The organism is Robiginitalea rubriflava (assembly GCF_052540725.1).
The window spans coordinates 1,462,114-1,577,456 of sequence record NZ_CP199309.1 but is presented as its reverse complement, the minus strand read 5'-3'; the positions used below and the strand labels follow the sequence as shown (position 1 = coordinate 1,577,456).

Genomic DNA, 115,343 nt, shown 5'->3' with positions numbered 1-115,343 from the left:
TCACCCTCAAAATAAGCAGCTATTGCTTCGGAGAGCCGGGTTTCCTGAGCCAGTTCCAAAAGCAGGTCCAGCGTATGGTCCGTAATCCGGTTTTTGGAATAATCCAGGTAGAAATCATTCCACTGAATACTGAAGCGGCTTGCCCGCTGCGAGTCTGCCTTAAAGAGGTCCTTTAAGTGGGTCTGATGGCTTTCCTGAAAGTGGGCCTGTAATTTTTTCCAGGCGGCTGATTGGGTTGGATCAATTTTGGGTAATGGCATTTTCCCGGGTATTACTGGTTATCAGGTCTTCTTCCTGCCCCGCTTCATTAAGTGGGATACAATCCAGTTGTTCTTGTAAAGGGGAAATATACTCAAAATATTCGGGCCGGTATTGTTCCGCCAAAGGATCGGCAGCCGGCAGTTTTTCCCGAAGCGGATCTACCTGCCTGCCGTTTTTCCAGAAGCGATAGCAAACATGCGGGCCCCCGGTATTCCCAGTCATTCCGATCCAGCCAATAACATCGCCCTGGCGGACATAATCCCCTTTGCGAACATTCTGAGCCTTCATGTGCAGGTACTGCGTACTGAAGGTACCATTGTGCCGGATTTTTACATATTTGCCATTGCCGCCGCGTCGGGTGGATTCGGTTACCACCCCATCTGCGGTTGCCAGAATAGGCGTGCCAATAGGTGCGGCGTAATCTGTTCCTTTGTGTGGACGCACCTTATAGCCGTAATACCGGATTCTTCGTTTGAGGTTGTATCGTGAAGACAGCCTTCCGAATTTCAGGGGCGCCCTTAAAAAGGTACGCCTCAGGTTATTGGCCTCCTGGTCGTAATATTCCCTTATATCCAGGGAATCGTTATGGTAGGCAAAAGCGTAAAAATCTTCTCCGTTATGCTGGAAATATGCTGCCTTGATTGGGCCAATCCCGGCATAGACAGAGTCAGCAATATATTTTTCGTCGAAGATGATGCGGAATTTATCGCCGGGGTTTAGCTTGAAAAAGTCGATTGTCCAGGCATAAATCTGCGAAAGTTCGTAGGTGAGGTAATAATCCAGTTCCTGCTCCACTATCACATTGGAAAGGGACCCACCCTGAGGGATTACCCCCGATGCTTCCCGCTCCACAAACTTTACAGGTCTTTTCTTTTTGTAAGCTCTGGCCGAATCGCGAAAATCCACCACGGTATAATTGATGGGGTCTTCCTGGTAAATAAAAACCTGGGCTTTTTCTGTGGTATCCTTGGACTTCAGGATAAGGTAGGGTTTTCCGACCCGGATCCTGCGGACATCAAAGGAATCTTTATATTTCTCAGAAATGGTGGCAATTTTAGGGTATTCCACCTTGTTCTCCAGCATCAGTTCCCCAAAGCTATCTCCCCTGCGGATCGTATCTGATACAACCACGAAATCATCCAGGTTAAAGCCGTATTCAATACGGGGTTCCATCTGTGCCACCAAAGGCTTTGCCTCTGTTTTAATTTCTTCGTCCTTCCCTTTTTTATCGGAACAGGACAGCCCAATTAATGCTAACAAAAAAATGCCCCACAATGTTCGCATATACTCTATAGTTGTTTTTCCGGGTTATAATGATGTTCAGCCCATTGTTTTCCCCAATTTTCCAGTGTTTCCTTCTCGTGGACCTCCGGGAAAAATACCACCTGCTGAAAACTGGGGGGAAGATACGATTTCCAGTTGGTTCCCCCGGTTGCCTCTATCGTTTCCTTATCCTTGTTCAGATAGCGGTAGGCCGATCCCAAATGTACCAGCGGCCAGTTTACATTCGCATTGATATCCATCTGTTGTAACGCAGTCTTCAATGCTTTATTATCCCGGGCTTCAGCTGGCAAATTTAAGTATTTATGGTAAATGGTGTTCCCCTTTAATTCTTTGGCTATCCGGATAAAGCGCGGGGTATAACGATATTCAAATTGTTTGAGGGTAAGGGTCTTCTCCCCGGTGTTAAGATCTGTCGCCCCTTTCTTCCAGTAAATCTGCTCGTAGAGCTCTTCTATGGGCGTTTCGGATGAGTATTGTTCGCGTATATCCGGGTGAACCAGATGCTCCAGGGGGGTGGCGTATATTTCAATCATCCGGTATTGAGCAGACTGAAACCCGCTGGAGGGTAAAAGGGCCATACGGTAGCGAAGGAATTGTTCCCGCTGCATCCCGCGAATCATTATGCTAAAGGAAGAGATCAGGGCCTTGTAGTAATTATTAATCCTTTCTACTTTTTCTATAAAAAAGTGTAGTTCCTGGGATTTGTCATCCACGATCTGTTTTTCCTCGTGCAGGATTAATTTAAAGTACAACTCAGTAATCTGGTGGTACATGATAAAGATCTCCTCATCCGGAAAGTGGGTCCTGGGCACCTGCAGGCTCAACAGGGTATCCAGGTGAATATAATCCCAATAAGTCAGGTAGCGCTGATACAGCAGCCCGTCAAGATAAGAGCTCAGGTCCTGCCCGGAGTCTTTATATTTTTCCTCCAGCTTGCGAATTTGCGAATCGACGTGCGCCTTATCTTTCATTAAAAATGTTTAGTCCATTATGATTTTGAACTGATTCCGAAGGCTGTTAAACCCCTCCAGGTCGGCTTTAATGGAACCAACGGCCAGGTCTGCCTCTATACGTATCGGAATCTTATTTTGGTCATTAGACACCCATAAAGATAAGCTTTCTTGCTCTTTAAACACCCGTCCTGATTGAACGTACGGACGAAATTTCAGGCATTCCACTTTCCCGAATTTGGTTTTAAGCACTTCCTTCCCCAGGTACTTCAGCCTGAATTTGAAAATGCCGTCATCGTCGTAGAGCATCTGTAGTTCGATGCTTTTCCCAACAACAAGTTCTTCTGCACTGTAGTTGTTTCGCATAAAATAGAAGCCAGAGATCAGATCCTGAATCCCATTGTTGAATACGAATTGCATGCTTTTCCCTTTTTTCTTATCCAAAAGGGTTGCCTTTTCGGACTGATAGTCAAAATTGATTTCAATATTCTTGGTATAGCCCCCTTCGGAAATATTTCGGATAAACTTATAGGGCCGCCCGTCCTCTACGCCAAAGTAACTTTCGTAAGTGTCGTCTACTTTAAAAAAGATACTGGCGAAGCCCGTCGTTTTACCCTTGCCAACCACATGGTACACAGGCTTTCCCCTTAGGGTGTCTGAGGTAAGATGCAGGGTGGCATAGCTGGCGTTCAGGAAGCCGTAGTGTATCCTGAACTTCAGCCATTCCCCGGGTTTAAAACTATTATTAGACCCATTATAATCCGCGGCAGGGCGGTATTGGGCAACTCCCAGGTTAAGGCTGAGCAAAAATGCGAGCAGAACGTATTTAAACGATTTCATTTCGGGGCAAATTTCTATAAAATTCTCATACCTCAAAGGGATGAGAACATATTTTACTCTTTATTAAACAATATTTATTCCAAAGTATTGTAATAATTGAAAACCAGAAGGTTAAAGGGAGGCTGCCAGATTCAAAAAAAAAGCCCCGATCGAGCGATCAGGGCTTTTCCTAAATAACCAACCAAACTTTAAATTATGAAAAACCAATACTTAAAGTTATAAGGGAACCACCCCTTATGACATCAAAATTATATAAGTAATCCGCTCCTCCATAATTTTTAACGTACTTTAACTAGCCTGTTAACAATACTTTATTGTTTGTGGGCTGATTTTTTGATTTTCCTAATAAAGCTGTTTAAAGTGTTCCCCTGGACTCCTGTTCCCGCTCAATAGCTTCAAACAGGGCCTTGAAGTTACCTTTTCCAAAAGATTTGGCTCCTTTTCGCTGAATGATTTCTATAAACATGGTTGGGCGGTCCAGAATGGGCTTGGTAAATATCTGGAGCAAGTAGCCTTCATCGTCCCGGTCTATCAGTATCCCTAAATCCCGCAGGGGCGCCAGCTCTTCGTCTATTTCACCCACCCGATCCAGTACGGTTTCGTAATAGGTAACGGGGACGGTCAAAAATTCAACCCCCCTGTTTCTCAGTGCCGTAACCGTTTCTATGATATTATCCGTTGCAAGGGCCATATGTTGTACGCCTGCCCCATTGTAAAATTCAATATATTCCTCTATTTGCGATTTTTTACGGCCGTCAGCCGGCTCATTGATAGGGAATTTAATCCGTCCGTTTCCGTTGCTCATCACCTTACTCATCAGGGCCGTATATTCCGTTGATATATCCTTGTCATCAAAGGAGACCAACTGGGCAAAGCCCATCACCTTGGCGTAGAACTCACACCACTTGTTCATTTCATTCCAGCCCACATTGCCTACCATATGGTCAATGTATTTAAGACCCAGTGGTTCTGGTTGGTATAAAGGGCTCCATGCCCTGTAACCCGGCAGGAAAGGACCGGAGTATTTGGAGCGCTCTACAAAGATATGTACGGTCTCCCCATAGGTGTGAATTCCCGATAGTACTACCTTCCCGTTGGCATCCTCCAGGGTTTTGGGCTCCATATAGCTTTCAGCCCCGCGCTTTACGGTTTCCTGATAGCTTTTCGTGGCATCATCCACCCATAAAGCTATGGCCTTAACCCCGTCTCCATGATCATTGATATGCCGGTTAATTTCTCCTCCCGGCTTTAATGGGGAAGTAAGTACCAGACGGATCTTATCCTGCGCCAGCACATAGGAAACCCTGTCCTTAAGCCCCGTTTCCAGCCCGGCATATGCCACAGGCTGAAAGCCCCAGGCAGACATGTAGTAATGTGCGGCCTGTTTCGCATTTCCAACGTATAGTTCAACATGATCGGTACCCAACAACGGCAGGAAATCTTCTGCCTCGGGGTTTTCTTTGGGTAAGTGCAGAGAAGTATTATCTGTTAATGACATGATATTTTGTTTAAGATTAGTGGTGTTAATTTTCAGAGAGGTCTATGACCACAAAATAGTCTATAAGTGGCCTATACGCTTACCACATGGCCCGTAAATGCGAATAAATACAAAAGCGGCTTCCGGACATAACCTTAGTTTTAGCAAATATCGCAAAAATGTATGTAATAGCACTGTTCTACCGATAATTACGCAGGCCTTAAAACCAGTATCCTATACTGAAAAAAACGCTGCTTGCGTCCCTTTCGGGAGACCAGGAATACATTACCTGTACCGGGCCAAAAAAAGAATCCCAGCCGTAGCTAAGCCCGTAGCCGGAAAAATCGGGAGTTGTAAACCACTCACCGGTTCGGAAGATATCGTCTTCCACATTGGCGTAATTGAGGGTAAACATCAGATGGTTCTTGGGGGCAAATTCCAGATCAAACCGGCTATATGCCTTAACATAACTATTCCCGGGCAGGCTCAGGAAATCATATCCTATAAAAGGAGTAAAATTGTTGATGTTGGTACTGCCAAAACCCCCAAGGACGAAGTCAAAGGCAGAAACCCCAGAAGTTCCCAGCTTAAAACCGCCCTCAGTCTCCAGGTTGAGGCTCAGGTTTCCGGCAAGAGGAAACGCTACCCCCATACGTGCCTTTGCGATGGAAAATTCCTTGAAATTATCGTTGAAGTCTGAAGAAAACAGATAGAGGTGAAAATCACCGTTGAAATAGAGTCCCCGGGAAGGAAAGTAGCGATCGTTATAGGTGTCCAGCACGAGCGTCCCGTAAGTACTGAAATAATTGCTTTTCTCAAAAAAAGTACGATTATCTGAACCTCCCTGTATTCCCGGATTGAGGTCCTCATTTACCTCACTCAGGGTTTCTGTGCTGTACTTTAGTAATTTGTGCTCCACCCCGAGGCTGAAAGCAAATTCTTCCCTGACTACGGTTTGCAGGTATACCTGATTGGTAAGGTCAGAAACCTCAAGGTTTATATTATTTATGTTCGGATCTTCCGGCACGTCAAAATTGGACCGAATAATATTGTAATTGATCTCCTGATCGAATTCATTCAGCCTGGAATTCACCCCAAAACTCCAGTAAGACCCCTTGTCTATATAATACTGCGCATTGTAACGCAGGTTGTCTCCCAGAATAAAGTCAAAAGAAGCCACATCGTCATTTACCAGGAAATGCTTCCGGGTCAGGTTAATAAGGGCCGCACTCTTATACAGGTCATCGTAGTGGGCCCCCACTCTGATAAATGTGCGATTCGGGTTCTCCTGCAGTTTTAGGATCAGGTCCTGGCCGAGCCCGTTGGATACCAGTTCATATCGGATCGTCCTGAAATTTCCGGTAGCCGACAAATTCCCAAGTCCCTGCTGAAGTTTGTTGAATGAGGTTTTCTCCGCCAGATCAAAGCGTAGTTTTCCTTTTACATATCCCCGGGAATAATTGTTGTTCCCTTTGATCAGCAACCGATTGATGACAATAGTATCCTGTGACTGTATCCCTGCAGCCATTGGAGGGCTGACCACCTGTCGTGCAGCCACTTCTTTAAGAGCTTCTAAATGCTCGCGGGTTTTTTTCTCCCCAATGCTGATAATGCTTTCCCGCATGTTAAAATCAATTACAGAGAAAGCATCCATATTGGGTTTAATGTAGATATCTGTTTTACCGGCTTTTTCTTTCATCTGCCCCACAGTGCGGTAGTTGTTGATTTGCAGCAGGATTTCCGTTGCGGATTGCAGGGATTCGCGCTTGCGCAGCCCGTGCTGCACGTCCACCCCAATAATCAGCTCTGCCCCTGAATTCTTCACCTCATCTACCGGATAATTGTTCAGTACGCCACCGTCTATCAGAATTCGGCCATCCACCTCCGTAGGCTCAAAGAGGGAAGGAAAAGTGCCGCTGGCCAGTATGGCCTCCGGCAGGTAACCCTCTCTTAGGATAATCTCCTCCCCGGTTTCCACATCCGTAGCCACACAGAAAAAAGGGATGGGCAACTGGTCAAATTTGCGGACATCCTTGACATGGTAGAGAACTTTAACCAATTCATTGTAAATGTTCTGGCCCCCGGAAAGCGCCTGTGGAATAGCCAGTTTATAATTATTAAAGGGCAGGGTTAAGGCATACCTTTCAGAATCTTCCTTTTCGTAAAAAGTCTTGGCACTCCTCGGCAGGTTATCCTGAATGAGTTCCGGAAAATCCGTATTCCTAAAAAGGGAATCCAGTTCATGGGCAGAATAGCCAGAGGCGTAAAGGGCCCCTACAATAGCCCCCATACTGGTGCCTCCGATGTAATCGATACGCACCCCGGCTTCCTCAATTACTTTTAACGCCCCTATATGGGCGAGGCCCTTAGCCCCTCCACCACTTAAAACAAGGCCTACCTTGAGATCCTCGGGAGGGTTTTGCTCCTGTGCAGGGAGCGTATTGGTCAAGACAGATATGAGAGCAAAAATCAAAAGCAGGCGCATAGGGTGAAGTTACTTTATTCCCTTAAACTTTCATAAACTTTCTGTGCCTTTGAAGGTCCTACCAGCTCGGAAATTTCCTCTAGGGAAGCCTCGCGAATCCTTTTGACAGACTTAAACTTCCTGAGTAGTTCCCGGGCGGTTTTTTCTCCTATTCCGTCAATCCCTTCCAGGGCAGAGCTGATGGCCGCCTTAGAACGCTTGTTTCTATGGAAAGTGATTCCAAAACGGTGGGCCTCGTTTCGCAATTGCTGTATTACTTTAAGGCTTTCTGATTTTTTATCGAGGTAAAGCGGAATAGGGTCACTTGGAAAATAGATTTCTTCCAGCCGCTTGGCAATTCCGATAATCGCAATCTTCCCCCTTAATTCCAGCTGTTCGAGGCTGGACAGGGCTGCACTCAATTGCCCTTTCCCCCCGTCAATCACAATTAGCTGTGGTAAGTCTGCCTCCTCTTCCAGTAATCTTTTATACCTCCTGTATACCACTTCCCGCATGGAGGCGAAATCATCCGGCCCTTCAACCGTTTTAATGTTGTAATGCCTGTACTCTTTTTTGGCGGGTTTGCCATCCCTGAAAACAACACAGGCAGCCACCGGATTGCTGCCCTGAATGTTGGAGTTATCAAAACATTCTATGTGCCTGGGTTCTGCGGAGAGGCGCAGATCTTTTTTCATCTGCTCCATGATGCGTTTTACATGGCGGTCCGGATCCGTAATCTTGATTTGTTTAAACCGCTCCTGCCTGTAATAACGGGCATTGCGTTCAGACAGCTGCACTATTTTACGTTTATCGCCAGATTTGGGAACCTTTACCCGCACCTCGCCCGAAACCGGAACGGGAAAGGGAAGGTAAATTTCCGGGGAATCTGCTTCAAATCGCTCCCTAAGGGTAACGATGGCCAAAGACAACAGATCTGCATCCGATTCGTCCAGTTTCTTTTTGATTTCTATTGTATGTGAACGCACAACCAGGCCATGTGAAATCTGCATGTAATTTACATAGGCATGGCTGCTGTCTGAGATAATTGAAAAAACATCAACATTGTTTATTTTCGGGTGGACTACGGTAGACTTGGACTGGTAATTTTCAAGGATTTCGATTTTTTCCTTTATCTGCTGGGCCTCTTCAAAACGCATATCCGTTGCAAGTTGCTGCATACGATGGCGGAAATAATGCAGGGAAGACTTGAAATTCCCCTTAATGATTTGCCGGATGTCATCAATCTGCCGGTCATAGGATTCGGAATCCTGAAGACCTTCACAGGGACCCAGGCAATTGCCCAGGTGATACTCCAGGCAAAGTTTGTATTTGCCGGCACTGACCTTTTCTTCAGACAGGTCATAATTGCAAGTGCGCAGAGGATAGACGCTTTTTATCAAATCCAGGAGAGCCCGGACCGTTTTCATTTGGGTATAGGGCCCAAAATACTCAGATCCGTCCCTTATGCGTTTACGGGTTGGAAAAATACGCGGGAAACGTTCATTTTTGATACAAAGCCATGGATAGGATTTATCGTCCCGGAGCAGGACATTATATCTTGGTTGGTGCTCCTTGATCAGGTTATTTTCCAGAAGCAGCGCATCAGATTCGGTAGGAACCACAATGTGCTTTATACTTCTGATTTTCCGGACCATTACCCGTGTTTTCCCGCTGTTATGGGTCTTGGTAAAATAAGAACTGACCCGCTTCTTCAGGTTCTTTGCCTTCCCCACGTATAGTATCTTTCCGGCTTCATCAAAGAATTGATAAACCCCGGGGCTGTCTGGTAAAGTCTTTAACTGAACATCGATGGAAATGCTATTCATAAGCAATGGCTTACAACAAAGATAATCAGGGATAATTATTTGATCGGAGGAAATTCAAAACGGCAATAGGGGATTTTCTCTACGCTGCAAGGCTTTTACAGCCTGTTTAATTTCATTTGCAGACAGAAATCATAATCAGCACCTGCAAAACAAGCTGATTAGCAGCCCTGTACAGGCCTGTCAAAACGATGATTATGTTTAAATATCAAGGTTTTTTGGTTAACAAAATGCTAAATATGTGCATTTCATCGATTTTATGATACCGTTTAGAGAGGAGTTAATGTTTTTTTTACTATTATTAGGCTGTCAAAATTAAGCACTGTATATGGACAACTATCTCATTACCCTGGGAATGTATTTTGTACTGATGCTATTTTTCAAGATTTATTTCGCGGTTTCCGCCAAGGACTAAGAAATTTTAAATGCTCCCCCACAAATTGCGTTTAATTTCCGGTCTATGTTGAAAAATAAGCTTCGGCTGCATTATTCGCATCTTAGAGACCTACTTACCAAAGAAGAACAAAAAGAAGCCAGTATAGCACTGGCCAACAGTTCCCTCTCGCTCCCAATTTGGGACAAAAACTATTTTCACCTTTTCCTTTCCATCCTCGAAAAAAGAGAAGTGGATACCTCTTACCTGTTAAGCATTTTGCAGGGCAGGGACAAAGAAGTTATCATCCCCAAAATGCTTCCGGATCATCAATTGGAACACTATTTATTGACAGATAGTACGCCGCTCCGGGCCAATACGTTCGGGATACCGGAACCGCTCTCCGGGATAACCGTAGACCCCAAAAGAATTGAAGTCGTCTTTCTGCCCCTGCTGGTTTTTGATCGCAAGGGATACCGGGTTGGCTACGGAGGAGGGTACTACGACCGCTTCCTGGCAGAATGCGCTGAAAATACTGTAAAAATTGGGTTGTCTTTTTTTGATCCGGTTGAAGCCATCAGCGACCTGAACGAGCATGACATTGCCATGGATTTCGCCCTTACCCCGGAGGCTTCTTACCAGTTTTAAGCAGCTGTTTTTGCGAAAGCTCTTTTGTTGAATACCAGCAAAATCCCCACCCCGGTACTGATGGCGGTATCGGCCAGGTTAAATACAGGAGCAAAAAACCTAAAATTATTCCCTCCTATCCAGGGTATCCATTCAGGCCATTGCGTATCGATGATAGGAAAGTACAGCATATCTACAACCTTCCCGTAAAAAAGGCCCGCATAGTGCTCTTCCCCTAGAAAACTTGCTACCTGCCCGTAGGAATGATCAAAGAGCAAGCCGTAGAAAACTGAATCGATGATGTTTCCGACAGCTCCCGCGAAAATGAGGCTTACGGCTACCTGCAGGGTGGTATTAGAGCCCTTGCGGATGATATCCCATAACCAGTAACCGATCCCGGCAATTGCAAACAAACGAAATATGGTAAGTACCAGTTTGGCGGTCCGCTCTCCTATGGGCAAAAAATCACTGAGTTTGGTGCCCCAGGCGGCCCCGTCATTCTCTATAAAGAAGATTTTAAACCAGGCAAACACCTCAACAGATTCTTCCAGTTGAAAATGGGTCTTAACGTATATCTTGCTTATTTGGTCTGCCAGCAGTACCAGCAACACCAAAATGAGGGATTTTTTTAACTGCATTAATTTGGACTACTTCGCGCAAAAATAGGTATTAAAAATAACTTGGAAACCATTCAATATTTCCCGGGAAGAATTATATCAAAGTCGCCGAACCAGGATATCTCCCTCGGTACTGTTTAGTAAAAACCTGGAGTCTCCGGCAGGAATATTGGCAACTTCCACCCTCCCGTACCTGGATTTGGCGGCTATTACACCCTTTGCTACTGTTGCAGTAATTTTTGCTGATTGCGTACGTACCTGAGTATTCTCAGCTGTGTGGCCCAGTTTGCACTGGCCGTCATTTAAAGTAATGGAAAGGTTTTGGTACTGCCCTGTAGTTACCACGAAACTGCTGCCGGCATATACATCTACGTTCTCGTAGTTTGGAACAGTTACCTCCAAACGGATGGAAAGCACTTTGTGAGCACCCAGCTTGTCGTTGGGCAATTCAAAATCCGGACTAAAGCCCGTACTTATTACGAGTGTGTTTGCCTGTTTCTCGGCCAATAACAGTACCTGACGCTGGTACTCCCCCTCCATCATCGCCTGAACAACCACCTCAGGGACATCGGAGGTTTTCAGTTCAATGCTGAAGCACTGTTTCCCGTCTATTCGAATGGAGGAAATATCCGGGCTAAGCAGGGTCTTAACAACCTTCTTCTGACTGTAAGCGGGAAGAAATTGAAAAAGCAGCAAACCAAACAATAGCAGGCGCATTAGCCTCTGTGCTGTTTGCACCCTGCTATTTTTGCATGTTTTTGGCCTCAATGCTAAGGGTTGCATGCGGTACCAGCTTAAGGCGTTCCTTATTGATAAGTTTGCCGGTAACCCTGCAAATCCCGTAGGTCTTGTTTTCAATCCTGAGCAAGGCGTTTTTTAGATCCCGGATGAATTTTTCCTGACGAATGGCCAGTTGCGTATTCGCTTCCTTGCTCATGGTTTCAGATCCTTCCTCAAAAGCCTTAAAGGTAGGGGAAGTGTCATCCGTTCCGTTGTTCCCGTCGTTCATATACGAACTCCTTAAGAGCTCAAGGTGCGACTTTGCCTTTTCTATTTTCTTTTCGATCAGATCCCTGAATTCTTCCAGGTCTTTATCTGAATACCGAACTTTAATATCTTGTCCCATAGTTCTAATGTTTTTGGATAAACAATTTTGTATTTACTTCATCAAAGGCAATAGCCGTACCTTCTTCCAGGACTTCTTCGAACTGCAAATCCGCCGTCAGGGTCTCTGATTTGATGTATTGCAAATTGCTCTTTACCGCTTTCTCTACCGTTTCGTTTTTTAATAATTTAATGTCAATCCGGTCAGTTACCTCAAAACCGGATTCCTTTCGCAGGTTCTGAATCCTGTTGACCAGCTCCCTTGCAATACCCTCTTTACGCAACTCATCGTTAATGGTAATATCCAATGCTACCGTAGTGGTACCGGAAGAAGCAACCAGCCAGCCTTCAATGTCCTGAGAACTGATTTCTACATCTTGTAACTGTAATATAACATTTTTATTTTCCAGTTCAAGAACTATTTTGCCCTCCTGCTCAATTTTTTGGATGTCTTCCTGCCCAAGTCCGGCCACAGCCTTGCTGATAGCCTTCATGTCCTTCCCGTATTTAGGGCCCAGGGTTTTGTAATTCGGTTTAATGCGCTTCACCAGGATACCCGAGGCATCGTCCAGCAAACTAATTTCCTTTACGTTCACCTCGGATTTGATCAGATCAGCAACCGCTTCAATTTCGGCTTTCTGAGCGGCATCCAGCACCGGGATCATCACTTTTTGCAAGGGTTGCCTTACCTTGATCTTTTCTTTCTGACGGATGGAAAGAACCAGGGAGGTTATAATCTGGGCCTTCTGCATCTTGCGCTCTAAATCCTCATTGATAAGGGCTGAATCGGCCTTGGGGAATTGCGCCAGGTGTACACTTTCTTCACCTGCCACCAGAGAGCCTTCCGTCAGGTCTTTATAGAGTCGGTCCATAAAGAAAGGGGCGATCGGTGCCGATAACTCAGCCACGGTCTTCAAACAGCTGAAAAGGGTCTGGTAAGCAGAAATTTTATCTTCCTGATATTCCCCTTTCCAGAAGCGTCGCCGGCACAGGCGCACATACCAGTTACTGAGGTTTTCCTGAACAAAATCAGCAATTGCACGGGCTGCGCGTGTGGGTTCATAATCAGAATACGCCTGGTCTACCAGCACAATAAGGGAGTTCAATTCGGAAAGGATCCATTGATCGATTTCCGGACGCTCCTTAATTGGAACTTCAGCCTCCTCATACCTGAAATCATCTATGTTGGCATAGAGGGCGAAAAAGGAATAGGTATTGTAAAGGGTGCCAAAGAATTTGCGTTTGACCTCCACTATCCCTTCCAGGTCAAATTTCAGGTTATCCCAGGGGTTGGCATTGGAGATAAGATACCATCTGGTAGCATCGGCCCCATGGGTTTCTACCGTTTCAAAGGGGTCCGCAGCATTGCCCAGGCGTTTGGACATTTTTTTGCCGTCCTTATCCAACACCAGGCCATTAGAAACCACGTTTCGGTAGGCAATGGAGTCGAATACCATGGTGCCAATAGCATGAAGGGTATAAAACCATCCCCGGGTCTGGTCTACCCCTTCAGCAATAAAATCGGCCGGAAAGGAAACCCCCTTATCGATCAAATCGCGGTTCTCAAATGGATAATGCCATTGAGCATAAGGCATGGAACCACTGTCAAACCAGACATCGATCAGGTCATTTTCACGATACATCGGCTTCCCGGATTCAGATACCAGAATGATCTTGTCTACAATATTTTTATGGAGGTCAATACGGTCGTAGTTTTCTTCCGACATATCGCCAGGCACGAAATCGGCAAACGGATCCGACTGCATCAGGCCGGCTGCTATGGATTTTGCCATTTCTTCCTTCAACTCCGCTACCGACCCTATGATCCTTTCTTCCCTTCCATCCTCGGACCTCCAGATTGGAAGTGGAATTCCCCAGTAGCGCGAACGGGACAGGTTCCAGTCGTTTGCAGAGGCCAGCCAGTTCCCGAAACGGCCCTCTCCCGTTGCCTTGGGCTTCCAGTTAATCTCCTGGTTGAGCTCATACATCCGGTCCCTTACCTGAGTTACTTTGATAAACCAGGAGTCTAAAGGATAATACAAAATCGGTTTATCGGTTCGCCAGCAGTTCGGATAACTGTGGCTGTATTTTTCAACCTTAAATGCCTTATTCTCCTCCTTCAGACGAATGGCGATTTCCACATCCACCGATCGCTCAGGGGCTTCCCCTTCCGGGTAGTATTCATTTTTAACGTACTTTCCTCCCAGATCATCCATTTCGGGGCGAAACCTCCCCTGCAGGTCCACCAGGGGAACCGGGTTGTTGTTTTCGTCCAGTACCAGCATAGGCGGGACCGGGGGCTCAGCAGCCTGTGCTACCTGCATATCATCGGCACCAAAGGTAGGGGCCGTATGTACGATCCCGGTACCATCCTCAGTGGTTACAAAATCCCCTGCAATTACCCGGAAAGCGTTTTCGGGCTGCTCATAAGGCCTGGCGTAATCAAGCAGTTGCTTATATCGGATTCCGACCAGATCTGACCCTTTAAATGTTTTTAGCAGGCGATAGGGTATTTTTTTAAGCTCCCGAGGATTTTCGGGAAATGCTGCTCCGGCATCCAGCTCTTCAAATTTTCCACTGAATTGTTTTGGGATAAGCGATTTGGCCAGGATCACCTTGGTCGGTTCGTAGGTATACTGATTGTAGGTTTCCACCAGGGCGTATTCTATGGCGGGCCCTACTGTAAGTGCCGTGTTCGAAGGCAGAGTCCAGGGAGTGGTCGTCCATGCCAGCATATAGAGCTTCCCCTCTTCCGACTGGAGTAAACCGGGCAGGGATTCCCCAATTAATTCAAACTGGGCAGTAACGGTCGTGTCTGTTACATCCTGATAGGTTCCCGGCTGATTCAGTTCATGGGAACTAAGCCCGGTACCTGCCTTGGGGGAATAAGGCTGTATCGTATACCCCTTGTAGATGAGTCCCTTGTCGTAGATTTGCTTCAGCAGCCACCATACCGTCTCCATGTATTTTGGCTTGTAGGTAATATAGGGGTCATCCATATCCACCCAATAGCCAATCTTTTCAGTCATGGAGTTCCACACGTCTGTATATCGCATAACAGCCTTCTTACAGGCTTCGTTATAGTCTTCAATCGTAATCTTTTTCCCGATATCCTCCTTGGTGATCCCCAATTCCTTTTCTACCCCCAATTCAACCGGCAGGCCATGGGTATCCCAGCCAGCCTTTCGCTTTACCTGGAATCCCTTCATGGTTTTATAGCGCGGAAAGATATCTTTTATGGTTCGCGATATCACATGGTGAATCCCGGGCATTCCGTTGGCAGATGGAGGGCCTTCATAAAAAACATAAGGAGTTCCCTCTGCACGGGATTCGATACTTTTTTCAAAGATTCGTTCCGACTTCCAGAATTCCAGAATATCCTCAGCAAGCTCAGGAAGATTCAGATTATTGTACTCGTTAAACTTCATACGGATTTCAGCCAATAGGGTTCCAATTCTTAAAGCGAGCAAAATTAGTGATTTTAGTCGTAATCTCAGATAATCCAGCCTTGGAAAAGCTACAGCAGCCGGCTAAGGATAAACTACTTATAGAAAAAGTATTTCATTCTATCCTTTTTTGGATGTATCTTGATTGGCAATACAAAAAATCAATTTTACAATGAAAAAACGTGTTCTCAGTTTGGCATTTGCAGCTGCACTTACAATTAGTCTCTCTTCCTGCAGGGAGACACGTAAAGAATCCGAAGAAGTAACCGAGGAAGCCGCCAGAGCTTTGGAAGAAGCCGGAGACGAACTTAAAAAAGCCGGGGATGAACTCAGAAAAACCGGGGATGAATTACGCAAAGCGGGAGAAGAGGCTGCCGAGGATTTGGAAAAAGCCGGAGAAGATATCAAAAAAGCTGCTGACGAACTTAAGGAAGATGTAAAAAAAGCAGTGGACGACAACTAATCCACAAGCCCTCTAAAAAATCAGTTAAACCGGGCCCGGATACTGCCTATAAAGTTTATTCCGGAGCCCGTAATCCCCGACGAATAAGGGCGATAACGCTGATCGGTGATATTCTCTACGGAGAATCCAAGTTCGTAGCGCTCCGAAAACTTATAGGATGTCCTCAGGTTTAATGTATACCAGGAAGGGGAAAAGGGATTTCCGTTTACATCCCTGGCGTAAATAAAGGCCTTGGATCGTTCAGAAAAGGCGAGGTCCTCGTATGGGATTTCCCCGTTGTAATTAAACACAACAGCCGCTTTCCAGGGGTATTTATTCCATTGTAACTGCAGGTCCCCAAAGGTTGGGGGCACATGCCTGGCAGGGGAATCACTCCCGTCATCTTCCTCTTCTGTTCCTTCGGTAAAAGTAAGGTTTCCGCTCAGGCTCAGGAATTCCCGCAACCGGGCGTCAAAACCCAGTTCATAGCCATAAACATAGGCTTTAGCTGCATTTTGTATGGCCTGTACATTTGAGGGCTCTCCGTTATATACAATGGTATTTTGTCCGTCAAAAACAAAATCCCTCCGTACCAGCGCATCTACCAGATAGGTGTAATAGGCTGCTCCTTTAAGAACGAGTTTTTCCGCAATATTCTGTCGTATCCCTATCTCAGCGTTGTAGGCGTATTCCGGTTCAAGGTCCGGATTGGGCACCACAACCGAACCGGGTTCGGAGTCAAATATTTTACCAATATCATCAATGTTTGGCGCCCTGAACCCCGTTGAACCATTCAGGGTGATCTGAGTGTTTTCATTTGGAAACCAACTAAGGCCCAGGCTTGCGGTAAGGGCACCGTTATCCAAATTTGCGCTGTCAAAGGGAAAACTAAAAACCCGGTCATCAAATTCCGCATTTATCCATACATGGCTGTATCGCAAACCAGAAAGCAGGGTCCAGTTGGGTCTGAATTTGTACGCGGCATTCACATATCCTGCCAGGCTTTGCCATCGCGACCCGTCCGGATATCTGGAGGGATAGTCGGAACGCTGACCGGACAGGATATTTTCCTGCCTTCCAACAGAATTAACCTGGTTGTAAATAAATTCCGTTCCGTAAAACAAACTGAGGTCTCCTATTTTTTTATTTTCAAAATCCAGATTTAATGAAAACGCCCCCAGTCGCTCGCGATTGCTATATCGTATCTCATCCCTAAACGCGCGTTCATTCCTGCTCTCCTCAAAAAACTGGTAGGCAGTTGTTATCTTCAAACCATCATAGAAAGTATTCCGTCCCTGTTGATACACTTGTAAATTTCCCATAAACCATTTCTGGGGGCCGTAAAACCACTCTGCCGATCTCAGGCCGGCTTCATTGTCTGCAGGCCGGATCAATCTGTCATATCTGGCGTAATCTGAAGTTTCAGAATAGTGCAGGCCCAGGTCAAAAGACCAGCTGTTATTGGGTTTAAAGCGTATTTTCTGCATGAAACTGTAGAGGTCAAAACCGCTGGGGACCTGTTTTTCAGGATCCGAATTGGTGACCAATTGGTCTTCCCCGTCCCGGCGAACGATAAAACCCGGTCGTAAGTAGCTATCGGGACCATGGGATCCCATCCGTAAATCCCCATAGGAATTAAAGCTGAAACTACTGAGAAAGGCCCATTTTTCCTGAGAAAATTCCACATCCCCATGCAGGGTTTGCTCATTGGAAGCCGTAGCCAATCGGTACACGGCATTTGCGGAGACCTCCAGCGAATCGGTCCGGGAAAAAAGAGGTGTGCGGGTATAAAAATTCATGACCCCCCCGATGGCATCACTCCCATAAATAACAGATCCCGGGCCAAAAATGACCTCCGTGTTCTTCACGTTAAAAGGATCAATGGATATTACATTTTGCAGGTTTCCTCCACGGAAGATGGCGTTATTCATACGCACCCCATCTACCGAAAGCAGTACACGGTTTGTTGCAAACCCCCTTATTGTAGGGCTTCCCCCTCCATATTGGCTTTTCTGGACAAAAATTTTGCCCGATTGCTGCAGGAGGTCTGCCGAGGTTTGTGGATTGGCAAAGGCAATACTTCCCGCGTCAATACTTACAATTTTCTGTGGTATTTCCCGCTTTTGTTGTTCCCATTTTGAAATAGACATGACTACCTCCTGCAATTGTTCAGGTTTTGGGTAGAGGTAAACCCGCCCCCCTTGTTTAAGCAGTGTGGATTTCCGAATTACAAAAGGCTCATGGCTTAAATGTCTGAAGTATAATCGTTCCCCGGAATCGAAGGCACTGATGTTGCATGCGCCATCAAAATCACTGATAGCAAATGTGCTTCGGTCTTCGTTAAACACCGCAACATCCGAGATGGGGCTGCCTGTCTCCCGCTCATAAATGTAGATCTTCTGAGCAGAAAGCTTAAAAACAGTTAGTAAGAAAAGTATAACTATCAGTAGGCCTGGCCTATGAAAATACCTCATCTAGTACGGCTAATGATTTTGGTTTTCTAAATCCGTGTAAATGTACCTCAAAATAGTCTACAAGGTTTTTCAAAAGGGCCTGACGCTGTTTTTGAGACATTTTCACAGTATGTATTGCATCAAAATTTGTGCCCAAAAATTTCTTGAAAAAGCCTAAAGCTTCCCCACTGATGGCCGGGTTTAATGGAGTAGTGTCTAAAAAGGCCCCTTCAACCAGATCAAAATAGGGGGCATCCATATTGGTATTATCCGGATAAAAGCCGAGATAGCGCGTTAATCCCAGGAGAAACTGAATATGAAAATTGGCAATACTATGGTGATGGTCCAGCCACTGCAGCGCGTTTTGCAAATAGGCGAAAAGCGCAGGGTTTTCCTCTTCTTCGCGGATCGACTGGCTTAGCATTTCAGAGAGGAAGAAAGCTACTGTGCTTTTGTGTATGTCTGTGTGCATACTGCTATAGGGAAATGCAACAACAGCCTCTTTAATATAACCCATTTTTCCTGGCTTTACCCTGCTGCAAACAAGTTCCAGTTGGGTAAGGGGCTGAAAATAAGCCGCTTTAAGCCGGCCTCTTCTGTTTTTTAGCACTCCTTTGACCATATAGGTCTGCAGGCCATAAGCTTCCGTAAAAGCTTTGACAATCAGATTGCTATCCCCGTATTTGAGGGAGCTCAGAATAATAGCTTGAGTAGTAAGTGACACGTCCGGACAAAGTATGCCACAAAGATAATCGAATAATAAAGCAGGCCCCCTTTTGCAAGGAGGCCTGTTGTATTCTTTAGATTACGCCCTGGGCCAGCATGGCATCGGCTACCTTTACGAACCCTGCAATATTGGCGCCTTTTACATAGTTGCAGAAGCCGTCTTCTTCTTTGCCGTATTCAATACAGGAATCGTGAATATCGGACATAATTCCCTTGAGGCGCTGGTCTACTTCTTCACGCGTCCAGCTTATACGCAGCGAATTCTGCGACATCTCCAGTCCTGAAGTTGCCACCCCGCCGGCATTAGACGCCTTGCCCGGGGCAAAAAGTATTTTCGCGTCGTGAAAAGCGTGTATAGCATCTGGGGTAGATGGCATGTTTGCCCCTTCCGCTACGCAAATACAGCCATTCTTGATAAGGGTTTCCGCATCTTTTCCTTCCAGCTCATTCTGTGTGGCACAGGGCAGTGCCATGTCACAGGGAACTTCCCAGGGAGTTTTCCCTTTGTGATAGGTAGCTCCGGTATATTTATCCACATATTCGGATATCCTTCCCCTGCGGTTGTTCTTCAGGTCCATTACCCAGGCGAGCTTTTCCTCGTCGATACCATCTTTATCGTGGATATATCCTCCGGAATCAGAAAGGGTAACCACCTTGCCTCCCAGTTGTATTACTTTTTCGGCAGCGTATTGTGCCACGTTCCCGGAACCGGAAACAACAACGGTTTTACCTTCTACAGTTTCACCGCGGGTCTTTAGCATACTGTCTGCAAAATAAACCGTTCCATAGCCCGTAGCTTCGGGGCGTATCTTGGAGCCTCCCCAGGAAAGTCCCTTTCCGGTCAACACTCCGGTAAATTCGTTGCGAATCTTTTTATACATCCCGAAAAGGAAGCCTATTTCGCGAGCTCCAACCCCTATATCTCCAGCAGGCACATCTGTATTCGGACCAATATGGCGGCAGAGTTCAGTCATAAAAGAATGACAGAAGCGCATCACCTCATCGTCTGACTTGCCTTTAGGGTCAAAATCGGAGCCTCCTTTACCCCCACCCATGGGCAGGGTCGTAAGGCTGTTCTTGAATACCTGTTCAAAGGCAAGGAACTTAAGAATACTGGCATTTACCGATGGATGGAATCGCAGACCTCCCTTATAAGGGCCGATAGCTGAATTCATTTGCACCCGGTAACCCCGGTTTACATGGATTTCCCCATCATCGTCTACCCAGGCTACCCTGAATGAGAGAAGCCTCTCAGGTTCCACCATTCGTAGCAAAATATTTTTTCCATTGTAAATTTCGTGCTGTGCGATGTAGGGGAGTACAGTATCAGCTACTTCCTGCACTGCCTGGATGAATTCCGGTTCATGCCCGTTACGGGTCTTAACCTCATCCATAAAGGCGTCTATTTTTGCTTGTATCTCAGACATAGGTGATTGGTAAAAGATTGTTGAATCAGAAATATATGCGCAAAATTATATGTTTCCCATAATATCGCGCCTATATTTTTGAAAATTTGATAAAATAATTTTGATTCAGGTGGGTTTCCCCGGATTAGTTCAAAAAGGAAAGGGCCTGCTCCAGGTCCTCCTTTAAATCCTCTGCATCCTCAATACCAACACTGAGCCGTATGAGTGCATCTGTTACCCCGCTCTTTTCCCTTTCTGCTTTAGGAATACTCGCATGCGTCATGCTGGCCGGATGACCGGCCAGGCTTTCAACCCCTCCCAGTGATTCTGCAAGGGTAAATACTTTTAGTGCCTCAACCACTTTTACCGCATCCTCGTAGGTAGCTCCTTTGGGCACGAAAGAGATCATACCCCCAAAATCACTCATCTGCTTACGCGCAATATCATGGTTTGGATGCAACTCAAAACCCGGCCAGAATACTTTTTCCACAGCCGGATGGGCTTGCAGGAAGCGGGCAATTTGTGCGCCGTTCTCGCAGTGCCTTTGCATGCGTACGTGCAGGGTTTTGATTCCCCTGAGCAGTAAATAACTATCCATGGGGCCGCATACAGCCCCGCTGGCGTTTTGAATGAAATAGAGGCGGTCTGCCAGCTCTTTATCGCGCACTACAAGCGCTCCCACAACCAGGTCAGAATGCCCGCCGAGATATTTGGTGGCCGAGTGCATCACAATGTCCGCTCCCAAATCCAGAGGTTGCTGCAAATAGGGGGTTGCAAAGGTATTGTCTACTGCCAGCAGGATATTGTTTTCCTTGGCCAGCTTCGAAACAGCAGCAATATCTATTACATTCATCATCGGATTGGTTGGGGTTTCCACCCAGATCAGCCGTGTCTTCCCGTTGATTTTTTCGCTGATATGAGATATGTCCTGCATCCCAACAAAATGAAAGCGAAGCCCGAAATCCTCAAAAATCTTTTTAAACAATCGGTAACTCCCTCCGTACAGGTCATTGGTAGATATAATTTCATCTCCGGGCTTTAAAAGTTTTAACACGGCATCAATTGCTGCCAGACCGCTGGCAAATGCAAGGCCAAAGGAGCCATTTTCAATACTGGCCAGGGACTTCTCCAAAGCGTGCCGGGTTGGGTTGCCACTCCTGGAATATTCAAATCCTTTATGGTCTCCGGGAGATTTCTGTGCAAAGGTTGAGGTTTGGTAAATAGGAGGCATAACGGCCCCATAGGCTTTATCGGGCTCCTGTCCGCCATGAATGGTTTTACTGTTAAAACGAAGCGTTTTTTTCATAGGGAATAAATACGGTTTACATTTGAGCAAAGGTATTGTTCTCCCGAGGAGAATACAACCGTCAATTTTGATATGCCAAATACAATATAGCCAATGAGAGTTGCTGGAATATTTCTATGTCTGCTGCTAATATTCGCCTGCCAGAGTGACAAATCCCTGGAGTTCACCCAGAAGAGCATTGATACCAAGGCCTGCGCAGATTGCCCGCAGGTGCAAATCAATATTCCCGAGGCGTCGCAGCGTACCCTTCTGGGCCGGAATATTAATACAGCTATTCGCGAGGAAATCATTGAGCTGCTCAATTATGATGAAGAAGGAAGCGCAACGGGCATAGAAGAGGCTATAGAAGACTTTACAGCTGGTTGGCGTACGCTGTCCGAAAATTTCCCGGAAGAGCTGGCGCCCTGGGAGGCGACCGTCATGGCCCAAACCAGTTACGAAAATTCACAGCTCCTCAGCCTGAGATTTGAAGCATACTTATTCACCGGAGGTGCTCATGGCTACACTTCCACAAGGTTCCTGAACTTCAACAAGGAAACCGGGGAAGAAATGGATGCCCTGGATTTCTTTTCCAATCGAAGTAAACTGGAAGAAGTGGCTGAAAGCACATTCAGGAAAACATTTGAAATTTCGGCAGACTCGGCTATTAACAGCACTGGCTTTATGTTTGAGGAAAATACTTTTTACCTTCCGGAACAAATAGGATTTACTCCGGATGGCCTGACCCTTTTATACAACCCCTACGAAGTTGCTTCCTATGCTGATGGGCCCCTGACCGTGATAATTCCCTTTGAAATGCTCAAAGAAACCGGGATGGCCCCTAAGCTCTGGTAATCCCAACCGCCTTCTGAAGTGAGAGAACCACCCCATAATGTATGCCTTCATGAAAAAGATTAAAGAGCAAAGCGTCTTCTATAGACTTCAGGGTAACATTGGCACTGGTGGTATAGGCATTATACGTTTTGAATATCCCCTGCTCATAATCCGATTTTAATTGCGCTACGCTACTGAGCAAATACGCCCGGACCTTATCAGTTTCTGCTTGTGAGGGCACCCCGGCAGGGACACTCCCCTTACTGTAGCGTTTGACAATGTCTTTTTCAACTGTCATAGGCAACCCGCTTAAGTTGTAACAAAGCAATTGCTGGGTAACTACCATATGGACAATGTTCCACCAGATATTGTTGCGATATCCCACGGGGATCCGGTTCAGGTCGGCTGCTGAGGTCTGATCCAGAACATCTGCCATGCGCCTGCGCAATTGCATATTGGTTTCAAAGATCAGCTCGGGTGCCATTTGATTCTGTTTAGTAGATATGAGTCCTAAATTTAAGGATTACCTTTGGAAGCAGAGAATACCAGCTTAAAGAGCTAATAAACTCATAATGAAATGAAAATTATGTTTTACCTGAGCAGCTGCGACAGCTGCCGTCGGATTATTAAAGAATTAAGCCTGCCGGAAGAGGTGAACCTACAGGATATCAAAAAAGAACCCCTTAACAGCTCACAACTAGATACTTTGCGCCGGCTCAGCGGGAGTTACGAAGCACTTTTCAGCAAAAGGGCTCGCCTGTATACACAACGAAAGTTAAAAGATAAAAAGCTCAGCGAAGCGGATTACCGCGATTTATTACTTGAGCACTACAGTTTTTTAAAGAGGCCTGTTTTGGTACTTGATAAAGATATTTATATTGGGAATTCAGCGAAAACCGTGGCAGCAGCCCAAGAAGCCCTTTCGCGTTGAACAAAAGAAGCCTGGCCATATTAGCCGCGTTTGGAGCAACCACCATTTATGGCCTGAACCACACTATTGCAAAAGGGGTCATGCCCCACTATGTAGGTCCTTTCGGGTTTATTTTCCTCAGGGTAAGCGGTGCTGCACTGCTATTCTGGATCATTTCATTGCTGGGCCCAAGGGAATCCGTTGAAAAAAAGGATTGGGGGCGTTTGCTGCTTTGTGCCCTTTTCGGAATGGTCATCAATATGCTTGCTTTTTTTAAAGGGCTGCAACTTTCCACCCCAATCAATAGTTCCGTTCTGGTAACCATTACCCCCATTATCGTGGTAGTCTTCTCCTTTTTTCTGATACAGGAAAAAATTACAAGGATAAAAAGCATCGGGATTGCTATGGGCCTGCTGGGTGCCCTTGCACTGATCTTTATGAATGAAAGCGTCAGCTCTAACGCCCCGAACATTCCTGCAGGAAATGCCCTGTTTATATTGAATGCAACCAGCTATGGGCTATACCTGATCCTGGTAAAAAAATTAATCGAAAAATACCACCCCTTTACGCTTATGAAATGGCTGTTCAGCATAGCTTTTTTTATCAACCTGCCTATTACGCTGCCTGAGTTTCTGGAGATTCAGTGGGGTGACCTGCCGCTGGATGCGGTTGGGGCCATCATTTTTGTAATTGTGGGGACTACATTCCTCACTTATCTCTTCAATGTATTCGCCCTCACCCAATTAAAAGCCTCCACGGTGAGTGCCTTTGTATATTTCCAACCGGTAATCGGGATTGCCTTTGCACTAATCAGCGGGAAGGATACCCTGAGTCTGTTAAACTTCACGGCAACCCTTCTGGTTTTGGGCGGGGTTTACCTCGTAAGCAAAAAACCTAAGCCAGGTCTTTCGGGAACTTAGCATTTTTACGGGTGTCTTCTCTGCTGAGGAACCTGAAAGATTTCGCTTTTTCGGCCCGGTCAAAAAACTGCAGCAGCTCTGTATCCAAAGCGGTCAGTTTTCGGTTGTTCAGGTCTATCCAGCCTCCTATCAATTCGCAATGCGCGAGGTGCTTTCCCTGTGGATCATAAAAATTATGGTGAAATTCGAAAAACATCCCATCCTTGCTAAGCCCCATTAGTTCAAGAGAAACACGGACAGTTGATCCGGGGAGGATTTCCCTGAAATAATACATATGCTCATAAAAAACAACCGGCCCCAGCTGTTTTTCCTCCAGCACATTCAGACTAAAACCGAGTTCGTTTAGAAAAGCCATACGGGTATGGCTCATATAACTGGTATAGGCACTATTGGCCAGGTGCTTGTTGGCATCCAGGTCATTCCAGCGGATCTCAAATTCCTTTATAAACATATTTTTTATTTATTATGCATGCATAGCATCAAAAATACGGTGATTTTATATACCCTTGCAAGTTCGCTCTATTTTATGCTTACTTTTAAGCCTCATCCTTAATAGCATGAATCAAAAACCCTCTTTTATCCAGGATCTTTCGCTGCCGGTGGTAGCGGCTCCTATGTTTTTAATTTCCAATCCCGAACTGGTTATTGCCTGCTGCAAAAATGGTATTGTTGGGACTTTTCCAGCCCTGAACCAGAGAAGCAGTGAAGGCTTTGAATCATGGCTGGTAGAAATCAAAACGGCTCTGCAGGCATTTGAATCCGAAACAGGAAAGAAAGCTGCCCCTTTTGGCGTCAACCTGATAGTCCATCCAACCAATCCAAGACTGGAAGCAGACCTGAAGATTTGCGTCAAACACAAGGTGCCCCTGATTATTACCTCGCTGGGGGCGGTAAGCCAGGTGGTAGATGCCATTCACAGCTATGGGGGTCTGGTCTTTCATGATGTCATTAAAAAAAGGCATGCTGAGAAAGCGGCCGGAGCCGGGGTGGACGGATTGATCCTGGTATCGGCCGGGGCAGGGGGCCACGCCGGAACCCTCAACCCCATGACACTGGTTGCTGAGGTTAGGTCGTTTTTCAACAAGACTATTTTACTTTCCGGCTGCATCAGCAATGGCAGGGACGTAGCGGCTGCGCTTCAGATGGGAGCTGATCTGGCCTATATGGGAACCCGCTTTATCAATACACGGGAAAGTGAAGCCCCGGAAGCCTACAGACAAATGATCATTGAGGCAGGGGCCGGCGATATTGTTTACACTGCCGCGATCTCCGGGGTACATGCCAACTTCCTGGCGAAAAGCCTGCAGGCTGCAGGCCTGACACCTGAAGATTTAAAAAAGGACACTAAAATTGATTTTGGAAAAGAACTGGATACGGAAGCCAAGGCATGGAAAACCATCTGGTCTGCTGGTCAGGGGGTTGCCACTATCGAAGATGTGCTTCCGGTTTCCGAATTGGTCAGTCGTTTAAAAACGGAGTTTAAAGATGCCGTTTCCGCACAGGCCAGTTTGCTTGATATCTATCCCAAATGACAATCACACAACCTGAAAGCACTGTCCCTTATCAAGCTTTGTTGCCCTAAATGCCCTTAGTTCAAAGTCCATACCGGCCCCCGCTGCTCTACAGGAATGGACACTTTTCCACCATTTACTCGGCCTTGTTGCGAAAAGTGGATTCCCCGGAGCAAAAACGGGAACGACTCACCCTGCCAGACGGCGATTTTCTGGATCTGGACTGGAGCTTTTCAGAAACCGGGGCCGACAGGCTGCTAATTTTGCTCCACGGTCTGGAGGGCAATGCACAACGCCCCTATATGCTGGGAAGTGCTGCGATTTTTACCCGCTCAGGTTGGGACGTATGTGCCGTAAATTTAAGGGGGTGCAGTGGAGAACCCAATAAGCGTTACCGCTCGTATCATTCTGGTGCCACCGAAGATCTGGAAGCCGTACTGCAACATTTGGTTTCCACCCGATCCTATAAAAAGATTTGCCTGAAAGGTTTTAGCCTGGGTGGAAATCTGCTTTTAAAATATCTAGGGGAAAAACCTTTGCGCTTTAAGGAAGTATGCGGAGCAGTTGCCATTTCGGTTCCCTGTGATCTGCACGATTCCCTCATACAGCTGAACAAACCCAAGAACTTCCTCTATGCCCGAAGGTTCCGGATGAATCTGATCCAAAAACTGCGGGACAAACAAAAACTGTTTCCCGGGCTTGTTACGGAGGAGACTATAAGAGAGGTAAAAACACTCAAGGATTTTGACGACCTCTATACCAGCAAGGCACATGGGTTTAAAGATGCCCTTGATTATTACAACTCCTGCAGCAGCCTGCAATTTCTCGAAAACATTAGTATTCCCGCACTCCTGCTCAATGCCCGGAACGATAGTTTTCTGGGCGCCAAATGTTATCCTGTACAAATTGCCAGCAAACATGAGCAAATCTATCTGGAAATGCCGGAGTACGGAGGGCATGTTGGTTTTTACAGACAGGGAACCTTTTATTACAACGAGGAGCGGGCCTTATCCTTTTTAAATAATCTGACATAAGCCCTGATTTCTTATATTAGTAGTCTAAAGAAATTTGAATAATGAAAAAACTGATGCTCCTTTCCGCTGCAGCGCTTCTAGTAATGGGCTGCGGTGAAAAAAAAGAGGAAAAGAAAGAGGAAGGCTTTGAAATGAGCCGAACCAAAACCGAATCCAAGGCAGCCACCGGGGCAAGCTCCGAAGCCGTTCCGGTTGATATGGACAACAAAGGGATAGGACCTATAACAGAAGTAGATTTTGGGGATGAAATCGATATGGAAATGGCTGCTGCCGGAGAAGCCAAATTCAATGCGATTTGTACTGCCTGCCATATGGCCGAGCGCAGAATGATAGGGCCACCGATGGCCGGGATATACGAGAGACGCAGTCCGGAGTGGGTCATGAATATGATCCTCAATCCCGATGGCATGCTCAAAGAAGACCCGATCGCCCAGGCACTGCTAAAAGAATACAACAACACCCCCATGCTCAACCAAAACCTTAGCGAAGAGGAGGCCAGGGCTGTGGCTGAATATCTGCGTACGCTCTAGACCATCCCTGATAAGAAGATTGGAGCGCCATGATTGCATCATGGCGTTTTTTTTAATCTACCCTAGTGATGCAGCAAACCCAGAGGAATCACTTATCCGAGAAATCCCTGTATCTGCTGGCTCTGGTTCCTCCTGAGGAACTCAGAGAAGCGGTGCGCAGGCTCAAGGAAGAAATGAAAGAGCGCTTTCAGGCCTCTCATGCCCTGAAGGTACCCGCACATATAACCCTTCAGATGCCCTTTTGGAGGACCTTGCCACAATTGGAAAAACTGGAAAAATACCTGGAGCGATTCAGTATTGGCCAAAATCCGTTTGAGATTGATTTATCGGGTTTTGGAGCCTTTCCGCCCAGGGTAATATTTATAAAAATTGCGAACCCCGGGCCTGTTGAAATTATATACCGGGCTTTGCAGGAAAAGATAAATGAGGTTTTGGAAATCAGTAAACCATACAGACAACTCCCCTTTCATCCGCATATGACCATTGCCACCCGGGATCTCAAAGAACCCGCCTTCGAAGAGGCCTGGCCGGAATTCAACAAACGCAGCTTTAAAAGCAGTTTTACCGCAAAAAGCCTGTTTTTATTAAGGCACAATGGAAAATTCTGGGAGTGGTTCCGGGAATATCCTTTTAAAACCTTACCAGGGATCAAGCCCCAGTAATTTTTTGCCCAATTCTGAAAGTTCAGCAGTTTTGTAGCGGGTTTGTTCCCAATTCCTCGGATCTCCAGGGAAAGCATATCCTTCCGGGGCAACCCGATTCTTCCAGGAGTGAATCCGCCATCTCAGCATTTCCTGATTTTCCGGTTCTGCAGGCATCATGGAAATATACTGGGCGAGCCTTACCTTGTCCTTGGAAAGATTGGGACGGATACCATGGGCGAGAAGGCTGTTGAATATTAGCAGGTCTCCCTTTCGGAGCTTTACTTTTACAATCTTGTCTTGCAGCCCGCTGATATCCGGTTGGAACCGATCCCTATCCTTTGGCTGGGTTTGTTTCCACTGATCGTAGTTCCGATACAACCATGGGATACATTGAAACCCTCCCATCTGCTCATCGGTCTGGTCGGCAAGGGCCAATACCCCCTGAACGTTTTGGGGACGGGTTTCCGGATCGTAATCCCAGTGAATAAATCCCTTTTGTTCAAAACCCGGCCTGTTGGGGAAATTAAGGTTTGCCCTGTCTATGGTAACCCATAGTTTTTCAGTTCCCCAAATATCTACAAAGGCGTTGTAAACTCTCTGGGTCTGGCGGTTTTCCCAAAGCAACTGATGATTGTATACTTCAACCATGCCAGTACCCGCCAACTCCTTCATTTGCATTTCAGCCCGGGCTGGCGTGTACCAGGTATCGGGATCTTCCGGATCCTTTTCTTCAAACTCCCATAAAAAAGCAGCTGTCCGGGCAGCCTGGGCGGGGGGTACCGCTTCGCGGATAATTACATATCCTTCCCGCTGCCAGAATTGCCAGTCTTCTTCACTGAGGACCCTTAGCGGTTTGTTGTTGCTGCGGTCATTCAGTTTCAGGCGACTGCTGGTGGCTGTGGAAGGGTTTCCGGGTATGTCTTTGTGTGCCGTATTCCCCAGGGCTACTTTCCTGTATTTGTTCATCTTATCAGTGCATCAAAACAGATACTCTAATATACTGAAAATAATGGTATTAATGCTTTATTGAGAGCTTTAACAGCCCTACAGAGCCGACCTATTCAGTTTGTCCAACCCCCCTCCGGAAAGCTTTAGATTTTATCGATTAATACTTTGTAGGTAGGGTCCTCCAGCACATTAATTTCTATGATATCGTCTGCGTTTTTAAGGAGCCTGCGACAGTCTTTACTGAGGTGTTTCAGGTGGACTTTTTTTCCAACCTTCTGATAGCGCTCTGTTATCCGGTTCAGGGCCTCAATCGCAGACATATCTACTACCCGGCTCTCCTGAAAATCGATAACCACCTCATCAGGGTCATTGAGTACATCGAACTTTTCATTAAACAGGCTAACCGACCCGAAAAACAAGGGGCCGTAGATCTCATAATGCTTTACGCCCTGCTCATCTATGTACTTCCTTGCCCGAATCCTTTTGGCATTGTCCCAGGCAAAAACCAGTGCAGAGATAATTACCCCAACCAAAACGGCCAGCGCCAGATTGTGCAGGAAAACGGTTACCAGGGTAACCAGGACCATGACCAGAACATCTGATTTCGGCATCCTCCTGAAGGTCCTCAGGCTTGCCCATTCGAAGGTTCCCAGAGCTACCATAATCATCAAGCCCGTAAGGGCCGCCATTGGTACCCGTTCTATCAAACCTGATCCGAACATAATAAACACCAGTAACATAACCGCTGCAACAATCCCGGATAGTCTCGCACGCGCCCCGTTTGAGGTATTGATCAGGCTTTGCCCGATCATCGCACAGCCGCCCATGCCCGAGAAAAGGCCAGACAGGATATTTGCAGTACCCTGGGCCACAGCTTCTTTGTTACCGCGTCCGCGGGTTTCGGTAATCTCGTCTACGATGTTCAGGGTCAACAGGCTTTCGATCAGTCCAACCCCTGCCACAATTGCGGCATATGGAAATACAATCCCAAGGGTTTCCAGGGTCCAGGGGATTTCAGGAATATGAAAAGGTGGGAACCCCCCCTGTATGGAAGCGATATCCCCTATGCTTCGTGTGGGAATATCCCCGATAAGTACGATGCCAAAAACCACGAGAATGGCTACCAGCGAGGCCGGGATGGCCCGGGTAAGTTTGGGCAGCCCCCAAATAATGAGCATAGTAAGCAGCACCAGGCCGGTAAAGGTCCAAAAAACCGTTCCGCTTAGCCAGTCCCCGGAAGTTGTTTTGAACTGATCTAACTGTGAGGTGAAAATAATGATGGCAAGGCCGTTAACAAAGCCGAAAATCACAGGATGCGGAACCAGGCGCATCAACTTTCCCAGACGCAGGAATCCTGCGCTCATTTGCAGCAGTCCTGCCAGGATTACGGCCGCGAAAACATATTCCACCCCATGGTCTATTGCCAGAGATACGATCACCACTGCCACCGCTCCGGTCGCCCCGGAAATCATACCAGGGCGCCCCCCCAGGATGGAGGTTACCAACCCCATCACGAAGGCTGCGTATAATCCGGTTAAGGGAGACAGGCCTGCTATCAGCGCAAAGGCAATGGCTTCGGGCACCAGGGCCAGGGCCACTGTTAATCCGGAAAGGATTTCCGTCTTGTAATTTACTTCCTGAGAAAAATCAAACAAGTTCAGGTATTTTCGCACTGTATGGGTTTTAGGCGGGCAAAAATACAATTAATATCCCCTCTCAGGCTGTCTTTGGAAACTATTGAGAATATGGCAAGAATCAGGGCTTTATTACTTCAAATTGAAAATTTGAAAGAATTACAATTAACAATCTGCAGCCGCAGCCGGCAAATAAATTCAGATTTCCTTGCGGATATAAAAAATCCACCCGCAGCCTAATTGCCACGGATGGATTTTCAACCAACCAACTAACTATTATTTACTGAGGACGCTTGCGTGAAACGTTCATCTCAGGGAGTTTCTTTCTCAGTCGCTTTTTTGCGGCAGAACTTTCAGACTTCAGTATTTGCTGATAGCCCCTGCCCCTGAATTCATAGAGGGTTCCTGAGGAGACATGATACAATTCAATGGTCTGATCATCCAGGACGTAGAGTTCAAAATAGTCATCTCCCAGAAAATCGTAATCCAGTGTCAGCGTTTTCATTTCGGGTTCCCCGGGTACATCGTACACGGTATAGAAGCCTTCATAATCCCATTGCAGCAAACTGAGCGGGGTTCCGGGTGAATCAATGGAAGACCGGAATGCATCGGTATTCATCCCGACTGAAAATTGCAGGAACTGTTCCTGATCAAATTCATTTAAGGCTCCAGTATCGCTGGTGAATATTTTTTCCCAGGCAATATATTCCTGCAGGAAATAGTGGATATTATCATAGAAGAGTGCATCGTAATCAAACGCGGCCCGGCTATATCCGTAAAGAAAATAAGAGGTATCGGAACGCGGGTCGTATAGTTCCATTCGGTTCCCTCCAAGGGGGATTACCTCCAGTTGCCAGAGTCCGGCCAGGTCATGGCGGATCTCCACCAAATCCGAAAGACCGGCATAGTTACCAACTGCAATTCCAAATCCGGAACCTGTTTTCCCGATATTGACCAGGTTATTATTAGCCGTTAAAACACCCCCGTTAAAAGAAAGCGTAAAGGCTGTTTCCAGAAAGGGGACCTCCCCGCTTCCTACAGTTTCCTGTATATCGATATACCAGAGATCATAGGATTCAAGAAATAGTTCTGTCTGCAGGGCCCTGTTCTCGAAAACCGGCTCATCCACAAATACTTCCGTATAACAGGAGGTAAGACTGAAACTTAGCAGTAAAATCGTAATTTGCAGCGTAATTCTTTTCATGACTGTATTCTTTGATTTCAATAACCCTTGAAACAAGGAATGTGCCAACTTTAATAAGTAGCTGGTTATGATATATTTAAATAGTTCGAGAATCTCTCGATTTTACATTTAAAACTGTGAAAAAACCATTAAAATACGCCGTTTTGGGCGGAGGCAGCTGGGCCACTGCTATTGTAAAGATGCTTTGTGAGAACCTTTCGGAGGTGATCTGGTATATGCGAAGTTCTGAGGCGATAGATTACATTAAAACCGAAAAACACAATCCAAATTACCTGAGTTCGGTAGAGTTCGACCTCGGCAAACTCAGGCTAACCGACCAGATAGACGAAGCCGTTTCGGGAGCAGACATTCTGATTTTTGCCATTCCTTCTGCTTTCCTGGAATCGGAATTAGCAAAATTGACAGCTTCCCTTGAAGGTAAAATCATTATCTCAGCTATCAAAGGGATTGTGCCCGGAAGCGGGCGTATTGTGGGGGAACACTTTCATGAAAAATACAATATCCCGTACAAGAATATTGGGGTTATCACCGGGCCCTGCCATGCGGAAGAGGTGGCACTGGAAAGGCTGTCCTACCTTACTATAGCCTGCCTGGACAAAGCCAAAGCCAAAAAAGTAGCGGAGGCCCTGAGCAGCTCTTATATCAAAACAAAAGTTTCCAAAGATATTATCGGGACGGAATATGCAGCCATGTTAAAAAACATATATGCCCTGGCCGCAGGAATCGCCCACGGACTGGGATACGGAGATAATTTTCAGGCTGTACTGATGAGTAACGCCATCCGGGAAATGAAGAAGTATACCAAACGGCTCTACAACATTGACCGGAACATAAACCAGTCTGCCTATTTGGGAGATCTTCTGGTAACAGGCTATTCCACCTTCAGCCGCAACCGGATGTTTGGCAATATGATCGGCAAGGGTTATACCGTAAAAAGCGCCATGATGGAAATGAGCATGGTTGCCGAAGGGTATTATGCCGTAAAAAGTGCGTACAAAATAAAGGAAGCTTTCGAAAAGAAGGTTAAAACACCCATTATTGATGCGGTATACGAAATCTTATATGAACAAAAAAGTGCTCGCAAAACATTTAAGGCCCTTGCCGATGAGCTCAGCTAGCCCCGCATCATCCTGAAGTTTCAGGCCCGTTCCAGCTCAAATGAGGAATGCCTTTTAATTTCAGATTCAAGCGTTTGCTCCCAGCTATCAATGCTGTCTTTATCTGCCTTCAGCAGCGTTCTCATTTCCCGGACCACCCTGTCTTTAAATTCACGGACACTTTCCAGGTCAAAATACAACCTCCCCGTCCTCCTGATAAAGAAATCCATAGGGTTCTGTATCATTTCATATTCCAGGGCAAAATGCAACTCTGCTTTCAGCAATCGCCACCGCTTATCTTTATCTTTGAAAGCGCCATATCGCCTTAGGATATCCTCTGTTTGTTTCCCGTAAGTTGTCACCAAAAACCAGGCATCCTGAGGGCTGAAACCTTCCTTGGCAAGCCTTTTCGATACCTCTTCAATATACTTTTCAACATGCTTGTATTTTTTGAAATCACTTCCACAAAGTGGTATGGTATCGGTGCTGCACCCTTTGAGCTTCTTGCCCGAGGCTTCCTCCATCCGCTGCCCGATACGGTTAACCACCCTCTCGGCCATTTTGCGATAACCCGTTAACTTCCCCCCGGCTATGCTGATAAGCCCGCTGTCTGAAGTGAATATTTCATCTTTCCGCGAAAGCTCTGAGGCAGATTTGCCCTCTTCATGTATCAGCGGTCTCAACCCGGCCCAGGAAGATTGAATGTCCGAAAGTTCCAGCTCAATGGAAGGGAACATATTGTTTACTGCGGAAATTAGATAAATGGCATCGGCCAGGTCCGTAGTCACATGGTCCTTGTCTTCATTGTAGTTGGTATCGGTAGTGCCCACATAGGTAACCTTCCCCCTGGGGATGGCAAAAATCATCCGGCCATCCGGCACGTCAAAATATACTGAGTGCTTTACGGGCAACTTCTTATAGGGAAAAACCAAATGCACCCCCTTGGTAAGATGCAACCGCTTTCCTTTCTTGCTGTTGTTCAGACTTCGTAATTCGTCTACCCAGGGGCCTGCGGCACTAATTACATTGTTGGCACTGACTTCAAACTCAGTGTCGCCAATTCGGTCTTTCACAACAACTCCCGAAACGATTCCTTCCTCATTGTAAGTAAACTGTGATACCTCGGCATAATTAAGGGCAGTGGCTCCATAAAACAAACTCGTCTTAATATTTTCAATGGTAAGCCGTGCATCATCTGTGCGGTATTCTGCATAGTAACCAGCCCCTTTCAGGATTTTCTTCGGAAGCAGCGGTTCCAGCTTCAGGGCTTCCTTTTTCTCCAGCATCTGCCTTTTGTCATCACCACTTACCTGTGCTAATATATCATAGACCTTCAGGCCTATGGATGTTAACCATTTCCCGTATGAGCCTCCTTCAATCAGGGGCAGTACCATCTTCTCGGGAAGGACTAAATGTGGTGCCAGTTTATGAACAATTGCCCGTTCGGAACCAACCTCCTTTACCAACCAAAAGTCAAATTGCTTCAGGTATCTCAGGCCTCCATGAATGAGTTTGGTAGATTTACTACTGGTTCCGGATGCGAAATCCCCTTTCTCAAGCAATGCTACTTTCAGTCCCCTGGATGCAGCATCCAGGGCAATTCCACCTCCTGTAATGCCCCCGCCTATAACCAGGAGGTCAAATGTTTCAGTTTTTAATTTTGATATATCGGCTGCCCGGTTATGGGCGGAAAAAGTAACAGGTTCTTTCATATTCTATGGAATTAACCAAAAATAACCCTTAAAATCTGCTATTCAAAAGGCCTGGTATTATCTTATCTTTAAGTGAGGAGCTGGTAGAAAGGTTCGTTCACATCCGTTTGAAGTCGTATTCCCTTTCAACCTTACAAATGCGCAAGCTGTAATGGGAATACCAGGTTTTCCTGCCAAGCTCCCTGGCCAGAACATGCTCCGGATGCGCTTTCCATGAAGCGATTGCATCCAGGGACTCCCAATAGCTAACGGTAATCCCTATTTCTTCCCTGGCATGGTCTACCCCGAGAAAACCGGGTTGCCGGCTGGCCAGTTCCATCATTCGTTCAGCCATAGCCGAATAGCCGTGGTCCCCGGCTGTTCGCTTAGTTGTAAAAATTACGGCGTAGTATGAAGGTTGGGGGTTCATTTCAAATACTCTTTTTCAATGAAATAGCTGACAATTGCTTCTTTCATCAAAACAGCTTGTTCCCCTGCCCGCAAAGCGGGAAGCGCCTCTACCAGTTTGTAGTGTGGCCAGCCATCTTCATCAAAATGCTCAAAGGAATAATATCCATACGGTTCCAGCAACCTGCAAATCGCTATATGCATCAGGTTCAGCTTTTCATCCTTCTTGAACTTTCGCTGAAATTGGCCGAGTTCCTGTAGTCCTACCAGGTAAATAATTGCGTCCAGGTCCAGGGGGGCGCCTTCAGCAAACTGCCGGGATAATTTATCCTGAAGTAATTCCCATCGTTCCTTTAACAACTCGTCTCTGGCCATTAATCTGAAGATTTACAGGTCCTTTAAATGATCCGTAAAGGTACAAATCAATCCCTTATATTTGATAAAAACAAGCTGATGGGAATCCTTGATATCGTACTTGCCCTTTTGCTCGCCTACGGGCTTTACAAAGGCTTGCGAAATGGTTTATTTATTGAAATAGCCTCTTTGGTGGCGCTCATTGCGGGTTTGTTCGGGGCGATACATTTCTCATATCTGGCTGCAGATTATCTTTCACAGCGCGTCAATTGGGAATTTCGCTATATCAAGATAACTGCCTTTATTATCACCTTTGTGCTTATTGTTTTTGCCGTTCATTTCCTTGGAAAACTACTCACCAAGATTGCCGATATTACCATGTTGGGTTTGCTCAATAAAATAGCCGGCGGGATTTTCGGGCTGGTCAAAGTAGCTGTAATTCTTGGGGCTCTTTTAATATTTTTTGAAAGGGCTAACCAATCCCTGCGCGTAGTCAGGTCGGAGACCATCGAAAACTCGGTGCTCTACCCTCCCATAAAGGAAGTGGGGGCCTTTGTTTTTTCTTATGTGCTGGAACCCGACAAAACATCGGATTCCACGGACTGAAAACATCAGAATTTCCATCAATAGTATTCTGATTTCCTACATTTTATAAGTAACTCTCGATCGATTAAGTATCCGGTTTTACCGATTTCCGAGAGATGCTGCATTTCATCGAATAAACTGGTCCAAAAATCGGGATATCGGCCTAAATTCCTTTATATTAGAGGCCTGATTATTTTCTACAAATATTCAGCCTCCAATCTTTCCCCATTTAACCGCTTATATAGAGAGAACACTATATGAAAAAGAGAATGCGCTTTGCATTCACAGCGGTTTTTATGTGCCTCCTGTTTTCCTGTTCAAAAGAAACGGTTAATCAGGAAGACATTCCCGTTGCCGTGAATATGGTAGCGGTCGAAAACGACTTACTGCAGCTGGTCAACCAGCACCGCAATACCCTGGGGTACCCAGGCCTTTCTTTTAGCGCAGTGGCCTATGATTATGCCAACGCCCACACAGACTACATGATTTCCACCGGTACCCTGAGCCACCATAATTTCAGCGCCAGAGCTTCGCAAATTACGTCTGAGGTGAACGCCAGGGCTGTGGCCGAAAACGTTGCAAAGGATTACTCCTCTGCAGAAAAGGCCCTGGAAGGCTGGCTCGGCAGTGAAGCCCATCGCAAAACCATGGAAGGTGATTTTTCGCATACTGCGGTTAGCGTGAAGCAGGATGCAAACGGCAATCTTTACTTTACCCAATTATTTTACCTGCAGTAAGGGTCCGACCCCCTGCTGTCTTTTCAACTATCCCCGCTGCCTTGCCCGGGTAAAAACAGCTGCTTTTTCTTATCTTTAATACTGAAAAGTCTGCTGATTAATCCTTCAAATAATAAATATGAAAATTGCCCCTCCCTTTAACCTGCATGCGTGGATAGAGAAAAACCGTGACTTATTAAAACCTCCGGTAGGGAATAAAAACCTCTATAAAGAGGCCGGGGATTATATCGTAATGGTAGTGGCCGGGCCTAATGCCCGCAAGGATTATCACTACAATGAAACTGAGGAACTCTTCTATCAGCTGGAAGGGACTATAGAAGTACACATTCAGGAAGACGGTCAGAAGCGCAGTTTCGAACTGGGCCCAGGCGATATGTACCTGCACCCTGCGCGTGTTCCCCATTCCCCGGTCAGACATAAAGGTTCTATCGGGCTGGTAGTTGAACGCAAGCGAAAAGACCTCAGTGTCAAAGACGGGCTATTATGGTATTGCGATAATTGTAATCACAAGCTGTACGAAGCCTATTTTGAACTGGAGGATATCGAAAAGGATTTCCTCTCACATTTTGAGCATTTCTACAATTCAGAAACCCTGAGGACCTGTGAGCAGTGCGGGACCGTAATGGAGGCAGACCCCAGGTTTACAGCACAACAAAAGAACTGATAATGGGGGGTGTACTTTTAAGTATCCTTATTATAATTATTGCCCTGGAACACCTTTACTTTCTGTGGTTGGAAATGTTTGCCTGGACTACCCGGGGTAAAAAAGTATTCCGGCAGTTTCCGGAGCACCTTTTTGAACCTACCCGAAAGTTAGCTGCAAATCAGGGGCTGTATAATGGTTTCCTGGCAGCCGGGCTTATCTGGACCCTGTTTATCGAGCACCCGGAATGGAAATTATACGTGGGGCTATTTTTTACCCTATGTGTAAGTGTGGCCGGTATTTATGGCGCTATTACGGCTTCCCGGAAAATATTTTATGTGCAGGGCCTTCCCGCCCTGCTGGCCGCCGGGCTCATAATTTACCAGCTCTTCGGCTGATTAAGTTTCTCTTTTATCAAGGCTTTAAAGGTTTAAGAATTCGTAATTTTGCAGAAAATCTAACAATAGAAACGCAAAAAGTTATAAAATGGCAGATGTCGCGATTGATTTTGGTATAGAGCAGGCTTTGGAACAGCTGGGCATAAAGGAAATAAACCCGGGAACCTCTACAGGCCTGGAAAACTTTGGTAACGGACCGGCAATCCCTTCGTACTCTCCTGTAGATGGGGCACTTATTGCGAAGGTCACCACCACTACCCCTGAAGATTATGAAAGGGTTGCCAGCAAAGCCCAGGAGGCATATAAAGTCTGGAGAAATATGCCAGCCCCGCAGCGGGGAGAGGTCGTCCGGCGGTTTGGGCTGAAGCTTCGCGAATTAAAAGAGCCGCTCGGAAAGCTGGTTTCATACGAAATGGGGAAATCGTATCAGGAAGGGCTCGGAGAGGTACAGGAAATGATCGATATCTGCGATTTTGCCGTAGGGCTTTCCCGGCAGTTGCACGGGCTTACCATGCACTCGGAACGTCCCGGCCATCGCATGTATGAACAATACCACCCATTGGGCATTGTCGGAATTATTTCAGCCTTTAACTTCCCGGTAGCTGTTTGGAGCTGGAATACCGCCCTGGCCTGGGTTTGCGGGGATGTCTGTATCTGGAAGCCTTCCGAAAAGACGCCCCTTTGCGGTATTGCCTGCCAGCATATTGCTGCCGAGGTATTTAAAAATAATGGTTTGCCAGAGGGGATTTCCTGCCTGATCAATGGTGATTACCGGGTAGGAGAAATGATGACGGCAGATAAACGCGTTCCGCTGGTCTCTGCCACCGGCTCTATCCGCATGGGGAAAATTGTTGCCCAGGCCGTTGCCGCCCGATTGGGCAGATCACTGCTGGAACTCGGGGGTAACAATGCAATAATCGTAACCCCGGACGCAGATATAAAGATGACTGTTATCGGAGCCGTTTTCGGAGCAGTGGGAACTTGCGGGCAACGCTGTACTTCAACAAGAAGGCTGATCATCCACGAATCGGTATACGACAAGGTCAGGGATGCCATCGTGGCGGCCTATGGACAATTGAGGATAGGAAACCCTCTGGACGAAAACAACCATGTAGGCCCGCTTATTGACAAAGATGCGGTTGAGGCCTACCAGAATGCGCTTTCCAGAGTAGTGGAAGAAGGAGGGAAACTAATCGTCCCCGGAGGCGTGTTAGCCAGAGAAGGTTATGAAAGTGGCTGCTATGTTAAGCCTGCCATTGCCGAGGCTGAAAACCATTTCAAAATTGTTCAGCAGGAAACTTTTGCGCCGGTCCTTTATCTTCTCAAATATTCCGGGGGGGTCGAAAACGCCATTGCCATACAAAACGGAGTGGATCAGGGACTCTCCTCGGCCATTATGACCAATAACCTGCGGGAAGCCGAAGCATTTCTGTCTGCCTCTGGCAGCGATTGCGGTATTGCAAACGTCAACATTGGAACCTCAGGAGCAGAAATCGGGGGTGCCTTTGGAGGAGAAAAAGAAACCGGAGGGGGACGCGAATCCGGTTCGGATGCCTGGAAGATCTACATGAGAAGGCAAACCAACACCATAAATTATACCACCGAATTGCCCCTGGCACAGGGAATCAAATTTGATCTCTGATCGGAAAGACAAGCAGGGTAAATACACAAAAGCTCCGGCGCGTTTGCCCCGGAGCTTTTCTTTGTGTAACCACCTTTAAAAGAGCAGCAAGGGGAAAGAAAAATCCGCCAATACAGCTTAGTAGGTATCTGACGGATTTTAACTAACCAAACTAACTCAAAAGAATAGTTCAAACCTTTTTCAATGCCGGATCTTAGTCGGGAGAATCTAGGTTTTTTTTCTACTTAAATTTAATTTTTCTTTCCACACAAAATTAAAAAGTTGTACAACTGGCATGTATGATTGTATAATTGGAATAGATTGAATTGAAAAACAGCACTTAAAGCCTCCGGAGTTACTATTCAGCACTTTAAAAACTTCTCAAAATCAAGCCTTTTGTAGTGGTTTTTTAATACCTTGTAAGGTACCCTGCGTCTATGGTTCTTTTAATTTGCCTTCCCCGGAATTTACCTGGTTTTATTTGCTAACAGAGGTCCGGTACAGTCTGCAAAAAGTACCCGCCTCCCAAAATCAAAAAAAATGGATCTTTCAAATCTTCCCCTGGCTTACTGGCTTTTATTGATCCTTGCAGTCCTTTTTGGTTGTATACTGGGTTATTTTTTTGGTCGAAAAACCAAAGCATCCCCACTGAAAGGTCAATTACAATCGCTTGAACAAGCCAATTCCGCTTTGCAAAAAGAACTGGAAAATTGCATGGACAGCCGTCGTGCCTTGGAAATTTCCGGGATGCCCCAACAACTTCCCTTCGATCCTGTATCAGCACGAAAAGCCATGGGCAGGAAAGTGACCCAGGACGACCTTAAGATTATTGAAGGAATAGGCCCCAAGATTGAAGGGCTGTTCCATAATTATGACATCAAGACCTGGCAGGCATTATCCGGGCTTACGGTCTCAAAATGCCAGGAAGTACTGGATTCCGGAGGTGATCGTTTCAGGGTACACGATCCTGCATCCTGGCCCATGCAGGCTAAGATGGCAGCCGAAGGAAAATGGAAAGAACTCTCCCGCTGGCAAGAGGAACACCTTCACGGTAAACTCTAAATAAAAACAGAGGAAAAATTTAAAGCTGCCCGTTAGCCTGTACCCAGCCGAATTTAAAAGAATCGGCAGGAACCGGCATCCTTTGAGCTACCCGCTCCAATCTTGCCGGAAGCTTTAACAAGTAATCCCTGGCTTTTTCAGCCTCTTCGGACAGCCCCCTTAGTGCATCAATGTTCCAATGAGCACTTACTTTTCTTAAAATATCTACATAGTCATCTGCAGTGTAAACCCCCAGTCTTTGGGCGCATATCGAAAACCGTTCAAATGCTGCTCCAGCCTCTTCCCCGGCTTCTCTCAAAAAATGCGCAGGCATAACGATTTTCTTCTTCATCATTTCTGCGAAAGCCAGTAACATGCCATTGGGGTCGTAATCCATAATCACTCTTACAAATTCGCGATAAGCCAGATGGTGCCGCATCTCATCCCCGGCAATGGTAGTACACATCTTCCCCAAAAGTTTATTGCCGGCTTTCCTCGCCATGGTCCCTACTCTTTTATGTGAAATGTAGGTGGCCAGTTCCTGAAAAGTAGTATAAATAAAATTTTTGTAGGGATCCCGGTCGGTACCGATGTCAAAACCATCGGCAATCAGGTACTGTGTAGACATCTCTACCTGCCGCATATTCACCCGTCCTGATAAATACAGATAGGTGTTCAGCAAATCCCCATGACGGTTTTCCTCTGCTGTCCAGGCCCTTACCCAACGAGACCAGCCGTTTGCTCCCTCTCCGTGCTGATTGATCCCTTCCACATCCATCAACCAGGACTCATAGGTAGGCAAGGCCTCTTCGGTAATGGTATCGGCAACAAGGGTAACCCAAAAATCATAACTCAATTCTTTGGCTGCCCCTTGTATTTCCCGAACCTCATCAAGAAAACCCTCTTGCCTTGAGTCGGGTAAAAAATCTGAAGGCTGCCAAATAGTTTCTGCAGGAACCAGAAATTCATCCATAAAGCCTTGTAACCGTGGCTCAACTTCCTGCATTACTTCCAACCGCATATTATCCATGAATGTATTTTTTATAAAGATCGCCTATATTCCACTGAAAGCCCAAGGTTTAAGGCATATTTAACCATTTCGCCCCTTTTCCCGGGGGTAATAGGTGTAAACCGGCCTGCTTTGCCAGAATTGCTTGCTTTCCGCATCCATCATACTCAAAGGGCCCTTAAAGGCCGCTCCAGTATCGATATTCCAGACATTTGCAGCACGGGTCGGGACTTGCTTTCCTATGCGTGTAACGGGGGTGTGCCCTATAAATATTTCGCTGTATTGCTTCAGGCGTTGCGGATAGCGCTCATCTTCCGGCAAAAGATTGGGATTCAGGGATACAGCAGTTTCCCATAAAGTCCTGTCCCAATAAAAGGTTTTTGAAAAATATTCCTGCTCCACCCCCCTGTGACTTGTAAATCCGGCATGCAGGTAAAGCCGATGGTCCTTGTCCAGATAATAATCTTCCAGGCTTTCCAGAAAGGAAATATGCTCCTGGCGGGTCTGCCCGTTAACCCCCTTGTAAGACTGCTGGGTAGCCAGCCCCCCAGATTGCAACCATAAAGGGTTATCCATCCCGTCTCTGAGCCATTGCAGGCAGAGGTCATCGTGGTTTCCCCTTAAAAAAAGGCACCTGTTCTCCTTCTTAAATCCGAGCAGGAAGTCAATGGTTTCTGCAGCCTCACTCCAACCGTCTACATAATCGCCCAGGAAAATAAAGAAATTCTTGTTGGTGGAATCAACAGCCCCAAGCACTTCTTTCAGTGCCCGCAAACCTCCATGAATGTCTCCCACTACCAATTTCCGCATGTTCCAAAATTCGGAATTATCGGCATGAGAAAAAAACGCAGATACCTTCTTCCATTAAAAGTTGGTTGCCAATCACAATAATTAGCCCAGCCTGTCTGATCTGTAAGTCAAGATGGCAATACCGAGATATCTTCATAATTTCTGGCCTGTATGTACATTTCTGTTTACTTTTCAACTGCAATTACTTAATCCAGCCTTATAGAACCCTTATATTTATCTTAAGTATTGCCCAAGCAACCGAAAGATTATTAAACAGGTTAAGATGAAGAATATTTACTGTATCGGAGAACTGCTCATAGACTTTGTTGCTGAAAATCAGGGAAGCGACCTCTCCAGGGCAAAGGAGTTCACCAAAAAAGCAGGAGGGGCTCCGGCAAATGTAGCCTGTGCAATTGCAAAATTGGGGGGCTCCAGTCTGTTTGTAGGCTGTGTGGGAGCAGATCCTTTCGGTCAGTTTCTGGAAGATACGCTTAAAAAGGCCAGGGTAGATATTCGCCACTTACAGCGAACCGAAACTTTTACTACCCTGGCTTTTGTGTCGCTGGCTGAGGATGGCGAAAGGGATTTCGTCTTTAGCAGGGGAGCAGACCGGGAATTGAAATACACAACTGAGATCAAAAAAGGATTCAAAGGCAATATGGTGCACCTGGGTGCAGCAACCTCCCTGTTAGGTGGCCCGCTGGAATCTGCATATGGCCATTTCTTCTTTGACGCATTAACGGAAGGAGCCTTTATCAGTTTTGACCCCAACTTTCGCCTGGACCTCTGGAAGAATAAGCAGGAGAGCTTTATAAAAAAATGTATCCCCTATGTCGAGAAATCCAAGCTCTGTAAATTCAGCCTGGAAGAGGCCATTTTGTTGAGTGGAGAAACGGATATGGAAGCCGCATGTAAAAAGCTTCATGAGATGGGCACAGAGGTGATTGTCGTTACACTGGGAGGTGAGGGGACCTTTCTCAGTACGGGTAACCGGCAAAAGGTTATTCCCAGTATTGCAGTAAATCCGGTAGACACCACCGGGGCAGGAGATGCTTTTATCGGATGCCTGTTGCAACAGATCGCGCAACAGGAACAACCTATGCAACTGGAAAGGGAATTTGATTTATTGGCTGAGATGGTTTACAAAGCAAACATTGCAGGCGCGCTCACCACCACACAATACGGTGCAATTGAATCCCTGCCGGATCAGGAACAAATAAACCAGGCCTTCGAATGAATCAGACTGCCATACACAAATTGTTGGGAGGCAAAAGGCTTGAGAACCCAAAAAAGGAAGACCTTTTACCGCTTTTCGAAAAAAGGCTTGCCGCCAACCTCAGCCTGATACAGGATCTTTTTTTCTCTCTTTATCCGAATCAGACCTACGGAATGGCTTTTGAGGAATTGCTGGCCTTAATGACAAAATTGTTTGAAAGGCGCCCGGAAGACCTCAAATTCCAGGATTTACAGCGCCTTGGGGAAGGAAATTGGTATCAAAGGGGGCAATGGATTGGGATGCAGTTGTATGTAGACCGGTTCTGCGGGGATTTAAAAGGCCTTGAGGAAAAATTACCCTACCTGGAAAAGTTAGGGATAAACTTCCTGCACCTGATGCCACTGACCAAAAGGCCCAAAGGACAAAATGACGGAGGGTATGCCGTAAACAGCTATACCGAAATAGACCCTGTATTCGGTACGGATGCAGACCTGACCCGTCTCACCAAAAAGTTCAGGGAAAAGGGCATTTGCCTGATGCTGGATTTTGTCGTTAACCATACTTCCGATGAATACCCCTGGGCCCTCAGTGCCAAAAACGGCAACCCGGAGTTTCAGCAATACTACTATACCTATACAGACCGAACTATTCCGGATTTGTTTGAAGCGAGCCTGCCCGAAGTTTTCCCGGAAACCTCCCCCAGGAATTTTACCTACGATGAGGATATGCAGCGCTGGGTAATGACCGTTTTTAACCACTATCAGTGGGATTTAAATTACACCAACCCAAAGGTGTTTATGGCTATGCTCGAAAACCTGGTGGAGCTATCCAACAGAGGGGTGGATGTTATCAGGTTTGATGCCCTTGCCTTTCTCTGGAAACGCATTGGGACCGATTCCCAGAACCTCCCTGAGGCACATCGGCTCATATCCCTGTTTCGCATGTGTTTACAGGTTGTTGCCCCGGGGGCGGTTATCCTTGCGGAAGCCATTGTATCTCCCCGGCAAATCGTACGGTATTTCGGGGAAGGGATCTACCAGGGCAATGAATGTGAGTTAGCCTATAATGCCACCTATATGGCCTGCCTTTGGGACTCCATTGCCACCAAAAAAACAAAGCTACTTTACCGCAGCCTTGAAACCATCCCGGCCAAGCCTAAAATGTGTACCTGGGTTAATTATGTCCGCTGCCATGATGATATCGGTCTGGGATTTGATGATCGTAATATTGCCGAACTGGGATGGAACCCAGGCGACCACCGCCGCTTCCTGCTGGATTATTATTGCCAGCGGCTGGAATGGTCCCCGGCCAAAGGAGCGGTGTTTATGTATAACCCACTTACAGGCGATGGGCGGATTACCGGTAGCACTGCCTCCCTCCTGGGCCTTGAAAAAGCTTTGGAACAAAAAGACAGTAAGGGTATTGATGAGGCCCTTGACAAGATAATCTTGCTCTATGGCAGCATCCTGGCTTTCCCGGGAATCCCCCTGGTATATGCCGGAGACGAAATTGCAATGCTTAATGATTACTCCTACCTGACAGACCCGGCCAAAGCAGAAGACAGCCGCTGGGTTAACCGGCCCGTACATAATTGGGAAGCTGTGTCCAATCTTCGGAAGAGAAGCTTGCCTTCCTCCAGGGTATTCCAGAAGTTAAAAAAGCTCATAGCCCTTAGAAAGAAAATTGACGTACTCAACGATACCGGCAACCTCCGGCTTTTAGATCCCGGGAACGAGCACCTGCTGGTTTTTGAACGACACTCAGAGGGAGGGGCAGGACTACTGCTGGTGGGGAATTTTGATGAAAATCCTCAGGTCCTGAATGCTTCCTGGCTGGAAAGCCTGGGTTATCTCAATAAAAAGGGAAATAATAACCTGGTAAATGGTAAAACCCTGGATTTGAAGAGCGGATTGCTGGAGGTTGCCCCTTACGATTTACTGTGGCTTTTAAAGGTTTAGCTATAGCGAACCTTTCTCAAGACCCTAAGGGCTTCTTTAAGGGAATTATAAGCGGGAAGACTGCTCTTTTTAAGCCACTTGCGGCTTAATTGCATCAGCTCCCCGGCTTCCTCAAAACCATTGAGGTAACAGATGAGAAGCGTAGCCGGAAATTGCAGTAAATCTGCCGATTCCCTGCCGCTCAGACTACTGGATTGCTGTAATTTTTTAAGGAGCGCTTTATTGGCATTGAGGATATGGTGCAGCGTTTTTTTATCGTATTGAGGAGGTTCAAAAACAAGCTGACCGTGGATCTGATAGGTCCCGTTTTCTGCAAATTGTATGGAAACTTCTTCCAGCGGATAGTATTTCTTCTGATCCCCCAGCCCTAGATAAACGTACTCCGTGATGGCATAGGAATCTTCATTGTAACTGATGGAAACCTCATCCAGGGTCGAGTAAAATAGTTTAACCTGTTCGTTAATCAATTCTATATCCACCCGTGAGTAATAGTAATGGTCCTGAACTTTTTTACGATGGCCTGCCCAGCAAACCACAAACTGTTCCTTAAAGACCTTGTAATCTGTGTAAAGGTCTTTGTGTCGGTAATTGATAAAATCGATAACCCCATCCAGGGTAAGCTCAATACTATTGCGCGCATGCCGTTCAATTTCTGAGACTGTCTTTGAATTGAGGTCTTTCAGTTCAAGGTCAAAGTTTTTGGGCATGCTGATGCTGCCTTCCCTGAAGAATACCGCCCCCCCGTAGTATTTCCAAATGTTCTTCCTGAGGGAACAAATCTTCGCTGCAGAGGAGATCGTCACCAGGCCAACAACCTTGCCCTCCGGCAAATGCGGAAACAAGACATTTTCATATGAAATGATAGGCGGGTTTTCCAGATAGGCATTCACCAGGTTCTGGATCTTGCTGTCATCAAAAAAATCCACTCCGATGATTTCATTGTCTTCATCTTCCACCCCGATTACGATGTACGACCGATTGTAAGGATTGCTATTGGCAAGGGCGCATACGTGTTTCAGGAATTTTGCCTTCCCTTCCCTCTGACCGATGTCGATAAAGCGTTTTTTGTCGTAAAAGCTGTTCTCGTCGTTGTGGGCGAGCAGGTTTTTTATGAGCAAACGCTTATTAATCATAGCTCCTTTCGAACAATGGTGCTGCTGGCCTGTGCTGTAGGCATTACAACCAGGTCTGCAATATTTACATGTGGCGGCCGGCTAATGGCAAAATAGATAATTTCGGCTATATCCTCCGGTTTCAGGGGCTGATACCCCTGGTAAACCTTTACTGCTTTGTCTCGATCGCCTTTAAAACGCACATCGCTGAACTCTGTTTCAACCAGCCCCGGGTTTATGGCGCCAACCCGGATCCCGTGTTCGTTCAGGTCTATCCGAAGCCCCTGATTGATGGCATCTACAGCATACTTGCTGGCGCAGTAAACATTTCCTCTGGGATATACCTCTTTCCCTGCAGTAGAACCAATATTGATGATCTGCCCTTTTTTGTTTTCGATAAAAATCGGGAGGACTGCCCTTGTAACATACAGCAAGCCCTTTACGTTAATGTCGATCATGGCGTCCCAGTCGTCCGGGTTCCCGGATTGTATCGGATCGAGCCCGTGTGCATTGCCTGCGTTATTTACCAATACTTCAATATTGCGAAAGGCCTCGGGAAGGGAAGCTACAGCATCGGCTACGGCTTCCCTGTTGCGAACATCAAACAGCAAGGGGAAGACCGGGGTCTTTAATTCCTCCTCTAATTGTTTCAGGCGTTCTTTACGGCGCCCGCATGCGATAATCTGATAACCCTTTTGAGACAACAAAATGGCGGTGGCCCTGCCAATTCCGCTGGTGGCTCCGGTTATAAATGCAGTTTTTTTCATGGGTATTCAATTTTATGGAACCTTGTGGCCCTGGCTGGCCACAAGCATTGCAAACCAATCTTCCAGTTTCAAATTCAGTTCCAGGGCTTTAAGAGACTCCTCTATCCGCTTCCTGGTTGCAGTCCCTATCACAGGGTATATTTTCGCAGGATGCTGCAATAACCAGGCAAGCAACAACTGGCTTTCGCTAGCCTCATACTTCTTTCCCAAATCGGCCAGACATTTGCGAATCCTGCTGTTTTGCTCATTTTCTTCCCTATAGTAACTCCCAAGTGGGCTCCAGGCCATTGCCAGCCGCTTCCCAATTATACAATCATCCAAAACGCCATCGAACAGCGCATTATAAGCGGTAAGCGAACATTCAAACTGGTTTGCACAAAGGTTCGTTTCCGATTCGATAAGGCGTATTTGCGAAGGCGTAAAATTAGACACCCCAAACTCCCGTACTTTTCCGTCTGATTTCAGAGACTCAAAGGCCCGGGCAACCGCTTCAGGGTGCATCATCGGGCTGGGGCGGTGCAGCAGCAATAAGTCAAGATAGTCCGTTCGGAGGTTCTTCAGGCTGGCCTCCGCAGAGCGGATAATGTATTCACTGCTGTATTCATAATGCTTAACCTCTATTTTGCGGTTTTCACAGGGGTTTTGGATGCCGCATTTACTGATCAGTTGTATATCCTCCCTGGAAATACCAGAGCCCGAAAATGCCTTACCAAAGTCTGCTTCCGTGGTATAGCCGCCGTAGATATCTGCATGATCAAAGGTGGAAATTCCCAGTTCCAGACAAAAGTTCATCATCCGGGCCATCTCGCTGCTGTTAAACTGCTTTCCCCAGTCACCCCAGGTCATCGTTCCGGCGATAATTCTCGAATAGTTTACAGTGCTCTTCATAGGGTGCTTAAAGTAGTAAGAAAATCCCTTAAAAGCATCATAAAACTTAGGGTTTTCGGGATTTTTTAACCAATCGTTAACAGGCAATCACTAAATAAATTTTCAATTTGCGTGTTGCAACAAAACCAACATATTGAAAAACAATTACTAAACCCATTTTATGGAAGAGACAAACACGGTGGATATCAGCGCGGTGAATGAAAAGATTGCCCAGGAGAGCGCTTTTATCGATTTGCTAAAGAAAGAAATGGACAAGGCCATCGTTGGCCAGAGGCATATGGTGGAAAGGCTTTTGATTGGCCTCCTTGGTCAGGGACATATTTTGCTGGAAGGGGTTCCCGGCCTGGCAAAAACCCTGGCGATTAATACCCTGGCAAAGGCAGTGAAAGGAAGTTTTTCACGGATACAGTTCACCCCGGACCTGCTGCCTGCCGATGTGATAGGGACACTTATCTACAATATCAAAGAAAACGACTTTTCTATCAAGAAGGGACCCGTATTCGCCAATTTTGTCCTGGCAGATGAAATTAACCGGGCACCGGCAAAGGTACAATCAGCCCTGCTGGAAGCCATGCAGGAACGCCAGGTAACCATCGGGGACGAGACCTTCCCTTTGGACAAACCTTTCCTGGTAATGGCTACCCAGAACCCGGTAGAACAGGAAGGGACCTATCCGCTACCGGAAGCCCAGGTAGACCGCTTTATGCTGAAAACGGTAATCGATTACCCGCGGATGAATGAAGAGCAGCTCATCATTCGTCAAAACCTTAAAGGGGATCTGGCAGAAATTAAACCGGTGATCTCCTTAAAGCAAATTCTGGATGCCCAGCAAGCCGTACGGGAGGTCTACATGGATGAGAAAATTGAAAAATATATTCTCGATATCGTTTTTGCCACCCGATACCCTGAAAAATACAACCTGGCCGATTTGAAGCCCCTGATCAGCTTTGGGGCCTCTCCTCGGGGAAGTATTAATATGGCCATCGCTGCTAAGTGTTACGCCTTCATCAAAAGGCGCGGCTATGTGGTGCCTGAAGATGTACGGGCAATTGTACATGATGTACTCCGCCACAGGATAGGGATTACCTACGAGGCAGAAGCAGAAAACGTGTCTTCTGAAGACATCATTAACAGGATTGTTAATGAGGTTGAAGTACCATAACGTTCAAACCGGGTAGCAACAGCCATTTGCTTTTGCCATATTTTCGAACAACACCCCTTGAACCCTCATGGATACCAAAGAATTATTAAAAAAAGTCCGAAAGATCGAGATTAAGACCCGGCGTCTTTCCGATCACATCTTTGGTGGAGAGTATCACTCCACCTTTAAGGGGAGGGGTATGACCTTTAGCGAAGTCCGGCAATATCAGTACGGGGATGACGTAAGGAGTATTGACTGGAATGTTACGGCCCGAACCAACGAACCCTATGTTAAGGTATTTGAGGAGGAACGCGAGCTCACCATGATGCTGATGGTAGATGTGAGTGGTTCGGAGTTTTTTGGCACTGTGGATCAGTTTAAAAGGGAGGTGCTTACCGAAATATCAGCAACGCTTGCGTTTTCAGCCCTTCAGAACAATGACAAGGCAGGTTTGATCCTCTTTTCGGACCAGGTGGAATTATTTATCCCGCCAAAAAAAGGAAAAAGCCATGTGCTGAGGATAATCCGCGAATTACTGGAGTTTGAACCCCAAAGCCATAAAACAGACCTTTCACAGGCACTGAAATTCCTGTCCAATGTGCTCAAGAAGAAATCCATCGTTTTTGTGCTATCAGATTTTATTGCAGAGGATTACGAGCAAACCCTGAAGATTACCGGGAAAAAACACGACCTCACGGGTATACGTATTTACGACCCCATGGAAACCGAAATCCCGAACCTGGGAATGGTATATATGCAGGATGCAGAGACCGGAAAAATCCGACTTGTCAATACCCAGTCAAAAAAAGTCAGGCAGCGGTACGCCAGTTACTACACAGAACGACTTGATTATTTTCGCGAGACTTTTAAACGTGCCGGATGCGGGCATTTGGATTGCAGGGTAGATGAAAGTTATGTGAAAAAGCTATTGGGATATTTTAAACACAGGGCTTAAAGTGAAGATGAGCGCTACATCTCGGAAAAGAATAGTCACAAAGCTATGCCATATCATAGCCGGGGCTTCCCTGCTATTTGCTGGCCTGAACCTGCAGGGGCAATCCCAACCGGAGATCAGCACTTCAGTGGACACTACTTCCATTCGAATTGGAGAGCAGATCCGGTTTAGGGTACGGGTAGAAACCGATTCGTCTTCTGTGGTCTTTTTCCCGGAGGGGCAGACCTTTTCACCCCTGGAAACTGTTGAGGCTTTTAAAACGGACACCACCCGTAAGGCCGACCGTATTCTGCTTGAAAAAACCTATGCCCTGACCCAGTTCGATTCGGGTGCCTACTTACTTCCAACACAGCGTATAGAAGTTGATGGCAAGGGGTATTTTACGGACTCCCTGCTGATTTCAGTAGCCACTGTTCCGGTTGATACTGTAAAGCAGAAGATGTACGATATCAAGCCCCTGATAGGGGTGGACCGCGACCCCCTGTCCTGGCTGCGAACCCTTGGGTGGATCCTGTTGGGACTATTGCTGGCAGGAATTGCGGTTTATTGGTATTTTATTCGCAAAAAACCGCTCAGCGCTGAAGAAGAGGAAGCGCTTTTACCGCCTTTTGAAAGGGCCATGCTGGAATTAAAACGACTGGAAACCTCCAGGTACCTGATCCAGGATGAATTCAAACAATATTATACTGAGCTAACCGATATCGTCAGGTCCTATCTGGAGGAAGAAGTACACGTGAGTGCGTTGGAAAGCACCACTTCAGAACTCATTCTAAAATTGGAACTGCTGAAAGATGCCGGGCAATTGCGCCTGGAGCCGGATACCCTGAATCAATTCAGGAAAATCCTGGAGACGGCAGACCTGGTAAAATTTGCCAAATCCAAACCTGAAGTGAGCCAGGCAGAGCAGGACAGGCTGGTAGTGGAATCTATTGTGGTTAAAACCAAGGAGGCCATTCCGGAACCTACAGAAGAAGAATTGATGCAGCAGGCTGAATATCTTGAAGCCCTGAAAATCCAGAAGAAACGTAAAAAAATACGGTTGGCATTTGCTTCCCTGGCAGGTTTGCTGTTTATTGCTCTGATATCATCCATTGCCTATTTCGGTTTCGCCAGTGTGAAAGACACGCTGCTGGGAAATCCCAGTAAATCGCTTCTGGAAGGGGAGTGGGTGGCGAGTTCCTACGGATATCCTCCGGTAATACTGGAAACCCCGGAAGTACTTTATCGCAAGGACGTAAATCTCCCGCCGGAGGCCCGGGAGGCTGTCAAGGAGATCGATGCCTTTATCTACAACAACCCGGATGCCAAACTTTCAATTGCCGCTTCTTCCACCCTATTTAACAAGAATGATGCTGAACCCGATTTTGAAGGGTCCATTGAGCAAATTCTCAAAGGTTTTGAAGAAAAGGGCGCACGAAATATTATTACCAAGCAGGAAACATTTACAACTGTTTCAGGCGTAAAAGGAATCAAGATCTACGGCAGAGGAGATTTCCCGGTCCCGGAATCCTCCAGGCGTGTAGACGGGGCTTACACCATCCTGATGTTCGGCGGTAACGGATTTTTACAGGAACTGGTTATTTCCTGGGAGGAAGGGGATGCCTATGCAGAAGAAATCGTGGATCGTATCCTAAAAACCATAGAAGTTAAAACCACCGTATGATAGGCAGTGATATACAATTTGCAAACCCCGAGTTTTTCTGGTTGCTGCTCCTGCTTCCGGTTGCCTTGCTATGGTTCTTTTTTAAAAGGAATAAACAGGGGGCTTCCCTGAAGATTTCGAGCACAAAAGGCTTTTCCGCTCCTACCCTGCTCTCGAGGCTGAGGCCGCTAAGCCTGGCGCTCAGACTACTGGCATTGGCGGCAATCATTACTGCAATGGCCAGGCCGCAGACCGAAGACATCTCCACCCGTACCAAAACGACCAAGGGAATAGACATCGTGATGGCTATAGACGTTTCCTCCAGTATGCTGGCCAGAGACCTGAAACCCAACCGGCTTTCGGCCCTTAAGGAAGTAGCTTCTGATTTTATCGGAAAAAGGCCCAACGACCGTATAGGCCTGGTGGTTTATGCAGGAGAAAGTTATACCAAAACCCCTATAACCAGCGACAAAGCAATTGTGCAAAATGCCCTGAAAGAGATTTCCTATGGGCAACTTAGCGATGGCACGGCCATTGGGATGGGCCTCGCTACCTCGGTAAACCGCCTGAAAGAAAGCAAGGCGATCTCTAAGGTAATCATACTGCTGACAGACGGGGTAAACAACGCTGGCTTTATAGAGCCCCAAACGGCAGCAGACCTGGCGCTGGAATACGGTATTAAAACGTATACCATTGGCCTGGGCACAAACGGGAATGCTCTTTCCCCAATTGGATACAATGCCGACGGCTCTTTTCGCTACGGGATGCGGCAGGTAGAGATAGATGAGGAATTGCTGCAGGACATCGCCGACGCAACCGGGGGGCAATATTTCAGGGCAACGGACAATGACAGCCTGGAGGAAATTTACGAGGAGATCAACAAATTGGAAAAAACGGAGATTGAGGAATTCAAGTACTACCGGTACGAAGAAAAATTCAGGCCCTGGATATTGTTGGCAGGAGGCCTGCTTTTACTGGAATGGATCTTCAGGTTAACCCTATTCAGAAGTTTTATATAAGGCAATGATACAACTGGACGATAAAACATATTTATACTTGTTGCTGGTCATTCCGGTACTTATCCTGGTATTCATTGCCCACCAGGTATGGAAGCGCCGTACACAGCGCAGATTTGCCGACCCCCGTTTGCTTAAAAAGCTGGCCCCGGACCGATCCCTTTTTAAACCCCAGCTAAAAATGGTCTTGTTGCTCTTCGCTTTTGCATTGCTGATCCTTGGATTGGCCAATCCTAAAATGGGAACCAAGATGGAAACGGTCAAGAGGGAAGGTGTCGATATTGTTTTTGCAGTGGACGTCTCCAAAAGCATGCTGGCAGAGGACATTGCCCCCAACCGACTTGAAAAAGCCAAGAGACTGGTCTCTGAAATCATCAATGAACTGGCCAGTGACCGGGTGGGAATCATTGCCTACGCCGCCCAGGCCTACCCCCAATTACCCATAACTACAGATTACGGTGCAGCCAAGATGTTTTTACAAAGCATGAATACGGATATGCTGTCATCCCAGGGAACCGCCATAGGGGAAGCGGTAAAACTGGCGGCTACTTATTTTGACGATGAGGAACAGACCAACCGGGTCCTGTTTGTTATTTCAGACGGGGAGGACCATTCCGACGGCACAGCCTCGGATGCAGTTGAACTGGCAACTGAACAGGGGATCAGAGTTTATACTATTGGGGTTGGCACCACCAAAGGAGGACCCATCCCCCTGAAACGAAATGGGGTGGTGGAAAGCCTGAAAAAAGATGCAAACGGGGAAGTGGTAATTACCCGGCTCAATGAGGAAATACTCAGTGAAATTGCAGACGAAGGAGATGGGGAATACATAGATGGGGAAAATACAGCTGCTGCGGTATCTTATATCCGGGAAACACTGAATCAGATGGACAAAAAAGAGTTTGAAGCCAGACAATTTGCGGAATTCAAAGATCAGTTTCAATGGTTTCTCGGTGCTGCTTTGCTCATTTTGTTTCTGGATATCTTTGTGCTGGAACGCAAAACAGCCTGGCTTAAAAAGCTGAATTTGTTTAATGAAAAAGAAGCTGCATAAATGAAAACAGCCTTTTGGATTATAGGAATTTGTCTTCCCTTATGGGGAATGGCCCAGCAAGCCTCACAAATAGATGAAAAGGCCCTTAAAGCCTCTATGAAAGAAACCCGGGAAGCGAATATGGAATTGAGCGAAGATGATTTCGTCAATGCAGAGGCAAAGTACCGCCGGGCCATTTCCAGGAGTGCCGAGAATGCAACTGCACCCTACAACCTTGGCAATGCCTATTACGAAAAGGAAGACTTTAACGAAGCCTTTGGGCGCTTTAAGGAAGCAGGGGAAAAAGCAGGGGAGAAAACCAACAAGCACAAAGCCTATCACAACATGGGCAATGTTTTTATGCAAAACAAGGAATACCAGAAAGCCGTAGAAGCGTACAAGGAAGCATTGCGAAACAACCCTGCAGACGAGGAAACCAGATATAACCTCGCCCTGGCGAAAGAAATGTTGAAAAAGGAGCAGGAAGAACAGAAAAACGATCAGAACGAAGACGACCAACAGGATCAGGATCAGGAGAAACAGGAAGAACAGAATCAGGACAACCAGGACCAGAACGAGGGCGGGGACCAGGAGCAAAAAGATCAGCAGGAGCAACCCAACCAGGATGAAGGAGAATCTGAAAAAGAAGAAAACAAAGAAGGGGATGGAGAACAGAAAGAAGAAAAAGACCAAAAGCCAAACCCCTCTGAAGAAGATTCCAAAAAACCTCCAAGACCCAACCAATTATCTCCTCAGCAAATAGAAAACCTTTTGGAGGCAATGGAAAATGAAGAAAAAAAGGTAAAGGAGAAAATTGATGCAATGAAGGTGAAAGGTGCGAAAAAGAAAAATGAAAAGGATTGGTAAGATGTTGAAGCTTGTAGCTTATTTGGGCTTATCATTTCTTTTTTTCCTACCGGCGGTCAGGGCACAGGAAAAAGAGGAGATCAGTTTTGAGCTGCGCCTGAGCAAGGAAACCCTTGGAGTAAATGAGAGGGTAAGGGCCGATTTTGTAATGAATCGCGATGGAGATAATTTCATTCCCCCGGATTTTGACGGCTTCAGGGTGCTGATGGGTCCCTCCCAGAGTATCAGTTCCTCCTGGATCAACGGAGTCCGATCTTATTCGAAAACCTATTCCTATACCCTTGCGCCACTCGAAAAAGGGACCTTTACAATCGGGCAGGGTACCATTGTGATAGGAGGAGAAACCTACAAGACCATCCCTAAAAAAATTACGGTGACCGATGCAGTGGATCGTCCGGATGGGGAACCCACGGCCGAGGATATTGCAGACCAGAATCTGCATCTGGTGGCAGAGGTGTCCAACACCCGTCCGTACATGAACGAGCCTATTAGCGTGGTTTACAAGCTGTATGTAAGCCCGTCAATTGTAGTTTCTAATTTCCGCCCCTTGGACAATCCGAAGTACAATAACTTCTGGAGCCAGGATATCGCCTTCAGCAAGTACAATATACAGGAAGGCACCTATCAGGGGCAACCATACCGTTATGTGGTCCTGAAACGCGTGGTGCTGTATCCCCAGAAAAGTGGAAGTTTGGAGATAGAACCGCTGGCGCTCGATGTTTCGCTGGAAGTGCCCACCAACAAAAGGGACTTTTTTGGCGGCAGGATTTACTCTAAAACAAATAAAGTGGTTTCGGCAGGTAAAAGGACCATAGAGGTAAAGCCATTGCCCGAACAAGGCAAACCATCTGATTTCAGCGGGGCAGTAGGAGATTTTAAATTTGAAATATCTACCAGTAAAAACGCCTTGAATGCCTCTGAATCCATGCAGGCCCGGGTAACCGTTCGCGGGACAGGCAACCTGAAGCTCTTTCAACTGCCCAAGCTTACCCTTCCCAGTGCCCTTGAAGTTTATGAACCGGAATTCAAAGAAAATGTAACCACTACGCTTTCTGGAATGCAGGGGGAGATCACAGAAGAATATACCATTGTCCCTACCTACCAGGGAAAGTATCCGATTCCCTCGGTCAATTTTGCCTATTTCAACCCGGATTCAGAAAAATATGAACGGCTGACCTCCAAAGAAATAACGATAAATGTCCTGGAAGGCCCCACTGCCGACAGCGGTACTGTAAGTCCTGTATCAAGCGTAGCTAAAAATGTAGTTCGGGGCGGGGAACAGTTTTACTTTATAAAATTACAACCGAATCTGAAGCCGAGAGAATGGACTACTTTTTTCGGGAGCAACTATCACCTTGGCTGGCTTTTTGCCCCCTTATTGCTAATCCCACTGTTTGTTTTGCTTCGGAAAAAACGGGAAGCTATAGAGCAGGATGTAGAGGGTAACAGAATCAAAAGGGCCAATCGCCTGGCCAGAAGGTACCTCTCACAAGCCAGAAAAACACTTGGAGAAAAGGATGCTTTTTACATTGCACTGGAAAAAGCGCTGCATAATTATCTCAAGGCAAAATTAAAAATAGAAACCTCGGATTTCAGTAAAGATAAAATACGGGATTTGTTATCAGACAAAGGAATAGCTGCTGAAACCGTGGAGGCATTTACAGAATTGCTGGTTAATTGCGAGATGGCTCGCTACAGTCCTTTTTCGAAAGTACAGATGCAGCAGGATTACGAAAAAGCCAGCGAAGTTATCACGGCACTGGACAAAGAATTATAAGCATGAAGTATTCATTAGGATATCGCCTGTTAATCTGGCTTCTTTTCTTCTCATTGGGGATACAAGCCCAGGATACTGCATTGTTTGAGAAAGCTACGGATGCTTACAATGAGGGGGATTACAGTGTCGCCATCGACTACTATAATGAAATACTGGACAGTGGTAAGCACTCCGCGGCCGTCTATTTCAATCTGGGTAATGCCCATTATAAGCAGGATGAAATTGCACCCAGTATCTATTATTACGAAAAAGCATTACTATTAGCCCCAAATGACCCGGAGATTCTCAATAACCTGGCTTTTGCCCGTAATATGACAATCGATGCTATCGAACCGCTTCCGGAATCGGAGCTCTCCCGCTATTACAAACAAATAGTAAACTTGTTGAGTATCGATCAGTGGGCCTATACCGGAATTGTATTTATGCTTCTTTTTGTTCTGGGAAGTATTCTATTCTATTTCCTGCGGTATCCAAATCAAAAAAGACTGGCCTTGCTTGGTGGCCTTTCCGCCCTTTTTCTCTGTCTGGTAGCCAACGGCTTGTCTTATTTGCAGTACTCCGCATATAAGAAGGACCAGCCTGCAATAATATTTGAAGAAGAAGTTGCAGTATCCACCGAACCTAACGAGCGTAGCCCGGATGCTTTTACCTTGCATGAAGGAACAAAGGTTCAGGTGCTGGATTCGCTGGAAAACTGGCGAAAAATAAGGATAATTGACGGGCAGACTGGATGGCTTTCTGCAGGCAGCATAAAGGTGCTGAAGGACTTTTAAAGGATCCGTGTCCAATTCTGCAAAGGAATGTTATCTTTGTAGGGAAGCCAATTAATATGCAAAAACGCCTTGCTCTAATATCCCTCCTTTTGGTGTGGATTCTAGCGGTCATGCTCCCACCTGTTATCAATCTGTTCGCAGAAAGCGCCACGGTTGAAATTACCGCATTGACGGGTGAAGAGGAATCCGGGGAATCTTTGCTGATCGATTTTTTTGTCTCCCAAAATATACTTGAAGGATCAGCAGCGATCTACACTGGTTTTGATATAAACAATAAACTGCTATCCATAGAAGAACAGGCATCAGCCTTACAGATCTATCAGGATATTCAGGTGCCCCCTCCCAAGGCCTGATCTTATCTCATTTTTCAGCTGACCTGTCATATTTGTTCTCAATAGCATATCCCCAGGGATATTTAAATCCATAATAAAACATGTTTAAACAGTTAAAGCAGGACCTTCCTGCCAGTATAGTAGTCTTTTTTGTTGCCCTTCCGCTTTGTCTGGGGATCGCCCTGGCCAGTGGTGCTCCACTATTCTCTGGTTTGATTGCCGGGATAGTTGGTGGGGTTGTAGTAGGTGCGCTCAGTGGTTCATCTATCGGGGTAAGTGGCCCTGCTGCGGGTTTGGCGGCAATTGTGTTAGCAGCTATTGGAACCCTTGGGGGATATGAAAATTTTCTTGTAGCAGTAGTTCTGGGCGGCTTTATACAGCTTGCATTTGGCTTGTTACAGGCCGGGGTAATCGGATATTATTTCCCTTCTTCAGTGATAAAGGGAATGCTTACCGGAATCGGGATCATTATCATCCTGAAGCAAATTCCACATTTTTTTGGGTACGATGCCGACCCTGAGGGAGATTTCGCCTTTTTCCAGGTGGATGGGCAAAATACCTTCTCGGAAATTTTAGCGGCGGTAAACAATATCTCCCCCGGGGCTACCCTAATTGCCGTAGTGGGCCTGGGAATCCTCATTCTGTGGGAAAAAGTACTGACCAAAAAAGCCAAAATATTTCAATTGATACAGGGGCCACTTGTAGCAGTAGTTTTAGGGATTGTTTTTTACCTGATTACCAAGGGGAATGAAATGATGAGTATTTCAGAAGAACACCTTGTGAGCGTCCCGGTCCCCGGCGATGCCGCTTCTTTTCTGGGGCAATTTAGTTTTCCGAATTTTGCAGTAATCGGGAGCCCCGAAATTTGGGTTACCGCCTTCACTATTGCACTGGTAGCCAGTCTGGAAACACTCTTGTGCGTAGAAGCGACTGATAAGCTGGATCCTGAAAAACGGGTCACTCCCACCAATCGGGAGTTACTGGCGCAGGGAACGGGAAATGTAATTTCCGGGATGATCGGAGGACTACCGATCACTCAGGTAATTGTAAGGAGCTCAGCCAATATTCAATCTGGTGGTAAAACCAAATTATCCGCCATCATCCATGGATTCTTCCTGCTCATTTCCGTAATCCTGATCCCTAGGCTGCTCAATATGATTCCCTTATCAGTGCTGGCTGCAATCCTTCTGGTTGTTGGGTATAAGCTGGCCAAGCCGTCCCTGTTCAAAAAGATGTATGAACTGGGGTGGAAACAGTTCGTGCCGTTTACGGTAACCGTACTGGGGATCATTTTTACAGATTTACTGGTTGGAATTGGCCTTGGGCTTGGGGTTGGGATTATCGTAATTCTGATCAAAAGCTACCAGAACTCGCACTTCCTTCATATTGAAGACCGGATGAGCAATGGAAAACACAAGATGAAGATGACCCTTGCCGAGGAAGTTACCTTTTTTAATAAAGGTGCTATCCTGAAGGAATTGGATGGTATTCCGGAAAATACGTATCTTGAATTGGACGTTCGCAATACCCGATATCTGGACAACGATATTATTGAGATACTGGATGATTTTGCCTTTAAGGCTAAAAACCGCCACATAGATATCCACCTGATTTCCAATAGGGGTAATGTGGAAAACCCGGAGAGTTTTATAGAATTTTTCAAACTAAGACCAAAGACAGCCTAAAAAACAAAAATGAAAGCACAGACCAAGGAAACCCAGGCAATGATAAGCCCGGATGGGGCCATTACTCTTTTAAAGGAAGGTAATGAACGATTTGTACAAAACCAGCCCGCCAGCCGGGATTTGCTGGAACAGGTGCAGGATACCGCTGGCGGGCAGTATCCTTTTGCCACCATATTGAGTTGTATCGATTCCAGGGTATCCGCAGAATTGATCTTTGATCAGGGGGTCGGGGATATTTTCAGCGTGCGGGTTGCCGGCAATATCGTAAATGAAGATTTGTTGGGCAGTATGGAATTTGCCTGCAAACTGGCCGGAACCAAGGTGGTTTTGGTATTGGGGCATACGGCTTGCGGAGCTGTCAAAGGCGCCTGTGACGATGCAAAGATGGGGAATCTTACCGCCCTGGTATCCAAAATAAAGCCGGCGGTTGCAGAGGTAAAGGAACCATTGGAAACCTCCCTGCGCAATTCCGCAAATGCCTCTTTTGTAGATGAGGTAGCCCGTGTTAACGTAAAGTTGACCATCGAAAATATTCGGAAACTAAGCCCTGTGCTGGCAGATATGGAATTAAACGGGGAGATCAAAATCACAGGAGCCATGTACGATATCCGGACCGGTAAAGTGGCCTTTATGGATTAACCCTTTGGACAACTGATTGATTCAGCCGGCTCGGGTTGTGTGATTGCTGAATTGTTTTAATGATTTATCCCGTATTAACCTCTGAATTTAGGCTGTAATGAAAAATTTCTTCAGGCATTTTAAAGGGGATTTGCTGGGGGGCATAACTGCAGGGGTGGTTGCGCTTCCCCTGGCCCTTGCCTTCGGAGTCAGTTCGGGCCTGGGTCCGAGTGCCGGTTTGTATGGTGCCATTTTTATAAGTTTTTTCGCAGCCCTATTCGGAGGCACCAACACTCAAATTTCCGGGCCAACAGCTCCCATGACAGCTGTTAGTATGCTCGTCATAGCCGGTATCCTGGCTATCTATGAAGGCAGTATTGAAAAAGCCCTTCCGGCCATACTTACTGTTTTTCTTTTAGCGGGACTCATGCAGATTATCCTTGGATTACTGGGTTTGGGACGGTATATACGCTATATCCCCTATCCGGTAGTTTCAGGCTTTATGACGGCCATCGGCCTCATCATAATCATCACGCAAATTTTACCTGCCATAGGATACTATCCCAAAGAAGATTCAGAGTTTGTAAGTTATTTTATCCCTGAGGCGGAAGAACTCATCCTGGAGAATATCCTTAGGGAAGAAGCCGGAGAAGGGATACTGGTTCTTGAGAATTTCGAAGAGACTGTTAAACGATCTACAGAGATTACCGAGGAGGTGATCATGGTTGAGGCAAAGACACTCGCCGGGGCATCTTCTTCAGGTGTCGTTGGCAGTATCCGGGCCCTGAGGCGTGGGATAAGGAACATCAATACACTGGAACTGTTGCTTAGCCTTGCAACGATTCTAATCATTTACGGGTTTAAAAGAATAACTACCGCTGTTCCATCTGCGCTGGTTGCTTTGGTATTAGTTTCAGGAGTGGCTTATGGTTTTGGGCTGGATTACAGGCCCATAGATCAGATTCCTTCCGGGTTTCCCATGCCCAGGCTGGAAATTTTTACAGCCTTTTCATTCAAGGCGGTTAGTCCATTTATTTTTACAGCCCTCACCCTGGCACTCCTGGGGGCCATCGATTCCTTGCTAACATCTGTAGTTGCAGACAATATGACCAAAACCAAACACAAACCTAACAGGGAGTTGGTTGGTCAGGGGATTGGCAATAGCATTGCGGCTATCTTTGGTGGCATTCCCGGTGCAGGGGCAACGATCCGAACGGTGATCAATATAAATTCTGGTGGAAAAACCCGTCTGTCCGGGATGATTGCCGGTATATTATTGCTATTGATCCTGCTGGGCCTGGGTCCGGTAGCTTCCCGCATCCCTGCTGCCGTCCTGGCCGGGATCCTTATCACGGTGGGAATAAGTGTTATGGATTATAAGGGCCTCAAAGCCATTCCCAGCCTGCCCAAAGATATCCGTGTCGGCCCCATAAAACTGAGTTCAGAGGTGATAATCATGCTTATTGTCATGATCCTGTCTACTTTTTGGGATCTCATTTATGCTGTAGGAATCGGTTTGGTAATAGCCTCCCTGATGTTCATGAAAAAGATAGGCGACCTTACTGCAAAACGATCTAATGTGAGCCTGCTTCCGAAGGAGCAAACCTGGCCGGACGAGAAAAACCTGCCCAGAAACCTAAAGGAGGAAATCTTTATCAAACATCTGAAGGGGCCATTATTTTTTGGGACGACTAGTGATTTCCAGGCCCTTTCCGAGCAAATTCCCGCCACCGCTACCACCGTTATCATCAGGTTGGGGCGGATGCAATACATGGACCAATCCGGTTTATATGCGATGGAAGATGTTCTTCAGGAGTTGCGCAATAAACAAATCACTGTGCTTTTTGTAAATGTTCTGGACCAGCCACGCTACCTGATGGAACGAATCGGGATTATTCCGGACCTTATTCCGGAGAGTCATATTTTCGATTCCTTTAAGTCTTGCCTGAAATGGGTTAGGCAGAATGTCCACAATGAATCCTGACACTTCATTTTATTTTTAATTCTAAAAGGCCCGCATTGCCGGGGTTCTGAAGATTTATTTTACCTTTGTCTGCGCTTTCAATCGGTAGTGCCCCGGGCTGATTGACCGAAGTTTGTAACAGCATGATAGACCAACTCAAGAAGCAATTAGAAGAAGTCAAGTCTTTTACAGCAGACTCCCAGGATGCCATTGAAGCATTCAGGATTAAATACCTGGGGAAAAAAGGCCTGCTCAATGACTATTTTCAGGAGCTACGCAATATACCCAAAGAAGAGAAGAAAGTTTTCGGGCAAACGGTAAATGAACTTAAGGTTGCCGCTACCGAAAAAATACAGGAACTCAAAAACAACCTCCAGGCTAAAGAAGAAGTTAAGTCCCTTTACGGAGACCTGACCCGTCCCGGAGAACCACTGGAGCTGGGTGCACGCCACCCTATTTCCCTGGTTAAAAATCAAATCATAGATATCTTTTCCAGAATCGGTTTTACGGTTTCCGAAGGGCCTGAAATAGAAGATGACTGGCATAATTTCACCGCTCTGAACCTTCCTGAATACCATCCGGCCAGAGACATGCAGGATACCTTCTTTGTTCAGACCGACCCCGATATTCTGTTGCGTACCCATACCTCTTCAGTGCAGGTACGATACATGGAAAATCACAAGCCCCCCATCCGGACTATTTCACCCGGGAGGGTTTACCGGAATGAAGCTATTTCAGCAAGGTCGCATTGTTTCTTTCATCAGGTTGAAGGCCTGTATATTGATAAAGGAGTGTCCTTCGCAGATCTGAAGCAAACCCTGCAGTATTTTACAACAGCCCTTTTTGGAAAATCCAGGATTCGCCTGCGCCCCTCCTATTTTCCGTTTACGGAACCCAGTGCGGAGGTGGATGTTTACTGGGGCCTGGAAACCGAAACGGATTACCGTATGACCAAGGGAACCGGGTGGCTGGAAATCATGGGATGTGGTATGGTAGACCCAAATGTACTGGATAATTGCGGGATCGACTCCAAGGAACATTCCGGCTTCGCATTTGGAATGGGGATTGACCGTATTGCTTTGCTATTGTACCAGATCTCAGACATCCGGCTGTTAAGCGAGAATGACCTTCGTTTTCTCAAGCAGTTCAAAAGTATCCTCTGACCACTTTATCGCAAGGGGAACCCCTTGGCAGCCCACCAGGGGTGCACTTCAATCACCAAACGTCCGGCCTGAACCATCGGGTCCAAATTGGCGAGGCTGTCCGCCATTTCCAGGGTGGGTACATTGTATATGGTGATCCCGCGAATCTCACCATCATCGCCAAAGGGGCCTGAAATATCCGCAAAACCTTTTTCATACATGCTTCCCAGGTGTGCCAGATGCAAGCGCTGCAGGCTATCGGCCTCTTCCTTGGTTTGCGACCGGGTGGGGCCTCTTTTCAGAAAGGCGATAAAATATTGCTGCATCAAAATGGTATCCCCGGTTTTTTCATCCACGTAATCAAACAGCTGATACCCCTCAGCAGCAAGGCGTTCTTTGAGCTTCCCCGTAGATGCTCCAACGGCAGAGGTAATGGGCTCTGAATCCATCTTATCCGTTTCCCCAGGTCCCTTACAGGAATAAACCCCAAAGCAGGCAACCACTACCCATAGGCGTATTTGTTTTATTTTTTCCATTGTGAATAGGGGTTTGATGACAATTGTGAATTGTAGTATTCCTTTTGTCCGGTTACTTCTTCCCCCAGCCAGGAAGGTACCTCAAAGGTTTCCAGTTCCTCCCGTAATTCAATCTCCGCTATTAGCAGCCCGCGGTTTTCCCCTTCAAACTCATCTACTTCAAAAATATGATTGCCCACCGGAACCTTATAACGGGTCTTTTTGATCAGCCCGGGCTCACAAATCTCCAGTAATTCTTTGGCCTGATCGGCTGAAATCTGAAATTCCCATTCCCTGCGGGATGTTCCTTTGGCAAAAGTCCTGCCTTTAATGGTGATCAGACCTTTATCATTGTGCAGGCGAACCCTGACAGTTCGTTCAGGATCTGTGTTTAAAAAACCCTGCACCATTTTGGTACTCGAGCGTGCCCCCTTTTTAAAAGAGGTATCAGCAACCTTGAATTTGCGTTCTATTTCAACCATTGGGCTGCAGGTTTTGAAGACCCTGACTGATTCAAATATACCCTAAATTTGTATATGGCTGAATCAGTCCCCATCCGTAAAATTATCCATGTGGATATGGATGCCTTTTACGCTTCCGTTGAACAACTTGACGACCCCTCCCTTAGGGGAAAGCCCGTTGCTGTTGGGGGCGGATCCAAAAGAGGTGTAGTAGCAGCAGCGAGTTATGAAGCCCGGAAGTTTGGTGTACGCTCCGCCATGAGTGGCGTTCTGGCCAGGAAAAAGTGTCCGGAACTGATCTTTGTTACCCCCCGTTTTGACAGGTACAAGGAAATCTCCCAACAGATCAGAAAGATATTTCTGGAATATACGGATTTGGTAGAGCCTTTGTCTCTTGATGAGGCGTATCTGGATGTTACAGAGAACAAGAAGGGCCTGCCATCGGCAACACTTATAGCCAGGGAAATAAGAGAAAAAATATTTGATGAAACCGGCCTGAGGGCTTCCGCAGGGATCTCCATCAACAAATTTATAGCGAAGGTTGCCAGCGATATCAACAAACCAAATGGTCAAAAAACCATTGCCCCTGAAGAAGTGGAGTCTTTTTTGCTGGCCCTGGATATCCGCAGGTTTTACGGTGTGGGCAAAGTAACGGCAGAGAAGATGTACCAGCTGGGGATCTTTACAGGAGCCGACTTAAAAAACAAATCCGAGCAATTTCTCACCGAACATTTTGGGAAGAGCGGCAGCCATTACTACCGGGTGGTAAGGGGAATACACAACAGTGCTGTAAAGCCCAGCAGGGTTCCTAAATCTATCGGAGCCGAGCGAACCTTTTCAGAAAACCTGAGCAGTGAACTTTTTATGCTTGAAAAACTACAAAAGATAGCCGAAGAGCTGGAGAACAGGATTTTACCCAAAAAACGAGCTGGAAAAACGGTAACCCTTAAAATCAAATACAGCGATTTTAACCTTCAAACCCGCAGTAAAACCCTTCCTTATTACATTTCAAGGGCTGAGTTGATTTTTGAGATATCCAGGGAATTGCTATTCCAGGCCCCCCTTGAAAATTCAGTCAGACTTTTAGGGATATCCCTTTCCAACCTCAATACAGCTGTAGAAACTACGGAAGCCCCTGATTCGTCCGTTTCAGTGCAGCTCAGTTTCGATTTCTAGCAACTTTATCCGGGCCTCCTAAAAATTACAGGTCTCTATTTCCGTTACCCGAAGGGTATTGACCATCCCTTTATCCTTAATGGGCATAGCTGCCAGGCTGATCATCATATCCCCGGCCTCCAGAAACCCTTTTTTACATGCAATTTTATTGACATCCTCAATGGTTTCATCTGTTGAAACGAAGCGGTCATAGTAGAACGCCTTCACCCCCCAAAGCAAATTCAACTGGGTGAGTATTTTCCGGTTGGAGGTAAAAACAAGGATATGGGCACTCGGTCGCCAGGCAGATATCTGAAAGGCGGTGTAACCACTATTGGTAAGAGTGGAAATAGCCTTGGCCTTGATCTCATTTGCCATTGTGGCGGCGTGGTAACAAACTGACTTGGTAATATAACGCTTGGTCCTTATTTGCGGGGCTTCCTGAGGAACTTTGATTAGATCAGACCCCTCCACGCTCTTTAAAATACTGGTCATCTTCTCGATCACCTGCACGGGATAGTTCCCAACGGAAGTTTCCCCTGATAGCATCACTGCATCCGCGCCATCCATTACAGAGTTGGCCACGTCATTCACCTCGGCCCGGGTAGGGGTAAGGCTGGTAATCATGGTTTCCATCATCTGGGTGGCAATGATAACCGGAATCCTGGCTTTTTTAGCCCGTAAAACGAGTTTTTTCTGGATAAGCGGTACTTCCTGTGCCGGAACTTCTACCCCCAGGTCTCCCCTGGCTACCATCAAACCATCGCAGTAGGCCACAATTTTATCGATATTCTTTACCGCCTCGGGCTTCTCAATTTTGGCTACTATCGGGATCTTATGCTCTGAATGCTCTTCTATGATCTGCTGCAGGTCTATCAAATCCTGGCTGTGCCTTACAAAAGAAAGGGCAATCCAGTCTACCTCCAGGGAAATGGCAAACTCAGCATCCTTAATATCCTTTTTGGTCAGGGCCGGAAGAGAAATATTGGTATTGGGCAGGTTTACTCCTTTTTTGGACTTTAGGGGACCGCCCTGTATGACCTTAGCGCGTACCGTATCCGTTCTGTTGGTTTCGATAACTTCAAATATCAGTTTTCCGTCATCCAGCAGAATGCGTTCTCCCGGATTGACATCACGGGGGAATTCCTGGTAGTTCATAAAAACTGCTTCGGCTGTACCTTCAAAGGGCTTTCCGGTTTTAAATGCGATTTCATCGCCAGGCGAAACGATTACTTCTCCGGACATAACCCCAACGCGTAGTTTAGGTCCCTGAAGATCCGCCAGGATAGCAGTGTATACGCCAATTTCATCACTCAATTCCCGGATCATTTTAACCCTGGCCTTTACATCGTCGTAATCGGCATGCGAAAAATTGATTCTGAAAACATCCACTCCTGCCTCCATCATACGCTGAAGCGTTTCTTTTTTACTGGTTGCAGGCCCTAAAGTGGCAACAATTTTTGTCTTTTTCTGGTTTGGCATACAGATTAATATAATAGATTTTGTTTGGATTTCAGATCAGAGACGGGTACCCTGTAAGCCGTAATTACCTCCTTGATGGAAAGTAATCTTGCCAAGGTGGGGGAATTATTATCATCCCCCTCTACCTTCAGGAAATAATCCACCTCTTTTTTTTCGGGTATCAGGTAATGCCGGGTAAATGTAGGCTCATTTTGAAACAGTCCTGTCTGATCTTTGTCTCCAGTGCTGCTTCCAAAATTCCGGAATAAGGTCCAGGTGCGAAAATAAGCCTCTTCTTCCCATTGAAATACTGGAAAAAGTGCTGTCCCCTTTAATTCAATATCCCTGCGACTCCTGCACAAATGCAGTTTGCATTCCCGGTTTAAAGAATATGCAAGAGCATGATCCTCTAAATTACAGTGAATGGCAAAAAGACCAAAGGACGTATCCTCCAGAAATTCTTCCCATATATCCTGCAGTGATCCCATAGATATAACCCGAAAGTTAAAGATACAGGTTCTTATGGAATTCACCTAGTGCTAAGGCCTGAATCCAATAACCTGAATCCCCTATAACGTTATAGTTCGCGTTGCCCTGTCTCTATTTCTGTATCTTGGCCTGCAAGGCAAAAAAGGCTCTTTTTGATGCCTTTTCCTCAGCTTTTTTCTTTGAAGTTGCCCGAGCCTTAGCCATAATACGGCCATCAATATGCAGTTTAACGGCAAAATGCTTAACTGGATCCTTCCCGTCATCCTCATAAACCTCGTAATGAAACTCCTTTTTTTGTTTCTGACACCATTCAATTACCAGGCTCTTATAACTGATAACCTGTCCTTCCAGCTGTTCGATGTCTACATAGGGATCTATTACGCGGTCCTGAATAAATCGCTCGCAATAATCGTAACCCCTGTCCAGATAAATGGCCCCTACCAAGGCCTCAAAAACATTTCCATGGATATTTTCACCGAAATGAGATTTTGGGATACGGCTTTGCACCCACTGCAATAGCTTTAGGTCTTTTCCCAATTCATTCAGGTGCTTGCGACTGACAATCTTGGAGCGCATTTTGGTGAGATATCCTTCGTCTCCCGCAGGTACTTCCTTGTACAGGTGCTTGGAAATGATCGTGCCCAGCATGGAATCTCCAAGGAATTCCAGGCGTTCATAGTTCATGGGATTTCCCTTTTTGTCTTTTTGATTGACAGATCGGTGCAGGAATGCCTTTTTATAAATTTCCAGTTTTTTTGGCTTAAACCCCAGTATTCTTGTCATCCCCAAAAAAAAATCCCCATCCTCTTTGGAATGGGAATTAAATATATTTCCGGGAAATGTCATCCGCGCCTAGCTAAGTTTTTTAAACACTATACAGGCGTTATGCCCTCCAAAACCGAAAGTATTGCTCATTGCAACCTTTACCTCACGCTTCTGTGCCTTATTCAGGGTAAGGTTCAGTTTGGGGTCGATTTGTTCGTCAACCACGCTGTGGTTTATGGTTGGGGGAACCAGACTGTGTTCCATGGCCAGTATTGAAGCGATGGCTTCGATTGCTCCGGCAGCTCCCAGTAAATGCCCGGTCATGGACTTTGTTGAATTAATATTGATATTCGTGGCATGCTCTCCAAAGACCTGTGAGATGGCTTTCAGTTCCGCCACATCCCCCAATGGGGTTGAGGTTCCGTGGGTATTTATGGCATCGACCTCTTCAGGGCCAATTCCGGCATCCCGCAGGCAGTTTTCCATTACCTTAACTACTCCAATCCCTTCCGGGTGCGGGGCAGTCATGTGGTAGGCATCACTGGAGAGTCCTCCACCAGCTACCTCAGCATATATTTTTGCACCTCTGGCCTTGGCGTGTTCATATTCTTCCAGGATAAGTGCCCCGGCTCCTTCGCCAAGTACAAATCCATCCCGGGTAGCATCAAATGGCCTGGACGCAGTTTCCGGAGATTCATTCCGCGTAGACAGGGCATGCATAGCATTGAACCCACCCATTCCCGCAATGGTAACTGCGGCTTCACTTCCACCCGTTACCACTACATCACAATGCCCGAGGCGAATATAATTCAGGGCATCGATCATGGCATTTGCCGAAGACGCGCAGGCAGAAACCGTGGTGTAGTTCGGCCCCATAAAACCATGCTTGATTGAGATATTGCCAGGAGCGATATCAGCAATCATTTTAGGGATAAAAAACGGATTGAAACGAGGTGTACCATCTCCCTGGGCAAAATTCAGGACTTCCGTCTGAAAAGTTTCAAGGCCACCAATTCCGGCACCCCATATTACTCCTACTCTGAATTTATCGAGCTTATCGAGATCCAGCCCGGCATCGGCTATAGCCTCATCCGAAGAAACCAGGGCATATTGGGCAAAACGATCCAGTTTTCTGACTTCCTTGCGATCAAAATATTCGTTGGGATCGTATCCCTTGAGTTCGCAGGCGAACTTGGTTTTAAATTTTTCGGTGTCAAAATAAGTTATCGGGGCACAACCACTTTTACCGTTTTTAAGGCCCTCCCAATAAGATTGTAAGTTGTTGCCAATAGGAGTAAGGGCCCCCATTCCGGTAACTACTACTCGTTTTATTTGCATGGAACGATACTATTTTGTTGACATCTAACCTTAGCGTAAATTAAAAAAAATTATCCACGCAGCCTGATTACCGCATGGATAATTTTAGATCTGAAGACAAAATATCATGTATTTATTTGGCCTCCTCGATATAGCTTATAGCCTGGCCAACAGTTGCAATGTTTTCTGCTTGATCGTCAGGGATCTGAATATCAAATTCCTTTTCAAATTCCATTATTAACTCCACGGTATCCAGGGAATCTGCTCCCAGGTCATTGGTGAAGCTGGCTTCAGCCACAACCTCATTTTCGTCAACACCCAGCTTATCTACGATGATAGCTTTTACTCTTGATGCAATGTCTGACATAGTGTTATTGGTTTTAAATTTAAATTGTTGGCAAAAATAAAAAACTTTGGTTTAAATACACCTTTTCGCGGCAAAATGTCCTTCAATTTACATAAATTAATAACATCTATAGTAAATTTGTCCTTGTTTTTACAACAGAATTCATGCAACCTACTCCTTCCGGTAAAATAATTTTATTCGCTTCAGGTTCAGGCTCCAATGCAGAGAACATCATCAAATATTTCGAGAACAAGCCAGAAGTAACCGTTACAGCTGTATTCACCAATAACCCGAAAGCCGGAGTAATCGAAAGGTGTAACCGACTGCAAACCCCCGTTTACAGCTTTAATAAAACTGCCTTTCGCAAGCCGGATGCTTTGCTGGAAATCCTCACATTTTTAAACCCGGACCTGATCGTTCTTGCCGGCTTTTTATGGAAAATTCCGGAGACTTACATAAAGACATTCCCCAATAAGATCATAAACATACATCCTGCTTTACTTCCACAATATGGTGGGAAAGGCATGTATGGAATGCATGTTCACAATGCGGTCATTGCGGATGGGGCCAGGGAATCCGGTATTAGTATTCACTACGTTAATGAAGCGTACGACCAGGGGGGCATTATTCTTCAGGAAAGGGTGGCAGTCGAAAAAAGCGATAGCCCGCAGCGGCTGGCTGAAAAAATACATGAATTGGAATACACATACTTTCCCAAAACCATAGAAAAGCTGTTATCTCGCTGAGTATGGCCCAAAAGAATAAGTTTTACGTGGTATGGAAAGGCCTGAAACCCGGTATTTACACCAGTTGGGAGCAATGTCAGAAACAAATTCGCGAGTTCCAGGGCGCGCAATATATGGGCTTCCCCACCGAAGAAGCTGCCAAAAAAGCATTCAAACATTCCTATCAAACGGCACAAAAAGAAAAAAAGAAGGCCTCAGAACCTTCTGAGGAATTGCAAAAACGGGTTGGAAAACCTAACTACCATTCTATTGCCGTGGATGCTGCATCCAGTGGAAACCCCGGCAAAATGGAATACCAGGGGGTGGATACCCGAAGCGGGAAGCGCTTATTCCATCAGGGGCCCTTTGAGCAGGGCACCAATAATATAGGAGAGTTTCTCGCAATTGTTCACGGCCTGGCATTCTTAAAAAAGAAAGGCAGCTCCCGTATTATATATACAGATTCGCGCACAGCCATCAGCTGGGTTAAAAAAAAGCGCTGCAACACCAAACTGGAACAAACAGAAAACAACGAGACGCTGTTTGAACTGGTCCACAGGGCCGAATCCTGGCTGCAAAATAACCAGTACAGTACCAAAATTGTGAAATGGGAAACCCGGGTATGGGGGGAAATTCCGGCAGATTTCGGGAGAAAATAAGCTGGGAACCAAGCCGTCTTCAAAGCCTATAGCTAACCACTAACAAAAGCGTATATTTGCAGCAAATTCAGGACCCCATGGGTAAACTTTTGATCGTCGGCACCGTTGCCTTTGATGCCATAGAAACCCCTTTTGGCAAAACAGATAAAATTCTGGGAGGTGCTGCCACCTTTATAGGCCTGGCTGCCTCATACTACCAGCAGCAGTCTGCTATTGTTTCGGTAGTGGGGGATGATTTTCCGGAATCTTACCTGGAACTGCTGAAAAAGAAACGAATTGATATATCGGGTCTGGAAAAGGTACCCGGAGGCAAGACTTTTTTCTGGAGCGGCCGTTACCACAACGACCTTAACCGAAGGGATACCCTGAGCACAGAGCTCAATGTGCTTGCCGATTTTCAGCCCAGGGTACCGGAAGCATTCCAGTATTCCGATGTTGTGATGCTGGGCAATTTGCACCCCGACATTCAGATGAGCGTAATAGAACAAATGCCGAAAAGGCCAAAGCTCAGCATTCTGGACACCATGAATTACTGGATGGACCACAGCTGGGATTCCCTGATGAAAGTTATTGCCAAAATTGACGTCATAACAATCAACGATGAGGAGGCCCGTCAACTGAGCGGGGAGTATTCTTTGGTCAAGGCCGCTGAAAAGATCAGTAAAATGGGACCGGCATATGTAGTTATCAAGAAAGGAGAAAACGGGGCTTTGTTATTCCACGAAGACCGGATATTCTTTGCCCCTGCCCTGCCCCTGGAGAACATTTTTGATCCAACAGGAGCCGGGGACACCTTTGCGGGAGGCTTTGCAGGGTATATTACCCAAAGCGAAAACATCTCCTTTGAAAACATGAAAAACGCCGTAATTCACGGATCTAACCTGGCTTCGTTCTGTGTTGAAAAATTTGGAACCGAGCGTTTGCAGAATCTTCAGCCGGCTGAAATAAATGGAAGACTGAAGCAATTCAGAGAATTGACACAATTTGATATTGAACTAGAATAGCCTGAATAAAGACCTTTATAACGACGCCCTTACATGAGTGATGCTATTAAACACGAATGCGGAATTTCGCTGATCAGGTTAATGAAACCGCTGGAGTATTATCAGGAAAAATACGGCTCTGCTTTTTACGGAGTAAATAAGATGTACCTGATGATGGAAAAGCAGCACAACCGCGGGCAGGACGGTGCTGGGTTTGCCAGTATTAAGATGAACATGCAGCCAGGGGAGCGCTACATGAGCCGGGTGCGTTCCATTGAATCCCAGCCTATACAGGATATATTCGACATCATTAACAACCGCATCAATACCGCTTTAAAGGAAAACCCTGAAGCCAAGGAAGATGTTGCCTGGCAGAAAAAGCATATCCCTTACGTGGGGGAATTATTGTTGGGTCACGTCCGATACGGAACGTTCGGCAAGAACAGTATTGAAAGTGTTCACCCCTTTTTGAGGCAGAACAACTGGATGCACAGAAACCTGATCGTTGCCGGGAATTTTAATATGACCAACGTAAAGGAGCTTTTTGATAACCTTGTACAATTGGGCCAGCACCCCAAGGAATTAGCGGATACTATAACGGTAATGGAGAAAATCGGACATTTTCTGGATGATGCCGTTGCCAAGCTTTATAAACAGATAAAGAAGGAAGGTTATACTAAGATGGAAGCCTCCCCGCTCATAGCCGAACGACTGAAAGTTTCGAAAATTCTCAGGAAATCCTCTAAAAACTGGGATGGGGGATATGCGATGGCCGGTTTACTGGGGCACGGAGACGCCTTTGTTTTGCGGGACCCTTCTGGAATCAGGCCGGCCTACTATTACCAGGATGATGAAGTAGTGGTGGTTGCTTCTGAGCGACCTGCCATACAGACTGTATTCAACGTTGCATATGATACTGTAAAGGAACTTCCTCCCGGCCATGCCATTATTATTAAAAATGACGGGCGGGTAGCTATAGAGCAGATACAGGAACCCAGAGAACGACTGGCCTGTTCCTTTGAAAGGATCTACTTCTCCAGAGGTAGTGACAAGGAAATATATCAGGAACGTAAGGAATTAGGACGATTGCTCTTCCCCCAAATCCTGAAGGCCATTGATAACGATATTAAGAACACTGTATTTTCCTATATCCCCAACACTGCTGAAACATCCTTTCTGGGAATGGTACGAGAAGCACAGAATTACCTGAACAAAAAAAAGGAGGAACAAATACTCGCACTCGGGCCCTCAATAAGCAGCGAACAGTTGCACGAAATCCTCGAAGTACGCCCCAGGATAGAAAAGGTTGCGATCAAGGATGCAAAATTACGGACCTTTATTACCCAGGACAGCAGCCGCGATGACCTGGTTACCCATGTCTATGACATTTCATACGGGTCCGTAAATAAAGGCGATTATCTTGCCATAATTGATGACAGTATTGTTAGGGGAACTACCCTGAAAAAAAGTATTTTACGCATCCTGGACCGGCTACATCCGGGGAAGATTATTGTGATTTCCTCTGCCCCGCAAATCCGTTATCCCGATTGTTACGGGATAGACATGGCCAAACTGGAGGACTTTATTGCATTCAAAGCCGCCCTCGAATTGCACAAGGAACAGGGTAGTATGGAAATTGTCGAAAACATTTATCGAAAGTGTAAAAGGGAAAATGGCTCATCTGATGCAGAAGCCATTAATCACGTTAAAGAATTTTACGCCCCGTTTAGTGCAGAACAAATTTCATCCAAGATTGCAGAACTTCTAAGTCCTCCCGATATAAATGCTGAAGTACAGATTATCTATCAGACCATTGAAAACCTGCATGTAGCCTGCCCTAAAAACCTGGGGGACTGGTACTTTACCGGTAATTACCCCACTCCGGGAGGTAACCGGGTGGTGAATCAGGCCTTTATAAATTTTTACGAAGGAAAAAACCAACGAGCATATTAAAATAAATTCGATGAAATACATTGTCTGATGCATTTCATCGATAATATGTGCATTTCATCGTCTTTATCAAAACCCGGGCAATAAGCCTGCTACTTTAGAATTGCCATAGCATAAGTAGGTTAAGTTCATGGTAAGATTTGGGGCAAAAAAGGTGGAGAACTCTCCACCTTTTTTATTTGGTATCTACCCGAAAGTTCCCACAATAAAATTTCAGCGTAATCACCAGCTGTAAACCTTTTCCTCCAAAGCTGTATTTCAACGGTTTTACGGGGTGTTCGTCCAAAACCTTTTTTTATCCATCGGCTTCCAGCTACTTTCGAAGAACCATAGCATAAGTAGGTTAAGTTCATGGTAAGATTTGGGGAAAAAGGCAAGGTTAAAACCTTGCCTTTTTTATTTTTTAAGCCATTGCTTTCAGTTCAAAATACTACTGTTTCATGTAGGATTTTTCGGTGTTTTTAGTGTGACTGCTCTTTAAAATTTCTGCATTTTCCTTTGTTATTTCCCAGTATACAGGTAATTTAGTATTGCCATAGCATAAGTAGGTTAAGTTTATGGTAAGATTTGGGATGAAAAGAGCAGGGTTTTCTCTGCTCTTTTCTATTTAGGTATATCCAAAAAAAAACCCCGGAAATAATCCGGGGTTTTCTTTTAAAAATTAAGAACTTTCTATTTTGCGGAATTGTAATTCTCAGCTACTTTAGCCCAGTTAATTACATTAAAAAAGGCCTCGATATAATCGGGTCTCCTGTTTTGATAATGCAGGTAATAGGCATGCTCCCACACATCCAGACCGAGAATGGGGTGTCCGCCACAGCCAACCCCCGGCATAATAGGGCAATCCTGATTTGGGGTTGAACAGATTTCCAGTTTTCCCCCTTTATGGGTGCACAACCAGGCCCAGCCGGATCCAAATCGTCCCCCTGCAGCCTTGGTAAAGGCGTCTTTAAAGCCCTCAAAAGACCCAAAGGCATCATTTATGGCCGCAGACAGTTCGCCGGAAGGTGACCCGCCACCATCGGCTGACATTACTTCCCAGAAAAGGCAGTGGTTGTAATATCCGCCTCCGTTATTGCGGACAGCAGTATTGGACATATCCAGACTGCTAAGGATTTCCTCTATACTTTTTCCTTCCAGGGAAGTGCCTTCAATAGCCGCATTGAGCTTAGTGGTATATCCGTTGTGGTGCTTTGTATGGTGAATTTCCATGGTGCGTGCATCTATATTCGGCTCCAGGGCATCATATGAGTAAGGTAAATCTGGTAAATTAAAAGACATGTTGAATTATATTTTTTTGTTAATAACAGGTGAATTCCAAAGTTAAAGATTTTAACATATACTTTGCGCTAATTATTTGTTAAGAACCCCCTGAGAATACTTATTTTGCAGCTAATGAAGCGGTCCAGCAGCCCTTATCGTATTTACAACGCCTCAGCCGGATCCGGCAAAACATTTACGCTAACCCTGGAGTATCTCAAACTAATACTCCGCCCTGGTGCCAACCAGGCCTTCAGAAAAATCCTGGCCATAACTTTTACAAACAAGGCCGTATCTGAACTAAAACAGAGAATACTCAACAGTCTGGTAGCTTTCAGTTCTCCCGATTCTTTGGAGGCAACAGCAAAAGAATACCCGCTTTTTAAAATACTTCAGGAAGAATTGGAAATGGACCCAGAAGTCCTTTCGGATAAATCCCGGCGCATTTTAAAGGAAATACTCCATAATTATGCGTTTTTCGACATTTCCACTATCGATAAGTTCAATCACCGGCTGCTGCGAACCTTCTCCAAAGACCTGAACCTGCCGCCGAATTTTGAGGTTGTAATTGATTCTGACTTTTTACTGGAAACTGCAGTAGACAACCTTTTAAGCAAAGCCGGCTCAGACAGGGAACTAAGCGAGGTGCTTATCGATTTTGCACTGGAAAAAGCAACCGAGGACAAAAGCTGGGATATCAGCAGAGATCTTTTTGATATGGGTAAGCTGCTGTTTAATGAAAACCATCTGGAGTACCTCAAGACCTTCGAGGATAAAAAAATGAAGGATTTCCAGGTATTGAAGTCAGAATTGCGCTCGCGTATTCAAAGAGGTGAAAAGGAATTGCTGGAAACCGCTGAGGGAGCACTGAAGGTAATTGAAGAAAACGGCCTGGAACGCCTCGATTTTAAAGCCGGGTACTTCCCTGATTTTTTAAATAAAATAGCTGCAGGGGATTTCCAGCAAGACTTTATCGCAAATTGGAAACGGGAATTTGGGAATGAACCGCTTTTCAAAAAAAATGCCCCACAGCCAACACAGGATATCTTAACTGAACTGATGCCAGAGTTCAACAGGGCCTTTCAGATAATAAAGGAGCGGGTTATTGAAAGATCCTTCCTGGTCAATGTATATACCCAGCTGGCACCCTTCACCGTACTGGGGCTGTTGCAACAGGAACTTAAAACAATTCAGACAGAAGAAGGCAAGCTACCCATTGCTTTTTTCAACGCCATTATTGCAGAGGAATTGAAAGACGAACCGGCTCCCTTTATTTACGAAAGGCTGGGTGAAAAATACAGGCATTACTTCATAGACGAGTTCCAGGACACCTCGGAACTGCAATGGAACAACCTGGTTCCGCTGATCGATAACGCCCTTTCGGGAATTGATGAAACAGGCCAGAAAGGGTCTCTGGTCCTCGTGGGAGACGCAAAACAAGCAATATACCGCTGGAGGGGCGGCCGTGCGGAGCAATTTATCGGACTTTTTAAAGGAGGCGGAAATCCTTTTCCGATAGCTGCTGATACTTTCCAGCTTCCCTCAAACTTCAGGAGTAACCAGACCATTGTGACTTTTAATAACCAGTTTTTCAGTTATATCAGCCAATTCCTTAATAATACTCTATACCAATCCCTGTTTATTGACGGCAATAAGCAAGAATCTAACTCAAAGGAAGAAGGTATGGTCCGGATCGAATTTATCCCGGCGGAAACGGAAAACACCCAGGAAGCTTATCAGCAAAAAGTGCTCGATTTAGTCCGGGATGTAAAAAACAAAGGATTTGCGTTCGGGGATATTTGCGTTTTAACGCGCAGACGTGCCGAAGGTGTCCTTATTTCTGACGTACTTATCAGGGAAGGCATTCCGGTTATTTCATCAGAAACCCTTTTGCTGGCAAGCCATGCAGAGGTTCAGTTCCTGATCCATTTACTCTGTTTTCTAAGGGAGCCAGCAGATCGCAACCACAGTTTTGGTTTGATTCAATATTTAACTCCAGAAAAGCCCGAAGCTCATGATTTTATAGCTGAAAAACTCCGGGATCCTGAGGGCTTTCTCAGGGATACGTATGGGTTTGACTGCCAGGCCGCCATTCTGAAACCTGTTTACGATATTCTTGAGACAGCAATTCGCCAATTTAAGCTGGCGACTGCAGAAAATGCCTACCTGATATTTCTAATGGATGTGGTTCTGGAAGTAGGTCAGACTGCTGATCACTCCATCAACACTTTTCTGGAATACTGGGATCACCACAAAGAGAGCCTGAGTGTTCTCGCCCCTGAACATATGGATGCAGTCAGGATAATGACCATCCACAAATCCAAAGGGCTGGAATTTCCCATCGTTATTTTTCCTTTTGCAGATGCTCCGGTTTACCCGGTAATAAAGGATAAGTTATGGATTCCGGTAAATCCGGAGGCTTTTAATGGCTTCCCCTTTATACTGGCAAGGATGAAAAAGGATCTGGAGCAATACGGAGGTCAGGCTGCCCAGCAATACATACAGGAGAGGGAAAAACAGGAATTAGATGCCTTTAATGTCTTGTATGTAGTGCATACACGGGCAGCCAAAGGCCTGTATATTTTTAGCAAGGCGCCCAAAACAGGGAATATCCAAAACCCGGCGGATTATTCCAGTCTTTATATGAACTACCTGCTGGAATCAGAAAATTTTGAAAATAGTGGCGCTATCTTCCAGAAAGGCTCCCTGCCACAGGCCCCTGAAAAAGAAGAAGCGCAGGAAACAGCCTACCTCTCTTATATGTATTCCAACAAGGAGTCACAACTGATTCGTGTGGTTACTCCCTCTGCCAGAAAAAAATCCGCTGAACAGGAAACGTCCATCAGTTACGGGAATTTAATACACACTGCCCTGAGCCTTGTTGAAACTGAGCAGGACGTGCCCGCTGCGGTTCAGGTGCTGTTGCAGCAAGGAGCTATTGACCAGGCCGGCGAAGCCGCACTTATGGAAATAATCTACCGTGTGGTCCGCCATCCTTTGCTTAAGGAGTACTTCCTGGAAGGGCCCGGAATACTGAATGAACGGGATATAATTAGTGAAAATGGACTACTTTTGAGACCCGATAGAATGATATTCGAAAATAAGGAAGTAACTGTAATCGATTATAAAACGGGAAAACGTGAGATAAGTCATCGGGAACAGATAGAATTATACGGGCGGGTTTTGGAGTCGATGGGATATACGCTAAAAAATGCCATCCTTATATATATTGAAGAAAATAATGTAATACCAGAATTTATATAACTATGTACGGGAAGATCAAGGAACAGCTCACAGAAGAATTGGAAAATCTCCGGGAGGCCGGATTATTTAAACAAGAACGTATCATTACTTCTCCACAGGGACCTGTAATCAAGGTTTCCACAGGGCAGGAGGTATTGAACTTCTGTGCAAACAACTATCTGGGTTTGTCTGCGCACCCTGAGGTGATACAGGCTGCCAAGGACGCCATGGACAGTCATGGCTTCGGGATGTCATCCGTCCGGTTTATCTGTGGGACTCAGGATCTGCACAAGAACCTGGAGCAGACCATTGCTGATTTCTACGGGACTGAGGATACCATATTATACGCCGCCTGTTTTGATGCCAACGGAGGTGTTTTCGAGCCACTGTTAGGTCCGGAAGATGCCATTATTTCTGATTCGCTTAACCACGCCTCTATCATTGACGGGGTCAGATTGTGCAAGGCCAAGCGATACCGTTATGTCAATAACGATATGGCAGACCTCGAAAAGCAGTTACAACAGGCAAATGAAGACAACGCCAGATTTAAACTCATTGTAACGGACGGGGTCTTTTCCATGGATGGCCTGGTTGCCCCCCTGGATGCAATTTGTGACCTGGCAGACAAATACGATGCCCTCGTAATGATCGATGAATGCCATGCTACCGGTTTTATAGGGGAAACCGGAATAGGTACGCTGGAAGAAAAAGGAGTGCTTGAAAGGATAGACATTATTACCGGTACCCTGGGGAAAGCCCTTGGAGGGGCCATGGGGGGGTATACGACCGGGAAAAAGGAAATTATAGAAATGCTCCGCCAGCGATCCCGTCCTTATTTGTTTTCAAACAGTCTGGCCCCCGCCATAGTGGGAGGCACCCTGAAAGTCTTCGAGCTTCTCAAAAGAGATCAGTCCTTAAAAAAGCAACTGGATGCCAATACCGAGTACTTTAAAAAAGGGATGAAGGCCGCGGGCTTCGATATAGTGGACGGAGACTCTGCCATTGTTCCCGTTATGCTCTACGATGCAAAGCTTTCACAGGAAATGGCTGCAAGCTTACTGGAGAAGGGAATTTATGTTATCGGGTTTTTCTATCCGGTGGTCCCTAAAGGGAAAGCACGCATCCGCGTACAATTATCTGCTGCGCATACAAAGGAACATCTGGATAAAGCAATTGAGGCATTTGTTGCCGCCGGAAAAGAGTTAAAGGTGATTTAAGCCCATTTTGCCGGGAAAAACCGCATTGAAAAAAATAAGAAATTGATTTTGTTAATAATTCTTAACAACTTACATTTGCAGCTAATAAACACTTAAACTTAAAAATTTGAACATGAAACAGCTTAGTAGATTATTGGTTGTTGGCCTACTTGTTTTAGGGTTTAACAACATTCAAGCGCAGGATGAGAATAATCCTTGGCAGATAAGCATCGGTGTGAATGCCATAGATGTTTACCCTACTAACGATGCTAGTGCCGCATACCCAACCGGAACAGTTTTCAGTGAGTATTTCAATGTTAACGATCATTGGAACATCGTACCTTCACTGTCTTATGTGTCCGTATCTAAATACGTTGGTGACGGATTTTCTATTGGCGCAAGAGGTTCCCTGAACCGCATTACCAAATTAGGAGATGTATCAGTTGATGATCTTTCTCACTATGCTGTTGATGGAACAATAAAATATAACCTTCGCAAAAATGCGAAGCTGGATCCGTTTATCGAAGTAGGTGGAGGTTACACCTGGGTAGATGAAATCGGAGCCGGTACCGTTAATGGAGGACTGGGATTAAATTACTGGTTCACCGACTTTATAGGTTTAACCGTACAATCTTCTTACAAGCACGCTTTTGAAGATTACGGAGTTAAGCACTTCCAGCACATGGCCGGTGTATCTATCCGCTTCGGGGGAACCGATACAGACGGTGACGGAATCTATGACAAAGACGATGCTTGTCCTGAAGTAGCCGGACTTGAAGCGTTCAACGGATGTCCTGATTCTGACGGAGATGGTATTGAAGATTCTAAGGACAGCTGTCCTAACCAGGCAGGTCCTGCTGAAATGAACGGATGCCCTGACTCTGATGGAGATGGTGTAGCCGACAAAGACGATGCTTGTCCTAATGAAGCTGGTCTTCCTGCCCTTGCCGGATGCCCAGACGCTGACGGAGACGGTGTTGCAGACAAGGATGATGACTGTCCTAGTGAAGCTGGTCCTGCAGCTAACGGAGGATGCCCATGGCCTGATACTGACGGAGATGGTGTACTTGACAAAGACGACCAATGTCCTGATGTAGCCGGAACAGTTGCTAACAACGGATGTCCTGAAGTAACTGAAGAAGTTCAGAAGCAATTGAATGAATATGCCAGAACTATTCTGTTTGACACTGGAAAAGCTTCTCTGAAGACTGAATCAGTATCAGTATTCGTTGACATCATCAAGATCCTCAACGAGTATCCAAACGCTAAGTTCACCGTAGAAGGTCACACTGACAGTGTTGGTAGTGAAAAACTGAACCAGCAACTTTCTGAGAAAAGAGCGAACTCTGTACGTGACTTCCTTATCAAGGAAGGTATTGCCTCAGACCGCCTGTCTGCTGTAGGATACGGAGAATCCCGTCCTATTGCCTCTAACAATACAAGAGCCGGTAGAACTCAGAACAGAAGGGTTGAAATAAACCTGGTTAAATAAAATAAACCAATAATCTTAGAAGAGCCCTGGTAGTTTTACCAGGGCTTTTTTATTTTTAGGTATGCAGTATTTCCTGGATGACGTTATAGATTCACTACCCCAATGGAAGGAAAACCCAGGGAACTATGTATTTATACTCCCCAGCAAGCGAGCCGGTTTTTTCCTGAGGGAAAAACTGATGTTAAAGGCCGGAAAAAGCTTGATTTTACCTGAGATCTGGAGTATTGAATCCTTTGTAGAGGAAATATCCGGGTTGCATTATGCATCCCCGCTTGACCTGCAATTCCTTTTATATAAGGTTTACCTCGATCAAAAAGGTATTGAGAAGGAGTCTTTTTTTGAATTCAGTCGCTGGGGTCAGCTCCTGATCCAGGATTTTAATGAGATTGACCGTTACCTTATCGATAGCGAGAAACTTTTTGATTATCTCGGAGATATACAGGAACTGCATCAATGGACGCCAGACGGGACAAGCAGCCCCATGATTCGAAAAAGACTGGCCTTCTGGAAATCTCTTTTGCCTATCTATATACAGTTCAGAGATACACTGGAACAAAAGGGCCTTGGGTACCAGGGCCAGGTTTATCGTAAGGCGGTATCTCAAACCCCGGACTTCATCAGTAAAAATAAAAGTAAGCATTACATCTTTGTAGGCTTCAACGCCCTTAATACAGCTGAACAGGATATTATTCAATATTTTCTGAAACAGGGAAATACCAGCATTTACTGGGATGCCGATGTACATTATCTGGACGATCCGCTGCACGATGCCGGATTATTTATGCGCAAATACCGGTCTAAATGGCCCAACCTGCAAAAAAATGGATTAGCAGGTATTGGAAGCTATTTTCAAAACCCAAAAAAGATTTCCGTAACCGGCCTGCCTAAATCCGTATCGCAGGTTAAATATTGTGGTGACTTACTTTATAAGCTTTCCTCAGAACCATCTGAAAACCTCGACAATACCGCCCTGATCCTGGGAGATGAGACCTTATTGAATCCGATGCTCCACAGTCTCCCATCTGAAATAGGGGGCGTAAATATCACCATGGGTTATCCGCTTCATCACAGTTCTATTGCCCAGCTTTTTAGCGCTTTGTTTGGATTGTTCCAACAAAAGACTCAGGACAAATGGAGGGTAAAAACTGCTATGCAAATACTCAGACACCCATTTTTGCAACCCTTCTTCAGGGATGAGTCCCTCAACTCAGAAAAGGTATGCTCCATCCTGCTCAAAGAATACCCCAATTTTGTTTCTGGAAAAGAATTACTGGAGGCCGGCGTCTCAAAAGGTGTACTGGAGCTGCTCTTTCCAAACAAAACTCCGGGCGTTCATGAGGTAATAAAGCAGTTTATTGACCTTACAGACCAACTCCTGCCCTCTTATCGGCAACGGAATGACGTACTGAACATGGAATATCTGGATCACTTTAAAAACCTCTTTACGCGCCTGGGGGACCTGTGTATTCAACATCCCTTTGTTAGCGACCTTAAAGCCCTGAAATTCCTGTTCGAACAACTCCTGTCCGAGGATAGCATAGATTTTGAAGGAGAGCCCCTTAAAGGCCTTCAAATTATGGGGATGCTGGAGAGTCGTAACCTGGATTTCAAAAGGGTTATCATTACTTCTGTAAACGAAGGAATTCTGCCTTCCGGCAAAACAAATAGTTCGTTTATCCCCTTTGATGTAAAAAAAGAGTTTGGTTTACCTACTTATAAAGAAAAAGATGCGGTTTATACCTATCACTTTTACAGATTGCTTCAAAGAGCAGAAGCGGTCCACATTTGCTACAATACTGAACCAGATGTGCTGGAAGGAGGCGAACCAAGTCGATTTATAAGCCAACTGCTAAATGATCCTGTTTTATCCTCCCAGATAGAACACCAGATTATTGCACCCAAAACCGGCATACATCCGGATGCCCGGAAGGCTATTGACAAGAGCGAAAGACTGCTGTTCAAACTTAATGAAAAGGCAAAAGCAGGTTTTTCCCCAACTGCCCTGTCTGATTATATTAAAGATCCCGTTCTTTTTTACAAGAAAGTAATCCTGGGGATTCGGGATTGCGAACAATTGGAGGAAACCGTTGCAGCGAATACCTTCGGAACGGTATTACATCAGGCCCTGGAGTACCTCTACAGGCCATACGAAGGACTTTATCTCGGTCCGGACGCCGTACATTCCATGAGGCAGAAAGCCCCGGAATTAGCGCTAAAATCCTTTGATGAGCATTTTTTAAAGGGAATGACAGCCAGTGGAAAGAATTTAATCGCTCTCAGGGTCATGGAGCATTATCTGGACACTTTCCTTTTAATGGAAAAGGAACGTCTGAAAAAGCATAAAATAAAGCTTGTTGGCGTTGAAAGAAAACTAAAAATTCCTTTCAATACAGGAACCCAGGGCCCGGAGGTTTACCTAAAGGGGACTGTTGACCGTATAGAGGAAGTAGATGGTAGTTTGAGAATAATCGACTATAAGACGGGAATGGTCGAGCCCAGGAATCTTAGAATTTCAGATTGGGACAGCCTCAGAACCGATCCGGACAAGTCCAAAGCATTTCAGGTTTTATGTTATGCATGGTTATACAAACAACAGAACCCCGTCCATAATTTAATGGCAGGGGTTCTCTCATTTAAAAACCTCAAAACAGGTTACCAGTGGTTTGGTTTAAAAGAAGCAGGGCGAAGCTATCAATCAGATCTTCACGAATCGGTACTTCTGAACTTTGAAAACCAGCTTCAATTGCTTGTAGAAGAGATATTTAACCCAAACATCTCTTTTGAACCAGCCCTGACCTGATTCTTTCTTATTTCTTATCCGGACGGGTAGGTCGAACTTCAATTTTACTGGGCAGCGTTCTATGGTTCATTTTAAGCAGGTCTATAACCAACTCCCCTATGTCTTCAGGCTGTATTTTCCAGTCATCTTTTTCCGAGGGCTTATTCCCATTAAAATGTGTAGCCACTGAACCGGGCATAATGGTGGAAACCTTGATGTTGTAAGGGCGCAGATCCAGCATGGCTGCCTGGGTAAAACCAACCACCCCGAATTTAGTCGCATTGTAGCCAGCCCCTGAAGCAAAGAAATTACACCCGGCCAAACTTGCGATACTTATATAATAACCTTCGGATTTCTTCAGGGCCGCTACGGCAGCTTGCAGGGTGTTGAAAACTCCGGTCAGGTTTGTATCCATCATTTGATGCCATTGACTCTCAGAAAGTTGGTCGATGGGAGCAAAATGCCCTAGCCCGGCGTTGGCAATTACAATGTCCAATTGTCCCCATTTTTCAATAATAGTTTTTACCGCGGCCTTCTCATCACTCATTTTGCTGACGTCCGATACGAGGGTCAGTACGTTTTCCGAACCCAGCTGCTCAGCTGCATTATCCAGTGCTTTTTCGTCACGGCCACTTATGGCCACCTTTATTCCGTTAGCATGCAGGGATTTCGCAATTCCTAATCCTATACCTTTTGATCCACCTGTGATATAGGCTACTTTGTTCTCTAAATTATCCATACTTCATTATTGGGTTTAATACAAAGATAAGGGCTTAAAACGGCAGTCAGAAAATCTCGTCTTCATTTTGAAACTTGCTTAAAAAGTGCTTCCTTTGCCTTCTAGTTTTCGGGGGATTAGCTCAGCTGGCTAGAGCGCTTGCATGGCATGCAAGAGGTCACCGGTTCGACTCCGGTATTCTCCACTGATCAAGCACAATTTTATTTTGTAAGGATTAGAAATAGAAAAACCGCCGAATTAAATTCGAGCGGTTTTTTTGTTTTTAATACTGTGGCTGCGAGAAGCAGCCATAAAGGCAAAATAAAATTGTATTTGCAGGACTGGAGTTCAGCGGAGCAACGCAGTTACTCCGGTCATACTGCCAAGTTAACTTGAGCAGATTTTTTCTTTTTGGACACCTGAGCCGCAAGGCAAAGCGAATTGTATTTGCAGGACTGGAGTTCAGCGGAGCAACGCAGTTACTCCGGTCAAACTCAACAACTTCCTTAGACCGTTTTTTTTCGTTATCGTCCGGCCTGTAAAGGACGGAACGGACAACATTTTTTGTATTTGCAGAACAGTAAAAACCAAGGTGTCTTCCGTTTCAGAGGCTTATTTATGGGGACTCCCCCGCCCCCCACTTCAATGTACAATCTTTGACTGTCATTTGCACGCAGCAAAACTGAAGTAAGTTTGGGTTTTTTTATAGGAATTATCAGGGGGCAACCACCCCTCCCTGATTTAAATTTAAGCTTCCAGACTGCAATATCACAGCAGTAATCCCAAAGTCTCTGAATGCCTAATCTTTTTTCACACTTAAGACCAGGACCGGGATTCGTACCGAAAACTCAGATTTGAGGATGGTATTCTTTTCCCAGAGGTTCTGAAAGAAGCCCCTTTTACGCCTGAAAACGCAAAGCAAGTCAGGATGCTGAAGCTGAAAGTGCTCCAGAACACCCAAATAAGTAGTGGCATGCTCTGTCAGGGTAACCTGTGCACTGATATCCATTAGTGCCGTATTGATCTTAAGGTCATCGTCAGTATAACCGGGCGTTTTTACAAGCAATAAATTTACCTGGGAGTTAAAGGCATTTTTAATATTTATTAGCGGGTTAAGTACCCTTTTGCGTTTCAAAACCCCGGACCTGAAGGCCGTCAGGATAGTTTTATATTTTTTGAACTTACTCCCTTTGGGAACAATAAGTGTCGGGATATCGGTACGTTTTATGACCCGCCCCGAAGTATTCCCCAAATACAATTCGTCATCAACTTCCACACTTCGGGGTGCAATTATGATCAGGTCGATCCCCAATTCCTTTTCAATATCCTTCAGGCCATCGATGATATCCCCGGTGTAAGTGGCAATTTTGATCTCTACTTTACCCGGCTTGATCTTTTCGATCAGCTCCCGGACACGATCACGGCTACTCTCAACAACCTTATCCTTAATATTGGCCAGGTCGCCGGCCCCCGTACTAATATTTAGAACCTCCATTACATACACCTCAGCCCCGAAATTAGCCGCAAAATCTACCGCGTACTGCAGGGTTTCAAACGAGTCCGGGGAGTTACCCACGGGAACCAGAATGTTTTTCATAAGAAAGGATTGTCGATTAATATTCTAAATTTACAACAAAATTGAAGCTTCGCATGATCCGCCTGGCAAAGTTAAGGGAAATAGCTGAAATTCTTAATATTACAAAAGCCTGTGGAGAAGAAATGCTCAGCAGGGGAATAGCCCAATGGAACGATCATTACCCCTCGGAGGAAGCTTTTAGAAATGATGTGAAAAGAGAAGAACTCTTTGTTCTGTACGAAGATTCTTCCATCATTGGATCGGTTGTGCTTTCCAAACAGATGGATGAAGAGTACAAGGCAGTAAAATGGCTCTGCCCTGATAAAAATAATCGTTATGTACATCGCCTTGCGGTCCATCCGAAATTCCAGGGCCAGGGATATGCCCGTAAGCTGATGGATTTTGCAGAGGAAAAGGCCAGAAGGGATGGGGCTGTTTCCATACGTCTGGATACGTTCAGCCAGAATAAAAGGAATCAGCGGTTTTACGAACAACGCGGCTATCAGCGCCTGGGCTCTGTCTATTTCCCTAAACAGAGCCAGCACCCCTTTTACTGTTATGAACTGCTTCTAAAACCTGCCCGTTGAATCCAGCCCTGAGCCGTAAAAAACTAAACCAGCTGGCACTCCCGGCCATTGTGGCAGGAATTGCAGAACCGCTGCTTAGTATCACGGATACCGCCATAGTCGGCAATATCCCCGAAGATGGCTTGGAATCGCTGGCAGCAGTTGGGATTGTTGGCTCATTCCTCTCAATGCTTATCTGGATTCTGGGACAGACCCGATCGGCAATTGCAGCCATCATTTCCCAATATCTGGGAGCCGGAAAGCTGGACGAAGTCACCTCCCTCCCGGCCCAGGCCATTTACCTGAATGTGGGGGTAAGTATCCTGATCCTCGTAGGGACACTATTTTTCAGTGCAGAAATTTTTCAACTGCTCAACGCCTCCGGTAAAATCCTGGAATATTGTTTGTCTTACTACCACATCCGTGTATGGGGTTTCCCGCTAACCCTGTTTACCTTCGCAATAATGGGCATATTTCAGGGGCTGCAGAATACAACCTGGCCCATGCTTATTGCCTTGGTCGGAGCTGGTCTGAACATCCTCCTGGATTTTCTGCTGGTCTATGGCTGGGTAGGCTTCATTCCAGCCATGCATTTGGAAGGGGCTGCCTGGGCCAGCCTGATTTCGCAATTTGTAATGGCGATCCTCGCCTTCTACCTGCTCTTTACGCAAAGCCCGATCCGCCTCGGTGTACAACTCCCGATACACCCTGAAATGAAACGTCTGGTTGGGATGGCGCTTAACCTCTTTGTGCGAACCCTTTCCCTGAACATTGCCCTTTTATTCGCCGTAAGGGAAGCCACGGCCCTGGGTGACCGATATATAGGGGCACATACAATCGCAATTAACCTCTGGCTATTTTCTGCCTTCTTTATTGACGGTTATTCGGCAGCTGGTAAAATATTGGGCGGCCGGTTTCTGGGAGCCCGGGATTATGACAGCCTATGGTTGCTCGCCAAAAAGACGGTTACCTATGGCATCTGGATTAGCATAATTCTGATGGTCCTGGCTGGAATTTTTTATCGCGAAATCGGGCAGATCTTTTCGGGAGACCCCCTTGTACTGGGCAGTTTTAACAGCATATTTATAATTGTTATTCTGGGGCTGCCCTTTAATACCATAGCCTTTATTTTCGACGGGATCTTCAAAGGCCTGGGGGAAATGAAGTACCTTCGGAATGTGCTGCTAATCGCAACTTTTTTAGGCTTTTTGCCGGTACTTTATCTGGGGAAATACATGGATTGGGGCCTTTATGGCATTTGGGCTGCCTTTACCGTCTGGATGTTATTAAGAGGTTTTACGCTAATTTGGAAGTTTCGAAGAAAATTTCGCCCACTTTTGCAAAACCAGTAAATTTGATAAAAAACCATGGGAACCAGTCGGAAAGAAGGTAGTCTATACACGAAAATCAGTGGGAAACTGGCTATTGTGGAATTCGGCCATCCCGCCAGCAATTCCTTTACTTCTGAACTGCTCTCACGGCTGTCTTCTGAAATACAATCCCTGGGCGAAAACCGGGAAGTAGCCGTAATCCTTTTGCAGTCAGAAGGTGACAGGGCCTTTTGTGCCGGGGCTTCCTTTGACGAATTGCTACAGGTATCCAACCAGGAGGAAAGCCAGGCTTTTTTTAGTGGTTTTGCCATTTTAATAAACAAAATGCGGCTTTGCCCCAAGCCTATTATAGGGAAAGTACATGGGAAAGCTGTGGGTGGTGGTGTTGGCCTAATTGCTGCCTGTGATTATGTGCTGGCTGCTGAAGCTGCGGCCATCCGACTCTCAGAATTGAGCATTGGAATAGCCCCGCTGGTAATTGCTCCGGCCGTAGCCCGAAAAGCAGGGGCCTCCGGTCTTTCAGAATTGGCACTTTCGCCCAAAGAATGGAAAAGTGCCTACTGGGCACTCGAAAAAGGACTCTATTCCAAAGTTTATGAAAGCCGTAAAGACCTGGATAAAGAGACCGAATTCTATATTCAAAACCTTGCCTCCTATTCCAGTGAAGCCCTCTCATTGATGAAAAAAGCGCTGTGGGCGGGAACGGATCACTGGGAAGAATTACTAACAAGCCGTGCGGCGCTTACGGGAAAACTTGCCCTCTCCGAAGAAACGCGGAGGACCCTGGACGATTTTAAGAAAAAATAACCTTATTGGTAGCCTGCAGCCTGCAGGTTAAATAATTCAGCGTATAGCCCATTTTGTGCCAGCAGTTCCTCATGTGTTCCCAATTCCAGAATTTGTCCATCTTCCAGGACCAGGATACGATCGGCCATCCTAACAGTACTAAAACGATGTGAGATAATAACACTTGTCTTTCCCTGGGTAAGACCAATGAATCTCTTAAATACCTCGTATTCTGCACGGGCGTCCAGAGAAGCCGTTGGCTCATCAAGGATCATGATTTCAGCATCTTTCATATAGGCCCGGCCCAGCGCTACTTTTTGCCATTGCCCTCCGCTAAGGTCCTGTCCGCGCTTAAAACGCCGGCCCAGCTGTTGTTCGAGGCCATCCTGCATTTCGGCTATTACCTGAGAGGCCAGGCTTTTTTCTGAAGCATCCACAATACGGGGAGTGTCTTCCAAAGCATTTATGTCACCCACCGCTATATTTTCCCTCAGTGTAAATTCATACTTGAAAAAATCCTGAAAGATTACCCCAAATAGCGATCTGTATTGCTGCTTATCGTATCGTGCAATATCAACCCCATCCAGTAGTATCCTACCCTTGGTTGGCTCATAAAACCGGAGAATTAATTTGATCAGGGTTGTTTTGCCTGCCCCGTTTTGCCCTACAAAGGCCATCTTTTCACCTGCGTGCAGTTTAAATGAAACGCCTTTGAGAATTGGGTTTTCCCCTTCAGGATACGTAAAATGAACGGATTCAAAGGTGAAACCATCCCGTATGGTATCCGGAACCGGGATAACTTCTTCAGAAGCAGTTTCAATCCTGAGATCAATAAAGTCAAAGTAGTCCTTCAGATAAAGTGCACTTTCAGAAATTCGGGTAAAGCGGGAAAAAAAGGTCTGTAAATTTGACTGCAGCCTGTTAAAAGAGCCCGATAGAAAAGTAAGCTCCCCAATGGACAGGAACCCATTTAAGGTCCGGTAGATAATCAGTACGTAAGCCCCGTAATAGGCCACAATACCCAGAATATTGAAAACAGATCCCAACAGGCTTTGCCTGATGGCCAGCTTGCGATTCAGCAAATAATAGCGATGGGCCAGAATTGAAAAACGCCTGGCGATAAAATCTGTCAGGCCAAAAAGTTTTATTTCTTTGGCTGTCAAATTATTGGCCCCAATATACCGCAGGTAATCCAGTTCCCGCCTTTCGCTGGTCCAGCTGCGTGCCAGGGAATACCGATCAGAGGAGAACTTGATTTCATTGATAAAAGAAGGGATTATGCTGATAATTAACAACAGGATCAACCAGGGTTCAAAATAGATCAGCCCCACAATCAAAGAAGCAATTGAAATCAGGCTTTCAGCCTGGCCCAGCACATTGCTCATAAGGTTGACGCGACTGCTGGTTTGCGTCCGGGCCCTTTCGAGCTTATCGTAAAAGTCCGGGTTTTCCAATTGCTCGATGGTTAGTTCCTGGGTTTTACGGATAATCCTTTCAGAAGACTGGTTGGAATACAAATCGCCCAACAATCCATCGGTTAGGTTTACCAACCGACCCAAAAGATCCGAGGCCAGAGCCACTCCTAATTCTATGGCAACATACTTCCAGAGCAGCTCCAGGTTTTCCGGGCCTGTTTGCACGGCCCGGACGATTTCATCGATGATGATCTTCCCGACCCAGAGCAATATTACCGGACTGAAGGCCTTTAGGATACGCGCCAGCAAATTAAGCACAAAAAGCCCGGGGCCCGCCTGGTAAATTTCCCTGAAAAACCTGGGAATAGCCCTCCATGCCCTGAAGGAATCAGAGAGTGGGATCCGCTGATCTTCCGTAATTGATTTCAAGCGTCTTGCAGCCAAACTTTTTTCTTTGCAAGTTACACAACCTCCCTCAATCCTCCCGCCCCGGCTCCTGAGCTAATTTTAATCCTATAGTGGCGGAACCCGCAGATTTTCTACTTTTGTAAACATATGATGCCCGGATGAAAAATATACGCATTACCAAAGAATTTACCTTTGAAACAGGCCATGCCCTTTACGGATATGACGGCAAATGCCGCAATGTCCACGGGCATAGCTACCAACTGGCTGTAACCATTATCGGTACGCCCATTGAAACCCCCGGAGAAGTAAAGCTGGGAATGGTTATGGATTTTGGTGACCTTAAAAAAATTGTAAAGGAAGAAATAGTGGACCCTTTCGATCACGCCACTATTTTTAACAAGAATACCCCGCATGTGGCTTTGGCAAATACCCTGGCAGCCGAAGGTCATAAAGTAATCCTTGCCGATTACCAGCCAACCAGTGAGAATATGGTCCTTGATTTTGCTTCCAAAATACAGACACGCCTGCCGGATAATATCCGATTACACAGCTTAAAATTAAGGGAAACCGGAACTGCTTTTGCCGAATGGTATGCAAGTGACAATCCGGAATAATGCTTTTAGAGTCGGATTGTTTTTCCGATTTGTATCTTTGACCCGGCATGAAAAGAATTGACATCCCTCCAGGCAAAAAGATTTATTTTGCCAGTGACAACCATCTTGGGGCGCCAACTTCAAAGGAGAGCCTTCCCCGGGAACGGCATTTTGTCAATTGGCTGGGGCAAATCCAAGAGGATGCAGCAGCCGTTTTCCTGCTGGGCGATCTCTTTGACTTCTGGTTTGAATACAAATATGCGGTACCCAAAGGATTTACAAGAACCCTGGGGAAACTTGCCGATCTTACAGACCAGGGCATTCCCGTTTTCTTCTTTGCGGGCAATCACGATTTATGGATGAATGGTTATTTTGAAGAAGAGCTGGGGATTCCTGTATTTCATAGCCCGCAGGAATTCCAATTTAACGACCGGCGTTTTCTGATAGGCCACGGTGACGGTCTGGGTCCGGGAGACAAAGGGTTTAAGCGGATGAAAAAGGTCTTTACAAATCCGTTATCCAAATGGCTTTTCAGGTGGTTGCACCCGGATATCGGCATTCGCATGGGGCAATACTTTTCAGTAAAGAACAAACTGATTTCTGGGGATGAAAAGGCAGAATTCCAGGGAGAGGAAAACGAATGGCTGGTGCAGTACGCCCGTCGCAAACTGCAGCAAAAGCCCTACGACTTTTTTGTTTTTGGCCACCGCCATTTACCGCTCGATATTTCCCTCACCCCCCAATCCCGGTATATAAACCTCGGTGACTGGATACGCTATTTCAGTTATGGGGTATTTGACGGAAAGTCCATGACCCTGGAATATTATAAAAAGCCTCTATAAGGCCTTTATATCCCTGATCCTTAGCTGAATATTCCGTTTGCCCTGCCACTGGTTTTCTTCAATTGAAAAAACGGCCTCAAAGGGTTTGCCCCCCTTAATGATCTCGAGGCGATCCCCCAGGCCAAAACCTATAGCTTGAAAAACAGCTGAATCCCCCTGTTTAACAGCGAGTTTAAGATGTGCCCCGTCCTGGCCCACTTTTTTCGCATAACCGGTATCCATCAGGGGGGCTGCTCCAAAAACGGGTGTAGCATTTCCCGGGCCAAAAGGTGCAAATTGACTGAGGATGCGCAACAGGCGTTCGTTGATGTCTTTCAGCTCAATAGGCAGGTCTACCGATATTTCGGGCTGCAGCAGGGCCGGGTCCATAGTACGGGCCACCTGTTCTTCAAAGCGAGCCTTAAATTCCTCAAAACGGGAACTTTCAATAGTCAGGCCTGCTGCATAGGTATGCCCTCCAAACTGCTCAATACAATCTGAACAGGCCTCCAGGGCCTCATACAAATCGAATCCCCGGACCGATCGTGCAGAAGCAGCCAGCTTATCGCCGCTTCTGGTAAATACAAGTGTGGGACGATAGAAGGTCTCGGTAAGGCGGGACGCTACAATCCCGATTACCCCTTTGTGCCAGTCCTCCTTATAGACTACCGTGCTCCAGCTTTCTTCCTCCCCGTTTCTGCGAATCATCTCCAGGGCCTCCAGGGTAATCTGACGGTCCATGTCCCGCCGTTCGGCATTCATGGAGTCTATTACTCCGGCCAGGGCCATGGCCCTCTGAAAATCCGTTTCAATCAATAATTCTACTGCCTGCTCTCCATGATGCATCCGCCCGGCTGCGTTGATCCGGGGTGCCAATTGAAAAACAAGGTCTGAAGTCTTAAAATCCTTTTTCTCCTGCTGTTGCATCAGGGCACGAATCCCGGGACGGGGTGAATCATTTATAACCCTCAAGCCATAGGTGGCCAGAATTCTGTTTTCACCGGTAATAGGCACTATATCGGCCGCTATTGCCGTTGCTACCAGGTCCAGGTAGGGTAAAAGGGATTCCACTGAATTTCCTCTTGAAACATGCAGGGCCTGTATGAGCTTAAAGCCTACCCCACAGCCACATAATTCCGGATAGGGATAAGAACAATCCTCTCGTTTCGGGTCCAGGATGGCCACGGCTGCAGGGAGTGCTGCCCCTGGCCTGTGATGATCGCAAATAATAAAATCAATCCCTTTATCAGCGGCATAGGCTACCTGTTTATTCGCTTTTATGCCGCAATCCAGGGCGATGACCAGACCAATCCCATTATCTGCAGCAAAGTCTATACCCTCTAAGGAAACCCCATAACCCTCCTTATAGCGATCGGGAATATAACTGGCTACATGCGAATAGAAAGATCTCAGATAAGCTACCATCAGGGCAACTGCAGTAGTACCATCCACATCGTAATCGCCGTAGACCAGGATGCGTTCTTCTTCTTTAATGGCTTTCTGTATCCTGGCAACGGCCCTGTCCATGTCCTGCATCAGGAAAGGATCGTACAAATGGCTTAGTTCCGGGCGAAAAAAAAGTCTGGCCTCTTCAAAGCTGGAAATATCCCGTTGTAAAAGCAAAGCCGCCAGCAGGCGGTCTACATTCAGGGCAGAAGCCATTTTGGAAATCGCGGCTTCCGGGGGAGTATCTTTATAAATCCATCGCATATTCTCTGACTGCGCAATAAAATTAAATCCATTTGCTGCACCATTCCAGCAGCTTGGCAAACCACATCCTTATTTCCTTTTTTTATTCCTCGTGAAAATGGCAGATCACACCCATCTGTGCAAATTCACGAAACATCGCCATTACCCCGCAGTATTTTTCGGCAGACAAACTAACGGCCTTTTCAAGCTTGGCTCTATTGAGGTTTTTTCCAAAAAAATGAAATTCCAAAGATACCTTCGTATAGGTTTGGGGGTGGGCATCGCTAAGCTCGGCATTGGTCTCTATGTGAAAACCCGAAACATCCAATTTCATTTTGCGGATAAGAGAAGCCACGTCGAGGCCGGAACAACCTGCCAGCGAACTCAGCATTAATGCCTTGGGGCGAAGCCCTTCTCCTTTTCCTCCGTCTTCCGGGCTGGCATCTATTTTAAATTTCAATCCCGAGGGGTTATTGCTTTCAAATGCCATATCTCCCAGCCACTTAGTGGTAACACGATTGGTTGAAGCCATATATTTTTTGTTTCTTGTGAGCCTAAAAATACAATAAAAATATCCCTTATGCCCTTAGTTAACCCCCTGGATCCTTCAGCAGACCCGGAGACCAGAAAGCTCGCCGAATTCTTTAATGAAACCCTGGGGTTCTGCCCGAATTCGATCCTTACCATGCAGCACAGGCCTGCCATATCCAAGGCGTTTATCAATCTGAACAAGGCCGTAATGACCAACCAGGGCAGGGTTACCTCAGCCCTGAAGCGCATGATAGCCTGGGTAAGCAGCAATGCAACAGGGTGTCGGTACTGCCAGGCGCATGCCATTCGCGCTGCAGAGCGCTACGGGGCTGAACAGGAACAACTCGATAATATTTGGGAATACCGGACCCATCCCGCTTTTTCTGAAGCCGAACGGGCTGCTCTGGATTTTTCCCTGGCGGCATCGCAGGTACCCAATGCAGTAGACAGGCAGATCAAAGAGCGCTTGCACCAGCACTGGAATGAGGGCGAAATTGTTGAAATGCTGGGGGTTATTGCCCTTTTTGGCTACCTGAATCGCTGGAATGATTCTATGGGCACAACCATTGAATCCGGGGCCGTAGAAAGTGGTGAAAAATACCTGGGAAAACACGGCTGGGAAAGAGGGAAGCACGCCTGAGCATGCTCAAAGACACAGGTTCATTTACCCGAACCTTTTAACACAATCACCAGTTCCCCCTTTGGCGGGGCGTCGCGAAAATGTGCTGCCACTTCCTCCAGGCTGCCCCTGACGGTTTCCTCGTAAAGTTTGGTCAGCTCCCTGCTTATGGCCACCTCCCTGTCCGGGCCAAAAACACTGACGAACTGGTCCAGGGTTTTTAAAAGTTTATGAGGTGATTCATAGAAGATAATTGTTCGCTGCTCAGAAGCCAGGGCTTCCACTCTGCTTTGCCTGCCCTTTTTTGGGGGCAGGAACCCCTCAAAGATAAAACGATCCGACGGGAAACCACTATTGACCAGGGCAGGGATCAGTGCGGTTGCGCCAGGCAGGCAATTCACCGCTACCCCCTGCTGAATGCATTCACGAACCAGCAGGAAGCCGGGGTCTGAAATGGAAGGGGTGCCGGCATCCGATATAAGTGCCATGGCAGCACCGGAAGCCAAATCCCTGCAAATCGGATGCACCACCTTGTGCTCGTTATGCATATGATAGGCCCGCAGAGGGGTCTCTATGTTGTAATGCTTTAATAATTTTCCACTGGTTCGCGTATCTTCGGCTAGAATGAGGTCTACAGACTTCAGGACTTCCAGAGCCCGAAGGGTAATATCGGCAAGGTTGCCGATGGGGGTTGGTACAATGTAAAGAATCCCTTGCTGCTCCATTTAACAATAAAAAAGGCCGAACCACATCAGATGGTTTCGGCCAAAATATTTATAAAGCCTGCTTTCAGGCGAAACGTCTCTCTATAAGCGCCATAAACCGGGCTTCAAATTCCTCTTTCCCTTTCCAGTTCCCGTATTCCGGCTTAACCATTTTCTCAATAAATTCCACTGAACGCTCTTGAGATTCAATGGTATTCAATTGAGAAAGGATACGGTTAAAATCTTCCGTACTATCATTAAACAGGTGTTTGACAAATGCCAGCCGGTCATTCAGGCCTACGGAGATTTCCCTGGCAGAAAGTGTATCGTTCAATGACTTTTTCTCAGTTGTCCCTGAATTTGACGGGATATCTGGAGTGAGAATTTCTTTGTCATTCTTGATAAAGTCATTCTGGGAAAGGAATTTCTCCAACACTTCCTCCAGTTCTTCGCCTCCCGGCATTTCAGATACCATATGCTTTATGGTATCTATACCCGGAATAATGATATCCTCCTCATGCGGGTTAGATTCAGGAACCATCCTGTTTTCATTGATTACAGCGGAGGCAATGGACTCAAATTTAGAAGCCATCTCACTTTTGCTGACATCGATCTCCACATGCTGTAATTTTTCTTCAATAAATTTTAATACCGCCAATTTCTCATAGAGCTGCTGCGATTTGGCATACAGCTTCGGGATATCCATTTCTTCTCTGCCGGTTATAATATCGGTAGCCAGCAGAATCAATTCCTCTCTTAATCTTCGCTTCATAGCAATTTAGCCTTGTACTCCTCCGGGAAGGTGTTCCTTTTTTAATACTTTTATGTATCCGTTTGTTTAATGAACGGACAAAGTGCTAACTTTCGTCTAAAATTACGAAATGTTTCTCGAAAATACAGTTAATCACAAAGAACAATTCGGCTGGATCGAAGTGATCTGCGGGTCCATGTTTTCGGGGAAAACGGAAGAATTGATCCGCCGCCTGAAACGGGCTCAGTTCGCCCGGCAGAAGGTGGAAATTTTCAAGCCCATTGTAGATACCCGCTACCACGAGGAAATGGTGGTCTCGCACGACGAAAATGAGATTCGCTCCACCCCCGTCCCTGCCGCCGCCAATATCCGACTGCTGGCAGACGATTGCGATGTTGTGGGCATAGATGAGGCCCAGTTTTTTGATGATGAAATTGTTACGGTATGCAATGACCTGGCAAACAGGGGGGTAAGGGTAGTGGTCGCTGGTTTGGATATGGACTTTAAAGGCAATCCTTTCGGCCCCATGCCAGCCCTTATGGCCACGGCAGAATATGTTACCAAAGTACACGCTATTTGTACCAGAACCGGAAACCTGGCCAATTACAGTTATCGCAAATCCCAGAACGACAGACTGGTCCTGTTAGGGGAAACAGATGAATATGAACCCTTGAGCCGGGCAGCATTTTACAAAGCCATGCTCAAAGAAAAAATTCGCAAACTGGATGTTACCGATGCAGAAGAAGTGACCCCCAAAAAACCAAGGAATGCTGCAAACCAGTGATACTATTCTGGAGATTGACCTTGGGGCCCTTGCTCACAATTACCAGTATATACGCTCGAAACTTCATCCGGATACGCGTCTCTTAGGCGTTGTAAAAGCATTTGCCTATGGCAGTGAGGCCCTTGCTGTTGCCCGCAAACTGGAAAGCCTCGGGGCAGACTATCTGGCCGTAGCCTATACGGAAGAGGGTGTCACTTTGAGAAAAGGTGGAGTGCGATTACCTATAATGGTCTTGCATCCGCAACCATCCGGATTTCATGCCCTGATCGAACATTGTCTGGAACCGGCCTTATATGCCCCCCGTATCCTGAAATTATTTATGGAAACCCTGGAAGCTCATAAGCAGAAAGGATATCCGGTACACTTAAAGTTCAATACAGGACTCAACCGGCTGGGTTTTTGGGAAAAGGACCTCAGCTGGATAAAAGACCAATTAAAAGATACCTCCTGCCTGGAGGTGCGTTCCATCTTATCTCACCTGGCCGCCTCCGATGATCCGGCTCAGGAAAGCTTTACCCAAAAGCAGATAGAAGCATTTAGTAATATAGTCGAGCAGTATGAAAGGCTCTTCCCGGCTCCTGTTATAAAGCACTTACTGAATACATCGGGAATACTCAATTATCCCGAGGCCCAATGGGATATGGTTCGCAGCGGAATCGGATTATACGGGTATTCGAATGATCTGAAAACAGATTCCAGATTAAAGCCTGTGGCACGGTTGAAAACCCGGATTTCACAAATCCACCAGATTGAGCCGGGGGAATGGGTAGGCTACAATAAGGGATATGTGGCCTCCGATTTCCGCAATACGGCTACCCTGCCCATCGGGCACGCCGATGGGATTGGCCGGCAGTACGGACAGGGCAGGGGCTTTGTCTGGATTCAGGGTAAAAAAGCACCCATAATTGGGAATGTATGTATGGATATGCTGATGGTGGATGTCAGCGGAATTGATTGCCGGGAAGGGGATGAGGTCATCTTATTTGGAAACATGCACTCGGCCGAATTATTTGCCAAAGGGGCGCATACCATTTCCTATGAGTTACTCGCGGGAATATCCCAAAGGGTCCCAAGGGTGATATTGGATGCCGATACGCTCTAAAATCTGTTAAATATTTTAGTATCTTCCATCCTGTAAAACTTTAAACACTATAACCATGCTAAAAGAATTCAAGAATTTTATCATGACCAAAAACCTCATAGACCTGGCGGTTGCAGTATTGCTGGCAGGAGCTATAGGATTGGTTACCAACAGTTTTGTAAACGACATTATGATGCCAGTTGTCGGGTATTTTACAGGTGGGGTAGATTTTTCTGACCTGAAAATTATCCTGTCCGAAGCCGTTGTGGCAGCAGACGGGACGGTAACAACCCCGGAAAGCGCCATCCGCTATGGCTCTTGGGTAAACACCCTGATCAACCTGATAATTGTAGGCTTTGTTTTATTCATGATTGTAAAAGCCTACAAAAAGAGCCAAAAACCCAAGGAAGAACCGGCTCCGGTTCCAAAAGGTCCAACACAGGAAGAATTACTGGCTGAAATCAGGGATTTGCTGAAAAAGAAATAATCCGCTCAGCGGAAACCGCTACACCATTTTAATCAAACCGCTGTGAAAACCTCGCAGCGGTTCTTTTTTGAGCAACACAAAAAACATTTTTGTTACATATTGAACAAATTGTTTTAATTTTTAAATGTCATCCCATGATTTCTTGTCCGGAATCCGGGGCTTGACTACCTTTAGCACCTCAATTAATCAGTTATGAAACTTGCAGTTGTTGGAGCCACCGGTATGGTGGGAGAAATTATGCTTCGGGTTCTGGAAGAACGAAAATTCCCGGTTGAGGAGTTGCTGCTGGTAGCTTCTGAAAAATCCAGAGGGAAAAAGATACCCTTCAAGGAAAAGGAGCACACAGTCATCGGCCTGGAGGAAGCCGTAGCGGCCAGGCCCGACATTGCCCTTTTCTCAGCCGGAGGGGACACCTCCCTGGAGTGGGCGCCCAAATTTGCAAAAGCGGGGACAACCGTCATTGATAATTCTTCTGCCTGGAGGATGGACCCGGATAAAAAACTGATTGTGCCCGAAATAAATGCCGGTATTCTGCAGGCCTCGGATAAGATCATCGCCAACCCCAATTGCTCCACCATACAGCTGGTTATGGTCCTGGCTCCGTTGCATGCGCAATACAAACTTAAAAGGGTCGTGATTTCCACTTATCAGTCGGTATCGGGAACGGGTATTAAAGCGGTGCGTCAATTGGAAAATGAGATGGCCGGAATTGAAGGTGAAAAAGCCTATCCGTATCCGATACACAGAAATGCCCTCCCCCATTGCGATATTTTCATGGACAACGGGTATACTAAAGAAGAGATGAAGCTGGCCCGCGAACCACAAAAAATCCTGGATGACCGAACCTTTTCAGTAACCGCCACAGCGGTGCGTATCCCTACTGCCGGTGGGCATTCCGAAGCTGTAAATATCGAATTCCACAACGATTTTGAATTGGATAAGGTCCGGAATATCCTGGCTAATACCCCCGGCCTTGTTTTACAGGATAACCCTTCCGAAAATAGCTACCCCATGCCCGTAACAGCCCACGATAAAGACGAGGTGTTTGTCGGACGCATACGCAGGGATGAGAGCCAGGCAAACAGCCTGAACCTCTGGATCGTGGCGGACAACCTTAGAAAAGGCGCCGCAACCAATGCAGTCCAAATCGCAGAATACTTACTGGCACAAAGCCTGGTTTGAATCTCCTTAAAATACTGTTAAATCCAGGCTTCATCTACGGGTTGAGCGCTTTAAATATGGTATTTTTGAGAGGACTACATTTAAAAAACCCTTATGAAATACTGTGCAACTATTTTCTGTGCCGCCCTGTTCCTGTTGGGCTGCAATACCAAAAAAAATAATAAAATGGCAATTGCTTATCCGGAAACCACCAAGGTAGATACCGTGGATACCTATTTCGGGAATGAAGTTCCGGATCCCTATCGCTGGCTGGAAGACGACATGTCGGCCGAAACAGAGGCCTGGGTAGGTGCCCAGAACGAGGTTACCTTTGGCTACCTGGAGCAGATTCCTTTCCGCGACCAGCTCAAGCAACGCCTCGAAAAGTTGTGGAACTACGAAAAACTGGGAACCCCTTTTAAAGAAGGTGGCTTTACCTATTTCTACAAGAATAATGGCCTTCAGGACCAATCTGTAGTCTACAGGCAAAAAAGCGAGGCAGAGGAAGCTGAAGTTTTCCTGGACCCCAATAGTTTCTCAGAAGACGGGACCACCTCTCTTGCCGGGCTCAGTTTTTCAAAAGATGGTTCCCTGGCCGCCTATGCTATTTCCGAAGGAGGTAGTGACTGGCGCAAAATCATCGTTCTGGATGCAGAAAGCAGGGAAATAGTAGAGGATACCCTGGTGGACGTAAAATTCAGCGGTATTTCATGGAAGGGCCAGGAGGGTTTCTATTATTCCAGTTATGATAAACCGGATGGGAGTGAACTTTCCGCAAAAACGGATCAGCACAAGGTGTATTATCACAAAATCGGAACCCCCCAGCAGGCAGACGAGCTGATATTCGGAGGAAGCCCTGAGCAGAAACACCGTTATATAGGTGGCCGGGTTACCGAAGACGATCGTTTTCTGGTGCTGTCTGCCTCAAACACCACTTCAGGCAACAAGTTATTTATAAAAGACCTCGAAGATCCTAATGGGAAAATAACCCCAATCCTGGATAATGAAGATACAGAGAGTTATATAATTGAAAATGTTGGGTCCAAACTCTATATCGTTACCAACCTCAATGCGCCCAACCAGAAAATTGTTACTGCAGACGCATCAAATCCGGGGCCGGAAAACTGGGTGGATTTTATTCCCGAAACCGAAAACGTCCTCAGCCCCAGTACCGGTGGAGGATACTTTTTTGCAGAATATATGGTAGATGCCATTTCACAGGTAAAACAGTTTGATTACGATGGGAAACTCGTCCGCGAAGTACCACTGCCTGGCGTAGGAAGTGCAGGCGGCTTTGGCGGTAAAAAGGAAGAAAAGGAATTCTATTTCTATTTTACGAATTACAACACCCCTACTTCATCCTATAAATACAATGTGGAAACCGGGGAATACGAGCTGTACTGGAAGCCGGACATCGATTTTGACTCCTCAGAATACATATCTGAGCAGGTATTCTATAATTCCAAAGACGGGACTAAAATCCCCATGATCATCACCTACAAAAAGGGCGTTGAACGAAACGGGAAGAACCCAACCATCCTGTATGGATACGGTGGCTTCAACATTAGTCTGACCCCCAGCTTCAGCACTCCCAACGCCATCTGGATGGAACAGGGGGGCATCTATGCAGTTCCCAATATCCGTGGCGGTGGGGAATATGGCAAAGAATGGCATGATGCAGGAACTCAGATGAAAAAACAAAATGTCTTTGATGACTTTATTGCGGCGGCGGAATATTTAATCTCAGAAGGTTATACCTCCAAAGAATACCTGGCCATCCGCGGGGGATCCAACGGCGGCCTGCTGGTGGGAGCCGTAATGACGCAGCGCCCGGACCTAATGCAAGTGGCCCTGCCGGCAGTAGGAGTGCTGGACATGTTGCGATATCACACCTTTACAGCCGGAGCCGGTTGGTCTTATGATTACGGCACTGCCGAAGACAGCCCGGAAATGTTTGAATACCTCAAGGGTTATTCCCCGGTACACAATGTAAAAGATGGGGTATCCTACCCGGCAACCCTGGTTACCACCGGAGACCATGATGACAGGGTAGTGCCCGCGCATAGTTTTAAATTTGCAGCCAATCTGCAGGAAAAGCAGGCAGGGGAAAACCCGGTGCTCATCCGCATTGAAACAAAGGCCGGACACGGAGCCGGGACGCCTATCAGTAAATCTATTGAACAATACGCAGACATTTTTGGGTTCACCCTTTACAATATGGGTTTTGAATCCCTTCCCAACCAGTCAGTACTAAAGGAATTTAAAAATTAGGATAACCAAAAGGATCAAAAATCCGTTTCCCGGGAAACGGATTTTTTTGTAAGTATGCTTAACGTTTCTGAAATATATTTTGGGTACGAGCAGGAGCAGGTGCTGGAGGACATCAGTTTTACACTTCAGGCAGGGGAACATCTTGCGGTGATGGGGGAAAGCGGATGCGGCAAGAGTACACTGCTTAAGATTCTCTATGGGATGCTCCCTTTCGAAAGAGGCAGCATCCATTGGAAAGATCAGGCCATAAAAGGCCCTGCCTTCCAACTGCTTCCCGGAGCCCCTTTTTTGAAATATCTGGCTCAGGATTTTGACCTGATGCCCTTTATCAGCGTTGAAGAAAACATCGGAAAATACCTTTCTGTTAATTATCCCGAAGATACAGCCCGGCGTATAGATGAGCTGCTGCATACGATGGAACTGACAGAATACCGGGATAAAAAAGTTAAATACCTCAGCGGGGGCCAGCAACAGCGCGTGGCCCTGGCCCGTGTTCTTGCGCAAAAGCCAGAATTGCTTTTACTGGATGAGCCTTTCGGGCATATAGATCATTTCAGGAGGAATCAACTCCGTCGCAGTCTATTTGCATATTTGAAAAAAGAGGGGATCAGTTGTATCTGTGCCACCCACGATTACCACGATGTGCTGCCCTATGCAGATTCAATTATGGTTTTAAAGGACCGGCAGGTTCTGGACCTGAGGCCTGTCAGGGAAATCTATGAACAGCCTGGCAACCTGTATACAGCTTCCCTGCTTGGGGAGGCAAACCTGATCCCCATCAATATTCTCAAATCCTATGCCTCCACTACCCGCAACATCGTAGTATATGCACACGAGCTTAAAGTCTCCGACAAATCGGGTTTGGAAGTGGTGGCAGCCCATTCCTATTACCTGGGAGGGTATTATCGGGTATATGGAACTTTTGATGGAAACAGAGGGGTTTATTTCAATTCGGACAAGCCTGTTGAAAGTGGGAAAAAAGTTTTCTTGAATGTTTCTTTAAACACTATCAACAAGCGAATGCCTATCTAAAACTTAATTCCCCTTTAAGCAAATAATAAGGAGCATATAAAGACCCCCAATGCAGCAGTGCTTCCCAAAACCAGTGAACCCAGGCTAAAGAGCCGGTATCCTGTTTTAACATCCATCCCGCTCATTTGGGTAACCACCCAGAAAAAACTGTCATTGGCATGGGAAATGACAGAAGAACCGGCCCCTATGGCGACCACTGCCAGGGCCTTCTCCACCTCACTTTCCAGGCCCAGTGCAGGCATCATTGGCAATAAAATGGAGGCGGCGGTTATCAGGGCAACCGTAGAGGATCCCTGTGCCGTTTTCAGGGCTGCTGCCAGTATAAAGGGGAGAAATATTCCCAGATTGAATTCCAAGAGTGCAGTCCCCAGGGTTTCTGCAATTCCGGAACGCTGCAATACGGTCCCAAAAATTCCTCCGGCCCCGGTTATTAGTAGAATAGAAGCAGAATCCCGTATGGCTTTCCCGACCCATCCGCTGCTGGAAAGCATGTCTTTTTTGAGTTTTGAAGGCAGCAGCAGCGAAAAGAAAACACCTATAAGCAGGGCTATTACCGGTTCCCCAAGAAAATTGATCAGCGACATAATCCCCGATAATTCTGAATGGCCCGGGCGGATGAATGCCGATTTTAAAACGATCAGTAAAATAGGGACTACTATAGGCAAGGTTGCCTTGGCAAAACTGGGAGCCTTTCCAGTTACTTCCGCGTTGACTGCAGTTTCGGGCAAGGTGCCCGGGTCCAGGTAGGTACGGGCGGCATAACGGCTGGCAAATACGACGGAGCTGAAGAGTGCCAACAAGCTGACCGGCAAGGCAAAAAGAATCACCATCCCCAGATCTGCATTCAGGATTCCGGCTGCAGCTATAGGCCCCGGGGTAGGCGGCACAAGGGTGTGTGACACCCCCAGGCCAAGGCCCAGGGCAACGGCGGCTCCGGCCAGGGAAATTCCTGCTTTTCGGCTCAGGCTTTTTCCCAGGGGGTCCAGTAACATAAAGCCTGAATCCGCAAAGACGGGAATGGATACTATATACCCCAGAATTCCCATAGCCAAAGGAACCCGTTTGCTGCCAATCCATTTGAGCACTCTCTCTGCCAGGGTTCGCGCTCCTCCGCTATGCTCCAAAAACGCCCCAATAATAATCCCCAAAACGATGATCAGGCCTATCTTCCCCAGCGTTCCCCCAAAGCCGTCATTTATGGCCAGGACAATTGCCTCCAGGGGCATCCCAACAGCCAGCGCATAGGCAATGGAAACCAGGAATAAAGCCAGAAAGGGATGCAGGCTAAGGCGTGTGGTCAGGTAAATGATCACGATAACGGCAAGGACTAACAAGAAGATTTCCATGACGGGAACAGGTTTTAAACACCCTTAATATCCGCCAAAAAATCCAGCAAAAAAAATACCGGTTTGCTGGGTGGGTCCCCCTTTTTCAGAAGATTTCAAGAATTTTTACTCGCTTATTCTGGAAGCTAGCCTCCTCCCCGGCAGCCTTTCCAATCAGGGCTTTACCTACCGGACTGGCTGTGGAAATACACCAGTAATCCGTATTTTCAAAGCGTACTGCTCCGGCCGAAACAGCCAGATAATATCGTCCGGAATCTGAAATAACCAGGCTGCCAAGCCCTGCGACTTCCCGTCTGGATATGGATCGCGGAATGCGTTTAAGTACCGCGTACATTTGCTGAATGTCCCCAAGCGACCGGGCTGTTTTCTCCAATTCTAAATGCAACATGGCCCGCCCGGTTTCATGTTTGTCTCCTGCAGAGCTTTTTGTTTCGGAATCCAGCGACTGTTTTAGTTCGGCTATCCTCTCCTGCAAAAGAGATTCTTTTGAATACACCCATTTACTGCAATATTCCCTTAAAAACGTTTTAACATCCTCCATCAGTGCTGCATTCCCAATTGAGCCAATTCTGCTCCTACCTGACTCCCTATGGCTACACCCATCCCGCCCAGCCGGACCCCGCAACTAACATTATCTGAAAGCTTTCGGAGAATGGGTTTTTTCTGACTGCCAACTCCCATGATACCACTCCAGCGATGGCTGATTTCATAGGTTGCATCCGGGAGTATAACCTCTCTGAGCAATTTCTCCAACTGTGACTGTATCTGCTCTGTTTGTCCAAATTCTGTAGTGGTCTCCCCCGCCTTGTCCAGGTTTCTACCTCCTCCAAACAATACCCGGTTTCCGATATTTCGAAAATAGTAATAGCCCTTTTCCAGGTGGAAAGTCCCTTTGAAAGGTAAATTTGCTATAGGGGTGGTGACCAACACCTGAGCCCTGGCAGGCGATACAGGTAGCTTAATCTGCTGACCGGCAAAGCCATTTGTTGCCAATAACAATTTTCGACAACTGAGCTCCCCTATGGATGTTTGCAGCAAGACTCCTGAAGGGCTGTCTTCAAATTCGTGCAGGGAGATCCCGTTTAATATCTGAACACCTTGTTCCCTTGCCTTGGTTAAAAGGGCATGCATCATATTCCCCGTATCAATCTGGCCTTCAAAAGGATTATGGACCAAATCAGGTAATACCCCTCTGAATCCAAAAGTATTCGGAACAATTTTAAAGGGAGCAGCTCCAAAAACCGGCTTGAGAAGGTTATTTATGTAGTCGAGCTTATCAAAGTATCGCGAAGTTTCCCCGCTCTCTGATTCCTGAAACAATTCGTAGCCGCCAAGCCCTTCATATCCTATTGCTTTGTTCCCAAGGCGGTCTCTGAGCATACGGATTCCATTCCAGCGTCGGCCAACCAAATCCAGGACTTCTTCTTCAGAATGAGTTTTCAGGTCGTCCAGGATTTCGGTAAGGCTGCCAAAACAGGCAAAACCGGCATTCTTGGTGCTGGCTCCCTGGGGTAAGCTTCCCTTCTCGAGGATCAGTATCTTCGCCTGGGGTTCCTTTTCGCGTAGTTCCAGGGCACAGGATATGCCCGTAATACCACTGCCGATAATACAGTAATCCAGCTCTGAAAGCCAGGTTTGGTATTCCCAGTAACTGATTTTCATCCGGCTTTTGGCTTATGCTGTTCTTTTTCTGACCTGAGACTAGTCTTCAGGCGGAGGCGCCATTTTAAAGCCCTCCATAAACTTGGTGGTATAATTCCCCGCCAGGTAATCCGGGTGGTCCATCAACTGGCGATGGAAGGGAATGGTGGTTTTAATTCCTTCGATCACGAACTCATCCAGGGCCCTTTTCATCTTATTGATCGCCTCTTCCCTGGTCTGGGCCGTGGTTATCAATTTGGCAATCATGGAGTCGTAATTAGGAGGAATCGTATAACCGCTGTAGACATGGGTGTCCAGGCGGATGCCATGCCCTCCGGGAGTGTGTAAGGTAGTTATTTTACCGGGAGACGGCCTGAAGTCATTATAGGGGTCCTCCGCGTTTATCCGGCATTCGATGGAGTGCAGGTTTGGTGTATAGTTTTTCCCGGAAATAGGGACCCCACCGGCCACAAGGATTTGCTCGCGAATCAGATCGTAATCGATCACCTGTTCCGTAATGGGGTGTTCTACCTGAATCCGAGTATTCATCTCCATAAAATAGAAGTTGCGGTGCTTGTCCACTAAGAATTCAACGGTCCCCGCTCCTTCGTATTTGATGTATTCTGCAGCCTTTACGGCAGCTTTCCCCATAGCATCCCGCAATTTATCGGTCATAAAAGGGGACGGGGTTTCTTCAGTAAGTTTTTGATGGCGCCGCTGTATGGAACAATCTCGCTCAGACAAGTGGCAGGCCTTCCCGTACTGGTCTCCGATTACCTGTATTTCAATATGGCGGGGCTCCTCAATGAGTTTTTCCATATACATCCCTCCGTTTCCGAAGGCAGCGGTTGCTTCCTTAACAGCACTTTCAAACTGCTTCTCCAGGTCTTCTTCTTTCCAGATGGCCCGCATCCCTTTTCCTCCACCTCCGGCTGTGGCCTTTATCATAACCGGATAGCCCATTTTTTTGGCAATTTTCTTGGCATCGGCAGCATCTTTTAGCAGGCCTTCAGAACCGGGAATGGTTGGCACTCCGGCCTCCCTCATGGTAGCCTTTGCAGTAGCCTTATCCCCCATTTTATCGATCTGATCCCCTGTAGCTCCAATAAATTTTATCTCGTGTTCTGCACAGATTTTGGAGAACTTTGAGTTTTCAGAAAGGAATCCGTAACCCGGGTGAATGGCGTCAGCATTGGTGATTTCGGCGGCTGCTATGATGTTGGGTATTTTCAGGTAGGATTCACTGCTAGGGGCAGGCCCGATACAAACTGCCTCATCTGCAAAGCGAACATGCAGGCTTTCCTCGTCGGCCTTAGAGTATACCGCAACCGTTTTAATGCCCATTTCCTTGCAGGTTCTGATAATCCTGAGGGCTATTTCTCCCCGGTTGGCAATCAATATCTTTTTAAACATAGTGCTTCTTCTCTTGGTAGTTCTTTATTATACTCAGTCCAGAGTTCCCAGAATTGCTTAAGCAATGCCTAAGAAGGATCTATCAGGAAGAGTGGCTGATCAAATTCAACAGGAGACGAATCGTCTACCAGTACTTTTACGATTTTCCCGGAAACTTCAGACTCAATATCGTTAAAGAGTTTCATCGCCTCAATTACACAGAGCACATCTCCTTTAGAGATGGTATCCCCAACCTCAACAAAAGAAGGCTTGTCCGGAGAGGGTTTGCGATAAAAAGTTCCGATGATGGGAGACTTTATAGTTATGTACTTGGAGTCTTCTTCCGATTCCTTTTTAGGTTCAGCCGGCGCCGGAGCGGCGGGTGCAGCAGGTTGTGCGGCCCCCATTTGCGGCATCGCCTGGGAAGGCATCGGGATTTGCTGTACGTAAGTAGTTTCTCCGCTGCCACTACTGCTCCCAGTGCGAATGGTTATCTTAATATCATCCGTTTCCAGTTTTACTTCACTGGCTCCTGACTTGGCCACAAACTTGATCAGGCTTTGAATTTCTTTGATATCCATGAGTTAAGGTTTAGTTTGTTGTTAGTAATTTACGAATTATATGCCCATTTCAGGTAAATGGCTCCCCAGGTAAATCCGCCTCCGAAAGCGGCGAATACCAGATTGTCGCCTTTTTTAAGCTGCTTTTCATAATCGTGCAATAAGAGGGGCAGCGTTGCGGAAGTGGTATTCCCGTATTTAACGATATTCATCATCACCTTGGAATGTTCCAGGCCCATCCGATTTGCCGTAGCATCTATAATACGTTTATTCGCCTGGTGCGGAACCAGCCAGTGCACATCTTCATGCGACAAATTATTGCGCTCCATTATTTTAGCAGAAACATCAGCCATATTGGATACGGCAAACTTGAATACGGATTTTCCGTCCTGAAAGACAAAGTGTCGTTTGTTTTTAACGGTTTCCTCTGAAGGAGGCATCAACGAGCCCCCCGCTTCAATCCTTAAAAACTCCCTTCCGTTCCCATCGGACCGTAAAAATTCATCCTGCAGGCCCAGACCCTCCGTATTGGGTTCAAATAAAACGGCGCCCGCACCATCTCCAAAGATAATACAGGTGGTTCGGTCTGTATAATCAATTATGGATGACATTTTATCTGCCCCAATGAGCAGTACCTTTTTGTAACGACCGGATTCAATGTATCGGGCAGCGGTAGACATCCCGTAGAGGAAATTGGAACAGGCCGCCTGCAGGTCATAAGCAAAGGCGTTTACCGCTCCTATTTTAGCAGCAACATAAACGGCTGTGGCTGCCACGGGCATATCCGGGGTAGCTGTCCCCAAAATTACCAGGTCTATCTCGGCCGGATCCAGCTTGCGCTTCTTTATGAGGTCTTCGGCGGCTTTGATTGCCAGATAGGAGGTTCCTTTGTCTTTATCCTTTAAAATCCTCCGCTCCTTGATCCCGGTACGGGTGGTGATCCACTCGTCATTGGTATCTACCATGGTTTCAAGAATGGCATTGGTAAGTTTGTATTCGGGAACATATGCTCCTACAGCGGTAATCGCTGCCGAAATAGTACTCATTACAATCGTCGTTTTTGTAAAGGAAGCCTGTGAAAATCCTTCAAAATTCGTGAAAAATAAGTATTTTTTGGGAATTCTATCCCAAAAATCAGCCTTTTTGAATGTAGTATGGCTATAAAAAAACTCCCACTTCTCTAAGCGGGAGTTCAATACATAATATTTTCTTGATTAGGCGCTGGCCTCCTCAGTCTTGTCTACCAAAACCTGGCCGCGATAATACAACTTACCTTCATGCCAGTGCGCACGGTGGTACAGGTGTACTTCACCGGTAGTCGGGTCAGTGGCAAGCGTAGGAGCAGTTGCTTTGTAATGCGTCCTTCTCTTATCCCTTCTGGTCTTCGAAGTTTTTCTTTTAGGATGTGCCATGTTAATCTATTTTTTATCCGTTAATAAATTTTTTAATGCGTCCCATCTGGGATCTGTATTCTCTTTATCTCCTTTGGTCTCTTTGGGTTGTAATTCCTCGAGTTTTTTTAAAGCCTCAGACTTAAGGCTTCCGTCAGCAACCCCGGGATGGACCCGTTTGCTAGGTACTGCCAAAACAAGCATTTCATAAACGTACTGCGAGATGTTGAACTGGTGTTCCCCGTGGGGTAATACCAATATTTCGTCATCTTCGTCATTGTACTCTTCCCCGAACTTAATTACCAATTCCAGGGTAGATGAAATGGGCTGGTCATACGGCTCGTTGGTGATGTCACACGCCAGGTTAACCCAGCCGGAAGACCGGATTTCCAATTCCATCATGGTGCTCATTTTCTCGAGAATTACTTCGAGTTTAATACTTGCTGCATTAAACTCATCGTAATCAAAAGACTCAAAGAACGCGTTATCAATTTGAAATTCAAAATGATGCTTCCCTAGTTTCAAACCCGAAAAAGGAATCGTAAATTCCTTATGCCTCATCTTCGTTTCCATTCAATTAGGGCGTGCAAAGATACCCTTTTTTTGTAAAAAGTCAATTATTCTGCAACTTATTTATGACTCCTTCGCCCCCTTTCCAGACCGCCTTAATTTTTGCTTTTTCAGGGGGTTTTTATGCAGCTCATCAAATTCTGATCTATGGCGGTAAATCTGTATCCCGGTAAACATTGCTTCTTTAAAGGACGAAGGATCTGCTTTGCCTTGCCCGGCTATCTCAAAAGCTGTTCCATGATCGGGGGAGGTCCTGATGCGGGACAGGCCGGCGGTAAAATTAACCCCCTTTCCAAAAGAAAGCGTTTTGAAGGGTATCAATCCCTGGTCGTGATAACAGGCAAGGATCCCGTCAAAGCTGAGGTAATTATCCGAGGCAAAAAAAGTATCCGCTGCATAGGGTCCGAATACCAGATAGCCGGAATCGTTTAGTTTTTTAAGGCTGGGTTTCAGGACCTCCTCATCTTCCTTTCCGATGACCCCCTCATCCCCGCTATGCGGATTGATTCCCAGAACGGCGATCCGGGGTTTCCGAATCCCGAAATCCCGCTTAAGAGAATCATTCATGGCCTTTACCTTATCATTTATCAGTTCAGGGCTAATGAGTGACGGTGCATCCTTTACGGGAACATGGTCTGTTAAGAGCCCGATCTTTAAAGTATCCGTAACCATAAACATCAGGCTTTTCCCTCCCAGTTCCTTTGCGAGGTAATCCGTATGTCCCGGGAAACTGAAATTTTCGCTTTGAACGGTCTTTTTGTTGATAGGTGCAGTGACCAAAATATCCACCTTTTCCTCTTGAAGGGCCTTTACCGCTGCCTTCAAAGACTGTATGGCATAACTTCCGCCAGTTTCGGTTGCCTTTCCGAAGTGAATATCCGGGCTGTCTTTCCACACGTTTACAACATTAATTTTCCCGTCGATGGCATCCGAAGCATCCTGTATTCCATGAAAATTCATCTCCATGCCCAAATGGGATTTCTGGAAAGAAATGGTTTTGGTGGAGGCAAATATCACCGGGGTGCAAAAATCAAGCATTCGGGTATCCTCGAAACTTTTTAAAATAACCTCGCCCCCGATGCCATTGAGATCTCCAATGGATATTCCAACTTTAATTTTATCCTCGCGGTCCTGCATGAAAGATGTAACTTTGCAAATTAGAAAGCATCGCAAACTTACTCAATTTAGCTATACTATGTTTACCGGAATAATCGAAACCCTCGGGAAGGTGAGTCAACTAAGAAAAGAAGGCAGTAACCTGCACATCAGCCTTACCTCCTCCCTGGCTCCGGAGCTCAAAATAGACCAGAGCCTTGCCCATAACGGGGTTTGCCTGACAGTAGTTGAAATTAGCGGCGATACCTATACCGTTACCGCCATAGAAGAAACCCTGAACCGGAGCAACCTGGGATCCCTTAAACCCGGCAGCCTGGTTAATCTGGAAAGGGCCATGGTGCTGGGAGCACGCCTGGACGGGCATTTGGTGCAGGGGCATGTAGACCAGACCGCACATTGTGCCCGGATCGAAACCCGGGATGGAAGCTGGGAATATTTTTTTGAATACCCGCAGGAAAAAGGGCAGGTTACTATTGAAAAAGGCTCCATTACCGTAGACGGGGTAAGCCTGACCGTGGTACATTCCTCCCCAGGCAAATTCAGTGTGGCAATAATCCCCTATACCTATGAACATACTCGTTTTAAGGAGTATGAGGTGGGCAGTATTGTAAACCTGGAATTTGACCTCATCGGGAAATACGTGGCCCGGCTACTTGAAAAAAACTAGGGTCAAACCTTGATAAAGATTTTCTTCCGATACATATACAGGCCCAGCAGCAAGTAAAAGGCAACCACTGTTAATCCGTACAGCAGGGATGAAAATTTCATGGATACCCCCTCATATACATAAATGTTCCTGAACAACCATTCATGCAGGGATTGTCCATTGCCCATATTGATCAGGTAAAACAATTTGGTAAAAAAGCTCGACAGGAAGTAGACCGTTATGGCATTTGCCCCTGCATATTTGAAAATACTCCCAAACTGTAGCCCCCGGATATCGGTAAGATAATAGATCAGGGCCAGCACCAGGTTCGCCCAGCCGGCGGTAACCAAAACAAAACTACTACTCCAGAGGGCTTTGTTGATCGGGAAAACCATATGCCACAGACTGCCCAGCAGCAACAAAACGATGCCCATTACAATCATCCATTTGAGTTTTCCCTGTTTCTGTGATGAAAGCAGCAAGCCTGTAAAGACCCCAAGAATGGCAGTGACCACGGCTGGCAAGGTACTGAGAAGGCCTTCCGGGTCATAGTCCTCTTTGTACATATGCGTACCGAAAACCTGCAAATCTATATAATTGGCCCAGTTGTTTGCAGCCCGTTCCAGGGTTGGTGCCACTCCATCCAGGGGGATAAATCCCATCCATATCCAATACCCGAGCAGAACGCTGATGCTTATCCCCAAAAGGACTTTCCAATTCGTATAGAGAAACAACAAGGCGGTGATAAAGAAAACGACCCCTATACGCTGCAGCACCCCCGGGAACCGTATTTCCTCAAAGGGTACAATAAATGGGAAATCCAGGGAGAAAGCCCCCAGAAAAATCCCCAGGCCAATCAACTTCAAACTGCGGATGCTGATCTTTCGGATAGCTGCCGGCCCGGCCTGTTTATTGCGGTAGGCAAATACAATTGAGGTCCCTACTATAAAAAGAAAGAAGGGAAATACGAGGTCTGTTGGCGTGTACCCATGCCACTGGGCATGCAGCAGTGGCGGGTAAACCGCAGACCAGGTACCCGGGGTATTCACAAGGATCATCAATGCAATGGTAAGCCCTCTGAAAATGTCGACCGAAATGATTCTTTCCTTCATAGTTTTACAGTATTTCGCCTTTTAATTGTTTCCAAACCTTCAATAACAGCCAGCCTGCCAGGAGCACCACTGCTGTAAGTATCAGCGCCAGGGTATAATTTCCATAAATCCAGTTCCCAGTGGCAAACATGCAGCTATATACCAGGATACAACCCAGAATCATGGCCAGGATACCCTTGGGGACACTCCATTTGCCCGGCTGCAATACGATCTGCTCTCCTTCCACCGCTGCATCCTCAACCACTTTCTTCCAGCCTGGGCCTCCCGGTTGGATTTTCCTGTAAAAGGAACGCAGGATTTCAGGTTTTTCGGAAGGGGTTAGAAAAGTTACTACCAGCCATACCACCGTTGTAATCAGAACAACTGAAGGGAATTTGCTCCATCCCGGCAACAGTCCTTCAGCCATTGCCCCACTGCTGAGCTGTCCCCCGAAAAGCTGTGACCCCACATCGCTCAGATTGAAAAGTAATGAAACCAGGCCGCTCACAAACATGGCAGATATTTCACTCCAGGCATTGATGCGCCACCAAAACCACCGCAGGATAAAAATTAGGCCGGTTCCGGCCCCGAACATCAGGATAATATCGAAGAGCTGCAAGGCATTGGTCAGGAAGAGCGCAAAGATGGCACTACAGACCATCAGGAGTACTGTAGTAATACGTCCTACCAGTACCAGTTCCTTCTCCGACGCCACGGGGTGTATTTGCTGTTTATAAAAATCGTTAACGACATATGAAGAGCCCCAGTTCAGGTGGGTAGATATGGTAGACATATAAGCCGCTCCCAGCGAAGCCAGAACAATTCCAAGCAGGCCGCTGGGCAAGAGGGTCAGCATGGCGGAATACGCCAGGTCGTTCCCCAATTTCGAATTGTCAATATTGGGAAAAGCCTCCTGTATACTGGCAATATCCGGAAATACAATTAGCGATGCCAGGGCCACCAGTATCCAGGGCCAGGGCCTCAGTGCATAATGCATGATATTGAAAAAGAAGGTGGCCCCAATAGCGTGTTTTTCATTTTTCGCAGCCAGCATCCGCTGGGCGATATAACCCCCTCCCCCGGGTTCTCCTCCCGGATACCAGGCACTCCACCACTGTACCGCAAGCGGGATTACCAGAATCCCAATCAAGGCCTCTGTATCCGAAAAATTCGGTAAAATAGCTATTTTACCCTTTACATTTTCATGGCTGACAAGAGCGGAAACGCCCCCTACTTCAGGAAGATTTACCAGATAAATTGCGGCGCCAACCGCTCCGATAATAGCGACAAAAAAGAGGATCAGATCTGTATAGACTACCCCTCTGAATCCTCCAACGGCACTAAAAACAACTGTAATTACCCCTCCGATCAGTACAGTTTGCACCGGGCTGAGCCCAAGCATTACCTGTCCGATCTTAATCGCAGCCAGAGTAACTGCAGACATGGCCATTATATTGAAGAAAATCCCGAGGTAAATAGAGCGGAAGCCCCTGAGGAAGTGAGCGGGTTTTCCGCCATATCTCAGGTCATAGAATTCCATATCTGTTGCCACATTGGAACGCCGCCATAACTTGGCGTATACAAACACAGTTAACAGCCCGGTAAGCAAAAAAGCCCACCACACCCAGTTGCCGGACACCCCGTTGCTGCGAACAATATCGGTTACAAGATTCGGGGTATCGGTAGAAAAGGTAGTGGCAACCATGGAGAAGCCCAGTAGCCACCAGGGCATATTCCTCCCGGAGAGAAAGAATTCGGTGGTGTCTTTTCCGGCCCTTTTGGAAACGACAATTCCAATGATTAAAACGATACTGAAAAACCCAATGATTAGTGCATAATCTAAGGTGCTGAGTTGCATAGGTTGGCTGTGGTTTAGCGATAAAGATATTATTTTTTGGGATACCTTTACAGCAGGATACCAACCTATGAGCACCCTCCCAGACGTCCTCAATCTTACGGTTACTACATTTATTCTCGCGCTTTCGGGAAGTTTTGTGCTGGGCCTTTCCAAATCCGGGATAAAGGGGATTGGGGTTTTGATCGTTACCCTTATGGCCCTTGCCTTTGGGGCAAGACAATCTACCGGTACACTGGTACCTCTTTTGATTTGCGGTGATATTTTCGCCGTGGTGTATTACAACCGTCATGCCCGATGGGAATATATCAGAAGGTTCCTGCCCTGGATACTTCTGGGAATCTTCTTTGGCATGCTAATCGGGAAAGATCTTCCGGAAAAACAGTTTAAATGGGCAATGGCCGGAATCATTATGTTCAGTGTCCTGATGATGTACTGGTGGGATTTGCGAAGATCCAAGAGCGTACCTTCCCATTGGGCTTTTGCAGGGTTTATGGGAATTATGGCGGGAATTACCACCATGATCGGCAACCTGGCCGGGGCGTTTTCAAACATCTATTTCCTTGCGATGCGATTACCCAAAAATGTCTTTATCGGAACCGCCGCCTGG

General features: G+C 46.3%; 108 protein-coding genes and 1 tRNA gene (2 of these 109 only partly in view). 55 read left to right on the top strand and 54 right to left on the bottom strand.

The window, feature by feature from the left end:
• From pgi to uvrC, 7 genes are all read right to left on the bottom strand, one after another.
• Nucleotides 1–260, bottom strand: partial view of a glucose-6-phosphate isomerase gene (gene pgi / locus ACT6NU_RS07230; RefSeq protein WP_445383793.1) — the 5' portion only. The gene continues 1,378 nt to the left of window position 1, outside the view; only the first 260 of its 1,638 coding nucleotides appear in the window; it begins with the start codon at nt 258–260; the stop codon falls past the left edge of the window.
• Entirely contained in the window at nt 241–1,545 is a 1,305-nt protein-coding gene (locus ACT6NU_RS07225) for a peptidoglycan DD-metalloendopeptidase family protein (protein WP_445383792.1), read from the bottom strand. Before ACT6NU_RS07225 ends, pgi begins: the two co-directional genes overlap by 20 nt.
• Nucleotides 1,546–1,550: 5 nt before the next feature.
• The gene (locus ACT6NU_RS07220) at nt 1,551–2,516 is read right to left on the bottom strand and encodes a tryptophan 2,3-dioxygenase family protein (protein ID WP_445383791.1); all 966 of its coding nucleotides are present in this window, start codon (nt 2,514–2,516) and stop codon (nt 1,551–1,553) included.
• A 9-nt stretch (nt 2,517–2,525) separates the two neighbouring features.
• On the bottom strand, nt 2,526–3,335 hold the full coding sequence (locus tag ACT6NU_RS07215) for a DUF3108 domain-containing protein (protein ID WP_445383790.1): 810 nt from the start codon (nt 3,333–3,335) through the stop codon (nt 2,526–2,528).
• A 355-nt stretch (nt 3,336–3,690) separates the two neighbouring features.
• A complete protein-coding gene (gene hppD / locus ACT6NU_RS07210; protein WP_445383789.1) occupies nt 3,691–4,833 on the bottom strand; it encodes a 4-hydroxyphenylpyruvate dioxygenase in 1,143 nt (380 codons plus the stop codon).
• A gap of 199 nt (nt 4,834–5,032) precedes the next feature.
• Nucleotides 5,033–7,297, bottom strand: coding sequence for a patatin-like phospholipase family protein (locus ACT6NU_RS07205; protein ID WP_445383788.1), 2,265 nt, complete (start codon nt 7,295–7,297; stop codon nt 5,033–5,035).
• A gap of 14 nt (nt 7,298–7,311) precedes the next feature.
• Nucleotides 7,312–9,102: an excinuclease ABC subunit UvrC gene (uvrC, locus tag ACT6NU_RS07200; protein WP_445383787.1), complete on the bottom strand. Its 1,791-nt coding sequence runs from the start codon at nt 9,100–9,102 to the stop codon at nt 7,312–7,314.
• 457 nt (nt 9,103–9,559) lie between these two features.
• Between uvrC and ACT6NU_RS07195 the strand changes: the two genes are divergently transcribed.
• Entirely contained in the window at nt 9,560–10,120 is a 561-nt protein-coding gene (locus ACT6NU_RS07195) for a 5-formyltetrahydrofolate cyclo-ligase (RefSeq protein WP_445383786.1), read from the top strand.
• Here ACT6NU_RS07195 and ACT6NU_RS07190 read toward each other — a convergent pair.
• From ACT6NU_RS07190 to ileS, 4 genes are all read right to left on the bottom strand, one after another.
• Nucleotides 10,117–10,737, bottom strand: a complete 621-nt coding sequence (locus tag ACT6NU_RS07190) for a lipoprotein signal peptidase (RefSeq protein ID WP_445383785.1) — start codon at nt 10,735–10,737, stop codon at nt 10,117–10,119. The two genes, ACT6NU_RS07195 and ACT6NU_RS07190, sit on opposite strands and share 4 nt — an antisense overlap.
• Before the next feature lie 78 nt (nt 10,738–10,815).
• Nucleotides 10,816–11,454, bottom strand: a complete 639-nt coding sequence (locus ACT6NU_RS07185) for a hypothetical protein (RefSeq protein WP_445383784.1) — start codon at nt 11,452–11,454, stop codon at nt 10,816–10,818.
• 4 nt (nt 11,455–11,458) lie between these two features.
• Entirely contained in the window at nt 11,459–11,842 is a 384-nt protein-coding gene (locus ACT6NU_RS07180; protein ID WP_445383783.1) for a TraR/DksA family transcriptional regulator, read from the bottom strand.
• Nucleotides 11,843–11,846: 4 nt separating this feature from the next.
• The gene (gene ileS, locus ACT6NU_RS07175; protein ID WP_445383839.1) at nt 11,847–15,248 is read right to left on the bottom strand and encodes an isoleucine--tRNA ligase; all 3,402 of its coding nucleotides are present in this window, start codon (nt 15,246–15,248) and stop codon (nt 11,847–11,849) included.
• Between the two features lie 190 nt (nt 15,249–15,438).
• Here ileS and ACT6NU_RS07170 point away from each other — a divergent pair, with 190 nt between their 5' ends.
• Entirely contained in the window at nt 15,439–15,729 is a 291-nt protein-coding gene (locus tag ACT6NU_RS07170; RefSeq protein ID WP_445383782.1) for a hypothetical protein, read from the top strand.
• A 20-nt stretch (nt 15,730–15,749) separates the two neighbouring features.
• Here ACT6NU_RS07170 and ACT6NU_RS07165 read toward each other — a convergent pair whose 3' ends face one another.
• From ACT6NU_RS07165 to ACT6NU_RS07150, 4 genes are all read right to left on the bottom strand, one after another.
• On the bottom strand, nt 15,750–18,182 hold the full coding sequence (locus tag ACT6NU_RS07165; RefSeq protein WP_445383781.1) for a TonB-dependent receptor: 2,433 nt from the start codon (nt 18,180–18,182) through the stop codon (nt 15,750–15,752).
• Nucleotides 18,166–18,885 (bottom strand): DNA repair protein RecO, encoded by a 720-nt coding sequence (gene recO / locus ACT6NU_RS07160; protein WP_445383780.1) that lies wholly within the window; start codon nt 18,883–18,885, stop codon nt 18,166–18,168. Before recO ends, ACT6NU_RS07165 begins: the two co-directional genes overlap by 17 nt.
• A 76-nt stretch (nt 18,886–18,961) precedes the next feature.
• The gene (gene gdhA / locus ACT6NU_RS07155; RefSeq protein WP_445383838.1) at nt 18,962–20,305 is read right to left on the bottom strand and encodes an NADP-specific glutamate dehydrogenase; all 1,344 of its coding nucleotides are present in this window, start codon (nt 20,303–20,305) and stop codon (nt 18,962–18,964) included.
• 133 nt (nt 20,306–20,438) lie between these two features.
• Nucleotides 20,439–21,599: a cystathionine gamma-synthase gene (locus ACT6NU_RS07150; RefSeq protein WP_445383779.1), complete on the bottom strand. Its 1,161-nt coding sequence runs from the start codon at nt 21,597–21,599 to the stop codon at nt 20,439–20,441.
• 93 nt (nt 21,600–21,692) lie between these two features.
• Here ACT6NU_RS07150 and ACT6NU_RS07145 point away from each other — a divergent pair, with 93 nt between their 5' ends.
• Entirely contained in the window at nt 21,693–22,433 is a 741-nt protein-coding gene (locus ACT6NU_RS07145; protein WP_445383778.1) for a DUF3298 domain-containing protein, read from the top strand.
• Here ACT6NU_RS07145 and ACT6NU_RS07140 read toward each other — a convergent pair.
• Nucleotides 22,420–22,896: a DinB family protein gene (locus ACT6NU_RS07140; protein ID WP_445383777.1), complete on the bottom strand. Its 477-nt coding sequence runs from the start codon at nt 22,894–22,896 to the stop codon at nt 22,420–22,422. The two genes, ACT6NU_RS07145 and ACT6NU_RS07140, sit on opposite strands and share 14 nt — an antisense overlap.
• Before the next feature lie 93 nt (nt 22,897–22,989).
• Here ACT6NU_RS07140 and ACT6NU_RS07135 point away from each other — a divergent pair, with 93 nt between their 5' ends.
• Nucleotides 22,990–23,343, top strand: a complete 354-nt coding sequence (locus ACT6NU_RS07135) for an arsenate reductase family protein (RefSeq protein WP_445383776.1) — start codon at nt 22,990–22,992, stop codon at nt 23,341–23,343.
• Nucleotides 23,340–24,242, top strand: coding sequence for a DMT family transporter (locus tag ACT6NU_RS07130; RefSeq protein WP_445383775.1), 903 nt, complete (start codon nt 23,340–23,342; stop codon nt 24,240–24,242). Before ACT6NU_RS07135 ends, ACT6NU_RS07130 begins: the two co-directional genes overlap by 4 nt.
• Here ACT6NU_RS07130 and ACT6NU_RS07125 read toward each other — a convergent pair.
• Nucleotides 24,217–24,693, bottom strand: a complete 477-nt coding sequence (locus tag ACT6NU_RS07125; protein ID WP_445383774.1) for an acyl-CoA thioesterase — start codon at nt 24,691–24,693, stop codon at nt 24,217–24,219. The genes ACT6NU_RS07130 and ACT6NU_RS07125 overlap by 26 nt on opposite strands.
• A 106-nt stretch (nt 24,694–24,799) precedes the next feature.
• On the opposite strand from ACT6NU_RS07125, the gene ACT6NU_RS07120 reads away from it, so the two are divergent.
• The 4 genes from ACT6NU_RS07120 to ACT6NU_RS07105 all read left to right on the top strand — a co-directional run bounded on the left by ACT6NU_RS07120 (nt 24,800) and on the right by ACT6NU_RS07105 (nt 27,979).
• Complete coding sequence (locus ACT6NU_RS07120) at nt 24,800–25,774, top strand: NAD(P)H-dependent flavin oxidoreductase (protein ID WP_445383773.1); 975 nt, start codon at nt 24,800–24,802, stop codon at nt 25,772–25,774.
• Nucleotides 25,775–25,824: 50 nt separating this feature from the next.
• Entirely contained in the window at nt 25,825–26,787 is a 963-nt protein-coding gene (locus ACT6NU_RS07115; RefSeq protein ID WP_445383772.1) for a YheT family hydrolase, read from the top strand.
• 41 nt (nt 26,788–26,828) lie between these two features.
• Entirely contained in the window at nt 26,829–27,317 is a 489-nt protein-coding gene (locus tag ACT6NU_RS07110; RefSeq protein ID WP_445383771.1) for a c-type cytochrome, read from the top strand.
• 68 nt (nt 27,318–27,385) lie between these two features.
• Entirely contained in the window at nt 27,386–27,979 is a 594-nt protein-coding gene (locus ACT6NU_RS07105) for a 2'-5' RNA ligase family protein (RefSeq protein WP_445383770.1), read from the top strand.
• Here the strand turns inward: ACT6NU_RS07105 and ACT6NU_RS07100 are convergent.
• The 3 genes from ACT6NU_RS07100 to ACT6NU_RS07090 all read right to left on the bottom strand — a co-directional run bounded on the left by ACT6NU_RS07100 (nt 27,956) and on the right by ACT6NU_RS07090 (nt 31,747).
• The gene (locus ACT6NU_RS07100; RefSeq protein WP_445383769.1) at nt 27,956–28,927 is read right to left on the bottom strand and encodes a phytanoyl-CoA dioxygenase family protein; all 972 of its coding nucleotides are present in this window, start codon (nt 28,925–28,927) and stop codon (nt 27,956–27,958) included. The genes ACT6NU_RS07105 and ACT6NU_RS07100 overlap by 24 nt on opposite strands.
• Nucleotides 28,928–29,052: 125 nt before the next feature.
• The gene (locus ACT6NU_RS07095; RefSeq protein WP_445383768.1) at nt 29,053–30,582 is read right to left on the bottom strand and encodes a SulP family inorganic anion transporter; all 1,530 of its coding nucleotides are present in this window, start codon (nt 30,580–30,582) and stop codon (nt 29,053–29,055) included.
• 241 nt (nt 30,583–30,823) lie between these two features.
• Entirely contained in the window at nt 30,824–31,747 is a 924-nt protein-coding gene (locus tag ACT6NU_RS07090; protein WP_445383767.1) for a nicotinic acid mononucleotide adenyltransferase, read from the bottom strand.
• 116 nt (nt 31,748–31,863) lie between these two features.
• Here ACT6NU_RS07090 and ACT6NU_RS07085 point away from each other — a divergent pair, with 116 nt between their 5' ends.
• Entirely contained in the window at nt 31,864–32,865 is a 1,002-nt protein-coding gene (locus ACT6NU_RS07085; protein ID WP_445383766.1) for an NAD(P)H-dependent glycerol-3-phosphate dehydrogenase, read from the top strand.
• A gap of 20 nt (nt 32,866–32,885) precedes the next feature.
• Here the strand turns inward: ACT6NU_RS07085 and ACT6NU_RS07080 are convergent, their stop codons facing one another.
• From ACT6NU_RS07080 to ACT6NU_RS07070, 3 genes are all read right to left on the bottom strand, one after another.
• Nucleotides 32,886–34,556, bottom strand: coding sequence for a glycerol-3-phosphate dehydrogenase/oxidase (locus ACT6NU_RS07080; protein ID WP_445383765.1), 1,671 nt, complete (start codon nt 34,554–34,556; stop codon nt 32,886–32,888).
• A 97-nt stretch (nt 34,557–34,653) separates the two neighbouring features.
• Complete coding sequence (locus ACT6NU_RS07075; protein ID WP_445383764.1) at nt 34,654–34,965, bottom strand: antibiotic biosynthesis monooxygenase family protein; 312 nt, start codon at nt 34,963–34,965, stop codon at nt 34,654–34,656.
• The gene (locus tag ACT6NU_RS07070) at nt 34,962–35,318 is read right to left on the bottom strand and encodes a hypothetical protein (RefSeq protein ID WP_445383763.1); all 357 of its coding nucleotides are present in this window, start codon (nt 35,316–35,318) and stop codon (nt 34,962–34,964) included. The genes ACT6NU_RS07075 and ACT6NU_RS07070 overlap by 4 nt, the downstream gene beginning before the upstream one ends.
• Nucleotides 35,319–35,396: 78 nt before the next feature.
• Between ACT6NU_RS07070 and ACT6NU_RS07065 the strand changes: the two genes are divergently transcribed.
• The 6 genes from ACT6NU_RS07065 (at nt 35,397) to ACT6NU_RS07040 (ending at nt 40,343) form a co-directional block, all read left to right on the top strand.
• Nucleotides 35,397–35,903, top strand: coding sequence for a CvpA family protein (locus ACT6NU_RS07065; protein ID WP_445383762.1), 507 nt, complete (start codon nt 35,397–35,399; stop codon nt 35,901–35,903).
• Nucleotides 35,904–36,139: 236 nt separating this feature from the next.
• Nucleotides 36,140–36,619, top strand: coding sequence for a CAP domain-containing protein (locus ACT6NU_RS07060; protein WP_445383761.1), 480 nt, complete (start codon nt 36,140–36,142; stop codon nt 36,617–36,619).
• A 118-nt stretch (nt 36,620–36,737) separates the two neighbouring features.
• On the top strand, nt 36,738–37,283 hold the full coding sequence (locus ACT6NU_RS07055; protein WP_445383760.1) for a 3-hydroxyanthranilate 3,4-dioxygenase: 546 nt from the start codon (nt 36,738–36,740) through the stop codon (nt 37,281–37,283).
• Nucleotides 37,284–37,285: 2 nt separating this feature from the next.
• On the top strand, nt 37,286–37,660 hold the full coding sequence (locus ACT6NU_RS07050; protein WP_445383759.1) for a DUF1304 domain-containing protein: 375 nt from the start codon (nt 37,286–37,288) through the stop codon (nt 37,658–37,660).
• Between the two features lie 88 nt (nt 37,661–37,748).
• On the top strand, nt 37,749–39,302 hold the full coding sequence (amaB, locus tag ACT6NU_RS07045; RefSeq protein WP_445383758.1) for an L-piperidine-6-carboxylate dehydrogenase: 1,554 nt from the start codon (nt 37,749–37,751) through the stop codon (nt 39,300–39,302).
• A gap of 519 nt (nt 39,303–39,821) precedes the next feature.
• Nucleotides 39,822–40,343, top strand: a complete 522-nt coding sequence (locus ACT6NU_RS07040) for a hypothetical protein (protein WP_445383757.1) — start codon at nt 39,822–39,824, stop codon at nt 40,341–40,343.
• 19 nt (nt 40,344–40,362) lie between these two features.
• Here ACT6NU_RS07040 and ACT6NU_RS07035 read toward each other — a convergent pair whose 3' ends face one another.
• Both ACT6NU_RS07035 and ACT6NU_RS07030 read right to left on the bottom strand, forming a co-directional pair.
• Nucleotides 40,363–41,352 (bottom strand): acyl-ACP desaturase, encoded by a 990-nt coding sequence (locus ACT6NU_RS07035; RefSeq protein WP_445383756.1) that lies wholly within the window; start codon nt 41,350–41,352, stop codon nt 40,363–40,365.
• Nucleotides 41,353–41,412: 60 nt separating this feature from the next.
• Nucleotides 41,413–42,141, bottom strand: coding sequence for a metallophosphoesterase (locus tag ACT6NU_RS07030; RefSeq protein WP_445383755.1), 729 nt, complete (start codon nt 42,139–42,141; stop codon nt 41,413–41,415).
• Between the two features lie 262 nt (nt 42,142–42,403).
• Here ACT6NU_RS07030 and ACT6NU_RS07025 point away from each other — a divergent pair, with 262 nt between their 5' ends.
• Both ACT6NU_RS07025 and ACT6NU_RS07020 read left to right on the top strand, forming a co-directional pair.
• Complete coding sequence (locus tag ACT6NU_RS07025) at nt 42,404–43,357, top strand: carbohydrate kinase family protein (protein ID WP_445383754.1); 954 nt, start codon at nt 42,404–42,406, stop codon at nt 43,355–43,357.
• Complete coding sequence (locus ACT6NU_RS07020) at nt 43,354–45,294, top strand: alpha-amylase family protein (protein ID WP_445383753.1); 1,941 nt, start codon at nt 43,354–43,356, stop codon at nt 45,292–45,294. Before ACT6NU_RS07025 ends, ACT6NU_RS07020 begins: the two co-directional genes overlap by 4 nt.
• On the opposite strand, the gene ACT6NU_RS07015 is transcribed toward ACT6NU_RS07020, so the two are convergent.
• The 3 genes from ACT6NU_RS07015 to ACT6NU_RS07005 are packed head-to-tail and all read right to left on the bottom strand — an operon-like array spanning nt 45,291 to nt 48,061.
• Nucleotides 45,291–46,427, bottom strand: a complete 1,137-nt coding sequence (locus ACT6NU_RS07015; protein WP_445383752.1) for an ATP-binding protein — start codon at nt 46,425–46,427, stop codon at nt 45,291–45,293. The genes ACT6NU_RS07020 and ACT6NU_RS07015 overlap by 4 nt on opposite strands.
• Nucleotides 46,424–47,173, bottom strand: a complete 750-nt coding sequence (locus ACT6NU_RS07010) for an SDR family NAD(P)-dependent oxidoreductase (protein WP_445383751.1) — start codon at nt 47,171–47,173, stop codon at nt 46,424–46,426. The genes ACT6NU_RS07015 and ACT6NU_RS07010 overlap by 4 nt, the downstream gene beginning before the upstream one ends.
• 12 nt (nt 47,174–47,185) lie before the next feature.
• Complete coding sequence (locus ACT6NU_RS07005) at nt 47,186–48,061, bottom strand: aldo/keto reductase (RefSeq protein WP_445383750.1); 876 nt, start codon at nt 48,059–48,061, stop codon at nt 47,186–47,188.
• A 160-nt stretch (nt 48,062–48,221) separates the two neighbouring features.
• Here ACT6NU_RS07005 and ACT6NU_RS07000 point away from each other — a divergent pair, with 160 nt between their 5' ends.
• The 13 genes from ACT6NU_RS07000 to pheS all read left to right on the top strand — a co-directional run bounded on the left by ACT6NU_RS07000 (nt 48,222) and on the right by pheS (nt 63,026).
• Nucleotides 48,222–49,223: an AAA family ATPase gene (locus tag ACT6NU_RS07000; protein ID WP_445383749.1), complete on the top strand. Its 1,002-nt coding sequence runs from the start codon at nt 48,222–48,224 to the stop codon at nt 49,221–49,223.
• Between the two features lie 67 nt (nt 49,224–49,290).
• On the top strand, nt 49,291–50,157 hold the full coding sequence (locus ACT6NU_RS06995) for a DUF58 domain-containing protein (protein WP_445383748.1): 867 nt from the start codon (nt 49,291–49,293) through the stop codon (nt 50,155–50,157).
• A 7-nt stretch (nt 50,158–50,164) separates the two neighbouring features.
• The gene (locus tag ACT6NU_RS06990; RefSeq protein WP_445383747.1) at nt 50,165–51,820 is read left to right on the top strand and encodes a hypothetical protein; all 1,656 of its coding nucleotides are present in this window, start codon (nt 50,165–50,167) and stop codon (nt 51,818–51,820) included.
• Entirely contained in the window at nt 51,817–52,818 is a 1,002-nt protein-coding gene (locus ACT6NU_RS06985) for a vWA domain-containing protein (RefSeq protein ID WP_445383746.1), read from the top strand. Before ACT6NU_RS06990 ends, ACT6NU_RS06985 begins: the two co-directional genes overlap by 4 nt.
• Nucleotides 52,819–52,822: 4 nt before the next feature.
• Nucleotides 52,823–53,869 (top strand): VWA domain-containing protein, encoded by a 1,047-nt coding sequence (locus ACT6NU_RS06980; RefSeq protein ID WP_445383745.1) that lies wholly within the window; start codon nt 52,823–52,825, stop codon nt 53,867–53,869.
• Nucleotides 53,870–54,715: a tetratricopeptide repeat protein gene (locus tag ACT6NU_RS06975; RefSeq protein ID WP_445383744.1), complete on the top strand. Its 846-nt coding sequence runs from the start codon at nt 53,870–53,872 to the stop codon at nt 54,713–54,715.
• Between the two features lies 1 nt (nt 54,716).
• The gene (locus tag ACT6NU_RS06970) at nt 54,717–56,492 is read left to right on the top strand and encodes a BatD family protein (protein WP_445383743.1); all 1,776 of its coding nucleotides are present in this window, start codon (nt 54,717–54,719) and stop codon (nt 56,490–56,492) included.
• A 2-nt stretch (nt 56,493–56,494) separates the two neighbouring features.
• A complete protein-coding gene (locus ACT6NU_RS06965; RefSeq protein ID WP_445383742.1) occupies nt 56,495–57,265 on the top strand; it encodes a tetratricopeptide repeat protein in 771 nt (256 codons plus the stop codon).
• 56 nt (nt 57,266–57,321) lie between these two features.
• Entirely contained in the window at nt 57,322–57,618 is a 297-nt protein-coding gene (locus ACT6NU_RS06960; protein WP_445383741.1) for a hypothetical protein, read from the top strand.
• Nucleotides 57,619–57,698: 80 nt separating this feature from the next.
• A complete protein-coding gene (locus ACT6NU_RS06955; protein WP_445383740.1) occupies nt 57,699–59,282 on the top strand; it encodes a SulP family inorganic anion transporter in 1,584 nt (527 codons plus the stop codon).
• Nucleotides 59,283–59,291: 9 nt separating this feature from the next.
• Nucleotides 59,292–59,921, top strand: coding sequence for a carbonic anhydrase family protein (locus tag ACT6NU_RS06950; protein ID WP_445383739.1), 630 nt, complete (start codon nt 59,292–59,294; stop codon nt 59,919–59,921).
• Between the two features lie 97 nt (nt 59,922–60,018).
• A complete protein-coding gene (locus ACT6NU_RS06945; RefSeq protein WP_445383738.1) occupies nt 60,019–61,884 on the top strand; it encodes a SulP family inorganic anion transporter in 1,866 nt (621 codons plus the stop codon).
• A 122-nt stretch (nt 61,885–62,006) separates the two neighbouring features.
• A complete protein-coding gene (gene pheS, locus ACT6NU_RS06940) occupies nt 62,007–63,026 on the top strand; it encodes a phenylalanine--tRNA ligase subunit alpha (RefSeq protein WP_445383737.1) in 1,020 nt (339 codons plus the stop codon).
• 5 nt (nt 63,027–63,031) lie between these two features.
• Here pheS and ACT6NU_RS06935 read toward each other — a convergent pair whose 3' ends face one another.
• Nucleotides 63,032–63,541, bottom strand: coding sequence for a YciI family protein (locus tag ACT6NU_RS06935; protein WP_445383736.1), 510 nt, complete (start codon nt 63,539–63,541; stop codon nt 63,032–63,034).
• The gene (locus ACT6NU_RS06930; RefSeq protein ID WP_445383735.1) at nt 63,529–64,002 is read right to left on the bottom strand and encodes a CYTH domain-containing protein; all 474 of its coding nucleotides are present in this window, start codon (nt 64,000–64,002) and stop codon (nt 63,529–63,531) included. The genes ACT6NU_RS06935 and ACT6NU_RS06930 overlap by 13 nt, the downstream gene beginning before the upstream one ends.
• Nucleotides 64,003–64,056: 54 nt before the next feature.
• Between ACT6NU_RS06930 and dinB the strand changes: the two genes are divergently transcribed.
• On the top strand, nt 64,057–65,157 hold the full coding sequence (gene dinB, locus ACT6NU_RS06925) for a DNA polymerase IV (RefSeq protein WP_445383734.1): 1,101 nt from the start codon (nt 64,057–64,059) through the stop codon (nt 65,155–65,157).
• An 18-nt stretch (nt 65,158–65,175) separates the two neighbouring features.
• Here dinB and pyk read toward each other — a convergent pair whose 3' ends face one another.
• From pyk to ACT6NU_RS06900, 5 genes are all read right to left on the bottom strand, one after another.
• A complete protein-coding gene (pyk, locus tag ACT6NU_RS06920) occupies nt 65,176–66,618 on the bottom strand; it encodes a pyruvate kinase (RefSeq protein WP_445383733.1) in 1,443 nt (480 codons plus the stop codon).
• A 5-nt stretch (nt 66,619–66,623) separates the two neighbouring features.
• Nucleotides 66,624–67,085, bottom strand: coding sequence for an IPExxxVDY family protein (locus ACT6NU_RS06915; RefSeq protein WP_445383732.1), 462 nt, complete (start codon nt 67,083–67,085; stop codon nt 66,624–66,626).
• 112 nt (nt 67,086–67,197) lie between these two features.
• Nucleotides 67,198–67,932 carry a ribonuclease III gene (gene rnc / locus ACT6NU_RS06910; protein WP_445383731.1) on the bottom strand — a complete coding sequence of 245 codons (735 nt, stop codon included), beginning with the start codon at nt 67,930–67,932 and terminating at the stop codon, nt 67,198–67,200.
• Nucleotides 67,933–67,938: 6 nt separating this feature from the next.
• The gene (gene fabF / locus ACT6NU_RS06905; RefSeq protein WP_445383730.1) at nt 67,939–69,189 is read right to left on the bottom strand and encodes a beta-ketoacyl-ACP synthase II; all 1,251 of its coding nucleotides are present in this window, start codon (nt 69,187–69,189) and stop codon (nt 67,939–67,941) included.
• A 112-nt stretch (nt 69,190–69,301) separates the two neighbouring features.
• Nucleotides 69,302–69,535, bottom strand: coding sequence for an acyl carrier protein (locus tag ACT6NU_RS06900; RefSeq protein WP_009778413.1), 234 nt, complete (start codon nt 69,533–69,535; stop codon nt 69,302–69,304).
• 143 nt (nt 69,536–69,678) lie between these two features.
• Between ACT6NU_RS06900 and purN the strand changes: the two genes are divergently transcribed.
• From purN to ACT6NU_RS06880, 4 genes are all read left to right on the top strand, one after another.
• Nucleotides 69,679–70,260 carry a phosphoribosylglycinamide formyltransferase gene (gene purN / locus ACT6NU_RS06895; protein ID WP_445383729.1) on the top strand — a complete coding sequence of 194 codons (582 nt, stop codon included), beginning with the start codon at nt 69,679–69,681 and terminating at the stop codon, nt 70,258–70,260.
• Between the two features lie 2 nt (nt 70,261–70,262).
• Nucleotides 70,263–70,898, top strand: coding sequence for a ribonuclease H1 domain-containing protein (locus tag ACT6NU_RS06890; RefSeq protein WP_445383728.1), 636 nt, complete (start codon nt 70,263–70,265; stop codon nt 70,896–70,898).
• A 77-nt stretch (nt 70,899–70,975) separates the two neighbouring features.
• Nucleotides 70,976–71,902 carry a PfkB family carbohydrate kinase gene (locus ACT6NU_RS06885; protein ID WP_445383727.1) on the top strand — a complete coding sequence of 309 codons (927 nt, stop codon included), beginning with the start codon at nt 70,976–70,978 and terminating at the stop codon, nt 71,900–71,902.
• Nucleotides 71,903–71,935: 33 nt separating this feature from the next.
• Nucleotides 71,936–73,834, top strand: a complete 1,899-nt coding sequence (locus ACT6NU_RS06880; RefSeq protein WP_445383726.1) for an amidophosphoribosyltransferase — start codon at nt 71,936–71,938, stop codon at nt 73,832–73,834.
• A gap of 669 nt (nt 73,835–74,503) precedes the next feature.
• Here the strand turns inward: ACT6NU_RS06880 and ACT6NU_RS06875 are convergent.
• Nucleotides 74,504–75,112, bottom strand: a complete 609-nt coding sequence (locus tag ACT6NU_RS06875) for a superoxide dismutase (protein ID WP_445383725.1) — start codon at nt 75,110–75,112, stop codon at nt 74,504–74,506.
• 114 nt (nt 75,113–75,226) lie between these two features.
• Here ACT6NU_RS06875 and ACT6NU_RS06870 point away from each other — a divergent pair, with 114 nt between their 5' ends.
• The 4 genes from ACT6NU_RS06870 to ACT6NU_RS06855 all read left to right on the top strand — a co-directional run bounded on the left by ACT6NU_RS06870 (nt 75,227) and on the right by ACT6NU_RS06855 (nt 83,822).
• A complete protein-coding gene (locus tag ACT6NU_RS06870; protein WP_445383724.1) occupies nt 75,227–78,355 on the top strand; it encodes a UvrD-helicase domain-containing protein in 3,129 nt (1,042 codons plus the stop codon).
• Nucleotides 78,356–78,357: 2 nt separating this feature from the next.
• Complete coding sequence (gene kbl / locus ACT6NU_RS06865; RefSeq protein ID WP_445383723.1) at nt 78,358–79,551, top strand: glycine C-acetyltransferase; 1,194 nt, start codon at nt 78,358–78,360, stop codon at nt 79,549–79,551.
• 112 nt (nt 79,552–79,663) lie between these two features.
• Nucleotides 79,664–81,022, top strand: coding sequence for an OmpA family protein (locus ACT6NU_RS06860; protein WP_445383722.1), 1,359 nt, complete (start codon nt 79,664–79,666; stop codon nt 81,020–81,022).
• Nucleotides 81,023–81,083: 61 nt separating this feature from the next.
• A complete protein-coding gene (locus ACT6NU_RS06855) occupies nt 81,084–83,822 on the top strand; it encodes a PD-(D/E)XK nuclease family protein (RefSeq protein WP_445383721.1) in 2,739 nt (912 codons plus the stop codon).
• Nucleotides 83,823–83,829: 7 nt separating this feature from the next.
• On the opposite strand, the gene ACT6NU_RS06850 is transcribed toward ACT6NU_RS06855, so the two are convergent.
• Entirely contained in the window at nt 83,830–84,540 is a 711-nt protein-coding gene (locus ACT6NU_RS06850) for an SDR family oxidoreductase (protein WP_445383720.1), read from the bottom strand.
• Nucleotides 84,541–84,650: 110 nt separating this feature from the next.
• On the opposite strand from ACT6NU_RS06850, the gene ACT6NU_RS06845 reads away from it, so the two are divergent.
• A tRNA-Ala gene (locus ACT6NU_RS06845) sits at nt 84,651–84,724 on the top strand.
• A 594-nt stretch (nt 84,725–85,318) separates the two neighbouring features.
• Here the strand turns inward: ACT6NU_RS06845 and ACT6NU_RS06840 are convergent.
• Nucleotides 85,319–86,116, bottom strand: a complete 798-nt coding sequence (locus tag ACT6NU_RS06840) for a universal stress protein (protein ID WP_445383719.1) — start codon at nt 86,114–86,116, stop codon at nt 85,319–85,321.
• Nucleotides 86,117–86,157: 41 nt separating this feature from the next.
• Here ACT6NU_RS06840 and ACT6NU_RS06835 point away from each other — a divergent pair, with 41 nt between their 5' ends.
• Genes ACT6NU_RS06835 through ACT6NU_RS06825 form a run of 3 tightly spaced genes read left to right on the top strand, consistent with a single transcriptional unit; the run spans nt 86,158 to nt 88,799 of the window.
• On the top strand, nt 86,158–86,682 hold the full coding sequence (locus ACT6NU_RS06835) for a GNAT family N-acetyltransferase (RefSeq protein ID WP_445383718.1): 525 nt from the start codon (nt 86,158–86,160) through the stop codon (nt 86,680–86,682).
• Complete coding sequence (locus tag ACT6NU_RS06830; RefSeq protein ID WP_445383717.1) at nt 86,679–88,013, top strand: MATE family efflux transporter; 1,335 nt, start codon at nt 86,679–86,681, stop codon at nt 88,011–88,013. Before ACT6NU_RS06835 ends, ACT6NU_RS06830 begins: the two co-directional genes overlap by 4 nt.
• A gap of 15 nt (nt 88,014–88,028) precedes the next feature.
• Entirely contained in the window at nt 88,029–88,799 is a 771-nt protein-coding gene (locus tag ACT6NU_RS06825) for an enoyl-CoA hydratase/isomerase family protein (RefSeq protein WP_445383716.1), read from the top strand.
• A 2-nt stretch (nt 88,800–88,801) separates the two neighbouring features.
• Here ACT6NU_RS06825 and ACT6NU_RS06820 read toward each other — a convergent pair whose 3' ends face one another.
• Entirely contained in the window at nt 88,802–90,637 is a 1,836-nt protein-coding gene (locus ACT6NU_RS06820; protein WP_445383715.1) for an ABC transporter ATP-binding protein, read from the bottom strand.
• Between the two features lie 122 nt (nt 90,638–90,759).
• On the opposite strand from ACT6NU_RS06820, the gene ACT6NU_RS06815 reads away from it, so the two are divergent.
• Complete coding sequence (locus ACT6NU_RS06815; RefSeq protein ID WP_445383714.1) at nt 90,760–91,215, top strand: 6-pyruvoyl trahydropterin synthase family protein; 456 nt, start codon at nt 90,760–90,762, stop codon at nt 91,213–91,215.
• Between the two features lie 56 nt (nt 91,216–91,271).
• Complete coding sequence (locus tag ACT6NU_RS06810; protein WP_445383837.1) at nt 91,272–92,036, top strand: UDP-2,3-diacylglucosamine diphosphatase; 765 nt, start codon at nt 91,272–91,274, stop codon at nt 92,034–92,036.
• Here ACT6NU_RS06810 and recJ read toward each other — a convergent pair.
• The gene (gene recJ, locus ACT6NU_RS06805; RefSeq protein ID WP_445383713.1) at nt 92,031–93,725 is read right to left on the bottom strand and encodes a single-stranded-DNA-specific exonuclease RecJ; all 1,695 of its coding nucleotides are present in this window, start codon (nt 93,723–93,725) and stop codon (nt 92,031–92,033) included. The two genes, ACT6NU_RS06810 and recJ, sit on opposite strands and share 6 nt — an antisense overlap.
• Before the next feature lie 82 nt (nt 93,726–93,807).
• Nucleotides 93,808–94,236, bottom strand: coding sequence for an OsmC family protein (locus ACT6NU_RS06800; RefSeq protein ID WP_445383712.1), 429 nt, complete (start codon nt 94,234–94,236; stop codon nt 93,808–93,810).
• Nucleotides 94,237–94,284: 48 nt separating this feature from the next.
• Between ACT6NU_RS06800 and ACT6NU_RS06795 the strand changes: the two genes are divergently transcribed.
• Nucleotides 94,285–94,875, top strand: coding sequence for a carboxymuconolactone decarboxylase family protein (locus tag ACT6NU_RS06795; RefSeq protein ID WP_445383711.1), 591 nt, complete (start codon nt 94,285–94,287; stop codon nt 94,873–94,875).
• Between the two features lie 20 nt (nt 94,876–94,895).
• Here ACT6NU_RS06795 and rsmI read toward each other — a convergent pair whose 3' ends face one another.
• The gene (gene rsmI / locus ACT6NU_RS06790; RefSeq protein ID WP_445383710.1) at nt 94,896–95,579 is read right to left on the bottom strand and encodes a 16S rRNA (cytidine(1402)-2'-O)-methyltransferase; all 684 of its coding nucleotides are present in this window, start codon (nt 95,577–95,579) and stop codon (nt 94,896–94,898) included.
• A gap of 64 nt (nt 95,580–95,643) precedes the next feature.
• Nucleotides 95,644–96,330, bottom strand: a complete 687-nt coding sequence (locus ACT6NU_RS06785; protein WP_445383709.1) for a hypothetical protein — start codon at nt 96,328–96,330, stop codon at nt 95,644–95,646.
• 109 nt (nt 96,331–96,439) lie between these two features.
• Between ACT6NU_RS06785 and ACT6NU_RS06780 the strand changes: the two genes are divergently transcribed.
• From ACT6NU_RS06780 to ACT6NU_RS06755, 6 genes are all read left to right on the top strand, one after another.
• Nucleotides 96,440–97,093, top strand: coding sequence for a thymidine kinase (locus tag ACT6NU_RS06780; protein WP_445383708.1), 654 nt, complete (start codon nt 96,440–96,442; stop codon nt 97,091–97,093).
• Nucleotides 97,077–98,195, top strand: coding sequence for an alanine racemase (alr, locus tag ACT6NU_RS06775; protein WP_445383707.1), 1,119 nt, complete (start codon nt 97,077–97,079; stop codon nt 98,193–98,195). Before ACT6NU_RS06780 ends, alr begins: the two co-directional genes overlap by 17 nt.
• Nucleotides 98,196–98,250: 55 nt before the next feature.
• Nucleotides 98,251–98,661, top strand: coding sequence for a large conductance mechanosensitive channel protein MscL (gene mscL / locus ACT6NU_RS06770; RefSeq protein WP_445383706.1), 411 nt, complete (start codon nt 98,251–98,253; stop codon nt 98,659–98,661).
• Nucleotides 98,662–98,853: 192 nt separating this feature from the next.
• Complete coding sequence (locus ACT6NU_RS06765; RefSeq protein WP_445383705.1) at nt 98,854–99,843, top strand: aspartate-semialdehyde dehydrogenase; 990 nt, start codon at nt 98,854–98,856, stop codon at nt 99,841–99,843.
• A gap of 93 nt (nt 99,844–99,936) precedes the next feature.
• Nucleotides 99,937–102,093, top strand: a complete 2,157-nt coding sequence (locus tag ACT6NU_RS06760) for a prolyl oligopeptidase family serine peptidase (RefSeq protein ID WP_445383704.1) — start codon at nt 99,937–99,939, stop codon at nt 102,091–102,093.
• Nucleotides 102,094–102,147: 54 nt separating this feature from the next.
• Nucleotides 102,148–103,125: an ABC transporter ATP-binding protein gene (locus ACT6NU_RS06755; RefSeq protein ID WP_445383703.1), complete on the top strand. Its 978-nt coding sequence runs from the start codon at nt 102,148–102,150 to the stop codon at nt 103,123–103,125.
• A 14-nt stretch (nt 103,126–103,139) separates the two neighbouring features.
• Here ACT6NU_RS06755 and ACT6NU_RS06750 read toward each other — a convergent pair whose 3' ends face one another.
• From ACT6NU_RS06750 to pdxA, 9 genes are all read right to left on the bottom strand, one after another.
• Nucleotides 103,140–104,471, bottom strand: coding sequence for a GntP family permease (locus ACT6NU_RS06750; protein WP_445383702.1), 1,332 nt, complete (start codon nt 104,469–104,471; stop codon nt 103,140–103,142).
• Nucleotides 104,472–104,556: 85 nt separating this feature from the next.
• Nucleotides 104,557–105,012 (bottom strand): GreA/GreB family elongation factor, encoded by a 456-nt coding sequence (locus tag ACT6NU_RS06745; RefSeq protein ID WP_445383701.1) that lies wholly within the window; start codon nt 105,010–105,012, stop codon nt 104,557–104,559.
• Entirely contained in the window at nt 105,012–106,133 is a 1,122-nt protein-coding gene (locus tag ACT6NU_RS06740; RefSeq protein WP_445383700.1) for an NAD(P)/FAD-dependent oxidoreductase, read from the bottom strand. Before ACT6NU_RS06740 ends, ACT6NU_RS06745 begins: the two co-directional genes overlap by 1 nt.
• 39 nt (nt 106,134–106,172) lie before the next feature.
• The gene (gene accC / locus ACT6NU_RS06735; protein WP_445383699.1) at nt 106,173–107,525 is read right to left on the bottom strand and encodes an acetyl-CoA carboxylase biotin carboxylase subunit; all 1,353 of its coding nucleotides are present in this window, start codon (nt 107,523–107,525) and stop codon (nt 106,173–106,175) included.
• Nucleotides 107,526–107,593: 68 nt separating this feature from the next.
• The gene (accB, locus tag ACT6NU_RS06730) at nt 107,594–108,085 is read right to left on the bottom strand and encodes an acetyl-CoA carboxylase biotin carboxyl carrier protein (RefSeq protein WP_445383698.1); all 492 of its coding nucleotides are present in this window, start codon (nt 108,083–108,085) and stop codon (nt 107,594–107,596) included.
• Nucleotides 108,086–108,114: 29 nt separating this feature from the next.
• On the bottom strand, nt 108,115–109,110 hold the full coding sequence (locus ACT6NU_RS06725) for a beta-ketoacyl-ACP synthase III (RefSeq protein WP_445383697.1): 996 nt from the start codon (nt 109,108–109,110) through the stop codon (nt 108,115–108,117).
• 168 nt (nt 109,111–109,278) lie between these two features.
• The gene (gene rpmF, locus ACT6NU_RS06720; protein ID WP_445383696.1) at nt 109,279–109,476 is read right to left on the bottom strand and encodes a 50S ribosomal protein L32; all 198 of its coding nucleotides are present in this window, start codon (nt 109,474–109,476) and stop codon (nt 109,279–109,281) included.
• A gap of 6 nt (nt 109,477–109,482) precedes the next feature.
• Nucleotides 109,483–110,028: a YceD family protein gene (locus ACT6NU_RS06715; RefSeq protein WP_445383695.1), complete on the bottom strand. Its 546-nt coding sequence runs from the start codon at nt 110,026–110,028 to the stop codon at nt 109,483–109,485.
• A 60-nt stretch (nt 110,029–110,088) separates the two neighbouring features.
• The gene (pdxA, locus tag ACT6NU_RS06710) at nt 110,089–111,162 is read right to left on the bottom strand and encodes a 4-hydroxythreonine-4-phosphate dehydrogenase PdxA (RefSeq protein WP_445383694.1); all 1,074 of its coding nucleotides are present in this window, start codon (nt 111,160–111,162) and stop codon (nt 110,089–110,091) included.
• Between the two features lie 58 nt (nt 111,163–111,220).
• Here pdxA and ACT6NU_RS06705 point away from each other — a divergent pair, with 58 nt between their 5' ends.
• The gene (locus ACT6NU_RS06705) at nt 111,221–111,808 is read left to right on the top strand and encodes a riboflavin synthase (RefSeq protein WP_445383693.1); all 588 of its coding nucleotides are present in this window, start codon (nt 111,221–111,223) and stop codon (nt 111,806–111,808) included.
• Nucleotides 111,809–111,810: 2 nt separating this feature from the next.
• Here the strand turns inward: ACT6NU_RS06705 and ACT6NU_RS06700 are convergent, their stop codons facing one another.
• Entirely contained in the window at nt 111,811–112,899 is a 1,089-nt protein-coding gene (locus ACT6NU_RS06700) for an acyltransferase family protein (RefSeq protein ID WP_445383692.1), read from the bottom strand.
• Nucleotides 112,900–112,903: 4 nt separating this feature from the next.
• The gene (locus ACT6NU_RS06695; RefSeq protein WP_445383691.1) at nt 112,904–114,736 is read right to left on the bottom strand and encodes a sodium:solute symporter family protein; all 1,833 of its coding nucleotides are present in this window, start codon (nt 114,734–114,736) and stop codon (nt 112,904–112,906) included.
• A 67-nt stretch (nt 114,737–114,803) separates the two neighbouring features.
• Between ACT6NU_RS06695 and ACT6NU_RS06690 the strand changes: the two genes are divergently transcribed.
• A protein-coding gene (locus ACT6NU_RS06690) for a sulfite exporter TauE/SafE family protein (RefSeq protein WP_445383690.1) crosses the window boundary here: on the top strand, nt 114,804–115,343 show its 5' portion. It continues 219 nt past the right edge of the window; only the first 540 of its 759 coding nucleotides appear in the window; it begins with the start codon at nt 114,804–114,806; the stop codon falls past the right edge of the window.

Excerpts from the sequence above, each read along its gene's own strand:
- ACT6NU_RS07225 (WP_445383792.1), bottom strand. The coding sequence starts at position 1,545 with ATGCGAACATTGTGGGGCATTTTTTTGTTAGCATTAATTGGGCTGTCC.
- ACT6NU_RS07220 (WP_445383791.1), bottom strand. The coding sequence starts at position 2,516 with ATGAAAGATAAGGCGCACGTCGATTCGCAAATTCGCAAGCTGGAGGAA.
- ACT6NU_RS07215 (WP_445383790.1), bottom strand. The coding sequence starts at position 3,335 with ATGAAATCGTTTAAATACGTTCTGCTCGCATTTTTGCTCAGCCTTAAC.
- hppD (WP_445383789.1), bottom strand. The coding sequence starts at position 4,833 with ATGTCATTAACAGATAATACTTCTCTGCACTTACCCAAAGAAAACCCC.
- ACT6NU_RS07205 (WP_445383788.1), bottom strand. The coding sequence starts at position 7,297 with ATGCGCCTGCTTTTGATTTTTGCTCTCATATCTGTCTTGACCAATACG.
- uvrC (WP_445383787.1), bottom strand. The coding sequence starts at position 9,102 with ATGAATAGCATTTCCATCGATGTTCAGTTAAAGACTTTACCAGACAGC.
- ACT6NU_RS07195 (WP_445383786.1), top strand. The coding sequence starts at position 9,560 with ATGTTGAAAAATAAGCTTCGGCTGCATTATTCGCATCTTAGAGACCTA.
- ACT6NU_RS07190 (WP_445383785.1), bottom strand. The coding sequence starts at position 10,737 with ATGCAGTTAAAAAAATCCCTCATTTTGGTGTTGCTGGTACTGCTGGCA.
- ACT6NU_RS07180 (WP_445383783.1), bottom strand. The coding sequence starts at position 11,842 with ATGGGACAAGATATTAAAGTTCGGTATTCAGATAAAGACCTGGAAGAA.
- ileS (WP_445383839.1), bottom strand. The coding sequence starts at position 15,248 with ATGAAGTTTAACGAGTACAATAATCTGAATCTTCCTGAGCTTGCTGAG.
- ACT6NU_RS07170 (WP_445383782.1), top strand. The coding sequence starts at position 15,439 with ATGAAAAAACGTGTTCTCAGTTTGGCATTTGCAGCTGCACTTACAATT.
- ACT6NU_RS07165 (WP_445383781.1), bottom strand. The coding sequence starts at position 18,182 with ATGAGGTATTTTCATAGGCCAGGCCTACTGATAGTTATACTTTTCTTA.
- ACT6NU_RS07150 (WP_445383779.1), bottom strand. The coding sequence starts at position 21,599 with ATGAAAAAAACGCTTCGTTTTAACAGTAAAACCATTCATGGCGGACAG.
- ACT6NU_RS07145 (WP_445383778.1), top strand. The coding sequence starts at position 21,693 with ATGAGAGTTGCTGGAATATTTCTATGTCTGCTGCTAATATTCGCCTGC.
- ACT6NU_RS07140 (WP_445383777.1), bottom strand. The coding sequence starts at position 22,896 with ATGGCACCCGAGCTGATCTTTGAAACCAATATGCAATTGCGCAGGCGC.
- ACT6NU_RS07135 (WP_445383776.1), top strand. The coding sequence starts at position 22,990 with ATGAAAATTATGTTTTACCTGAGCAGCTGCGACAGCTGCCGTCGGATT.
- ACT6NU_RS07125 (WP_445383774.1), bottom strand. The coding sequence starts at position 24,693 with ATGTTTATAAAGGAATTTGAGATCCGCTGGAATGACCTGGATGCCAAC.
- ACT6NU_RS07120 (WP_445383773.1), top strand. The coding sequence starts at position 24,800 with ATGAATCAAAAACCCTCTTTTATCCAGGATCTTTCGCTGCCGGTGGTA.
- ACT6NU_RS07115 (WP_445383772.1), top strand. The coding sequence starts at position 25,825 with ATGCCCTTAGTTCAAAGTCCATACCGGCCCCCGCTGCTCTACAGGAAT.
- ACT6NU_RS07110 (WP_445383771.1), top strand. The coding sequence starts at position 26,829 with ATGAAAAAACTGATGCTCCTTTCCGCTGCAGCGCTTCTAGTAATGGGC.
- ACT6NU_RS07105 (WP_445383770.1), top strand. The coding sequence starts at position 27,386 with ATGCAGCAAACCCAGAGGAATCACTTATCCGAGAAATCCCTGTATCTG.
- ACT6NU_RS07100 (WP_445383769.1), bottom strand. The coding sequence starts at position 28,927 with ATGAACAAATACAGGAAAGTAGCCCTGGGGAATACGGCACACAAAGAC.
- ACT6NU_RS07090 (WP_445383767.1), bottom strand. The coding sequence starts at position 31,747 with ATGAAAAGAATTACGCTGCAAATTACGATTTTACTGCTAAGTTTCAGT.
- ACT6NU_RS07080 (WP_445383765.1), bottom strand. The coding sequence starts at position 34,556 with ATGAAAGAACCTGTTACTTTTTCCGCCCATAACCGGGCAGCCGATATA.
- ACT6NU_RS07075 (WP_445383764.1), bottom strand. The coding sequence starts at position 34,965 with ATGAACCCCCAACCTTCATACTACGCCGTAATTTTTACAACTAAGCGA.
- ACT6NU_RS07070 (WP_445383763.1), bottom strand. The coding sequence starts at position 35,318 with ATGGCCAGAGACGAGTTGTTAAAGGAACGATGGGAATTACTTCAGGAT.
- ACT6NU_RS07065 (WP_445383762.1), top strand. The coding sequence starts at position 35,397 with ATGGGAATCCTTGATATCGTACTTGCCCTTTTGCTCGCCTACGGGCTT.
- ACT6NU_RS07060 (WP_445383761.1), top strand. The coding sequence starts at position 36,140 with ATGAAAAAGAGAATGCGCTTTGCATTCACAGCGGTTTTTATGTGCCTC.
- ACT6NU_RS07055 (WP_445383760.1), top strand. The coding sequence starts at position 36,738 with ATGAAAATTGCCCCTCCCTTTAACCTGCATGCGTGGATAGAGAAAAAC.
- ACT6NU_RS07050 (WP_445383759.1), top strand. The coding sequence starts at position 37,286 with ATGGGGGGTGTACTTTTAAGTATCCTTATTATAATTATTGCCCTGGAA.
- amaB (WP_445383758.1), top strand. The coding sequence starts at position 37,749 with ATGGCAGATGTCGCGATTGATTTTGGTATAGAGCAGGCTTTGGAACAG.
- ACT6NU_RS07040 (WP_445383757.1), top strand. The coding sequence starts at position 39,822 with ATGGATCTTTCAAATCTTCCCCTGGCTTACTGGCTTTTATTGATCCTT.
- ACT6NU_RS07035 (WP_445383756.1), bottom strand. The coding sequence starts at position 41,352 with ATGGATAATATGCGGTTGGAAGTAATGCAGGAAGTTGAGCCACGGTTA.
- ACT6NU_RS07030 (WP_445383755.1), bottom strand. The coding sequence starts at position 42,141 with ATGCGGAAATTGGTAGTGGGAGACATTCATGGAGGTTTGCGGGCACTG.
- ACT6NU_RS07025 (WP_445383754.1), top strand. The coding sequence starts at position 42,404 with ATGAAGAATATTTACTGTATCGGAGAACTGCTCATAGACTTTGTTGCT.
- ACT6NU_RS07020 (WP_445383753.1), top strand. The coding sequence starts at position 43,354 with ATGAATCAGACTGCCATACACAAATTGTTGGGAGGCAAAAGGCTTGAG.
- ACT6NU_RS07015 (WP_445383752.1), bottom strand. The coding sequence starts at position 46,427 with ATGATTAATAAGCGTTTGCTCATAAAAAACCTGCTCGCCCACAACGAC.
- ACT6NU_RS07010 (WP_445383751.1), bottom strand. The coding sequence starts at position 47,173 with ATGAAAAAAACTGCATTTATAACCGGAGCCACCAGCGGAATTGGCAGG.
- ACT6NU_RS07005 (WP_445383750.1), bottom strand. The coding sequence starts at position 48,061 with ATGAAGAGCACTGTAAACTATTCGAGAATTATCGCCGGAACGATGACC.
- ACT6NU_RS07000 (WP_445383749.1), top strand. The coding sequence starts at position 48,222 with ATGGAAGAGACAAACACGGTGGATATCAGCGCGGTGAATGAAAAGATT.
- ACT6NU_RS06995 (WP_445383748.1), top strand. The coding sequence starts at position 49,291 with ATGGATACCAAAGAATTATTAAAAAAAGTCCGAAAGATCGAGATTAAG.
- ACT6NU_RS06990 (WP_445383747.1), top strand. The coding sequence starts at position 50,165 with ATGAGCGCTACATCTCGGAAAAGAATAGTCACAAAGCTATGCCATATC.
- ACT6NU_RS06985 (WP_445383746.1), top strand. The coding sequence starts at position 51,817 with ATGATAGGCAGTGATATACAATTTGCAAACCCCGAGTTTTTCTGGTTG.
- ACT6NU_RS06980 (WP_445383745.1), top strand. The coding sequence starts at position 52,823 with ATGATACAACTGGACGATAAAACATATTTATACTTGTTGCTGGTCATT.
- ACT6NU_RS06975 (WP_445383744.1), top strand. The coding sequence starts at position 53,870 with ATGAAAACAGCCTTTTGGATTATAGGAATTTGTCTTCCCTTATGGGGA.
- ACT6NU_RS06970 (WP_445383743.1), top strand. The coding sequence starts at position 54,717 with ATGTTGAAGCTTGTAGCTTATTTGGGCTTATCATTTCTTTTTTTCCTA.
- ACT6NU_RS06965 (WP_445383742.1), top strand. The coding sequence starts at position 56,495 with ATGAAGTATTCATTAGGATATCGCCTGTTAATCTGGCTTCTTTTCTTC.
- ACT6NU_RS06960 (WP_445383741.1), top strand. The coding sequence starts at position 57,322 with ATGCAAAAACGCCTTGCTCTAATATCCCTCCTTTTGGTGTGGATTCTA.
- ACT6NU_RS06955 (WP_445383740.1), top strand. The coding sequence starts at position 57,699 with ATGTTTAAACAGTTAAAGCAGGACCTTCCTGCCAGTATAGTAGTCTTT.
- ACT6NU_RS06950 (WP_445383739.1), top strand. The coding sequence starts at position 59,292 with ATGAAAGCACAGACCAAGGAAACCCAGGCAATGATAAGCCCGGATGGG.
- ACT6NU_RS06945 (WP_445383738.1), top strand. The coding sequence starts at position 60,019 with ATGAAAAATTTCTTCAGGCATTTTAAAGGGGATTTGCTGGGGGGCATA.
- pheS (WP_445383737.1), top strand. The coding sequence starts at position 62,007 with ATGATAGACCAACTCAAGAAGCAATTAGAAGAAGTCAAGTCTTTTACA.
- ACT6NU_RS06935 (WP_445383736.1), bottom strand. The coding sequence starts at position 63,541 with ATGGAAAAAATAAAACAAATACGCCTATGGGTAGTGGTTGCCTGCTTT.
- ACT6NU_RS06930 (WP_445383735.1), bottom strand. The coding sequence starts at position 64,002 with ATGGTTGAAATAGAACGCAAATTCAAGGTTGCTGATACCTCTTTTAAA.
- dinB (WP_445383734.1), top strand. The coding sequence starts at position 64,057 with ATGGCTGAATCAGTCCCCATCCGTAAAATTATCCATGTGGATATGGAT.
- pyk (WP_445383733.1), bottom strand. The coding sequence starts at position 66,618 with ATGCCAAACCAGAAAAAGACAAAAATTGTTGCCACTTTAGGGCCTGCA.
- ACT6NU_RS06915 (WP_445383732.1), bottom strand. The coding sequence starts at position 67,085 with ATGGGATCACTGCAGGATATATGGGAAGAATTTCTGGAGGATACGTCC.
- rnc (WP_445383731.1), bottom strand. The coding sequence starts at position 67,932 with ATGACATTTCCCGGAAATATATTTAATTCCCATTCCAAAGAGGATGGG.
- fabF (WP_445383730.1), bottom strand. The coding sequence starts at position 69,189 with ATGCAAATAAAACGAGTAGTAGTTACCGGAATGGGGGCCCTTACTCCT.
- ACT6NU_RS06900 (WP_009778413.1), bottom strand. The coding sequence starts at position 69,535 with ATGTCAGACATTGCATCAAGAGTAAAAGCTATCATCGTAGATAAGCTG.
- purN (WP_445383729.1), top strand. The coding sequence starts at position 69,679 with ATGCAACCTACTCCTTCCGGTAAAATAATTTTATTCGCTTCAGGTTCA.
- ACT6NU_RS06890 (WP_445383728.1), top strand. The coding sequence starts at position 70,263 with ATGGCCCAAAAGAATAAGTTTTACGTGGTATGGAAAGGCCTGAAACCC.
- ACT6NU_RS06885 (WP_445383727.1), top strand. The coding sequence starts at position 70,976 with ATGGGTAAACTTTTGATCGTCGGCACCGTTGCCTTTGATGCCATAGAA.
- ACT6NU_RS06880 (WP_445383726.1), top strand. The coding sequence starts at position 71,936 with ATGAGTGATGCTATTAAACACGAATGCGGAATTTCGCTGATCAGGTTA.
- ACT6NU_RS06875 (WP_445383725.1), bottom strand. The coding sequence starts at position 75,112 with ATGTCTTTTAATTTACCAGATTTACCTTACTCATATGATGCCCTGGAG.
- ACT6NU_RS06870 (WP_445383724.1), top strand. The coding sequence starts at position 75,227 with ATGAAGCGGTCCAGCAGCCCTTATCGTATTTACAACGCCTCAGCCGGA.
- kbl (WP_445383723.1), top strand. The coding sequence starts at position 78,358 with ATGTACGGGAAGATCAAGGAACAGCTCACAGAAGAATTGGAAAATCTC.
- ACT6NU_RS06860 (WP_445383722.1), top strand. The coding sequence starts at position 79,664 with ATGAAACAGCTTAGTAGATTATTGGTTGTTGGCCTACTTGTTTTAGGG.
- ACT6NU_RS06855 (WP_445383721.1), top strand. The coding sequence starts at position 81,084 with ATGCAGTATTTCCTGGATGACGTTATAGATTCACTACCCCAATGGAAG.
- ACT6NU_RS06850 (WP_445383720.1), bottom strand. The coding sequence starts at position 84,540 with ATGGATAATTTAGAGAACAAAGTAGCCTATATCACAGGTGGATCAAAA.
- ACT6NU_RS06840 (WP_445383719.1), bottom strand. The coding sequence starts at position 86,116 with ATGAAAAACATTCTGGTTCCCGTGGGTAACTCCCCGGACTCGTTTGAA.
- ACT6NU_RS06825 (WP_445383716.1), top strand. The coding sequence starts at position 88,029 with ATGGGAACCAGTCGGAAAGAAGGTAGTCTATACACGAAAATCAGTGGG.
- ACT6NU_RS06815 (WP_445383714.1), top strand. The coding sequence starts at position 90,760 with ATGAAAAATATACGCATTACCAAAGAATTTACCTTTGAAACAGGCCAT.
- recJ (WP_445383713.1), bottom strand. The coding sequence starts at position 93,725 with ATGCGATGGATTTATAAAGATACTCCCCCGGAAGCCGCGATTTCCAAA.
- ACT6NU_RS06800 (WP_445383712.1), bottom strand. The coding sequence starts at position 94,236 with ATGGCTTCAACCAATCGTGTTACCACTAAGTGGCTGGGAGATATGGCA.
- ACT6NU_RS06795 (WP_445383711.1), top strand. The coding sequence starts at position 94,285 with ATGCCCTTAGTTAACCCCCTGGATCCTTCAGCAGACCCGGAGACCAGA.
- rsmI (WP_445383710.1), bottom strand. The coding sequence starts at position 95,579 with ATGGAGCAGCAAGGGATTCTTTACATTGTACCAACCCCCATCGGCAAC.
- ACT6NU_RS06785 (WP_445383709.1), bottom strand. The coding sequence starts at position 96,330 with ATGAAGCGAAGATTAAGAGAGGAATTGATTCTGCTGGCTACCGATATT.
- ACT6NU_RS06780 (WP_445383708.1), top strand. The coding sequence starts at position 96,440 with ATGTTTCTCGAAAATACAGTTAATCACAAAGAACAATTCGGCTGGATC.
- alr (WP_445383707.1), top strand. The coding sequence starts at position 97,077 with ATGCTGCAAACCAGTGATACTATTCTGGAGATTGACCTTGGGGCCCTT.
- mscL (WP_445383706.1), top strand. The coding sequence starts at position 98,251 with ATGCTAAAAGAATTCAAGAATTTTATCATGACCAAAAACCTCATAGAC.
- ACT6NU_RS06765 (WP_445383705.1), top strand. The coding sequence starts at position 98,854 with ATGAAACTTGCAGTTGTTGGAGCCACCGGTATGGTGGGAGAAATTATG.
- ACT6NU_RS06760 (WP_445383704.1), top strand. The coding sequence starts at position 99,937 with ATGAAATACTGTGCAACTATTTTCTGTGCCGCCCTGTTCCTGTTGGGC.
- ACT6NU_RS06755 (WP_445383703.1), top strand. The coding sequence starts at position 102,148 with ATGCTTAACGTTTCTGAAATATATTTTGGGTACGAGCAGGAGCAGGTG.
- ACT6NU_RS06750 (WP_445383702.1), bottom strand. The coding sequence starts at position 104,471 with ATGGAAATCTTCTTGTTAGTCCTTGCCGTTATCGTGATCATTTACCTG.
- ACT6NU_RS06745 (WP_445383701.1), bottom strand. The coding sequence starts at position 105,012 with ATGGAGGATGTTAAAACGTTTTTAAGGGAATATTGCAGTAAATGGGTG.
- ACT6NU_RS06740 (WP_445383700.1), bottom strand. The coding sequence starts at position 106,133 with ATGAAAATCAGTTACTGGGAATACCAAACCTGGCTTTCAGAGCTGGAT.
- accC (WP_445383699.1), bottom strand. The coding sequence starts at position 107,525 with ATGTTTAAAAAGATATTGATTGCCAACCGGGGAGAAATAGCCCTCAGG.
- accB (WP_445383698.1), bottom strand. The coding sequence starts at position 108,085 with ATGGATATCAAAGAAATTCAAAGCCTGATCAAGTTTGTGGCCAAGTCA.
- ACT6NU_RS06725 (WP_445383697.1), bottom strand. The coding sequence starts at position 109,110 with ATGAGTACTATTTCGGCAGCGATTACCGCTGTAGGAGCATATGTTCCC.
- rpmF (WP_445383696.1), bottom strand. The coding sequence starts at position 109,476 with ATGGCACATCCTAAAAGAAAAACTTCGAAGACCAGAAGGGATAAGAGA.
- ACT6NU_RS06715 (WP_445383695.1), bottom strand. The coding sequence starts at position 110,028 with ATGGAAACGAAGATGAGGCATAAGGAATTTACGATTCCTTTTTCGGGT.
- pdxA (WP_445383694.1), bottom strand. The coding sequence starts at position 111,162 with ATGCAGGACCGCGAGGATAAAATTAAAGTTGGAATATCCATTGGAGAT.
- ACT6NU_RS06705 (WP_445383693.1), top strand. The coding sequence starts at position 111,221 with ATGTTTACCGGAATAATCGAAACCCTCGGGAAGGTGAGTCAACTAAGA.
- ACT6NU_RS06700 (WP_445383692.1), bottom strand. The coding sequence starts at position 112,899 with ATGAAGGAAAGAATCATTTCGGTCGACATTTTCAGAGGGCTTACCATT.
- ACT6NU_RS06695 (WP_445383691.1), bottom strand. The coding sequence starts at position 114,736 with ATGCAACTCAGCACCTTAGATTATGCACTAATCATTGGGTTTTTCAGT.